This window comes from Chitinophaga ginsengisoli (assembly GCF_003014595.1).
In the GTDB taxonomy this organism is placed as follows: Bacteria; Bacteroidota; Bacteroidia; order Chitinophagales; family Chitinophagaceae; genus Chitinophaga; species Chitinophaga ginsengisoli.
Genome location: NZ_PYGK01000017.1, coordinates 1 through 115,343, shown reverse-complemented (window position 1 = coordinate 115,343; position 115,343 = coordinate 1). Strand labels below are relative to the sequence as shown.

The following is a 115,343-nucleotide window of genomic DNA, read 5'->3' as shown; positions in this document are numbered from 1 at the left end:
GAGAGCACAAATGCTGGAACAGCTGGATACTCCACCGGTTATTAATGAATTGGCGGTTGACGCCAATATGAGTCCAACTAAATTGAAACGCTTGTTCAAGCAGATTTTTGGCAACAGTATTTTTAGTTATTATCAGGAATTCAGAATGAAAGAAGCGGCCCGGTTGTTGAAAGAGGAAAAGCTTTCTGTTTCAGATGTAGGGTATCAACTAGGCTTTACTAACCTGAGTCATTTTTCAAGGGTTTTTGAAGAGCATATTGGCATGAAGCCCAAGAAGTATGCGATGATGTAATTTGATCTTCTTTTAAAGGGCCATGTCAACTTTGATACCACAGACTGGAAAAAAATAGCTTCTTCCAATTGCGCAACAGGTTGTTGCGTAATTTCATAAAAAAGGGGGCCGTATCAACGATACAGCCCCTTTCGCATTATTTATATCCTTCATTCTGTTGCTCCCGCAGCAGCGGATTTGCTGCTACTTCATCTGCCGGTATAGGCCAGAGGAATTGATATTCAGTATATGCATAAGCTTTTACCCCCCCGGTTGCAGGGAATGTTGGAGGAGTAACGTTATTATAATCTGAACCATCCAGTTTCATTTGTCCTACTTTCATTTTGGCAGGAATACCTTTGGTTCCATAGGTAGCATCCAGCGCAAGGCGGTGAATGTCTGGCCAGCGGCGACCCTCACCTGCAAATTCTATACGGCGTTCCTGCAGGATGGCCAATATCAGATCGGCGGGTGCTGTGGTAAATTGTTTGTCTGCTGGAACAGAGCGGTTGCGCACATCATTCAGCAGCAGTAATGCCTGAGCGGTATTGCCTTTTTTTGCATATGCTTCAGCAACGTTCAGTAATACTTCTGCATATCTTATGATAGGTGCATAGTCAGTTTTGTTTACATAGTCTCTGTATTTGTAGTTGAATGCATATTTTTCTCCAACTACCTGGTTAATCTGCAGCAATTTCCTACGCAGATCACCTTCTACCCAGAAGGCAGCATTGTACAGAATGGGGCTGGTAGCAACAAGGCCGCGTGCGCCTTTATCGGCTGGGCCGAACATAGAAGGCAAGGCGCCATTGGTGCCTCCGTTCGCATTAGGACCATTGGCAATTGAAAATACAGATTCTGTATTATTCTTAAAGCTGGTGAAAGGTGTCTCCGGACTTGCAGTCAATACATAACCACCAATCGGACTGGTAAAATGTGTCGCAGGCTGTTTGTCCGTACCCAGTTTAGCTCCTTCCGCAATAACCCCATCCCAATCACCCATATGTTGTTTGATACGTGTCTTGATAGCAATCGCAGCTCCTTTGGTTGCTCTTGACAGTCCTTTGGGCTGTGCGGCCGGCAGGTTTGTTTCTGCATAATCGAGATCGGCCAGCAATTTAGTATATGCCTCAGCTACGGTGCCTCTTCCGATAGTTAATCCTTCTGTAACATCAGCCTGACTGGTGATCGCTTTCTCACGATAGGGAATACCGGGTTTGCTACCGTTATTATCCGCATAAGGAAAACTACAATGGATCAGCAGCTCATGATGTGCTAATGCACGCAGGAAACGGGCTTCCCCTTCGTAAGCAGCAGCAGCTTCCGCAGTAATAATGCCATTTGCCGCAGCGGTCCGCACACCGCGGATCATTACGTTTGCCTGATTGATCAATGCATACAACCCTGTCCACATGTTAACGTTATTGGCAGAGCTGGTAGTATACGTTGCTTCGTAAGTAATCGCATAGAACTGTGCCACGTTCAGCATGTCTTCACCCCTCATTTCATCCTGTTCGATAGCAGCAGCGCCAAAAGGATATCCGCGCGCGCTGGCTTTATCACCATTGTAACTACCCACAGCGGCAGCTTCATATACCCCCTGCATCGCCAGTTCAATACTGGAAGGACTCTGGAAGGCAGAATTTTCAGATGGTGAGTTGATGGGTTCCAGCTCTGTATATTTACTGCAGGATGATGTTACCAACATAGCTGCAGCGAGTAATGCTATTATAGCTGATCTGTTAAATGTATATCTGATTCTTTTCATTGCAATTTTTTTTACAATCCCAGGTTAATGCCGAAAGTATAGGTGCGTGGTACAGGATTGGTATTATAATCAAGTCCTGGTTGCCTGTTTGTGGTCGCAAATGTAGTAGCACCGGTAGCCTGTGCAAAGGCGTTCAGCTCAGGATCGAGACCACTATAGCCGGTGATCACAAAAGCATTCTGTACCTGTGCATATATTCTAAGGCTGCTTAATCTCAGACGCTGTAATAATGTTGTAGGCAGTGTATATCCCAGTCCGATATTTTGCGCACGAAGGAATGAGCCATTTTCCAGGAAACGGCTATTGGTACTACCATTCTGATTAAGAGAGTTACCTGCGCCGCTACCATAGAACAGACGTGGTACATCAGTAACCTGTCCTTCTGTTGTCCAGCGATTCAACAGTTCTTTACCGGCATTCTGGAACTTCATATTGGTCAGACTTTCCTGACGGGTGATGTTGTATACTTTGTTACCACCAGAGAAGGTCATATTGATGCTCAGATCAAAATTCTTATAGGCGAAAGTATTATTAAAGCCACCATACCAGGTAGGATTTGCTTCACCAAGAATACGTTTGTCCGCGAAAGATAATGCAGCAGCAGGCGTGGATAGATCTTTCGGCTTCGCCGGATCATAAGTGTAGAATTTCATGTTACCACTTGCATCCAGGTTTCCCTGTACAATAGTACCATCTGCTTTCTCCCACATCGGATTCCCATTCGCAGCGTTTACACCTTTGGAAAGATAACCAAAGAAGGCACCGATAGAATGACCCACACGGGTCATGTTGTAGGTGTCAATAATATCCGCGTTATTATTCGCCAGTTTAGTCACTTTATTCTTAACAAGCGTGAGGTTCAGGTTTGCATTCCAGCGGAAATCACTTTTATTGATGATCAATCCGCTCAGGCTGAACTCCCAGCCTTTGTTATTCATTTCCCCTACGTTCACATTGATGCTGTTTTTAGGCACACCCAGGGACGGTGGAGTAGGGGCAGCAAGGATCAGGTTGTTTACATTATTCTGGAAATAATCAGCAGAGAACTGAACCCTGCTATCCAGCAAGGCGAGATCCAGACCGACATTGATTTTGTTGCTGGTCTCGAATGACAGGTTCGGATTACCGATCTGTCCATACTGAATAGCATTCAGATCACCATAGGTAACTGCGTTAAATATACCGGCATAAGGGTAGTTACCGATTTCTACGTTACCTACTTTTGCATAACCACCACGTAACTTCAGATCATTAATGAAACTGAGATTGGCGTTCTGGAAGAATGATTCACGGGAAATACGCCAGCCGAGGGATGCCCCAGGTAATGTTGCACCCTGATTACCCCATGGCAGGGAGGAGATCTTATCCCGGCGGATGGTGGCCGTTAACAGGTAACGATCATTATAAGCATAGTTTGCACGTGCAAAGTAAGATTCAAATGCACGTTCTGTTACGCTACCGCCGATATTCTTGTTACCCCATGCATCAGAGATAATGTTCTCTCCACCGAAGAATACATCAGACAGGTTTGTCGCGCTGGCGAAGAAATAACGGCTTCTTGTTTTCTGATATTCCAGACCACCTACAAATCCGATATTGTGTACGCCCAGCGTTCTGTTGAAGCTGATCGTATTTTGCCAGTTATATCTGAACTGCGGCATTGAATATTGCGCAGTGCTTCCAACGTCGCTCTTACCATCACCATGTACCGGATCATAGTACCTGTAATATTCAACGTTGATATTATTAATACCGATCTGGCTGCGGAGATCCAAGCCTTTCAGGATAGATACATTTACAAACGCATTACCAGTCGTATTCATGCTCTGGTTCCTGAATACGTTATGGTCCAGTACATATTTCAGGTTCGTATAGTTATCATCTATTTCGCGGGTGTTTGCGCCTTTACCCAGACGTTGCTTGTCAGCGCTGAGGTTATATGTTCCATCTGCGTACTGGGCTGGTACGTTAGGGAAAAGACGGATTGCGCCACCGACATTCCCGGAGAGTGCATTTGTACCTGCCTGCAGCCCGTTATCTGTCGTGTGCGTAACACCGATGTTAACACCGAATGTAACCCTTTCCAGTACTTTTTGCTCCAGTTTTGCACGTACGCTGTATCGTGTCTGATCATTGCCTACTGAGATACCATCCATGTTGGCATAACCCAGAGAGAAGTAGTAATTCGTCTGATCAGTTGCGCCACTGAATGATAATGAGTGATTCTGTTGGAAAGCAGTCCGCAATATTATATCCTGCCAGTCTGTGTTATAGGGCTTGCCATCAGGATCAGGTGTAGGCTTGGCAGCTTCCGCCAGACCCGCTTTTTTCAGTTTTTCATTTGTGATATTGATAAACTGATCTGCATCTAAAAGATCAAACTTTTTAGAGGGAGTAGCTGCTGCCAGCCATGCATTATAAGCAATGCTGGTCTTACCTTGTTTGCCTTTTTTCGTGGTGATAAGTACAACACCATTGGAGGCACGGGAACCGTAAATGGCTGTAGCAGAACCATCCTTTAGGACTTCTACGCTCTCGATATCAGCAGGGTTGATGTCTCCCAGCGGATTGTAAGATACGGATGCAGAACCACCCTGGTCGCCAGAGATGTAGGGCACGCCATCCACCACATACAGCGGATCAGAGCTGTTGGTGATAGAGTTCACACCTCTGATACGGATACGTGCAGGCTGGCCTAATGAACCGGTAGAAACACCTACCTGCACACCTGTGATCTGTCCTGCCAGTTGCTTGTCAAAGCTGGAAGAAGCAAGGTTCTTCAGCAGTTCTCCTTTTACAGTACCCACAGAACCCGTTACATTTCTACGTTCCTGTGTACCATATCCTACTACTACCACTTCACTGAGTGCCTTTTCATCACCGGAGAGTGCGATTTTCAGTTCGCTGTTGCCTGCTACATGTACCTCTTTTAATAAGAATCCTGTGGAGGAAACCTGTAATACTGCCGCATCGGATGCCACTTTAATGGTGAACCGCCCCGCGGCATCTGTTACTGTCCCTGTTGAAGTGCTTTTGATACGGACGGTAGCGCCGGGTAATGGCGATCCATCTCTGGCATCGGTGACATTTCCCGAAATTGTCCGGGACTGCGCCATTGCATGCGCCATGCTCATGGCTATAAACAGCCACAAGAGTAGACTTTTTTTCATACGCTGATCTTGATTTAAATTTTGGTTGTTACGTTGATAGAATCTTTTGAAATTTTTGCAATAGAAATCCTGCCCGTCGTCGCATACGGTTTGTCACCCCTGTGTATCTATGGAGATTAAAATGGGTTGTTGTATACTCTTATGGCATCACAATACAGTTCAATACAGTAATAAGTTCAGAATTAGGATTTTGGATTTAGATTTTTGGTTTAGAATTATTACGTTTCCTTAAAGATATAAAAATAACATGGAAAGTCAGGTTAGAATCCGGTAAGAAAATAGGCGTTGGCGTTAAGTCCTTGAATTGCAATTCATCTGAGTGTGCAGAAGGGGGGTATATTTTAAAGAGAAAAAGCAGGCTGATAGCAGTCAACCTGCCTTTCCCAGTATATTGTTTACAACGTAATCCTGAACCCTCCGTTAAAGATAAACCCATCTATCGGTGTATAAATCTCACGGAAATTGGGCTGCTGTACAGAACCGGTGTACATAGGTTCCCAACGCGACTGCCGGGTATCCAGCAGATTCTCGAAATTCATGAACAGACTGAAACATCCGATTTTCCTTTCGCCTGATATACCCATTACCCAGTAATCTCTTACCTTTTCTCCGCTGGTAAGCTCCTGGCGTCCTGTATAGAACAGTTCATAAGCAATCCGCCATTTGTCTTCTTCTTCATACATCACGTTACAGTTAATGCGGTGTTTGGCTGTGAGCGGATTAATGGACTTGCCTATTGAAAAATCCCGCTGTGCCTCTGTAAAGGTATAACCAAGATAAAACGACCATTCATCATACACCAGCCGCAGATTAGTCTCAAAACCTTTAGAATTGAGATATCCGTCAGCATTATAAAAAGCATAGTTGCCATTAGTCTGCGGCAGTGTATCAAGTAATAATGGATGCTTCAGCCGGGTATAAAAGAATAGGTGATTGACGGATATGCTCAGTTCATCCGTCAGTCTGCCTTTGTAATTTACATCTACGTTAAAGCCGGTAGAGCGTTCTGGTTTCGTGGTAGACAAGGTAAGCGGCTGGATATGACGGAAACTTTTCTCTTCTGCTTCTTCTGAAAAGATATTAGGTGCTTTGTATCCTAAACCGCCACCGATACGGCTGGTAAAATGACTGTTGAATTTATACATAGCAGATATACGGGGCAGTACAAACACGTCGTGCTGATTGGTGTAATCTGTCCGCAGGCCTGTTTCCAGCACAAACTTTTCGGTAGGTTTCCAGTTATTCTGTACAAAGACGCCACTGGTAACGAGGTTATAGTCCAGCGGATATTGTGTCATACTGGTCTGCCGGAATTTGTCAGTAACAAGGCTAAGTCCAGCCACCCATTCTGTCTTGTCTTTTGGTAGGAGATAGCTTACTTCTGAGAAGGACGAATTTTGCTTGCCTGCAAAGTTAAAATCAGGTAGTTCGATCGTCCGGGTGAAATAGCCGATGCTGTTTTTTACCGTCAGCACGGATTTATCAGTAAATGTTTTTTCCATCTTGAATTGTGTTGCGTAACGGTCTGTTTGGTTCCGCTCGAAATAACTATGCGTATTGTCTGCATGGCCTTTTATTACCTGCATATCTCCTCCCAGTCGATTTTCAAAGCTGCTGTTCAGTCCGAGGCTCAGTGTGGTAGATGCATTGGGATAATAAAAGAACTTGGGGTTTAATGTATAACGTGTAAATTTCGGAATATCTGAAAAGGCATCATGGTTGTTGTTCCAGGCAGCCTGTGAGTTACGGGTAACAAAGAGAGTAATGCCTACTTTTTCAAATTTTTGCCCATAGTAAGCATTCAGGTCCAATGCGCCGGTTTGGTTGACATTTGTCAGCAGAGACAAATCCCGTTTTTCCATTGGCTCTTTGGTCACCAGGTTAACCAGTCCGGCAATGGCACCGCCGCCATACAGGGTAGAAGAGGAACCCTTGATCACTTCTACCCGTTTCAGATCAAGGGGAGGGATCTGTAAAATGCTCAATCCTCCTGAAAAACCTCCATATAATGGAAACCCGTCTTTCAGCATCAGCGTATAACGACCGTCCAATCCCTGTATACGAATACTCGCGCTGCCGGATACGGCAGATGTCTGCTGGGTTTGAATGCCAGTACTTTCCGTCAGCAGCATCCGGATATTGCCTGGCTGCATCATCGCTTTTTCATGTAGTTCCCCGGCGGTAATAGTTTCAATACGGGTTGGAATATCATTGATACTGCGACTGCTGCGGGTGGCTGTTACCTGTACTTCTTCCAGCTCCGTTTCATCAGGCTCCAGCATTATCTCGATGGTTCTGGTAAGCGGAAAGTTCACGGTTTGCTCTGTTGTTTTAAAACCGGTATAACTAATAACAAGTACCTGTTTCCCCGCGGCAATACCCGTAGGGCTAACGATACCTAAACTATCAGCAACAAAAACAAGCGCCGTGCCTTTTACTTTTAAGGTAGCGCCTGTAAGCGGTGCTTCCGCTGCTTCGTTTTTGATAATTATTTTAGATGGCTGTTGTGCATACAATAAAGATGTGTATAGCATAGCTGCTATAAGAATGACATACTTCATACTTACTTTGGTTGGAGTTTGACTATGAGCAATGAATAATGTAGGTACAGCTGAGTACCTGGTAATAAAAGCAATCAATCAATCAAATGGTATCAAATGAAACTGCCGCAAATATAGTAAATGATGCGCTTCGGAGTGCGACAGCGCAGTTACAGTCGCTGCATTGCGGCAGGTTTGAAATGCATCATAGGGATCCCGTTATAATTCCCGGCATAAAATGACTAATTTCATTACTGAAATGTATTCCCTCTTTTGAAGTGGTTTTAGATTGTCAGTAGAATAGTTACATCATGACAAATAGATCACCTGTTTTGCCTAATACTACATCAATGAAATATTGGTATATACTTATCCTGAGCCTCGGTACGCATCTGGCGATGGCGCAACAGGATCCGGATGTACGCGTTGCTCGCTTTGCAGCAGGATTGGACTCCATCAGGATACAACTGAAAATACCTGGTATGGCCGTAGCCGTGAAACAGGATAAGCATATCCTGTTAAAACACGGTTTCGGATTCGCAGACCTGAAAGGACAGGTACCTGCAACAGCGCAGACACCTTTCCGTGTCGCTTCTGTGACGAAAACCTTTACATCTACGCTGATCATGCAATTGGTAGCACAGGGAAAACTGAACCTGGATGATCCGATCAGCAAATATGATCTGGATCTCGGCAATCCTGATATAACCGTCAGGCAACTGCTGACCCACACCTCCGAGGGCACGCCAGGTACATCGTACCAGTATAACGGCTATCGTTTTGGATTACTGGGACCTGTAATGGAGAAAGCATCCGGTGTACCCTTTTACCGTTTGCTCATGGAAAATATCCTGATTCCCTTAAAAATGACTTCCTCTGCGCCATTTATATCGCTGCACCAGTTTTATCAATACAGGAAGACGATGCCTGAAGTGGTAGCTTATTTTGATACAGCTATCAGCCGTTTGGCTACGCCTTACAATATGACCGCTACAGGTGAGATTGTGCGCATGGAATATTCGGGTGAATTTGGTGCTTTCGGAGGATTGGTGACGACAGTAGGTGATCTGCTGAAGTACTCAGCGGCTGTCGATAGTAATCTGTTTATTACGGTGGCCTTACAGAAACAGGTGTTTACACCCAACCGCACAAAAGGCGGAACCATTACCCCGTATGGCCTTGGCTGGTTTGTGCAGCAATACCAAGGAGTGGATTTTTACTGGCACTACGGACAGACACCCGGAGAATCGGCCCTTTTCGTTAAAGTACCCGTTTTGGGATTGACGCTGGCTGTCATGTGTAATACGGATAAACTCAGCCAGCCCTTCCAGCTGGGAGATGGAGACCTGTTCATGTCGCCTGTGGCACAGCTGTTTTATCACTGTTTTATCCTGAAAGATGGACAGCCACCACATGACCTGTATAATAAGGAATTGATCGATGGCGCAACCATGGCCCTCCTGAATGGTGATAGTTTGAAAGCACGGAATTTATATACCCGGTATAAAGAGCGCAATCCGGTAAAGGGTCCGGCAATGCCTGGGGGTAAGGTGATTGCCGGGATCAGGGACGTAGGGATCAATCAGGAACTATCCCGGTCTTTCGTACTATCGCGACCGGCTACACTGAGGATCTATGGCGTGGGAGAAAACTGTTCGGGAGATGGCAGCTCCTGGTGCGATTACGGATGGATCACAGACCATACTGGTAAAATTGTATGGCAGATGCAGGGACAACCCGCTACTCACGCAGGAGGGGCGCTCAAGAATCAAAGCGTTGACAGGGAGGTCACACTGCCAGCGGGGAGTTATACCCTGCATTATAAGTCAGATGCCGGACATGCTTACAACAGCTGGGATTCGCTTCCACCCGATCTCTTTTTCTGGGGTATCCTGGTGCTGGATGCAGCAAAATGAGTATTCGTCGGCTCACTTGCATGAATATGGCTGACAAGCTTCTCTATGTTTTCCATGAACGGACTTGAGATATAATATATTTATTATATCTTTAATGCCTAAGACTCTAAACATTTCAATCTCTACACTATGGAATTAGGCGCACAAGGGGAGAAGCTCATTAAGCATTTCGAGAAATGCCGTCTCACTGCATACCAGGACAGTAAAGGCGTCTGGACAATTGGCTGGGGCAATACCGTTTATGAAGATGAGAAGCCGGTGAAAAAAGGCGACGTCATCACACAGCAGCGTGCGGATGCCCTGTTTGCTAATATCAAGAAAGGATTTGTGGTGAAAGTAAACAAGCTGGTAACCGGTATAACGCTGAAACAGCAGCAGTTTGATGCCCTTGTATCTTTTGCGTATAATGTTGGCGCCGATATGAACAATAATGGTATTGCGGAAGGCCTGGGCGACAGTACCCTGCTGAAGGTGGTAAAGGCAGACCCTAAAGATCCGTCTGTGGTGATGGAATTCCTGAAATGGAATGTATCCGGAGGAAAAGTACTCGATGGACTGACCCGCCGCCGTAAAGCAGAAGCTTACCTGTATATGTCAGGAGAGCTGGAATTTTTTGAATAGGATATAACTGTTCCGTCTTTGCGTTCATGTAGCCCCTGTCCGGATATGAACAATACTTATGTTGAAAGCGAACAAAAGAGGTAGCCCCTGATTGTATAAGTTGTTGAAAATAAGTATGTTTATATTGTGGTATAGTATTCACTGATATTGATCTGGACAAAGATCTTTTCTGATGCTAAAAAGCTATATAAAAATCGCCTGGCGGAACCTGCTCCGCAATAAGATATTTTCCGCGATCAATATATCAGGTCTTGCCCTGGGCATGGCCTGCAGTCTGCTGATCATTCTCTGGTTGCAGGATGAACGCGGCGTAGATGGCTTTCATGCAAATGGTGACTATCTGTACCAGGTGTATGAAAGCCAGTTCTATGATGGTAAAGTCGGTTCAGGCTACACCACACAGGGCTTGCTGGCGGAAGAGCTGAAGAAAGTGATCCCCGAAGTGCAATATGCCAGCGGACTGGAATACACCGCTCCACCCGGTACATTTAATACTTTTGAGGCAGGCGAGCAGGCAGGCAAAATGGATGGTTATTATGCCGGCACTGATTTCCTCAGTATGTTCAGTTACCCCTTGTTACATGGTAATCCCCAGACAGCATTAAACGGCCCTACAGATATTGCGATCTCCCGCAAGATGGCTACCTTCTTTTTCGGCACGCCTGAAAAAGCAATCGGCAAATCCATACGTTTCGAAAATAAAGAAGACCTGCAGGTAACTGCCATCTTTGAAGATGTGCCGGCGAATGCTTCCCGGCATTTTGACTTCCTCAGGACCTGGAAAGCGTTTGTGGCAGAAAACGATTGGGTGGGCAACTGGAACAATACAAGCCCCGCTACGTTTGTCCAGTTGCGCAAGGATGCTGACCGTAATAAAGTAGCGGCAAAGATGAAAGATTTCATCTACAGGTATAAAACAAAAATAGAAGGAGAACGTATTGAACTGGGTATACAGCCTTATCCGGAAACCTATCTGTACTCGATCTTTAAAAACGGAGCGCCCGATGGAGGACGTATTGAATATGTAAAACTATTCACGCTCGTTTCTATTTTTATTCTGCTGATAGCCTGCATCAATTTTATGAACCTGACCACTGCTCAATCGGCCAAACGCGCCAAGGAAGTTGGGTTGAGAAAGGTCATAGGCGCAGGGCGTTCCTCACTAATCGGCCAGTTTATGGGAGAAGCGATGTTACTGACAGCATGCGCCTTTATTATTGCTGTGCTGCTGGCTATACTGTTGCTGCCTGCATTTAATACGCTGACGGGAAAGCAGCTGTCATTGCCTGTTAGCCAGCCGCTGTTCTGGTTATCATTGATAGGATTACTGCTTGTAACAGGTGTCGTGGCTGGCAGTTACCCGGCTTTATTCCTTTCATCACTGAACCCGGTGCGTGTACTGAAAGGAGGATTGAAGATCGGCGGAGGAAGTACCTGGTTGAGGAAAGGATTGGTGGTATTCCAGTTTGCGCTTTCCATTATACTCATGATCAGCATGGTTGTGATATACCGTCAGATGAATTATATACAAACGAAGAATCTGGGATACGACAGAGAGGATTTGGTATATATTCCTATCGAAGGAAACCTGATGGGGCACTATGCTCATTTCAAGGAAGAAGCGTCCCGGCTGCCGGGCATTCTCAGTGTGTCAAAGATGCGGAATTCTCCGACCATCATTGAACATCATACCGGAGATGTTGCCTGGGAAGGTAAAGATCCAAATGATATCACATCATTTGCAGATGGCGTGGTGGGATATGATTTCGTAAAGACAATGAAGCTGCAACTAAAAGCTGGACGTGATTTCTCCAGGGAGTTCGGCGCAGACTCTGTCGCTTATCTGCTTAATGAAACAGCCGTAAAAAAGATCGGGTATAAGGATCCCATTGGTCAGATGGTGACCTGGCGTGGTAATCGGGGCCCTGTTATTGGTGTACTCAAAGACTTTCATTTTAACTCAATACACCAGACGATAGATCCGCTGATCATCCGCCTGGATGAAAACTGGTCATGGGGCACCATCCTGATCAGAACAAAGGCAGGAAAAACCAAAGAGGCTATTGCCAGCCTGGAGAAGCTGTATACGGCATTGAACCCGGGATTTCCTTTTACCTATCAGTTCTCCGATCTGGAATATACGAAACTGTATAAAAGTGAAAAGGTCGTAAGTGTACTCTCCAATTACTTTGCCCTGCTGGCTATTTTTATTTCCTGTCTGGGATTGTTCGGACTGGCTACCTTTACTGCTGCACAGCGTACCAAAGAAATTGGTGTGCGTAAGGTACTGGGCGCTTCTGTACCCAACATCACCGCCATGCTTTCGGGCGACTTCCTGAAACTGATCCTGATAGCTATGGTACTCGGATTTCCTGCAGCCTGGTTATTTATGGACCAGTGGTTGCAGGGATTCGCTTATAAGATTGACATAGAATGGTGGATGTTTATGCTGACAGGAGTCGTTATTGCCTGTATTGCCCTGCTAACCGTCAGTTATCAGAGCTTGAAAGCCGCATTAATGAACCCGGTAAAGAGCCTGAAAATAGAATAGAACGTAAGCATCAAACGTGTTCAACAAAACATAATAGGACTCCACAAGGAGTACATTTGTTTGTAGGCTGGGGGGCAACCCCGGGATGAAACGATGCGTGCGGGTTGCCCCCGGGAATGAATGATCCCCACCGGATGATAATCCCGGGACGAACGTAACCCCCCGGGGGACAAAAATTCATTAATTTAGCCCCAAGATTTACAAGCATGGCTAAAATTCCGGTTTATGACGTAGGTGCAATATCAGGCGTAAAAGAAGATGATATTCAGATCAGCAGATTTGCACCCTACCTGCGTGTTCATGAGAACCTGCGTAGTGCGCACAAACACACATTTTACCACGTCATGCTTTTCACAGAAGGGGCAGGCACACATACCATCGACTTCAAAACCTTTCCTGTAAAACCTTATCAGATCTATTTCATGATACCAGGGCAGGTACACGGCTGGCAGTTTGAAGGGCATGTAGATGGTTATATCCTCAATTTCTCCGGTACCTTTTTGCACTCTTTGTTGCTGAAACCCGATTACCTGGACCAGTTTCCCTTTTTCAGCGGCGACGTCGATGAGGCAGTGATAAATCTGCCGGAAGGCTTGCATAAGCCTGTAACAGCGATCTTTGAAGGATTGCTGAAGGAGAGTGAACAGCGGGAGCGTTTGTCTGTAGATATGATACAGGTGTTGATGTTGCAATTGTTCATCCTGGTGGGACGCCTGAGTTTTGATAAGGATTCCACTCATGCAAATGCCTACAATTATGCGTTGGTGAAGAATTTCCAGAAACTGATCGAAAAGAATTACCGCTCGCTGAAGCTGCCTAAAGATTATGCAGAGCGATTATTTGTTACGCCCAATCATTTAAATGCTATCTGTAACAGTGTGCTGGGCATGTCGGCGGGAGAGGTGATCCGCAACAGGATACTCCTGGAAGCTAAGAGACTGCTGACCAACCAGGATTCCACGATTTCGGAGATCGCTTACGATCTGAATTTTGCAGATAATTCCTATTTCACAAAGTTTTATAAGAAGTATACGGGCCAGACGCCTGAAGAGTTCAGGAAGGGCCTGCGGCAATTATCTTAAATGGTTAATAACAAAGCTGCGGCTGCGAGTATAACGGTCAGTATAACTTCTGCCCATATTTTACGGCTCATGCGCCTTTGTTGAGTGGTGCTGGTAAACGTGGTAGCATTCATAATAATGGAATTGTAATAGAAACAACTTACGATATAAGTTTATGAATATAGGGAAAAAAAACATTAATGAGTAGAAAATGAGCGTTTTTGGGAGTAATCAGCCAGCTTTTTAGGCAAAAAAGGACCTTTCCCTTATTTTTGAGAAGGATAATACTATGCCCAAATGAAACGTATCCTCCTTACCTGTATTGGTCTTTGCAGCCTGCTTCTTTTCTCATCCTGTGCCTGCGTGCCGCTTAGAAAATACAATGACAAGCGCCTTACCAGATATATTAACAGAAATCTTCCATCCATACACGTGCTGGGCGACACACTGCGGGCATTAGCCCGTAACCATGATGGCGAGTACAGGTTTTTGACGGATACTTTAAAAAGCCAGACGCTAAAAAAGACGATGTCTGCGCTGGGATATGAGACGTCGGTATGTTTTAAACAGCAATATCCTTACGATGCCTGTAATGAAGTTCCCTGCGATAGTGTGATCATCTTTCAGCAAATGTCTATCCTGTTGGGCGTAAGGGAAGTTATTTATGATTTTTCTGTGCATCCGAAGTCATATCCGGAGTCCCTGCAGTACAGGAACTTTTATAGCTTCAGAAAGGCGGCGCCAAACATCTATATAAGAAGAAGACAGATCCCGATGATGTAGACCTGTTAATAGGAAAATTATCCGGCAAATCGGCGTAACTTTACCGCCATTTGCTATAACTATGAAACAAGTTTTTTTCTGCCTGCTCTGGAGCCTGGGAATCATTGCCAACTGCGCTGCACAGGATGGAGACCTCCAAAAGAAGAACCTCAGTGATACTGTTTTACTTCCTACCCGTACACTACAGGTAAAGGGAAATTTTGATGATCTCAAGGTATTAAAACAGTTATTTCCCGGTAAATACTACGATCTGTCGTCAGGTAAATACAAAAACCAGCTGATTAACTGGGAATGTAAAACCTGCAAGCCCAAGCCTTATATAGATGAAAATGAAGGCAGCAGCTATGATTTCCCTTATGCAGAAGGAACTGCAACACGTTTACTCAAAACATACAGTTATAAAGATTCTTCCGGCACGCAGTATAAAATGCTCACTTTTAATCATTCTGAATTTGATCTGGATGGCGCGCAGACATCCCGTTTTACGGGAGGTACCATCGGCTTTGCAAAATTCACCCTGGTAGATAGTGTCTGGTCATTAAAATACTTTCAGCCCGCTGCTGGCGCATATGGTGCCTTTTCCCAATGTCCTTCTCCTGAGTTGCTGCTCATTGGCCATGATCAATACGCATTTATGATCAAAACTTCGAATGGTGGCGCCGGCGGACCGTTTTATGGCAACCTGTACCTGATAGCAGGAGCAGATGGCTCCTATAAAGAGGTCTTATCCGCTAATTGGGTGGAACGGACCAATGTTGACGAGAATATGTCTGCCTGGACATGTACCTATAATGTGCCTGTTAGTAACAAACGGTTTTTCCGCGATATTATCGTAACGATCAAAGGTACCTACAATGCAGACGACTTCGAAGATGTACCGGAAGAGGTAAAACCCTACACAAAGAGCAATAAGAAAGGTAAGTTCACTCTGGCGAAGCGTTACGTGTATAAATGGGGGAAAGGGTATCAGTTCCAGGGACCGGCAGGTGTGACAATCGACTAAGGAAATGAATGGTCTGTGCAAGCGCTTCTGCTACGCTTAAACTGTGTGTATCCAGCGTCAGGTCTGCTTGCTGCGGCTCTTCAAAAGTATCATTCAATCCCGTCAGGTTATGGATCTTTTCAGGATGTGAGTCGGGCAGCAGTGCTTTGCGGTACAATCCCTTCGGGTCCCTTGTTATCAGGGCCTGCAGACTGCATTTCAGCCAGATAAGATGAGCACCGTATCTAAGCTTCAGGTTATTTCTGCCTTCCTCGTAGGGGTTAATGGCAGCAATGAAGATATAATCATAATCTGCCGCAACAGAGGCCGCATAGGCGCCCAGCCGGGAGACATTTTCCAGCCTGTCTGCTTTACTGAAGCCCAGATCCTTACAAAGCGTTTGCCGGTAAACGTCGCCGTCTATCAGTTTAATTTTCACATGATGTTGATTGCCCCATTCCAGCAAAGCATTGGACAAAGTTGTTTTGCCTGCTCCTGATAATCCCGTAAACTGAATAATATGCCCCATTGAAACCTGTCAGATAGATGATGTGTGCAATGATCTCAAATGTTCGTATGCGTTGTGCGCATCCCCGAAAGAGAATTGTTCCCTGTTGTCAAATGATTCCGGTTTAAATACCTCCTGGGAGGCTTTACTGTGATATTTCAGGCGATCGTGTACCTGTTCCTCATCTTTAATTGCTATTCCCGAGAAACGGCTGAAGGCCGTCATCATTTCCTGCACGCCATCTGCATAATCAAAAAAGCAATTATGGGCATGTTTAAGCGCCAGGATGCTTTGTAGCTTAAGATAGAACTGCTGTAGCACCTGAGCCGTATAGCGGTTGAAATCGCCGCCAAAATGCGCGGGATCATCAATTTTCAGCAAGGCAGGAGAGACCATACCAGGAACTGAATGAATACCCCTACGTTTATGGTGCGATGCAATGACTTCATCCGGTTTACGGTAGAGGAAGAAAAACGGCGTATGCGGATACCATTGCCGCAGCAGATCATAAAAATGAATATGCCAGCTGTCCAGTTTTATGATATAGTGCTGCTCTTTGAAATTCCGTCGTTGTCCCATTAATCTGAGGGCTGCCCTGAACCAATCTTCCCGGGTTGATCTGGTAATATCCGGCTGGAGTTCTGCTGCTCTTAAAATTTCATCCAGCAGGGGAGCTTCTGCTATAACAATATTTTCCTCAGGTGCAGAAAAGGCTTGTGACAGGAGAGTAGAGCCACAGCGGGATACGTGGAAGACGAATGCCGAAGGCTCCAGTGCGCTCAGCTCTTTGCTGCAATTATCAGCGAAATCCATTGTTGAGAGACTTTCCCGGAAAGAACGTTCCTTTTGTTTGATCTTACATACCTGGATGGTCTCATCAAAAAAAGGAAGGATCATCCGCTTGTCGGCCAGGTCCAGCCATTTCACCATCCATCCCTGGAGCGTATAATTAAGTTTGTATGGTATCCAGTTTGCGATAAAGGATGTCTGCATTAGCTCTCTGCTTTTAAACTGGCAATAAGATTCCGCGCGATGTCGGTGTCAAGTTTTTCCAGCTCTTCAATCATCCTGGCTTTTGTGGCCGCATCATATGAAGGCGCTTTTTCTGAAAGATCGAAGCCATGTGCGGCAAACAGACGATCGGTCCATTCATTGCGGATACAGTCCATGATCAGGTGGATCCTTGCTGTATTGCCGTGGTTGACGATACTATGTGTCAAGCCGAAGTCCATATACCAGCATTCTCCTGCCTGTAAATGCAGCGTTGCATCTTCCACAGTAAAATTCACCGCCGGATTGGTGATAATGGGAATATGGATCCTGAAATTGCCATCAGCATAACCACAGCCCATATCCTTATGAGGTTTGATCTCGCTGCCGGGCGCCAGGGACAGCAGGCGCACCGCCTCTTTTTCACATTGCCAGGTATCCAGGATCTCGCGTACATAGGGCATCATTTCCAGCACTGGCGTGTCCTTATATACGACGTTTGCCTGTGCATAGATGTCCTGGCTGTTGCCTGTTGCAGAACGAAGGGAAATACTGCGCCAGTCGCCGTTAAAATCTTTGGCGTTAAAATGCAGGGGCCAGTCCTGTTGAAGTACACGCTCGAGTTCGGCGGAGAGTTTGTCCCCGTTGTAGGTATGGGAGAATCTGATATAATTCATTTGAATGCTGATAGGCGTTAAAGATAATGTAAAATGTATTATGCAGGTAGTGCGTATAGCAGTCATGCCTGGCGTATCAGGCAGTAGCATTTTGAGGGGAGGAAAGCTTTTTTTGTGACGGGCATTCCCGATGCGGGAAATCTCCTGCCTTAAAGGGCAGGAGTTCCCACAGGGTTTTTCTCAACAATGTAAGAGCCGATCACCAGTGCATCAAAAGGTGATGACCAGAAGCATTCCACCGCGTCGCGGGGAGTGCATACAATCGGTTTTCCCAATGTATTGAATGAAGTATTGACGAGCACTGGCACACCGGATTTCTGCTTGAAGGCCTTCAGCAGGTCATAGTATTGCTGATGTTGCTCTCCGTTGACGGTCTGTATCCTGGCCGTGCCATCAACGTGTCGTACAGCAGGTATGAGACTGGCTTTATCGGGTTGTACATCAAATACGGAAAGCATAAAAGGAGACTGCGATGCATTACGGAACCATTCTGCTGCATCTTCTTCCAGAACAACCGGTGCAACAGGCCGGAAGTCTTCACGATCTTTCACCACATTCAGCCGCGACTGCATAGAAGGGCTCATAGGAGATGCTAGTATGGAACGGCTTCCCAGCGCACGGGGGCCGAATTCCATTCTTCCCTGGAACCAGCCGATTATTTTATCCTGTAGCAAAATATCAGCAGTTTCTTCGGCGATGTTCTGCAGCTTTCTGTACGGTACTTTTGCCCATTGGAGGAACTTTTCTATTTCAGCATCACTGTATTCTGGTCCCCAGTAAGCATGTGGCATGCGATAGTTTTTATCTGCCTGTTTATTCTGCTGCAGATCAGTGTAAATAGCTGCACCCAATGCGGTACCAGCATCGCCTGCTGCTGGCTGTACCCATATGTTTTTAAAGGGGCCTTTATCCCTGATACGGGCATTCAGTACACAGTTAAGTGCAACTCCACCATCCAGGCAAAGGTTTTCTTCCTTTGTTTCCCGGTGCAGCCAGTGTACTAATTCGAGCACCACTTCTTCGAGGACAAACTGAAGGGAGCGTGCAATGTTAAAATGATGTTCAGTAAAGGGAGCATTCCTTTCTCTTGTAGGACCGAAACGTTCTTCCAGTCGCTCGTTGGTGATTGTGTACTGTCCGTTGTCATAGACTTTGATCATGTCCCGGAATTCATTTATGAATACCGGCTTTCCATAGGAAGCGAGCGCCATGACCTTATACTCATCAGAAGAATGCAGGAAGCCAAGATAAGACGTAACCCGTTCATAGAGTAATCCGAGGGAATGAGGCATATCTACCTGTCCCAGCCGGATAAGATCATTTCCAGTTCCCAGGTTATAAGTGGTGGTCGCCACTTCTCCGCGGCCGTCAATCGTCATCACCGCGGCGCGTGTGAATGGGGAGGGGTAGTAAGCACTCGCCGCATGGGCAATATGATGTTCTACAAAATGCCATCGACTGCGATCAACATTAGCTCCTTTAAAACGCTTTTGCAGGTGGTGCGGATAACCATCTGAGAGCTGCCGGTATGCATTGATAATAGAAGACAGGAACAATGGATCCCAGGGATTGGTCCATTTAGAGGAACCTGTTTCCATTCCCTGTTCCAGCGGGATCTCTATTGTCGGTTTTCCCGAATGATCGCCCAGCAGTAAAGAGGGGTCAAATGAATAAGCAAAGTGATCCACATCTTTCAGGTGGATATTGGCTGTTTCCAGGCAGTAGTTAATAGCATGGAAGGGCAGTTCATACGTTGAAAAAGGGATTGGGCGTTTCCCATGTTTAATCTGTGTAAAACGTTCCTCCTCTGCGGCCGCGATGAGTTGGCCATCCTTGATCAGACATGCGGCGGAGTCATGGAATACAGCATTAATACCTAATGTATACATAGCCTGAACTTTAGCAGACATAACTAAAAAACTATTCCACCTTTTAAACGCCGGTGAGAAGTCGTTTGACGTACCGGTTGAGCATTGTCTGACATTTGATATGTTTCCCAATATCCACACTTCAGGTGAATAACTCACTTCGCAACAGAAGATGTTTATTAGTAGATTTTAAAATGTATGGAGAAAAGGGGGGACTAATGGCATTTCCATATTTTCCATAACTTTGTCTCATGAGCCAGGAATTGGAGACATTGACCGATTTTTACCGGGACAGATCACATATCAGTTTTCCATTAAGTAATACTGATCTGCAAAGCGGAAAGTCTCATTTTAATGTAAATACCCGGAAATACTGCAATTTTAAATCGCCGTATAACAGGCGTGATTTTTATAAGATCACACTGATATTGGGAACAGGTGAGCTGAATTATGGCGGCAATTCGATTATCATAGACAAGCCGGCTATGTTGTTACCCTGTCCGTCTGTTCCTTACGCCTGGACCAGTTTATCGGACAACCAGGACGGTTACTACTGCCTGTTTAACCAGGAATTCTTCAATGAACATTACCAGTTTGACATATTTAAGCGTTCACCGCTGTTCAAGGCGTGGAGCGAGCCGGTTATCTTCCTGGATGACAAGCAGTTGTCGCTGGCAACTGTTTATTTTGGGCAGATGATGGAAATGGCGCACAGCGATTATCCTTTTAAATATGAGGCCATCCGAAATCTGCTCTGTCTGCTGATGCATTCGCTGCTGGTAGATCAGCCTGATGGTAATTATACCAGCGAATTACCGGCGTCCCATCGTTTACTCAGGATGTTCGATGAGCTGCTGCACCAGCAATTTCCGTTGGATTCTCCTGCGCATCCACTGACAATGAAAACACCGGCCGATTTTGCCGGGGCTTTGAACGTCCATGTCAATCATTTGAATTCTGTAATCAAGACAACTACAGGCAGTACAACTACCGCCATTATCAAGGGCCGTGTGCTGGAAGAAGCCAGGACCTTACTGCAGAATACACAATGGGATATCTCTCAGGTCGGCTACTGTCTGGGGTTTGAGGAACCTGCTCATTTTAATCATTTCTTCAAGAAAGCGATGGGAATCACCCCTTTACAGTTCAGGCAATCAAAGGCAAAAGCGATTCTTTGATTTAGACAATTATTCCTTTGAATTACATTACTGAGTGTTTGCATGCCTGATATACCTTTGTTACGTTATTCTAAAAAGGTTTTCGGGTATGTTAAGAAATGCATCAGATAGAAGAAAGAAGATAGCGACATTACTGGCTTTCATCTCAATCCCTTTATCGGGATTTGTCACAGACATTTATTTGCCCTCATTCCCTACAATGGCCACCAGCCTTGGAGTGCCGGAGCATGATATACAGCTCACACTGACATGTTTTTTCCTTAGTTACGGTGTCTCTCAATTGTTCGTCGGAAGTCTGCTGGATAGCATTGGCAGGTTCAAACCGGCGATGTATGGTCTGGGAGTGCTGATAGTATCCTCTTTATTGATCGGTATCACAAAGGACGTGCAGCTGATCTGTCTTTTAAGGATCATACAGGGCGTGGCTGTATCATTTGTTGTGGTGTCTAAACGGGCTTTCTTTGTGGACCTGTACTCAGGCGACAAGCTGAAACATTTCCTTAGTTTCTTCACTATTATCTGGTCACTGGGGCCTATTGTAGCGCCGTTTCTGGGAGGTTATCTGCAGAAATATTTTAACTGGCAGTCCAACTTTTACTTCCTGGCGATATACGCGTTGCTCATGCTGGTGTTTGAACTGATCTTCAGTGGAGAAACAATCGCAGAACGCAAAAAGGTCGATCTGGTCAGGATAAAAGAGAATTATGTGATGATGCTGGGGAATACGCAATTCCTGCTGGGGATCGTTACATTGGGCATGGCTTATTCTGTGGTGATGGTATTCAACATGGCGGGGCCATTTGTGATCGAGAACAGTTTTCATTTCAATGCTGTTGTGATCGGATATTGTACGCTGATACTGGGATTTTCCTGGATGATAGGGGGGATCATCGGTAAACGTCTTATCGCACTTGATTTTAACCGGAAAGCAGTTACTGCGGGTATTGTCCAGCTGACGTTGATCGTGGTGTTGTTCATGATAGGATACGGTTATCAGCAGTTATGGTGCCTGATGTTATTTGCCTTTGTTATTCATATCTGTTCCGGATTCCTGTACAATCTCTTCTTTACGCAGGGAATGTTATACTTCCCACAGAATGCGGGTATGGCGAGTGGGCTGCTGGGAGGAATGGTATATGTGATGACATCTGTTTCCAGTTTTGCACTTTCCCGGACGGGTAAAATAGTCACCCAACAGGACATGGTACTCCGTTACCTGGTGATGTCGGTGATATTGTTGAGTGTTATCTCATTTGCGGTTCGCGCAAGAAGGAGTGTTCGTAAATTGATTGTAGTGTAAATAAAAAGGCCGGGTACGTCGATGACTGCCCGGTTTTTTCTTATTGCTTTTTCCGGCTGGATGCTATATCGATACCATCCCTCCGGGAATATCCACAGAATTGACCGTAATACCCTTTAAAATGGCGTTATCGCAGTAAATAGGTACAGTGTTCCAGAAAGGGATATTTTCGAGCTGTATGCCCTCTGGAAACACATTTTTGCAATTGACCACTAAACGAACATGGGGAGACACCTTCTGTACGGGTGAATATAACGCGAGGGGATAGTTCAGGTAAATGTTAGTGTGTCTCCGGTAGAGATATAGTAGAGATTCGGTCGAGGTAGCCTCATCCTCCCTTAATCTTCCGTTCCGGAACGGAAGATTAAGGGAGGATGAGGCTACCTCGACCGAATCTCTACCGAAGGTGTATAGGGAGAAATAGTCTGGTTTAGCCCTCTTTGATACCGCTTTGATACCGCTAATCCTGCGTTGATCCTACGTTCATGAACGTAAGATCAAGGGAGGATTAGCGGTATCAAAGCGGTATCAGGACGGTAAAAAGCATAGCATCTCCGGAAAGAAAAGCCTGATTTTCCCTATTGGGCATTTGTTTCTTTTAATTAATTGTAAATCAGTTTATTGTATGTTGTTTTTGGAGATAAAAATGCGTATTTTCCGCATACGTTTTCTTCTTAGCTTTGTGATGTAATCAGAAAAAGTCCGGCAGGTATTCTTACTTTTTGTTTGTGTTTGCTCCGGCATTTTTTAGAAAAATCCGCGTCAATCGTCGCGTTTGAATATATGGGTATTTCGTTACTGAGGTGGGGGATAGCGCCTTTGCTGCTGAGCGGAATTACTGAAGAAATTAATCCTGGTATATCATGCGTTTATTCGTTAGGGATATCAGCGGAAATTTAATCGCGACGTCGTGATGTAGGAGGAATAAGTGAGCGGCTGGTTGAGGGAGTCAAACTACCGGTTGAACTAAATTGCCAAATAATTGACCTGATTCACAAAGTATTTGTATTCCTGGGATTTCAATTTTGCATTGTCAGATAGATAATCAATTTCTAATGTATTGCATTTGCCCGTCAGTTACGAAGCTTTGCTTGCCTCAAAATACTGAGGTTTAAGAAATGAGGCGACACATGATAACAGGGACTGGTTCAAACGGTTTTGCCTATATTCGATCCGGCGTTGGCTTAGTATTATGTATTCGGATCACAGAAAGCAATAAGGTATCTACGCAATACAATAAATAAAACACCTTAAATGGTTACTGACTATAAAAAATTTGAATTGTTTGGGAAGACATTCCTTCAAAAAGTGGATATTAAGCCGCCTTTTGAATTTGCGTTCCCTGTGGCAGAGCAGGCTTGTTTATTGTATATGTTGAAAGGCGAGACAAAATTTCAATTTGACAATGAGCCCATCAATATTCCTACCAATCACGCATTATTGCTAAACTGCCTGAACTCGGGGCGACAGATAGCTGATTCAAATAACAGCGATGGCGAAATTGTAATCGTCACTTTCCATCCGGATATACTGAAGAAAATTTACGAGAGAGAGCTGCCTTCGATATTTCAGAAAAAGGACAACATCTCCAACCAGTCAAGCGGGAAAATTAACAACGACTTTTTGATTCAAAAATATATAGAGGGCCTGCTATTTTATTTTGAAAATCCATCTTTGGTAAACGATGAAATTTTAGTTTTGAAACTGAAGGAAATCATTCTTTTGTTATCACAGACACAAGATGCCGAAATCATACAGGTCATACTGTCCCAACTTTTTTCACCAACAGCCTATACGTTCAAACAAGTTATAGAAGCTAACCTGTTTTCCCAGACCAATATTGATGAATTGGCGCAAAAAACTAATTTAAGCCTTTCTTCATTTAAAAGGGAGTTTAAAAAAATATATAATGATTCTCCTGCCAGTTATATTAAAAACAAAAGGTTGGAAAGAGCTGCAGAACTACTTTTAGTTTCAGATGCACGTATCACAGATGTTGCTTTTGACTGTGGATTTAATGACCTGGCTAATTTTACGAAAAGTTTTCACGATAAATACCACACCCCACCTTCAGATTTCCGTTTAAAGCTAAATAAGACGGATAAGAAAAGATAGAAGGATTCATACTTTTTACTTCCCCCTGATCTTATTCCTATGTGATAGCGCACAAACGCTATAAGGACGCCTTACGTCTATTTGTTGAACCAGATTCCCTAAAAATTGAACTTATTCACAAAACGCATCTCTTTTTTGTACTGCAACTTTGCCTTGTCAGAGATGATATAACACTGGTTCATCTTCCCCTGAAGATAAAATAAACAAACATTTATATAAGTATGAAATACGTAAAAAACATAGGGATTTTATTACTATTGATACTATCCTTAAATTCTTGTTCAAAGGATAACGATGATACATCAAAAGATAAGAATCATTCAACTTTTGTGTTGGTGCATGGTGCCTGGCAAGCATCTTTTGTATGGGATAAGGTAAAGGCGTCTTTAGAAGCTGAAGGGAATAAAGTTGTTTTAGTGGAATTAGCTGGTCATGGGAATGATCAGACACCTGTTTCTGAAATAACCTTTGATGGATATGTTAAACAGGTGACCGATGTTATCAATGGTATGAATGGTCCCGTTGTCCTGGTAGGACATAGCCTGGGTGGTGCAATAGTTACACAGGCAGCCTGTAAAGTTCCTCAGAAAATAGACAAATTAGTATATGTTGCCGGATTTATCCCTCAAAGCGGTAGCAGTGTATTCGATTATTCAGCAAAGGACAAGGGAACATCTATTCCCGCTGCATTAGCATTTTCTGCTGATGGAAGTACGGTAACTATTGCCAATCCTGAAGTGAATATGAGAGAGGTATTCTGTAAAGACGGATCGGATGATGATATTAAACTATTGGTAGAAAAGCTTCGCCCCGAGCCTGTTGGCGCTGCCGGAACCCCGCTGAATTATAGCAGTGAGATTTACAACACCATCGCTAATAAATACTACATCTATACAACTGAAGACAAAGCGATCAGCTTTCCATTTCAGCAACAGATGGTTGCTGAAGCGCATATTTTAAATACTTATGAGATTAAATCAGGACATAGTCCTTTTCTATCTAAACCTGGTGAATTAGTTCAGATACTTAACACCATTATAAAAAAATAGCAATTCCATTTTTTTTATAAAGAAGAATATTTAAAGATAAACGGAAGCATAATTCAATCACAATGAGGAAAATTATTTTCAGTTATTTACTGGCGATACTATCTGTTGGTGCTTATGCCCAGAACCAGAGATCTGCTAAAGGGCATGAAAACAATCCCTACTATTCAACCACAGACACTACACGGCTGAACGTGTCCAATGCAGAATGGAAGAAAGTGTTATCAGCAGACCTCTATGCGGTAGCCAGGGAAAAGGACACCGAGCGGCCATTTACCGGCGTATACTGGAAAAGCAAAACGAAAGGGACTTACTACTGTGCAGCTTGCGGAAATATACTTTTCAGGTCCGATGCCAAGTTTGCCAGTAGTTGTGGTTGGCCAAGCTTCTATGAGCCGTTAAGAAAAAACAGCGTAAGATATTTAGAAGATGATTCTCAGGGGATGGATCGTACAGAGGTGCTTTGTGGGCGCTGTGATGCCCATCTGGGACACATTTTTGATGATGGCCCGCCTCCAACTTACAAAAGATACTGCATGAATGCCATTAGCCTTGATTTTGAACCAGACAGGATGCTTTCGGATAAATAAACCTTTGCCAATTATATATGACCATATGAAAATGCCAGTTCTCTTCCTATGTTTCCTATTGTTGCCTTGTACCATGCAAGCGCAGAACATGATTAGTATGTCTTCTTTACACCCAGGGGCTGATACCATCAGTGCAAATATGAAAGAACTTGCCATTCGTTATCCTGGGTTAAGGAAATTCGGCATATCGGCCAGTGGCTTTGGCTATAGTGATTTTGATGTGAAACTGGATGATCGTGATTTTGCCAGCGGAAAAATAAAAACCAGACGCATAAGCACTTTTTTCAACACACCTGCTATTAAATGGAAAGGTAACTCCTTGTCGGCCGGTATCTATTATACCTATACATCCACAAGGATAAAAGACATTAGCAACAAGTTGCCAGAAGCGGAATTGACTCCCGTGACCACAGATAGAAGCACATTCGATCTCGCCATAAATTATTCCCGGTCAGATAAGATATTTGATCACCCGGTTGTTTATTCATTAGTTGTCAGGGGAATTACAGACGGAGTGAATAGTTTTCGCCGTTTAAATTTGAATGGTAGTATCAATTTGCCCTTGAAAAAAACAGGAAACACGACATTCTCTGTTGGCTTATTAGCCTTGATAGATCCATCTTCGCCGATACCTGTCGAGCCTATTATTAACTATTATCATAAATTCATTTCATCCGGACTCGAATTGATCGTAGATATTCCCACAGGTGTTAACTTAAAAAAAGAGATAGCTAGGAACGCCTGGGTGTCAGTTGGTTCCAATCAGCGTTCATATACTATTTTTTATGATCGGCACAATACTTTCTTAGATGGCAAGGTAAGCTACAATACGATTGAGTTAAAAAGTGGAGCGGCGTTTGAATTGCTGTTCGCGAAGAATGTTATGCTGACTTTGGATGGTGGACTTAACAGCTTCTTGTCTGCCAGGCTATTTAAAGACGGCGAAAACTATAATAACGCATCCATAATTAGTAGTAATAAAAATGCTCCTTACGTGAATGTTGGCTTATCACTAGTATCTTTTTAAGAAAATACGTTTCTATTTCTGACACCAGATGTTGCCGAGCGTTGTTGCTGAACCATATTGCCAAATAATTGACCCGGTTCACAAAGTGCATTTCTTCTTTTGTTACAATATTTGCAGTATTAAATAAACATTCAAAAGTCAAGATCATGGGATTATCAATCTTGGGGATTTTTCATACCGTTATAGGTATTATAGCGATTGTTGCTGCCGTTATAGCTTTTACTAAAGGAGGCAAAATAGATCTGGGCAAACTTCCGGGAAAGATCTATTTTTATTTTACACTAGTCACGTCATTGACAGCATTAGGACTATCGAGCGTTAAGGGAGTGAATCCGGGACATATTCTTGCATTATTGGTTGTGACATTGGTAGTAGTAGCATATCTTCTTTATGCCAAAAAGCCGGGAAATAACCGTGCTCGTTATATAGAGACTTTCTTCCTTTCTTTCAGCTTTTTCTTGTCGATGATTCCAACTGTAAATGAAACCTTTAACCGTATTCCGGTAGGTCATCCGCTGGCTCATGGACCTCAGGATCCTTTGATTGCAAAAACACTTCTTTTGCTTTTGATCATGCTTATAGTTGGTTCTGTGTTACAGTTCAGGAAGATATATCAAACTAATAAGGCGGTATAGAACAGCGAGTGGATGCTTTTTTGACACCCAGTTGAAGGTAAGAGATATAGGGGGATTATTTGAAACGGGCTCGAAAACTAAAAATCCTCCGGAATGCGGCTATTCGACATTCTGGAGGATTTCATCTGAGCGGGAAACGGGACTCGGACCCGCGACCTTTAGTTTGGGAAACTAATGCTCTACCAACTGAGCTATTCCATAAAATATTGAATTTGAGCGGAATTTTCTTTGGTGAGCGTGGCTAGTTTCCTTTTACCAATAATATGATACCCAAAATGTAACCCAAAATATTGTTTACTGATGGTAAAGTAGGTTATAACCTACTTTATTCAAGGATAAAGATACTATTGAAACATTGGAAATGCTATATAAAGGCTAAATTTTCTGATTAAAAACGCGATATTCTGTGATAAGTTCTCAGGGCTATTATATTGTAGATAAATGAACTTTTTAGCTTGTTTTAGACTAGCTCTCTAGATACTAATACATTCACCATTCGAAAACGGAAATTCTAGTTTAACCGGGCGGATAGTCGACATTCTAATTAGGAGGGGGAGGCGGTCAGGGCTGGGTTTGAAGTGGGAGGCATATATCAAATAACCGATTGAATTATAAAATTTAAATATTGCTGCAATGTTGCCCATAGTCTACAAATATATAGATGCAGTTGATCTATAAATTCTCATAAATATTTGTGATGTTTATCATTAATTATTATGATCAAATGGGGGTATAGATGCAAATTACAGCAAATTGAGCTGTATAAAGTTTAATTACGTTTTATAGTTAAAGTTATGTTATATCCGCAATTATGTATTTGTGACGAATTTTGAAACATGCTTATTTTTTCGTATATTTGCTTGCTTCAATTTTTAGTCCTTCGCATAATCTAATGCATCTCAGCTATAAAAAGAAAACGACGAGTGCCAGCAAAGGTAATTGCTGATGCAGGATACCAGCCCATGAAAACATGATATGAAGGCTGGCCACTACGTCTTTCTGAGTATGGCAGCAAGTCCGCTGCTTAGGCGCTACCTCCGGCGGGAGTTTGAAGAGGTATTGATTGGCAGTAATGTCAATTGCAAAACGCGGCACTGGGCCAGCTAATTTGCGTGTAGATTATATCCTACATTTTTATGGGAGTTAGACGGAGGGCCTAAATTATCAGTTTTATAGTTCAACGATGCATCGATTCCCAGATTTCCTCTTTCCTTTTTCAATAGTACATTATTTCACCCTATTACAACAGCAGATAATTTAGTTGATTGTCGGCTACAACTATAATTGTTTCCAAATTGAAGCGTTTTGCGAACGGAATCTACTCGTATCGCATTTACTTTGGTACTAGGGAGGGCGGTGTTGTTGGGGATTTTGATTAATGCAAATTACAGCACGATTAGAATTATTTTATCACTAAATAAAGTTATCTTGAAACGATGTTGTCAAGTTTATGGCATCGCGAAATAACAAGGATTAAAATAAGACAAATATTATGAGGGATAATTTTAGTCATAAAGGAATTTGGTATATACCTGCCAATTCTGAAGAGGAAATTTATGGTACGCTTTACTTCGATGTAGATAGTGGCGCTAGATTGGAGCTTCATGGCAACTTTTCAAGTAATCTCTCTAAACAAAATGGTGATTATTTTGATATTATAGTCGGAAAGCTGTCTTCGGGGAAAGGTGTAACTCTTTATAAATGTTGGGAAAATAGCAGTTCAACGAATAATGCTGGTTATGCGACTAGCGTTTGGGGTATTTCAATAGTAATTATTGGAGATGCTATTTTTGAGACTTTGGAGGAGCTACGTTTTTCATCAGCAGAAATGGCTTGTCACAACTTAAACGAATGGATTGGGACAACGGGAATCAATATTGAAAGAAATGATGGGGGATATGATATACGTTATTCATTACCTGACAAGATTTCTTTTGATATTGATAATAATGTGAATGCACACTTTGGGTTTTCTGTGAAAAATTTAAATCCTTCACGCTTTTCTGTATCTCTGAATCAACTTGTGAGTTTCGTAATAGAGCCATTGCAAGGCGATATGCACTTTGATGACTTGTTGAAATATCTAATAACATTTCAAGATTTTTTAACTTTATGCTCCTACGAGACATCTTACCCAATTAGAATTCATTTGCAGAATAACGTGATTAAATGGACCTTTAATGGAAAAGAGTACCCTACGCACTTTGATGTTCATTATGCTATATCTGCCAAAAGTTTATCGCAGAGGCCAAGGACTATCCGGGAGTTCTTAGTTAATTATAAAGATGTTGAGGGGAATTTCGATCGTGTCTTGAAGAATTGGTATGCTTGCAGCAAGGATATAGAGCCGGTGATCAATCTGTTAATGGAAACTTTTTACCGAGTGGACAGATTTGATGAAAATCGTTTCTTGAATGTTGCCCAGGCTTTGGAAACATTTCACCGTAGGAAAAGAAAGAATGACGTAATCCCAGATGATGAACACAGAAATAGATTGAAAGAAATTATGAGTGTTATCCCAAGTGGGCATGAAGATTTTGCTAGAGGGAGGTTATGTTTTCATAGTAATGAACCGACATTGCATACGAGACTCGCAGATTTGGTCGAAGAATTTAATATCGAGACTTTTGCGAAAATACTGCCTGATAGACTAGCTTTTGTTAAAGATGTGAAGAACTCACGAAATTATTATACACACTATGATGAAAGTACCAAGTCAAAAGCGCTGAAGAAAAAAGATCTATTTGGTTTGACTGAAAAAATGAAGCTTTTGTTGATTGCGGCGGTTTTAAAGGAAGTCGGATTCTCTCTTGATTTGATAGAGTCTTTATTCAAACGAAATGAATATCGCTTCAGGAATTTACAAGTAGAATAATTTAAGAAGAATACTGATGATAAATACCAGTACCAGTTTTAATGTGGAAGGTTTAGGTACTGTTTGAAAGTTTGTCGACGCAAATTTTATGTTATATAACTCGATTGTCTTGGTATTTTAAATAATTAGTGTATTTTCGAATACCTACAATTTTGTTATATATTATGAATTTATCCCCAGTTAATGACCCCATATTTGAAAGTCTATTTGTACCAGCTGTAAAAAGGCTTGTCGATCAAGCTCTAATTGAAGATCCTTGTCAGCCGGATCCTTATAGCGAAGAGGCGAAAAGAATTAAGAACTTTCACAGAAACGTCGTACTGGAAAATGGTAGAGCTGATTTTGCGCTTGCGAGCCAGGGCTTAACCCCGGAACAGAAAGTTGATTTGTACTGTTACTATTATTTTCAAATGCATTGTGTCAGTAGTTGGTGGTTCTACCGGTACTTAAATCCCCGATTGAATACTTATATAAAAACAAAGGACGTTTTTTTTGTGGATATAGGTTGCGGGCCTTTTACGTCGGGTCTGGCATTTAATTATTATTTGCTTGAAGCTGATAGTCTTAACAAATTGAATGTTGATTATATTGGCATTGATACAGCCGATTCGATGTTGACAAGAGCAAAAGACTTCGATGTTTGTAATTTGAAACTTAGATATAAAAATATTTCGTTTCATAATACACTTTTGGATTTGTCTAATTCTTTTCCTAAAGACCTTGACATAACTATTATTATTAACTACTCATATATTTTTGCAAGCCACAGCTTGGATCCGAAAGATTTTATTGATTTTACGAATAATTTATATTCCGCATATCCCAATAGTAAAATTCTTATTTTTCAACAAAACCCTACCGCCCCATCGTTAAATAATAAATGGAGAGTATATAAACAAGGATTAAAGAACATTAACAGCCTTAGCCTCTTTCCTACTGTTTATGGCTTTCAGTATGAAGATGTAGTCAAAAGTAGTAACAGACCACGACTAAGTTTTAACTGTTCTGCTGATTTATTGATGGCACCGTAAAAATGAGTAACTTTATGCTATGCTTAGCAATGCTCAAATAGATCTATTCAATCAATATGAAAATTTCCAGTCTCAGGATATTGAGAAAATTTCAGGCTTACAATACGTTGAGAGCTATCTTACTATTAAAGAGCATAATGATTTAATACAAATGATTGATTCGGCTGAGTGGATTAATGATTTGAGTAGGCGGGTTCAGCATTATGGTTTTAGATACGACTATAAGGCTAGGAGGATAGATCTTAGCATGAGGATTGGCAAATTACCATTTTGGGCGGAGGTAATTGCATACGACCTCTTCAAAAAAGGTTTTTTTGATTCTATTCCTGATCAAGTTATAGTAAACGAATATTTGCCAGGGCAGGGTATCACCCCGCACATTGATTGCGAGCCCTGTTTCGATGGAACGCTTGTTTCAATTTCATTGGGCTCTGATTGCATAATGGACTTTACCAATCCGATGACCCATGAAAAGATACCGTTATTACTTGCTGACAGAAGTATGGTTATTTTAAAAGGAGATAGTAGATATATATGGAAACATGGAATAGCTCCAAGATTAACTGATAAATATCACGGCTTAGTTTATAAACGAAAAAGGCGAGTGTCGCTTACATTTCGGAAAACTATTATAGCACCTTAATATTAAACGTAAAAGAGAGTTTTGTTGATAAAACTCTCTTTTATGTTTAACATTTAGTATCTAATTTTCATCTCCTATTATAAGGCGATTGATTAGTTGGCTTGAGGCTGATTCCTTCGTCCGAAGCTTTGGATCTTATTGAATCTTCACTTCTTCCCATTTTCCATGCAATTAGTCGAGTTGGAGTGTTTCCTGCCGCTAATGTATTCAGACGATCTAAGTCATTATTCGTCCATGATTTGCCAGAATTTTTAGGTGTCTTTGACATAAAATTATTATTTAAAAAGGTTATTAATATCTGTGGCCCATCCTTCACGATGGATAATTCTTGCCTTACTCAGACTTCCTGAAATTATCTCTGCTTTGGTCATTTGGGAAATCGTTTCCCAATTGTTCCCCAACACATATGTTGCATTTCCAAAATGTAGACTTTCTAGGATGTAAAGCTTTTTATTGGTAAATCCTAGAACCCAGTAACCGTGGAAACCAGCTTCTCCTATTGCAATGAAATCGGGTTCATGACGACTTATCACATTTATCCTGTTTTTTATGATCTCAGTTTTGTTCTGTGATAAACCTTTTGTGTAATCATTAACTATTGCTTTAGCCTTTTCCCAGGGGTATTTTCCGGGAGGAAGTACATTCCAGTTTAATCGATGTATTGGAGCTTTAATTGCTGGAGTTAGATTTTCTTTTAAGATTTGACAATCTCCAAAAAGCTCTAGGAAAAGATTAATTATGTGCTTTATTAGACCTGAATTTGCTTGGGTATATTTAAGCTTATTTGATAGGATGACTGCGACATCAGCATTATTGACTAATACAAGCTCTTCTCCTGGAGGATCTATAATTTGTCTTTTATATCTCTGATATGGTACGTATACAATCTTTGTATGCTCAGTTCCTCCCCAGTCTTTCCAGGTCCAGAGCCTTTCCTTGTAACAAGTTTCCTTAGGCTCATTCATTAATTTGATGAAGCCACCCTCAGCATTAAATTTGGAAACTGACCCTACAATTCTGGGAAGAACAGCCTCCCCATCATTTAAAGAGTTTGAAAAGCCAATGTTTATAGCCTTCTGCTTGCTAATTTTGGGATCAGCAGAGGCTACATAGAAGTTATCATCTTCATTTAAACCAATAAGATATTTGTCAACATTTCTTATTCTTTTATGGTTTATATACATAATGTTATGATTTAAGGGTTTTAAAATTTCCTTCCATCATATTTCTTTAGGAAAAAAGAAAATGGTATGTATATTGCACATACTTAAAAAGGAACAACCATACGATTGGGTGAAGTAGCCCAATAGTTAGAAGACCGCCAAGTCAAAATAATTGTTCCAAAAAGGGGCGTGTTGGAAGCACGTCCCTTTTTATTGCTACTCAATTTTTTTCTTCTTTTTCACCTCCCGTTTTATAAACTTGAACATTTTTTCTCCCTCATATTCAAATTCCACTATATCATATATAATTTTACTATTTCGATAGTCAATATTATAATTATCGAAAAATGCCTTGGTATTTACGTAATAGTATTCTCCAGCTTTAATTATGCTAAAGGCATCGTCATTTTGTTCGTCTAATGTCTTTATGTAGAGATTTTCATCGGTGGTATCATCTTCATTCAATGCAATCATTACAGATCTTGTGTTGTCACTTAATCTTAATTTTTTAGCAGCATCCGATGAAAAACCTAATTTTCCACTTGTATGGATGGTTGCTTTTACATTTCTATCAATTTCTTGCGCCTTAATGAATTTTAACTTCATGTTTACGAAGATAGGAAATATTGCCGCAGTTTGTTGTTTTTTTACGTTCTTGTGTGCCGCCTTTACATATTTAAGTGTATTTATTTTGAGATTATCTGTTAATCGTTGTAAATAAATTATAAATACATATGATTTTTTGTTTTATTAAGGCTGTGTGGATAATTAATTGATAATAAGGTTTTTAAATTTATCTATAGTGTGATTTTTCTTATGGATAAAAGAATAAATCAATCTATCAAATTACATAATGATTATCGAAGGGGTGAGTATTTCTCAAATTGGATGCTTATTATAAAATTAATTATCATCAACTCACCATTTGAGGATAAAATGTGAGTTAGTTAACAACGTTTAGTTTTCACCGATTTTAGTGTAGTACTTAACCGGCCAATTCTTATGCATGATAATTGAGGTGGTATCGTCTATGTACTATCCAAAATCATTAAATTCCGTATTTTATGAGATGTTCCCATAAGACGATATATTCTTCACTCATAATTTTAATAATCATTTCTTTGTGGGCGTTCGACAAATTACAATAAGTATAGTCACCTTGATAAACATAATGGCAATTAAACTCCCGAATTTTTCTGTAATACGTGCTAATTGACCAGTTGCATTCATAACATACCCTATCCCTAAAATGCGTGTTAAATGCACTAATATGTTGATCCAGTTTTTTCAGGAGATTTGGCTCTCTGGAAATGATTTTCCGTTTGGGCTTAGCATAAAATAAATTCCTTAATACGTCTTGACGTTCTCCGTCGAGTTTACGTGCCAATTCAAAGAAGCGTCCATCACTGTCAGCCAAAAGATTACTAATAGAAACACTTCCCCAGTTTTGTATTGAAACCGGAGTTCTGAGGTTCCAATCACATGTTGAAAGAATTTCTTCATAATCATGAATACAATTTATGATTTTAAGAAGCTTCTTAAAAAGAAGAGACCGAGCGGCATTGATATGCTGCTCATAGATATAACTTGCACTATTCAGCTGATCATACAGCATTCTAAAAGACATTGATAATTCTTTGCCCTTAGTAGTGCTTAAAATCTTCCTTGGATGTCTATCAAGCCATTCCTTATCAGGAGTCCATTTCGGATATGTTTTTTTGCTTTTCCGCTTTGTATTCTTCATATTCTCTTACAAAATCATTTACAATTCCGTCCATTACTGTGAAAACCATACTAACCTCTGCATTGGAGAGGGTAGAACTTGTATTGCTTTCATTTGTCGATGGTCGCATTTTCCGGTAGTAGGTCGGAATGCTCCATGCACATTCATTGGAGGCTATTTCGCGAAATTTCAACGGCAATTCCGTTAGAAGTAATTTCATGTCATACAGTAGATTGCCTGGATTCTCATACTGCTGTTGATGTTTTCTTTCTGTCATGATATTTCTGATTAAGTATTGTTTTGTAAATCTCGTAACAGGATGTGGCCTGTGGGTTTCGCCATATCAGGGCCAGATTCGGATAGTAATCTTCTGGCAATGGTTTGTATTTTGACACGTTCGTCGTGTGTTAAAGCTGAATTGACAGTCATTTTTTTATGATTAACTATGTCCGGAACTTTTAGCCGGTTATAATAATCTGTATTTGGCCAGCCCAGTTCTGCGCATATTTCTTCCCTTAAAATGCTTCTAAGAGCTAGTGATCTATATTCAATATTATTGAGGACAGAAGATAGTGGCATGACTTTACCCATATACCGAGAGGAATCTGGTAATTCAGTTTTTTAAATAAAGTTTATGGAAAGTACAGGGCGTGATGGGCTAACCTTGAAAATAAAAAAGGTGCAGGTTAGTTCTTATCGTGCTGAAGGGCTGCGACACCCTACTACGGAACAAGAACGCCTACACCAATGCAAGTATAGGCGATTTACCTCATTCTCTCCGTAGTTTTTTGAAAGGTCGCAGTTTTCAGCAACGGAAAGCAAAGCAAACACGCTTATAGTATTTTAAATCTATGAATATGCTATTAAGATGTATTCATTTCAGAATTGCTATTTAGTAAAGATAATAAAAAATATTAAAACCGGACATGTCCGGTTGATAAGTTATTCACATTGTTCGTGCTTTACGAAAAATAGCAATGGAAATTAAGCCTCATGCCTCGGATATAGATATGTACGTTATACAAAGCGTGAAGAAACGCCGGGAAGAAGCCCAGTTAAAGCAGATAGATTTATCTCAACATCTGGGTATGGCTGATAGCTTCGTTTCAAATGTTGAAAGTAGCAAGCGGAGAGATAAATATAATATCCGGCATTTAAACGAGTTGGCAAAAATCTTTAACTGTTCTCCCCAGGATTTCTTGCCTAAAAATCCGCTTTAGTTAATTCATTTATAAAAGTAGATTATAACCTACTTTTCCTTGTACTAAATAATAGATCATCCGATTTTGTGATAAAAAATGTAGGTTAAAACCTACACCATCAGAAATTGTGAACAAATTGACTTTCTTATTTATTTTTCGGAGCTTTGTGCAGCGCTAAGCGATCATGCGCAACGCAAATCTCCTTCACCGATGCATCGGTTCGAAAGCGCTAAGCGTCACGCGTTAACCCTATTAGGTAAAAGGGAAGTCGATGATCGTTCGTCCCTATTACCCAACACAAACAGTAGTTTCAACTGTTGAAAAATCAAAAAAGCATCTTCACATAGTTATTTGCAGAATAGACAATATTGTCGTTTATAATCAACATTTCACATAGTACAAGTGTATTGCGTTTGATAGTCAATGACTATTAGCCGTGCTCAATTCCCTTACCTTAAAGATCAATTATGTTACCTGCTTTAATTCATTTTTGGCAGTGCTATAGCCTTTTTCTGAACACTAACGTAGTTACGTATAGTGGTTTCTATCGTGCTATGACCCATCAAATACGCGACATCTGTTATCGCCATTCCTTGCTGAACAGCCCTTGTACCAAAGGAATGTCGGGCGACATAAAGATCTCTATTCTCAATGCCTAAAGCCGTCAGGATGGGCTTTAAAACACGTTTTCCTAACATCCTATCATCGATGGATAGTCCTTTCGGAGAAAGGAAAACAAGGGAGTCGGGGTTTTTGTCAATAATATTGGGTTCCAGGATTGCGATTAGTTCATCTGTTAAAGGCAAGTACCTCACATTCTCCGTTTTAGTCCCTTTAGTGATTCTGGCGGCATGATTGGTGCCTTTTATAGTACGGGCGAAAGTCTCTGAGATTTCTACCTGTTTGTTTTCAAAATCGATATGCTTTACGCGTAGTCCTATTGCCTCAGCATTTCTAAGACCAGTTAAGAAAACGAATTTCAGGAATGGATAATAGTGCGAGTGCTTATAGGCAGATCGTTTCGGGCAGAAGGTGTCATACTGTATTGCACATAATAATCTACCGATTTCTTCTTCAGTTAATGGCGTTCTTCGCTCATTAGTTTTTTTTCTACCTGATTTTCTCTTATTTATGTGTAATAAGGGATTGAGTGAAATAACATTTGTATCCTGCAACCATATAAAGAAACTTCTTAGAAAATTAAGTCTTCTATTGTAGGTGATTACTCCCCATTTCTTTGCTGCCATTTGCGCCGGTATATCTTCAATAGGAACATTCACCCAGCTTTCCAGTAAACGCTTTGTACATAGATAGTCGAAAGAGTTATTAATATTGATGTTCCTGATTTGTACCGTCCAATCTTCGAATTTATCGGCTAACTCGTGTGCATAGATAATGGCCGGTTTGGTTGGAATAGATATAGCAGGGGTGAGGACAGGTTTATATTTTTCTAGCGAACTATCAAAACAGTCTTTGAGTATGTCCAATTTGATCTCCGTTTCCTTAACGATGGCATATTGCATATTCTCTGGCAAATATGCGTAAGGCAGACTCAGAGTATATCTTTCTCCATTTAAACGCCAGCGCAGTCTGATTCTTCCTCTGAAATTTTCAATACTAATGCCTCCTTTGGAGGTCTTTTTTTTGATACCCATTCTGATACCCAAATTGAAGGTAAGAGGGTACATCAGGTTATTAATTGGAACTGGCTCAAAACTAAAAATCCCCCGGAATGCTGCTATTCAACATTTCGAAGGATTCCATCTGAGCGGGAAACGGGACTCGGACCCGCGACCTTTAGTTTGGGAAACTAATGCTCTACCAACTGAGCTATTCCCGCTTTTTTCGTTAAAGATCATTTATGAAATGATCGTAAAACTAAATATACGCTTTTATAGAATTTGATCCAAACTGATAACGGAGCGTATTCATTCACCGGAGGTGCAGGGGCACGTTTGAAGTGTTGCTGGTACTGTACCTGGCGGGGCTGGTTGCGCAGTTTTTCAGGTTAATATATTGTGTGAAGAAGTTGCGGGCTAACGTTGTTCAAAAAGAAGAAAGGGTTGTCTCATGACAGCCCTTTTTGTATCTTCCCCTGATGATGGAACTGGAACAGCTGATTACATCTTTTTTGGGTTTTTCTGCATCCGATGCGGAGCTTGTGGCCGCATTCTTTAAACCTTCTTTCCTGGCAAAGGGGGATTATTACCTGAAGCCAGGTAATACCTGCGCGGCGTTGAGCTTTCAGCGTTCAGGGCTGATACGGGTGTTTGTAAATGATGGCGTTACTGAAACTACGCAATGGATCTCAGGAGCAGGAGGGTTTGTAACCGACCTTGCGGGATTGGTATTCAATACGCCGGCGAAGTTTTATATACAGGCGCTGGCGGATACTGAATTGTACACCATGAGCAGGGAAGATTATGTGCGCATCGGAACGGTGATACCCGAGTGGCATCATCTGGAGAAGCTGTTTATTGCCAGGTGTTTTATTTTCATGGAGCAAAGGGTGTTCTCTTTATTATCTATGAAAGCAGAAGAACGATATCGATGGTTATTCAACTATAACCCATCTCTATTTAATGAAGTGCCCCTGCAATACCTGGCTTCTATGATGGGGATGACGCCGGAGACCCTGAGCAGGATCAGGCGGAAAATAAGTTCTTGATTTTTGTCAAGTCGGCGAGCTGTTTTACGGGCCATCTTTACATCCGTAAAACACTTGTATATGTTTATCGGACATTTTGGATTGGGGTTGGCCGCTAAGAAAATGGCGCCTTCTGTTTCTCTCGGTACTTTATTTATAGCAGTTCAGTTCCTGGACCTGCTGTGGCCTACACTTTTACTTTTTAATGTTGAACATGTGGTGATACACCCCGAGCTGGGGGGCGAGCGCATTTTGGAATTTACTGATTATCCTGTCAGTCATAGTTTGCTGATGGCGATGGTGTGGAGCGTGGCTTTTGGCGGTATTTACTTTCTTGTTAAGAAGAATATGCGGGATAGCGTGATTGTGGGATTGGCGGTATTGAGCCACTGGGTGCTGGACTTAATAGTGCATTTTCATGACTTGCCTATTTTCCCATGGGCTTCTCCTAAAGTGGGGCTGGAGGTATGGGCAAACCCGGTGCTTACGAATGTGATAGAAGGGTTTATGTTTATAACTGGGATTGTGATCTATTTAAGAGCAGCCCGGCCCAGGAAGGGAGTGTTTTGGGTCCTGATGGCGTTGTTGCTGCTGGTGCAGGTGTCTAATTTGTTCAGTCCTGCGCCTGGTAGTGTTACTGCGCTGGCATGGTCTGCCCAGGTAATGTGGTTGCTTGTGGGGATGGCATATTGGACGGACAGGCCTTTATCGTCTTCGTCCTCCCTTTCACCCGAGCTTGCGTGAGATGCTTTGATAAGCCTCTGGTAACTAAATAAAAAATCCTGCACCGCCAATCTGGTAATGCAGGATTTTTTATAATATCATGAACGCTTACGCTATCGAAAACTTCTTCGCCAACCAGCTCTCCTTCAACGGCAACAACCAATTCTTCTCCATTTCTCCTTTGGTGAGAACAGTATTGTTCAGGTAAAGCGTATTCTCATCAATAAACCCCTTTTCAAGCGCATATGGCACCTGTTGCATTGGCAGTGGCTGTAGCTTGTCCTTCACCAGGAAACCCAGTAAAAGGCGATCGAAAAGGTTCACACTATACTGGCGCTCGATGCTCTTGATAATACGAACGGAGCTGTCGGTACTGCAACCGCTCACCGCCACATTTGACTCATCGGCGATCAGCACGATCACCTGATCAAAGAGTAGCTGGCCCCATCCCTTTACAGGGGCGCCATGAGCCTGCCATTGAGAAGTAAATTGATGCAGTTGCTCGTTTATTTCCAGTTTCTCCTTTTCACTGAAAGGACGATTACTCTGATATATCCATACGCGGGAAGACGGGTGAAAGTCAGCCGGTAATAATTGTTGAATTTCCTGTTTCATGATGCAAAATTACCAAAAAATTGAGTACAGACTACTGACGACGGTCATTTTGGTGTCAGGAACTAGATGGCAGGGCCTGACGGCGGATATCATTTGTCAATTCCCTGTAATAGAAATGTCTCAAAGGAATCGTCTGACCAGGTGTTAGAAAGGTAAGGCTTGTAGGGAGGATAGCCTTTATATCCCATATACGGCTTCTGCTGTTTGTAGCTTTTATATGGCTCATACTGAGTATAGCCTGTCGCCGCCTTTTTGGTATTACCTATTCTCTTGCCAGTATGATCCTGCACAATGCCCTTTTCAAACCAACCCAGGTGTTTGCCGTTAAAACCATACACATCGGTCTCTGAGATGACAGCCACCGGCTCACCGCTGTACAGATAGATGGTCTGGTCTTTATCTTTAGTGTCAATATAAGCAATCGCCTTTCCGTCTTTGTTGAATAATGCCACATCCTGCGCTGCAAGGCGGCAGCAAAAGAGGAGCATCAGAAAGGGGAGTAGGCGTCTCATTGTTGCGTTATCTGCTGTGCTACCAGTTCTGCAATATCCAGTACCTGTACACTTTCTTCTTTGCCCTGTTCCTTCACACCGTCTGTCAGCATAGTCATACAGAAGGGGCAGTTGGATGCAATGACAGCCGCACCGGTTTCCACCGCTTCTTTTCCACGTTCAAAATTGATACGGGTAGTACCTTTCTCTTCTTCCTTGAACATCTGTGCACCACCAGCACCACAACACAGGCCGTTGCTACGGCAGCGTTTCATTTCCACCAGCTCCGCATCCAGCGCTTCCAGCACCTTGCGGGGCGCTTCATAGATGTCATTGGCGCGGCCGAGGTAGCACGAGTCATGGTAAGTGATCTTGCGGCCTTTGAAGGTGCCGCCTTCTTTCATCCGGATCTTACCTTCGTCAATCAGCTGTTGGAGGTAAGTCGTGTGGTGGATCACTTCATAGTGTCCGCCGAGTTCGGGATATTCGTTGCGAAGTGTATTAAAGCAGTGAGGGCAGGCGGTAACGATCTTTTTTACTTCATACCCATTCAATACGGCGATGTTGTTCTGCGCCATCATCTGGAAGATGAATTCATTGCCGGCCCTGCGGGCAGGATCGCCGGTACAGCTTTCTTCTTTACCGAGTATAGCGAAGCGAACGCCTACTTTATCGAGGATGGTGGCAAAGGCTTTGGTGATTTTCTGTGCACGTTGATCAAAACTGCCGGCACATCCCACCCAAAAAAGGATTTCAGGTGTTTCGCCGCTGGCGGCGTATTCGGCCATCGTTTTTATTTGCATTGTATATCAGTTTAACTTAACGCTATTATCCATTCATTTCTACAGCCCATTTGTCCCTGTCGTCCGGACTCATTTTCCAGGGGGCCATGTTGTTTTCGATGTTGCTGAACATCATATTCCATTCCTGCGGTGCACTGGATTCTTCCATTACCAGGTGACGACGCAGTTGCAGGATGATGTGCAGGGGATTGATACTTACAGGGCACTCCTGTACACAGGCATTGCAGGAAGTGCAGGCACGGAGCTCTTCTTCTGTAATATAATCGCGGAGCAGGGTTTTGCCATCTTCTGTAAAGGAGCCTGTTTTAGCTATCTGTGCGCCGATCGCTTCTGCACGATCACGGGTATCCATCATGATCTTACGGGGAGACAATTTTTTACCAGTGATATTGGCCGGACAGGCAGCAGTACAACGACCGCACTCTGTACAGCTATAGGCATCCAATAAGTTTTTCCAGGTAAGGTCGGGTACGTCTTTGGCGCCGAATTTAGGAATATCGCCGGCAGGAGCATCCGCTGCCAGTTCCGGCTGCAACATCAGCTGTACTTCCTTTTGTACGGCGGGCATGTTTTCCATTTTACCTTTAGGCCGCAGATCGGCATAATAGGCGTTCGGGAAAGCAAGTATAATGTGCAGGTGTTTGGAATAGGGGAGGTAGTTCAGGAATGCCAGAATACCCAATATATGGAGCCACCAGCAAGTACGCTCTATGGCCACAAGTGTACCATCAGGTAATCCGGAGAAAAGAGAAACAAACGGACCTGTTACCCAGAAGGCGCCGGTAGCCATATAATGTTCATGCCCATGTTGTTGCAGGGCCTGATCTGCCGTGTTCATCGTGAGGAACAGGAGCATCAGTGCTATCTCCGTAATCAGGATATAATTGGCGTCAGAACGCGGCCAGCCATCCAGTTCATGCTGATTGAGACGTTTTACTTTCACAATGTTCCTTCGTACGAGGAAGATAGCACAGCCTATGAGTACTAATGCTGCCAGTATCTCAAAACAACCGATCAATACAGGATACAATCCTCCCAATACAGGGGCAAATAGTCGGTGCCTACCCAGTATACCATCCAGGATGATCTCCAGGATCTCAATATTGATAATGACAAAACCCGCATATACGAAGAAGTGGAGTACAGCAACAAGGGGATTGCGGAACATTTTCTTCTGTCCGAATGCAAGCAGTAATACATTCTGCCAGCGTGCGGCAGGTTCGTCATTCAACTGTACATCCCTGCCAAGCAGGATATTCCGCCTGATTTGCCTGGCCTTCCTGGAAAACAGGTATACAGCAATGCCGAAGGCAATTACAAATAATAGCTCCTGAATTATAAGCATACGTCAGATTTGACTTCCTAATTTATAGCAATGTAAGGAAAAATAGATCATCCGCCATAGACTATGACCTGTTGACTATGGACTCTTTTTCCTAATTTTACCCTGCTAAACAACCAACATGGAAACTAAGAACGTGATCCTGACCCAGGATGTGATAGAGAAGAAGATCAAACGTATTGCTTACGAGATCTATGAACATAACAGTGATGAACAGGAACTTATCCTGGCAGGTATCTGGGACAGGGGAATGATACTGGCAGAGAAGATCGCAGGAATACTGCAGGAGATCTCTCCCTTGCGTATCAAGCTCTTACAACTGAACCTGGACAAGCAGCGACCTGAAAGTGTAAAGCTTTCTGAAGAGATTGATTTCAACGGAAGAACGATTGTACTGGTGGATGACGTGGCTAATTCAGGACGGACCATGTTGTATGCCCTGAAGCCTTTCCTGCAGTTCCTGCCTAAGAAAATACAGACAGCCGTACTGGTAGACCGTAAACATAAGTCCTTCCCTTTATCAGTGGATTTTGTAGGGTATTCCCTGGCTACCACCATGCAGGATATGGTGATGGTGGATATGGAAGAAAATGAGATCCGGTCAGCATATCTCGTATAAAACTCAGAAGTGCAGCAGATGTCCGCGGAGTACACCTCTGGAGGTCAGTTCCAATGTAGGAGCGGGGAATTTGAACATATTCAGCACCTGGAATAATACTTTAACCCCTTTTCTACGTGTAGGTATTCTGGTGAAATCTATGTCGGGTGACAGATAGAACTGCCGGTAACGGGGAATGGCTGAATAATCGTGTTGAATACCATTGGTATCTTCCCATATATTATTATCTCCTTTCAGCATACCGTTGGCGCCATAACCTAAAGCAATATTGAGCCAGGTGGGCAGGCGGCTTTTGGGCATGAAGGCATGCAGATTTACTGATGCCCAATAGGTTTGGGCATTATAGTCTTTCAATGTCCTTTCCGCCAGATTATCTCCAAATAACTGATCTGTACGCGTTTTTAAGTAAGGGTCCTGGTATCTTTTGGGGTATGCGGAGAACTTCAACTGTATTCTTTGCTCGTGCCATACCAGTTCCTGGGAAATCATCAGTGCCGATCCTCCGGCATTGGCGGCCATATCTGCCCAGGAGAAACCCCATTCGGCTGAATAAGCGTCCAGTATCTCAATAACAGACTGATACACAAATCCGCTAAGTCCGCCGATCCAGACCTGTTGTTTTTCCGGTAGTCCGGTGCAACGCCACATTTCCCTGCTGATCTTCCCTTCCATATAAGCACTGTAAAAGTGTCCCGCTTTATCCATCTGCAGCCATTCAGGCGTATCGTCAAACGAATGGAAACGGGATTTCGGGTACTGGTTGTACCAGGTATTACTGAGAACAGCCAGTGCGCCACCATACAGACCGGTGGTGATGCCTGCCATCATCCAGATATTAGAACGGTTGATGTGGGTAGAGGGATGGGCGTCAATGATGGTGTCTATTGGTGAAACGGAAATTTGCTGCCTTGCCAGAACAGGGCAGCACGACGATACTACCAGGATAAAAAGTAGTATTCCTCTAAAATATGGCACAGCTGCGGTATTCATAGGTATAAAAAATCCCGGTACTTTACGGATGTATCAGTACCGGGACAAAGGTAATAGAATAATGAAGTTTATTTCAGCTTCATATCCTTAATAATATTCTGTACACGTTGATCAAGCGCCTGAGTGGCCGCATCGAAGTCGGCTGCCTTAGCAAGCTTTTGATTTACGCTGAAGTAGAATTTGATCTTAGGCTCTGTACCTGACGGACGGGCGGAGATCTTGCTGCCATCTTCCAGTACAAACTGCAGTACGTTGGACTTTGGCAGATCGATTGGTTTTACTTCACCTGTTTTCAGGTTTTTCACCTGCTGCAGTTCATAGTCGTACAGCGTTACAACCGGAGAACCATCGATAGTGGTCGGAGGATTATCACGATAACCACGCATCATCTCAGCAATTTCCTCTGCACCCTTCATTCCTTTCTTGGTAATGGAGATCAGGTTCTCTTTATAGTAGCCGTATTTTACGTAGATGTCGATCAGTTGTTCGTACAGTGATCTGCCCTGGCTGCGTGCATAAGCCGCCATTTCACAGATCAGTGCAACAGATGCAATAGCGTCTTTATCACGTACATTATCGCCGATCATGTAACCGTAAGACTCCTCACCACCGCAGATGAATTTCTCCTGACCTTCCTTACGTCTGATCAGGTCTGCGATCCATTTGAAGCCGGTCAGTACATTGTAGCATTTTACGTTATTGCTGGCGGCAAATACATCGATCAGGTCAGAAGTAACGACTGTTTTACATACATAGTCGGTATCTCCGGCAAGACCTTTACGTTTGCGGCCTTCTATAATATAGTTAAAGAGCAATACGGCAGTCTGGTTACCATTCAGGAGTGTCCATTCACCTTTTATGTCTTTAACAGCAATACCTACACGGTCAGAGTCAGGGTCTGTACCCAGCAGGATGGCGGCATCCAGTTCTTTGGCTTTCTTCAGACCGATGCTCATGGCTTCGGCTTCCTCCGGGTTAGGATATACTACGGTTGGGAAATTACCATCCGGAGTAGCCTGTTCTTCCACCACGTGCACATTGGTAAAGCCATAACGCTTCAGGATCTCAGGCACCAGGGTGATACCTGTACCGTGGATGGGTGTATAAACGATTTTCAGGTCATGTTGTTCTTTGATCACTTCCGGCTGGATACTGAGATTTTTCAGTTCCTGCAGGTAGGCTTCGTCTATGTCTTTACCAATACTAGTAATATTGGCTTCTCCGCCAGACCATTTTACTTCGTCAATGGAGGCGATCTTCTCTACTTCACGGATGACGTTTTTATCGTGAGGAGGCACCAGCTGGGCCCCGTCGTTCCAATAAGCTTTATAGCCGTTATATTCTTTAGGATTGTGGGAGGCTGTCAGCACGATACCACCCTGGCAACCCAGGTGACGAATGGTGAATGACAGTTCCGGAGTAGGGCGGAGGCTTTCGAAGAGGTAAACCCTAATACCATTGGCCGCCAGTACATTAGCAGCAACTTCTGCAAAATAACGGCTGTTGTTACGGCTGTCATGTGCAATGGCCAGTTTGATTTCGCCGGTAAAGGCCTGTTTCAGATAGTTGGCAAAACCCTGGGTAGCCATACCAACTGTGTATTTATTCATACGGTTGGTACCCACGCCCATAATGCCGCGCAGTCCACCTGTTCCAAATTCCAGGCTGCGATAAAAAGCATCGGCGAGTTCGTCGGGGTTATCCTGTTGCAATTTTCTGACTGCGGCCACTGTATCCGCGTCGAATTGGCCATTGAGCCACTGTGATACCTTACTTTCAATGATATTATCCATAGAACGATTACGGTTTGTTTTCTTATTTAGAAGAAACAAGTGTGTAAATTAAAGCTAAAATCCGGAGAAAATGAAAAGCCGGGGGAACAACTCAGCAATTATCAAACCAGTTATTTTTAGCAAGCTAACCAGTAATGTTGATAAATAGAAGTATTCCACACCCAATTGAAAATTGGGGGTATTGGTTAATTTTGCGGGTATGAGGCGGTACGAAGATTCTTACAAACAAAAAGGATTACGCAGGCAACTGGTAGATAGTATCCGGCAGAAAGGCATTACTGATGAAAATGTATTAACGGCTATCAACAACATCCCACGGCATTATTTCCTGGATACAGCTTTTGAAGGCATTGCCTACGAGGACAGGGCATTCCCTATTGGGGAGGGTCAGACCATTTCACAGCCCTACACTGTGGCATATCAGTCACAGTTGCTGGAGATCAAGCCCTTTGAAAAGGTGCTGGAAATCGGTACGGGCAGCGCCTACCAGGCTTGTGTGCTGGCAGAGCTGAAAGCCAATGTGTTTACGATTGAACGTCAGAAACGACTGTTTGACCAGGTAAAGCAGTTCCCTTTTAAATCAAAGTACCCTACTATCCGCTTTTTCTATGGCGATGGTTATGAAGGACTTCCCACTTATGCGCCCTTTGATAAAGTCCTGGTGACTGCGGCGGCTCCGCAGATCCCGGAGAAACTGCTGCAGCAAATGAAAGTGGGTGGAAAAATGGTCATCCCGGTAGGCGGTCAGGACGTGCAGCGGATGCTACGCATTACCAAGATCAGCGATACCGAATATGACCAGGAAATGTTTGATAACTTTTCTTTCGTGCCGATGCTGGCCGGCAAGAAATCATAAAGTGCTGTCCACGGGCTTTTTATCTTTATCTTTTTCCTTATCATCAATTTCTTCTTCAGGCACCTCCTGTTTCTTTTTCTTCCTGAACATATCCGGATCCATTTTCCCAAAACGGTAGCGTATGTTCAGACGGATGAAACGGGTGGTCCTTTTACGGGTGTAATCCTGGATAAAGGCTGTCGTTGCGTAATGAGAGCTATAATCCTGCGTATTCAGCACATCCGAAATGTTGAGGGCAATAGCCAGGGCATTATTTTTAAGCATTTCCTTACGGATACCCAGGTCTATGCCGTTCATAGCCTTAAAAGTACCCTGTGGCTGCACTCTTGGTGAGCGGTAATGGCCGTTCACCTGGAAGTTGATCTTTGCTGGCAGGCGTACATTGGAATTGACAGTTACTCCGTACGTAACATACTCGTTGTTAATGCTCGGCCCCGTCAGTTTACTGTATTCCATGTTAAGGTTGGTGGTTACGTTCCAACCCTTAATAATATGCAGGTTATAGGTGAAATTAGCCCCCCAGTCCTTGTCGGTGGCCAGGTTCATAGGCCGGGTGGTTGTTACGCCGGTAGTAGTGTCCAGGATGCTGATACGGTCTATATCGTCGTTAGCCTGGGAATAATATACACCAGTATTCAGGTAGTCTTTTGAATTGGGGAAATACCTGGAATAATTCGTTTCAAATTTATGCGTCAGGGACGGTTTCAGGTCCGGGTTCCCTGCGCGGATATTCTGCGGGTCAGAGTTGTTGATATAAGGCAGCAGCTGGTCAAATCCGGGCCTGTCTATTCGGGTGGAATAGTTGAATATCAGGCTCTGGTTCTCGTTGTGTGGCAGGTTATATTTCAGGAATACGCTGGGGAATACATTCAGGAAATGGTTATTGACCGAAGTATCCTTGGTATAGGAGAAGCCCTTCAGGTCTGCCTGCTCTATCCTGGCGCCTACCTGGTAACCGAGATTACCAATGGCGCTGGAGAAGTTCATATATCCGCTGTAAACATCCTGCTTATAATAGTAGGTGTTGGATAGGTCCAGGCTTTTCTCATATTGTTGGGTGGTAAAATTGAACAGGCGGGCATCATAGTCATTGTCATTATTCTGCAGGGTCACTTTAGCGCCTGTTTCGAACTTTCCTTTCCTGCCTACCGGCGTGGTATAGTCTGTCTGGATATTCCAGAACTTGTTCTGAGAGATCCCCAAATTTCGTTGTAACTGGGCATTTCCATGCGTACTATCCGCATTTTGATACTGAGTGCTGTAGTTACTATTATTCCTGCCTCGGTTGTTGCTGTAGCTGATATAAGCCGTCCATTCCTCATTCTGTTTGTTGGTGGTATGACGGAAGTTCAGGCTGGTATTATTGTTCGGATTGCGATAATCGCTGGAATTGTGGCGCTCTCCATTCCTGAGACCTGATCTGTGTACATCCAGGTAGTTCAGCATGATATCGTCTGTGCTATTGCCGGTATTGAGATTCAATCCTTCAGAAATAGAGATGGTATTAAAATCGTTCACGTAGTAGTCCAGTCCTATACGGCCACCATTACCGGTATTGCTGTTTTTATTCCTGCTATCCTGCGTAAAGAAGGCCGTACCGGCAGTATCGGGTACCAGGTTCTGACGATTGCTGTAACCATAGCCTGTCTGGCTGCCGTACCAGCCGTTGTAATTGGTGAAGAAATTGAATTTCCGGATGCGGAGGTTGGCATTGATATTACCATTGAGCTGTCCGCGGGTAGCTACCCCGCCGCTTACCATCACGTTATACCCGATCGCTTTATCTTTTTTCAGCACGATGTTAATGATACCACCGCCACCCTGGGCTTCGAACTTAGCGGAAGGGTTGTTGATCACCTCTACACGGTCAATCGTTGATGCAGGGATCATCTGGAGAGCGGTTTTAGCGTCTCCGAAAGGGGAGGGCTTACCGTCTACATAGATGGTCACACTTTTACCACGGAGGGTGATATTATCGTCGATATCAACATCTACGCTGGGGATGTTTTTCATTACATCTGTACCCGAACCACCTTCTGCGGTAACAATACTACCGGCGTCAAAGACCTGGCGGTCTATCTGCATGGAAAAGGCGGGTTTCTCTGATTTGATCTCCACCGTAGCCAGCGTCTTACCAGTGGGCTGCAGCCGGAGTGTGCCTGCAAACTGCACCGGTTTACCGGGGATGATCTTCACCGCTTTTACAAGCTTATCATATCCCATGAAGGTAATGCGGAGCACATAAGTGCCTGCTGGTATCGCGTTGAAGGAGAAATCGCCGTTCGGTTGGGTGTACATACCTGTCATTACGGAAGAATCCTGCTGGTGAAGCAACACTACCGAGGCATATTCCACCGGTTTGCCGGTAACGGCGTCCAGCGCTTTACCAACGAATTTTGCAGAATTATTACCGGTTTGAGCCATAGCAATAGCGCCATAGCACATAAACGCTGCCAGGAGTAGACGTTTAAGCATGCATGAAGGATGTTAATGAGACCTAATTGTTGAGACCAGGACAAAAATATCTATCTCATATGTAAAGTATCGCTATTTGTGATGAATGGTCAGTTGCTGTGGTGTAGGGCAATCCAGAGTTGCAGCAGTCCTACGAGAAAACCGACAACAGCTCCTCCTGTTTCGGCTAAGCGCAATTCGTGGCGTAGTGAAACAGTGAGCAGTTTTTTTAGTTGATCAGCAGAAAGGCCGCTTATTTTTTTGCTGACAATAGCCCGGACATCCAGTTCTTTCTGTGCGCGCTGCAGGTATTGATCGATAATCTCCGGGAACATATTATCCAGTTCTGTGACCAGTACTTTTTTCACCTGCTGGATAGTACTATCGCCGATAAACATTTTGAAAACCGGCATGGCTTCCGGTAGTTTTTCTCTGAGAAAAGTATCCATATGTGCCTCTACCACCGGGATCATACTTTTAATTTTATCCGGGTCCGCGAGTTGCTGACGGACATCATCGAAAGAGAAAAGTTGTGTAGCGACAAATTCACCTGTTTGATCTGCCAGTTGTTGCTGACGCCGGGAAAAGGCGCGGAGCGCGAAAAGGATAGTTATTTTGTTGGTTAGCCAGCCTATGAATGCACCTAAAAAGGGAATGATATATAATGACATAAAGTGATGATTGAAAAAAGTAAGCAAAGAAATGAGAAAAAATTTGGAAATTAAAAACGCATTTTGTTATCTTTGCATCCCAATCAAAACAAACGGTGGTCGTAGCTCAGTTGGTTAGAGCATCAGATTGTGGTTCTGAGGGTCGAGGGTTCGAAACCCTTCGATCACCCAAAAAGCAGGAAGGCGGTTCGAAAGAATCGCCTTTTTTGTTGTTAATACCTTGTACTATTTATGGCAGGCAGAGAAGAAAGTAGCCTACTCTTCCGGGCTTTTTTATCTGACTATATTGTTTAACTTTGTAGTCATTGAATGCAGATGTTTCACCTCTGAAATTGTGTACGAGGCTGTGTGTATAGTAATGTAACGTTAGCAGCAAAAAGCAACCATATGCCAGAACGCTCATCACAGGGGCAATATTGTGTAAATTATTATGAGAATGATATCCTACGAAAATGCAACGGTATCTTTTTTTACAGTTTGTTATGAAGGTGACTGGGAGCGTATCTTAAAAGAAAATCGCCTTGAAAGAATTATCCGGCAATGTAACTATCATTTTTTCGAGAAAGGATTGATCATAAATAATGTGAAAGACCGTTCGCTTGTAGAACGATATGCAGAAGAAGCGGTAAAGAAAGGCATCATTGATGTTTATTTTTTCAGTGAAGACTATAGCGATAAGATCCTCTCTGAGTTCTCCATCAAACGTAGTAGTTTCCGCCTCGACTTTTATGATGGATATTATTACAGTATAGGTCCGCTGACAGCGGTTTATAATGCGAAAGGTAAATACCTGCTTTATTTTACGGGCGATTGCCTTATTGAAACGCACTCTGTTCCCTGGATCAGTGAATCTATTGAGAGAATGGAGGCCGACAAACAGATCTTTGTTGCCAGCGCCCGTGGCGCCGATACCGAACCTGAATGTAATCACCATGCCATCGGGGAAGATGAATCCTACATCTATACCAATGGCTTTTCTGATCAGTGTTTCCTGGTAGAAACACGCCGTCTGCGCGACAAAATTTATAACCATTACCATTATTATACGGAAAGGTATCCTATCTACGGAGGCGACTTATTTGAAAGGCGTGTAAATGGTTACATGTGTGGAAATCAATTGAGCAGGATAGTAAAAAAAGGCGCATTCTACAGTCATGAAAAGCTGTTGAATGAAGGACTGGAAAATATCCCTGCCAAACCCGGTTTGAACAAAAAGATACGAAGAGTGGCAGCAAAATATTCAAGAAAGTTCCGAAAAGCAATCAACAGAAGAATATTCGGTCATTCCAAAAAGGTTGATGGAAATGTAAGGAAATGGCACATATAAGCCGTTATTAGTCCCTGACTGAATATCACTTCGTCGCAGCATCCTTCCCTATCACTGTCCAGTCATCATTGCCATGGCCCTTTGCAATCCACTTGTCCATTTCTGATGCGATGGCAGGAATAACGGCAAATGTAGTTCCTCCCTGAGCAGCAGCGTCCATGAACAGTTGTGTATCTTTTCTGGCCATATTTAACTCCCATGATGGCTGATCATATTTTCCTCCAGCGACGCGCTGTAGCCGGGCTGCCAGCATTGCGCCAGGGTTCCAGGAGTCAAACAAGGTATTGAGATCGTCCAATGGTATATGTAATGCTTTCGCCAGTGAAAGTGTATCTGCGATGCCTGCGGTGAAGGTGACCAGGAAGAGATTGCCGATCAGTTTCATACCAGCGGCTTTGCCTTCTTCAGCGCCGAAATTAAGCACCTTGCCTGTCATTTGAGATAAGACCGGTTCCAGTTGGCTGACAACAGCCTGGTCGCCGGAGACCAACATATAACCCGTGCTTTCAAGCGCATTTATCGGCCCCATAAAAACGGGGGCATGTAAATAGGTAAATCCCTGTTCCTTCCACTCGCGGGTGCGTTGTATGGCACCTGCAGCAGAGGTAGTAGTATGATCAACGATGATGGCACCTGGCTTTAATCCTTTGCGGGCGGCTGCTAATACTTCGTTTACAGCGGCATCATCTTTTAACGTGAGATGAATAATGTCAGCTCCTTTTACGGCTGCTGCAACATCTGCAAATGCCCTGGCGCCGTCAGCTTCCAGTGCGGAGGCTTTTGCGGCGGTACGGTTCCATACCTGTACCTGGTTTCCCTTTTTGAGGAGTGCTTTTACAAAGTTAGCTCCTAACAATCCTGTACCTAAGAATGCTACCATTGTTTACATTATTTCTATAAAAATACTAACACTCTGTTGTTTCGAAAAGTGCAAATTAAAGGGAATAGTTGTCATTTTAACGCCGCCTGCAAGCGCCTCATTCTGATCTTAGTGCTTTTACTGGATTCATCAGTGCAGCTTTCACTGCCAGCAAGCTCACCGTCATTAATGCAGTTGCTAGCGCCAATGTTCCCGCCAGTGCTATCATCCACCACTGGATGGTAATCCTGTATGCATATCCCTCAAGCCATACCTGCATCGCCCACCATATTACCGGCGTCGCAATCAGGATGGCGACCAGTACAAGTTTGATAAAATCCGAAGAGAGTAATCTCACAATGTTGGTCACTGAAGCGCCCAGTACTTTTCGTACGCCTATTTCCTTTACACGTTGTTCAGTAGCATAAGTGGCGAGTCCGAAGAGACCAAGACAGGCAATAAAGATGGTCAGTCCTGCGAAGGCTGCAAACAGCTCTCCAAAGCGTGCATCCTGCTTGTATTGCTGATTAAAAGACTGGTCCAGGAAACTATACAGGAACGGACGGTGTGGTGCAATGGCGCTCCAGGTCTGTCCGAGTTCTTTTATTGTCTGTTGCAGATGATCTGTTTTGATACGGAGAGACAACTTGTTGAGTGATTGCTGAGGAGCCATCCTGATCGCTAATGGTTCCACTTTTTTATGCAATGACTGATAATTGAAATCCTTGACCACGCCAATCACAGTACCTTTACGTCCCCATTGCTCAAAACGTTTTCCTACTATCTCTTCAGGGTTCGAATAACCAAACTGTTTGGCGGCGGCTTCGTTGATGATGAGCGCTTCTTTTGCATCTGTGGGGAAATCGCGCGAATAAGCTCTGCCTGCAGCCATCTTCATTTCGTAGGCGGGGATGAAATCAGCGTCTATTTCATACATGCCTGGAGTTTCGCTTTTCATTTCCCCGTTCCGGGATTCTATAAAGGTGGTGCCATTAGGATAGAAGTCGCCAGGTACTGCCCTGGATGCGGTAATAGATTGTACCGCGGGATTTTTCGCCAGCATTGTTTTAACAGCTTCAACAGACTCGTTCACCTTCTGATCGCCGCCATAGTCGATTACCAGCATCTGATCCTGACGGAAACCAAGAGAATGTGAACGCAGGTGTCTGAGCTGGGAATATACGATCATGGTGCCTGCAATAAGCGCTATGGATAAGGTGAACTGTACTATTACCAGTGCCTTCCGCAGTGCGATACCCTTATTTGAAGAGCGGAACTGCCCTTTCAATACCTCCACAGGTCTGAACCGTGCCAGTACCCAGGCCGGATAGCTGCCTGCCAGCAAGCCCAGTATAAAAGGCATCAGCACGAGTGCAGGTGTAATATTCCAGGAGAAGAGCCGTGAATAGGTGAGGGGCTTGCCGGATATTTCCCTGATAACTGGTAAGGCTAATATGGTGAATATAATGGCCAGTAATACGGCTGAAAATGATATAAGGATGGACTCTGTCAGAAACTGGTATATCAGCCCTTGCTGATATGCGCCCACAGCCTTTCTTACCCCTACTTCCCTGGCTCTTTCCATAGAACGTGCTGTAGACAGGTTCACGAAATTAATACAGGCGATCAGTAGTACGAATATGGCGATGATCGAAAAGATATATACATTCGACAGGCTTCCGGTAGGTCCCGGCTGCCGCTGGGCCTTAGAATGAAGGTAGGCTGCTGATAATGGTTCAAATGCTATGGTATAAATACTGCGGTCACTCTTGGGATAATGACGTGATGCAAATGCCGGGATCTTCGCTTCCAGTGTTTTAATATTTACATGCTCAGGAATGAGGAAGTAAGTATAGAAATCAATATAGCCCCATTCGTCAAAGATCTCCGGTCTCCACTTTCTAAATGTGCTCATGGAGATGAGCCCGTTGAAACTCATGTGAGAATTAGCCGGAACGTCCTCTATCACTCCTGTAACAGTGAATGTCTCCTGATTATCCACGCGCAGTGTCTGTCCAAGCGGGTTCTGATCGCCGAAATATTTCTGTGCAATACTCTTCGTTAATACTACGCTGTTAGGCGCTACGAGTGCCACTTTAGGATTGCCCACCAACATCTTCCAGCTGAAGATATCAAACACTGTTGAATCGGTGAACACGAGCCCGTCTTCCTGGAATCGCCGTTCACCATGTTCCAACAGGAAGGTATTAGGGCTTGTGAACCGTACCATTTTCTTTATCTCCGGAAAATCTGCAGCCAGTGCAGGTGCTACGGGCGCATTCCCCCATACCTGGTAATCTTCCGGGACAGGAGACGAATTCCTGTCAACCTCCTTCGGATTGCGGTAGGCATGTAGTACCCGGTATATTTTATCGAAATTGGTGTTATATCTGTCATATGATAACTCATCCTGCACATACAGCGTAATTAGTACACAGCAGGTAATGCCTATTGCGAGACCGGTGATATTGATCGCGGAATAGGCTTTTTTCCTTAACATATTGCGCCAGGCAATTTTGAGATAATTTTTCAGCATAAACAGTGCATTATAGCGATAAGCTTAGTGGTTGGGGAAATAAGGTACAAAAAGATTGCCATTCACGGATATTCGCTACTGTGGCTGATCCTCAATTGTCTGGCTGGCCCTGCTTGTCCACATACGCACGTCATAATGACCGGAAATGGACAGGTGGGCAGCAGGCAAAATTTACCTACCTTGCACGGCTATGAGAACGGAAGATGCTATTCAATTTATCAGACATCAGGAATTGACCCTTTCAGGCCCTTCCAACTGGGCAGATTTAGGTTGTGGCTCGGGGACTTTTACGACTGCTCTTGCGCATTATTTACAAGCAGGTAGCCTGATCTATGCGGTAGATCAAAAATTAGCTGCTAACCTGAAGATACCCGTACCCGCAGGAATACAGGTGAAGACATTGGAACTGGATTTTGTGAAAGATGAATGGCCCTTTGCACAATTAGACGGCATTGTACTGGGCAATGCGCTGCACTATGTCAAAGATCAATCTGCCTTTATGGAGAAAATAGAAAGATATCTGAAACCGGAAGGAAAGCTGCTTATCGTCGAATACAATACAGACAGACCAGTGCCTACCTGGGTGCCTTATCCGCTGAGCTATCATTCTCTGGAAAAACTGTTTAAGACACGTGGTTACAATCACATTGAAATGATAGCGGAAAGATCTTCCGTATATGGTAATGCTAACCTCTATACAGCGATTATCAGGAAATGATGATTGCTTGCTCAGCAGCTATCGCGCTACTGATTCCAGTAAATAGTGATATATGCATTCGAAGTGATATGTTGTGTGTACGGATTACTGTGCAAAAAAAAGAAACATATTTTTTTAAATAAATAATAATTACTTCCCATCCGTAAGGTGATACTTCTCTTTTAATTACTGCTTCAATTTTCATAACCCTACTTATTTAAGGCCCCTTGAATGAGCGTTTGCATGTCCGCCAACTTTCTATTATCCAGCAAGTTACAGTATCTTATATCCGATATCTTCTAACAGCAGGATGAGCATTACTCGAAATAACGTTTGGATGATTTTCCCATTTTATTAACCAGTAAGAACTAATATACCGTGAAACTAATTTTTCTCTGTGGTTCACTGGAGCCTGGTCTGGATGGTGTGGGCGATTATTCAAGACGGCTGGCAAGTGAGTTGATCCGTAAATCGCACGAAGTAGCAATTATAGCCTTAAAAGACAGGGTAAGTGCCTCCCTATATGATGGTCTTCAATGTAGCAATGGTATTGAAGTTCCTGTGCTCCGTATACCCGCATCAATGGATGAAAAGGAATGCTTTTCCCACGCCCGCGACTATATCACGAAATTTGGCCCTGAATGGGTAAGCCTGCAATATGTACCTTTCTCTTTTGAGAAAAGAGGACTCCCTTTTTCATTCGGTAAACATCTCAAAAGTTTAGGTAGCAATATCAAATGGCATTTCATGTTTCATGAGCTCTGGGTAGGGCTTCACGGGTACAGCAGTTTTAAACTGAAGATGCTGGGGCTGATGCAAAAGGTGATCATCAAACAAATGCTGGCAGCTATTAACCCTGAATCTGTTACTACTTCCATTGGTATTTATAAAAAGAACCTGGGATGGAAAGAGGTGAATCTTATTCCCCTGTTCAGTAACATTCCAGTGGCAGGCATGCCGGAAGGCGATACCGGAAACCCTGATAACCTGACTGCTATTCATTTTGGCTGTTTTACAGGTGCGTTGGACGATTATAAACGGCAGGTCGATTTTCTGACAGCCATAGGAGAGAAGACGGGTAAAACAGTTTGCCTGGAGATCATCGGTAATGGCGGGCACTATAAAGAAAAAGCACTTGATATTTCCCGGCAAGCTTTTGGTGAAGAGAATGTAATAGATCGTGGTTTCCTGCCGGAGGAAGCTATTTCCAATCATTTACTCCGCGCTGATATTGGTATTTCACGTGCCGACTATACGCTGTTCGGAAAAAGTGGTTCCGCTATGGCGATGTTGGAACATGGGCTTCCATTGTTACTGAGAGGACCGCGACCAACTGAAGACATTATAGGTAACGACTTTCCGTTTAAGGAGCAACTGGTATATCCTGATGATCCTTCGAAAGAATTTGCAAAGAAAGACCCTGTCTATTTTATCGGGGAGGTCTCTGAAATTTTCATGGAAAGCCTTTCTGAGAAAGAACATGGCCGGCTTGTACTAATAACCAGATAAATAAAAAAAAGGCGATCGTCTGATCGCCTTTTTCATTCATCATTTAATGGACTTGAAGAATGCAACATTCCCAGCCATGTCAACCTTAACAATCATTACTTCACTGTTCTTACGTAATTCTACGAAATAGTTATCGGCGTCGTCAAATGGCATATCAAACAATGTCATATCTGTTTCATTGGCTTCATTATCATCGTACAGGAACACTCTTTCTGTGTCGAAGTCGCCATATTTTTTCAAAATGGTGCGCTGTGCATTTTCAGGCAGATCAGCAAATGTCTTTGTTTCCGTTGTGCCGACGAGGTTACTATGAATATCATAGTAGGCCCTCATATCTTTTTGACCCATTGTAAAAGCTACTTCTTCGAAATAGTTTGTTTTCTCGAACCGAATGTCAGTTGCTCCGGGGAAATCTTCATAAAACTGATTTCTTGTAAAAATGCTCACTTCTGCGTTGTTTTCCCTGCGTATTTCCTTTCTCTCCGCTTTTGTTTTTTTACCTTCGTCTGTAGTATGTGCGAATGTTATGTTAAATGACATCAGCAATACGCCCGCTGCAAAAAAAATCTTTTTCATGACTCGTTTGTTTAGTGTTTTTTTGAGATTGCGATACGAAGTTACCAGCGCTCAAAGCACTATTTTTTCCTGAATCGGTCAACAGGCGTTTCCTGTCGGTAAGGAAGCATGACCTGTTGATAAGTGAATCATCATCTGTAATGACTAATATTAATTCATCCCTGTTGCTGCTGATATCATTGAATATGATATCTGTCCATATTACAGCACAGACGCCCCGTAACCTGTTAAGTAGATTTTCCCGACAGGAGATTACCAATGCCCTGCTGCCCCGGGACCAGTGGCATCCTTTTCCGGTAAGTATCACCGGATGGCAAAAGGTACTGCCGGATTCTGTTCGTCAGAGTATTATCAGGCAGGCAGAAGTATACCAGAAGATTCCCTTTGTAGCTATTCCTGCCACTATGATGATGGAGTACCAGCAGAACGGCGACCGCTCACATTATGAAGAGGTCTCCTTCAGAAAAAGGGATCAATTATTCACTATGGCGGTAGCTGAATCAATAGAACAGAAAGGCCGTTTCCTGAATGCTGTCATCAATGGCATCTGGTCTTTATGTGAAGAAAGTTATTGGGGTACACCGGGACATCTGTACCTGCAGAAAGCAGGCATTGACCTGGCTGATGTCGAAGATCCTGCTGTGGATCTGTTCGTCAGTGAAACGGCTACTGTGCTAGCCCTTACTGACTATTTGCTCGGGGCACGGCTGGATGGCTACTCGGTACTGTTGCGTAAACGTATTTATTATGAGGTGAACAGAAGAATGTTGACACCCCTGGAGAAAGACAGCGACAGATATTTCTACCTTAAGAAGGGAACGAAGGAGTATCCTATTAACAACTGGAATCCCTGGGTGATCAGCAACTGGATGACCAGCTTGCTTTTACTGGAAAAGAACCCTGAACGGCGGACCAGTGAGCTGGAGCATGCCTTACACCTGCTGGATCACTATATTAATTTCATCGGAGATGATGGCGCTATCGATGAAGGACCTGTTTACTGGTCAGGCGCTATTGGCAGACTGTTCGATGCCCTGACCATCCTGGAAAGCGCTACCGGCGGTAAACTGACCATCTATGATGCACCCATTATAAGGCAGATGGCCGCTTACATTTACAAGATGCATATCGCTGGCAGTTATTATATCAACGTTGCAGATGCTTCGCCGGTGATCAGTACAGATGGATTGCTGTTATACCGGATGGGACGGGCCCTGCAGGATACTGCCCTGACAGGCTTCGGCGCCTGGGCTTTTCACCAGTACCCTATACGAACGCCCATCACCGGAGATTTTGCCAAACCCAGGATGCTTTTCAACATGCAGGTCTGGACGGATTGCAGTAGGGCCAAAGGGGAGGAGCCGGACATCGCGGATGTATGGCTGGAAAGTATCCAGTTGATGGCGGCAAGATCGGATAAGGGGTTGTTTGTGGCCTCTCACGGCGGACATAATGGCGAGAGCCACAACCATAACGATGTGGGGGATTTCGTCGTATATGCCTCCGGACAACCGGTTATCATAGATGTGGGTTTGGGCACCTACACGGCGAAGACTTTCTCCAAGGAGCGGTATCAGCTCTGGTATAACAGCTCGGCTTATCACAATCTGCCCACCATTAACGGCATACAGCAGATGGCAGGCCGGAAATTCGGCGCCCGGGAAGTGCAATACCTGAAAGCCGGCAATAATGTTACTCTGCATATGGATATTGCAGGCGCTTATCCTTCACAGGCCGGCGTCACCCAATGGAAGCGGGATGTCAAAATGGACCGGCAGCAGAACAGGGTAAGCGTTACGGATGATTTTATCCTGAATGCCTCCACTTCCGCACTCACACAGACCTTCATGACCGTATGCCCGGTGGAGCTGCAGCGGGGCACCATCCGGTTCAATATACCAGGAGAAAGACCGGTGCAGCTGGAATATGATGCGGACGTCTGGAATGTTAAAAAAGAGCCCATAGACTGTAGTGCTCCCGACGAAAAACGCCTGACGGATAACTGGTCCCACCGGCCAATCACCCGCCTGCTATTGCAACGCAAAGATGCCGTAAGCAGTGGACGTCATGAATTTATCATTCGACAGTTATAGCCGAATGGCCTCCTAAATAACTGTTATTTGCAAAAAAAAGGACGGCCTATCCGGGACCGTCCTTTTCCTATATAAAGCAATCATTTTTAAGCTGCTGCTGCTTCTTCCTTCGCTATTTTCACTTTTTCCTTTCTTAATACACGGGAATAAAGTGACAGTTTCGGATCAAAAATAAACTTGAAGAACAGCTTTGTCCATGATGCATGCGATAGCAAGGTATCATAGTAAGTAGGTGCTTTACTTTTGATCTGTGGTAATTTATTCCATGGAATGGATGGAAAATCGTGGTGTTCGTTGTGGTATCCTACGTTAAAGGCTACGGTGTTCAGTGGGCCATAGTAGCTGTAGGTTTCCTGGATCGGGTCCATTGTCAGGTAGTGTTCCTGGATCCAGCGGGCGCCCAATGGATGAAGGCCTACTGAGAAGAAGAAACTGATCAGCATGTAAAGCAGGGCTTTAGGTCCGATGAAGGCCACGATGGCCACATCGAAAGCGATCTGTACGATCCAGTTCACCACAATCCAGCGGTCCAGCAGGGAAATATTCAACCTGGCGGTGCGGCAGATCTGGAAAACGGGGAAGAAAAGGAACCACAACATCTTCATGATCGGATTGTTGCTTACCAGTGCTGCTTCCCAGAAATCCGGCAGGTCAGCATCCAGTTCATGTTCTCCCTGATGGGCATGGTGCTTCAGGTGATAACGCTGAAAGGAAACTGAGCTGGGAAATATATGGGGCCAGTTTGCGATCATGCCTGCAAACAGGTTCGGTGCTTTTCCTTTAAATATGAGTCCATGGGCAGTTTCGTGAATCATTACCCATAAAGCATGGCTGATAAAGGCGCCTACGGCATAGGCTACCAGGAAGATCATCCACCAGGAGGCATCACGTAACCAGAAAGAAAGACCCACCTGCGCTGCTACCAGGCCGATGATCATATAAATCGTATAGGGGTTTTTCCCTATAAGTTCCTTTACCTCAGGATGTTGTTTCAGGATCTGCCTTACTCGAACATGATGTGGATTCGGCTCATTACTCCACGTGAAGTCAGTCGGTTTGTTACTCATATTTTACAGTGTAAACTTGTTTTAAAAGGTTTCATAGCACAATCCCCCGGGAATTACCCTTACAGTGTTCGCATACTAAGTACCTGATAATCTTTACAAATTGGTGAAAATATTTCAGAAAAGGTATAGATTTTCAAATTCGCTGGCTAAAATTAAGATTTTTTTATAAATCTGGCCGGATGATAATGGTCATAAAAAAAGAGCCTGCTCAGGTATAACCCGGCAGGCTCTTTCTTTTTTAGTCAATCTTACTATCTGAACAGGTGAACAGTCGCGCCTATTTCATAGGTGCCGTCAACATAGGTTTTGATGCCTCCCGTCTGGGTGGTATACATGGCTTGTATACCCACCGTTCTCAGGATATTCACACCAACACCTGCTGTAACGCTCTTGGTAGTATGATACATGGCCATTACGTTGGCAACATCATTCAGGATAGAGACGTTAACGCCTGCATCGAGAATATTGTCAAAACCACGTATGCCACGGTAACATATCTTCGGCTCTATGGAAGTGATCGCTTCATTGATGGCGAACCTGTAGGAAGCTGCCGTAAAGAATATGCCGCCGCCGTCTGCTTCTTTATCGTCGCCGGTAAAGAGGCTTCTCACGTTGGGCAGGGATGCCTGTATGGTCAGCTTTGTGTCGGTATATGCCATGCCGTACTCTGCTTCGAAGTAATTGTCCCGGCGGTTGAATGCACTTACGGAAGGGTCATTCGGATCGCCATCCAGGTTTTTATAATCGATGCGTTGTACGTTCCATGCCAGCGACAGACCGAAGTGCAGCTGCTGATCCGGATTGGTCAGTGGCAGGTGATATGCGTAGGTGAGGGCAACACGTGTTCTGTTGATCAGACCCGCTACATCATTGAAGATGTGCATACCTGCGCCTACTCTGTTTCCTACGGCGTAGTCGGCAGAGAAGAACTTTGTGATGGGAGCTCCCTCGATACCATTCCACTGATTGCGGTAGGCTGCATTCAGGTGCAGCCCTTTTTCGAACCCGGCCATAGCGGGGTTAGCCAGGTACTGGTTCTGAAAGTACTGGGTGCCGGATGGCTCCAATAAGGCCTTCGCATTACTGAGCGACTGGGCACTGACCTGGTTGTTAATGCCAGCAGCCAATAAAAGGCTGCTGACAATGAACGAACGTATATTTTGTTTGTAGCTCATAATAAATAGTTGTTACCGGGTTAATTTCTGTCCCTGATGATTGTGATATAACCTTTCGCTGTTTTAGCACCACCTTCGATCGTTAAGATGTAGTAGTAAGTGCCTTCAGCCAGCGGGCTGCCATTCATAGTACCATCCCAGTCATTGCTGTAATTCCTGCGGGTATATACAAGACGGCCTGCGCGGTCGAAGATCTTCACCTCATTGTTAGGATAGCTATCCAGGTTACGGATCACCCATTTATCATTCTTACCATCACCGTTTGGTGTCAGGAGATTTACCGCATCTACTTTGAAGTCTGCCACTACTGAGACAGTGAAGTCAGCAGTATTGGTACAGCCAGCGTCGTTGCTTACGGTAACATGATAAGTAGTGTTCTGCATAGGCCTTACTTCGAGTACGTCGCTCTGCTGACCATTGAGGATGCCATCGGCATTATCCCACTGGTAGTGAGTACCACCTGTTGCGGTGAGGTGTACAATATCTCCTTTGGAGACGCTGTTGCCTTTATCGCTGGTGATGGTGATCGCACCCAGAGTAGCCACTTCAATATTGAATGAGCGGCGCAGTGTATCGGTACCACCGTTTGCTATACCACCATTATCCTTGATGGTAACAGTTACTGTGGATGTACCTGTTGCGCTGGTCTTCAGCTGGTAAGTGACGATACCTGCTGCTGTTACGCTCAGCTTATCGAAGTTGGCTGCTTTGTCAGTAATGATGGCGAAGCCATAAGTCTGACCTGGTTCTACCGCCGAAGCGCCTGTCAGCTGGATAGTGTGTTCCTGACCATCAGGACAGATGGTTACGTTGTCTATCGCATCGAGGGTTGGCGCCTGGTTCACCAGTTTCACCTGAATAGTTACCGGTACGGCAACGCTTGTGTTTAATCCGTCGCTGACAGTGATTGTCAGGGTAACGGTGGTATTCACCTTGCTGTTCAGTTTCGCCTGATCGGCCACCTGGATGTTACCATTAGCGTCTATTGAGAAGGCGCCGTTGGAATCATCGGATGTGATGGTCCAGTTCTGGAGGATGCCTGATGCATCGGTAGCGGTTACTTTACCCACCTGCGTACCTACTGCGCTTCTTTCCAGTACGTCGAATGACAGACCGCCATTGACAACCGGTGCAGTTGCGTCGTAAGTAACTGACAGTGTGTTGGATGCTGTGTTGCCGTTAGACACTACATTCTGTGCCTGAGCAGCTGGCAGCTGGATAGTAACAGCACCGTCGGCAGCTGGTGTTACTGTTAATGTGTAAGTGATGTTGTCTGCTGTCTGCAGGGCGCTGGCGGTACCGTTGGTTACGGTGAAGTCGCCTGCTGCCAGACCAGTTACTGCTTCGTTGAAGACAGCGGTCACTGTGAATGGCGCATTTACGCGTGCTGCAGCTGTAGTAGACAATTGTACGGATGGAGATCCTGTGTGAACGAACACGCCGGAAGTATTGGCGATATTGTTCAGTGTGAGGTTTGCATCGTTCGTAGCGTCATCTTTAATGGTGCTGCCATTTAAGTTGAGCGTACCCACTGTGATGCCATCCAGATCCATATCCCCTGGTTGTACTGTGTAGCTGAATGACAGGCTGCTCGCGGTAGCGACAGTGTAAGCAGCTCTCACAGTACCTGAGCCAAGGACAACATTAAGATAAGGAGCACCACCTGTGGTGTTGAGGTTGATGTTTTCATTGAAGGTTACAATGAAGTTCATTACATCACCTGCTTTATAGTAACCATTGAGCGGCACGGCTACACCATTTACTACTGGCGCGGTAGCGTCATAAGTAAAGTTGAGTGTATTAGAAGGCGTGTTGGCATTGCCTCCAATGTTCACCACTGCATTCGCTGGTACCTGTATGCTTACAGGGCCGTCTGCAGTTGGTATTACTGTTAAGGTATAAGTGATGTTGTCTGCAGATGATGCACCGGAAACTGTACCGTTGGTAACTGAGATGTCACTTCCGGTCAGTGTTGTTACTACTTCACTGAAGGTCGCTGTTACGGTGAACGGCGCGTTGATCAGTGCGTTGGCAGTAGAAGTCAGCACTACACTCGGGCTGGTGGTATTCACTCTTACCTGAGTCGTGTTACCGATGTTATTCAGTGTCAGGTTTGCATCGTTGGTAGCAGCATCCTGTATTGTCGCACCATTTAATACCAGTGCACCAACAGTGATACCATCCATATCCAGATCTCCGTTCACTACAGTATAACTGAAGTTCAGTTCTCTTGCAGCAGAGACGCCGGTATAAGTGGCATTTACGGTAGCGGTACCGATAGTGAGGGTGAGGTAAGGATTACCACCTGTTGTATTCAGGATGATATCTTCATCGAAGTTCACGGTGAAGTTCATTACCTGTCCTGCGTTGTAATATTTATTCGCCGGTACTGCTACGGAAGTAACAGTTGGTTTGGTGATGTCGTAAGTGATGTTTACCGTATTGGATGCCGTGTTGCCATTGCCACCAATATTATCGGCTACGTCAGCCGGGATATTTACACTTACTACACCTTCTGCGGTCGGTACAACGATGATGCTGTAATGCGCATTGTCAATTACCGTTACAGGGCTTGCGTTACCATTTGTAACAACAACATCAGCGCTGGTAAAGCCGGTCACGTTTTCGCTGAAGGCGATATCAATAGTGAACGGTGTATTTACGTTTGCAGCGGATGGTGTGCTTATTGTTACTGATGGGTGAGCGGTGTTCACAAATACGTTGGAAGTATTACCAACATTATTCAGTGTTAACACGGCATTGTTGGTTGCAACGTCTTTTACTGTCGCACCATTCAGCGTCAGTGTACCCACAGCGATACCGTCCATGTCCATATCGCCATCCTGCACGGTGTAACTGAAGTTCAATGCATTTGTACCGTTAGTACCGGTATAAGCTGCGTCGACAGTTTCAGTGCCGATGATGACACCCAGTTTTGGTGTACCGCCGGTAGTGTTGACGATGATGTTTTCGTTGAAGGTAACTGTGAAGTTCAGGGTAGTACCTGCTTTGTAATATCCGTTTGCTGGAACTGCCACAGATGTAACCACCGGAGCGGTAGCATCATAGGTATTGCTTACGGTATTGGAAGCGGTATTGCCGTTGGCGCCGACATTGAATGCAGCATCTGTAAGTAAGTAGACGCTTACAGGCCCGTCGACGGTTGGCGTAACCAGTACGGTGTAAGTGATATTGTCAGCAGTCTGCAGGTTGCTGGTAGTTGCGTTGATCGTCCTGAAATCTCCTGCTGCCAGGCCGGTTACAGCTTCGCTGAAGACAGCAGTCACTGTATATGGTACATTCACCAATGCAGGTGCTGTTGTAGACAGGGTTACTGTCGGATGTTGTGTATTGACGAATACGAACATGGTATTACCCACATTGTTTAATGTCAGCACTGCATCGTTGTTAGCAGCATCTTTAATGGTACTACCATTTAAGAGGAGCGCACTTACTGTGATGCCGTCCATATCCATGTCACCATTTACCACAGTATAGCTGAAGTTCAGCGCATCTGTGCCGGAGGTGCCGGTATAGGTAGCATTTACAGTAGAAGAACCAATGGTCAGGCTTAGTGTAGGATTACCACCGGTTGTGTTCAGCGTGATATTCTCACTGAAGTGAACAGTGAAGTCCATTGCATTTCCTGCTTTGTAATAACCGTTGGCCGGTACATCTACTGCTGTTACTGCAGGAGGAGCAGCATCATAGAGACGGGACAGGGTATTAGAAGCGGTATTGCCATTCGCTCCAATGTTTTCAGCTACATCTGCTGCTACGTTCAGTGTCATTGTGCCGTCAGCCGGTGGTGTAACCAGTACGGTGTAAGTGATATTGTCTGTAGTTGACAGGTTGCTGAGCGTTGCGTTGGTAGCTGTGATATCGCCGATCACGAAGTTGGATACTGCCTCGCTGAAAGTGATAGTAGCCGTAAATGGCGTATTCACAATAGCTGGTGCCGCAGAAGTGATAGCTACAGAAGGATGTGTTGTATTGACGAACACTCCTGTAGTAGGCGCTATGTTGTTCAGCGTCAGGTTAGCGTCATTGGTAGCTGCATCTCTGAGCGTTGCACCGTTTAAGTTCAGCGCATTTACTGTGATACCATCCATATCCATATCGCCGTTCACGACGGTATAGCTGAATGTCAGGACATTATTACCAGTAGTACCGGTATAAGCGGCCTGCACCGGAATAGCACCAATGGTAACACGCAGGGAAGGCGTACCACCTGTAGTATTCAGGATGATGTTTTCACTGAAATTAACTGTGAAGTTGAGTGTTTCACCCGCTTTGTAGTATCCGTTTGCAGGAACTGCTACAGATGTAACTGTTGGAGCGGTAGCATCATAAACGAGGCTCAGCGTATTAGAAGCTGTGTTGCCGTTGTCGCCGATATTCACTGCTGCATCTGCTGGTAAGCTGATGCTTACAGGGCCGTCTGTGGTAGGTGTAACCAGTACGGTGTAAGTGATATTATCTGCAGTGGTTGGAACGCTTACTGTTGCATTTACCACGTTGAAATCACTTGCTGTCAGACCAGTCACTGCTTCGCTGAAGGTAACTGTAACATTAAATGGTACATTGATAGGATCAGCCGCAGCGGTAGACAGTGTTACTGATGGGATGGATGTATTGACAAATACGCCTGTAGTATTACCGATATTATTCAGTGTTACGTTAGCGTTGTTGGTAGCAACATCTTTTATTGTCGCACCATGCAATGCCAGTGTACCCACGGTGATACCGTCCATGTCCATATCGCCATCCTGTACAGTGTAACTGAAGTTCAGCCCATTAGTACCGTTGGTACCGGTGTAAGCTGCATCGACAGTTTCAGTACCGATGGTGATACCCAGTTTTGGTGTACCGCCGGTGGTATTGATGAGCACATCTTCGCTGAAACGAACGATGAAGTCGAGCGTAGTACCTGTTTTATAGTATCCGTTTGCAGGAACTGAAACAGCTGTAACCGTTGGAACGGTACCATCATAAGTATTGTTGATGGTGTTGGAAGCAGTATTGCCGTTATCGCCGATATTGACTACAACATCTGCTGGTAAGCTGATGCTTACAGGACCGTCGGCGGTAGGCGTAACCAGTACTGTATAAGTGATATTATTTGTAGTGGCCGGGGTGCCGACTGTAGCATTCGTCGTATTGAAATCAGCCGCAGCAAGGCCGGTTACAGCTTCACTGAAGGTGACAGTCACTGTGTATGGAACATTTACCAGTGCAGGAGCTGTTGTAGACAATGTTACTGACGGATGCTGTGTATTGACAAATACACCTGCGGTGCTAGCCACATTATTCAGTGTCAGCACTGCGTTGTTATTGGCAACATCTTTAATAGTGCTACCATTTAACACGAGGGCGCTTACCTGAATGCCGTCCATATCCATGTCACCATTTACCACAGTATAGCTGAAGTTCAGCGCATCTGAGCCGGAGGTACCGGTATAGGTAGCATTTACAGTTGCAGAAGCAAGGATCAGGCTCAGTGTAGGATTACCACCGGTGGTATTCAGCGTGATGTTCTCACTGAAATGAACAGTGAAGTCCATAGTGCTTCCTGCTTTGTAGTAGCCATTCACAGGTACATCTACTGCCGTTACTGAAGGAGGAGCAATATCATAGATGCGGGACAGCGTGTTGGAAGCGCTGTTGCCATTCGCACCAATGTTATCAGCTACATCTGCCGCTATATTCAGTGTCACTGTACCGTCAGTAGTTGGTGTAACCAGTACGGTATAAGTGATATTGTCTGAAGTATTCAGGCTGCTGAGGCTTGCGTTGGTCTTAGTGATGTCGCCGATCACGAAGTTGGATACTGCCTCGCTGAAAGTGATAGTGGCCGTGTATGGCGCATTCACAATAGCCGGTGCAGCAGAAGTGATGGTTACAGAAGGATGTGCTGTGTTTACAAATACTCCTGTAGTGGCGCCTACGTTATTCAGCGTCAGGTTGGCATTGTTAGTAGCAGCATCTTTGATGGTGGCACCGTTTAAGTTCAGTGCATTTACGGTGATACCATCCATATCCATATCGCCGTTCACCACGGTATAACTGAATGTCAGCGCGGTAGCACCTGAAGTACCCGTGTAAGTGGCTTGCACCGGCGTAGCACCAATGGTAAGACCCAGGGACGGTGTGCCGCCTGTAGTATTCAGTGTGATATTCTCACTGAAATTAACAGTAAAGTTCAGCGTAGTACCTGCTTTGTAGTATCCGTTTGCAGGAACTGCTACGGATGTAACCGTTGGAGCGGTACCATCATAAGTATAAGAGATAGTATTTGAAGGCGTGTTAGGGTTGCCTCCAATATTAACAGCTGCATTGGAAGGGAGACTGATCGTCCTCGTACCGTCAGAAGCAGGTGTCATTAATACGGTGTAAGTGATATTGTCTGAAGTGCTCAGATTACTTACGGTCGTATTTAACACATTGAAATCACTGACAGTCAGACCGGTCACTGCTTCGCTGAAGACTGCAGTAACAGTAAACGGCGCATTTGTCGGTGTAGGAGCAGTAGTAGACAATGTTACTGACGGTATAGAAGTATTTACCCTTACCAGGTTGGTAGGATCAACGTTCTGTAATGAAGTAGATGCATCATTACCCAGTGCGTCTTTGATAAAGCCGCTGTTGTTCTGTACCAGTGGTTGTACGGTGATACCGTCCATATCCATTTCGCCCGGCTGTACGGTATAGCTGAATGTTAATTCAGTTGTACCATCACCGCCAATATAAGGTACCTGTTTTGCATCAAGACCGATAATGATATTGATATATGGAGTACCTGCAGTGGTGGTTACATATGCCGGTTCATTGTATCTCACTTTGAAGTCAAGAGTAGTACCTGCTTTGTAGTATCCGTTTGCTGGAACACCTACGCTGGTGATCTGCGGGCCGGTAGCATCTACAGTCCACAGTTGAGCATCCGGGCTGGCATCTGTATTTCCGGCCTGATCGGTCGCCCTTACCTGGAAGGTATGTGGTCCATCCGCCAGTCCTGAATAGGTAGCCGGACTTGTAACCGTATTAAATGGTCCGCCATCAAGACTTGCCTTGAAGGTACAATTAGCTTCATTGGCTGTGAAAGTAAAGGTGGCAGTTGTTGAATTGGTTGGTGACGGAGGCGCCGGAGAAGTGATTGACGTATTAGGTGCCACACGGTCCAGGATAATGTCATCACTGTAAATAACGGTGTTACCTGCCGCGTCTTTCAGTCGCATAGCCACTGTTCGTGTGCCGTCTGTTGCCGGCAGTGTGATGGCTTTGGTCGTTGCAAATGCTTCATCCGCACTATATGCACCACCATCCAGAGAGAAGGCCATCTGCAATGGAGGATTTGCATCATTGCCGGTAAGGGTCAATGTTACATTCACATTGTTGGTGTAGGCAGCGCCACTGTTGATGAGGATTGAACCGGTAGGAGCCGTCTTGTCGACAGTGTATACAGCGCCGGTGAAAGGCGCGTTCGCCACTACAGGAGATATACCTGTACCGTTAACGTTCAGTCCAATGGTGCCGGAGCCTGTACCGGTGTTGACAGTTACAGTATAAGTGGTACCGCCTCCTGTTACACTTGTAATAGATGCGCCGGAGACACCGGTAGGAACGAGCGTGAATGCGCTGGTAGTTACACCGGCAGCAGAGCCGCTAAAGGTGACTGTGTAAGTGACAGATGTTGCGTTAGTCGGATTCGCTGCAGCACGAACAACGCTTGAAACGTTAATGTTGGGAGGGGTTAGTTTAACTACCTCTCCACCCAATTCACCGTCATTGGCAAATATGGTGCCGCTAGGCATCACAGCTATTCCCCAGGGGAAGAAAGTTCCCGTAGTCTGGTGAAGGTTTGTATACAATACCTGACCTGTTTGTGTCAGGTCAGTATATTTTACCAACTCGTATTTATCGGCATCAGCAGGGTTTGCTTCGGATGTATAGAAGTTATCACTGCCATCCACCGAGAGTGACGAAAATCCTCTGCCGCTAGCCAATTGAGTAGCGCCAAATCCAGGTGCAGTCAATTTGACGATAGCTCCACCGCTGATCTCATGAAAATCTGTCACATAAATATTGTCGTGTGAGTCAACAACAATATTGCTTGGATAAGTTGCAATTACCGACGCTGATGATGGGTAAGAAAAGCCATTCCATACAACCGTACCTGCGAGCTGTTCTGCTCCAAAAGGATAACGTACCAGTTGGTAAGTGTTGGTACCGGAGTTGTATTCCATAGACAGCAAGTTGTTACTATTGTCAACTGCCAGTGCGGAATAATAATTACCGGTGTGAATCACAGAAGCTGTATAACCAGGCGCCGCCAGTTTAATAATGCTCCAGCCTATACCCTGATCGGGATTGGTCACAAATACATCTCCTACGTCGTTGACCGTGAGTCCCCAGGAATAAGTATTGACAGTACTCGCGTCAATAAGACTAGAGTAGATCACCTGTGGCGTACCTGTGCCGTTTGTGTATTTGGCCACCTCGTAGTTGGTGCTCGAGCTGTTGTAGCGCACCACGTAAAGGTTGCCAGAGTTGTCTTTGGCCATAGCACTGTAGTAGCCTCCTGTTTCCAGGGTGCTCTTCGTGTACTGCGCAAAGCTCTCAAAGCCGGCTAGCATGAAGAAAAGTATCAACAGGATCCTGCTGATACCTCGGGTAAATGTGTCATTCATATAAAACTGTTAAATGCAGAGAAAAGGGTTTTGCCAACCGGACATAGATTCGTTGTGAATCATTTCAAATTCCTTCGCATCATAGCGCATTCCTGCTCCCTGATCAAGAATTAATTTGTTTATTTTATTACCAGTTGTACTGATCCTGAGAATGTTGGCTGTTGGCAGGGCAAATCCTGAAGCCGGGTAAAAGTTTTTCTGACCTCTGGGGCCATCTATAACGCCAGTACGGAGTTGCTGTTTTACGGCATCCCAGTCTTTTTTCTTAGCGTAGGGTAACAATTCCCGCCACATTAAGCCAGCCTCATATCCCATTAATGCGTAGATATTGGCCGGTTGTTGAGCCGTGCTTTCAAACTTCTTTACAAATTGCTGATTCGCTTTACGCTGGTCTTCACGCATCCACATCATGGACGTATAAATTTCCAAATCTATATGTTTAATATCTTCCAGTACGTCATCATATGCCATCGTTTCGTTGATCAGTAGTGGGATTTTTTTATGAAAGCCACTTTGTATCCATTTTTCAAGGAAACGTGTACCCATGCTACCAGCGAAGATGGCATGGACATATGGTGGGGGATCTTTGGCGAGGGTTGTAAAGAGTCCGTCCAGCTCCATTCTCCTGGGATCATTCTCATTGTGCGATAACACCGTAAAACTTATCTGTGTACTGCCGGCCGCGGTAACGCCTTCTTTAAATGCACTATGCAGGTGATAGCCAGCTTCATACACTGGCATGATCATATGACCCCCATCCCCAAAATGGCTGTGAGCCCACTTTCCCAATGCATACTCAGATTGCCACAACTGGTGTGAGGCATAGAATACATCAGGACTGAGGTAAGGGAAATGGGGAATATATTCACCCATGTCAAAAAAGAACGCTGGTCTTTTCGTATTCTCCACTAAAGGGATAATATCCGGTGCTATCTTATAACTGATGAGACCAGATAGTATGTCAACGTTGTTAAAGAAAAGCAGTTTACGGGCAGCGTCAACAGAAGCACCAGCGCCTCCCATATGGGTATACTCTGATGTAAATTGCACTGTTCTCTGCCGCACGGGATCTAAGCCCATACCCAGCAGCCAACCTGTTACCAGGTGAGCAGAATAGGCAGGATATACACCGGAATAAGGAGTAAGGAACCCAATGGTAAGCGCTGATTGCATAAAAGTTTATTAGTTACGGCTAGGATAAATACCTTCAAGGCCAATGATGTAGTTCATACCCAGGTAAGGGTTCATGATGCTGAATGGCTGGCTGCCACCTGCAATACCGATGTTTACAGTACCTGTTACGTTTGTAGTAGGCGCCAGGAAGGTAGTGCTGTCAGGAACACCATAACCTTTGATTGGCTGTGCACTTGGGCCGCCTCCGATAGTTGGCAGTACGGCTGGCACAACAGTAGAACTAGGAGTAGCAGTTGTACCTGCAGCAGCAGTTGCAGCCTGAGCCACTGAAGCTGATGCAATAGTACCGGTGTGATTGTGCGCAGGCATATTGGTGATCAGCAGGGTGGTGGTAGGCGTACCAGCAATTTCACCCAGGTTAATGTTAGGTAATCCGGGACCTTGTCCGGCACCCAGTGGGAAACGGCCTCTCAGGTCAGGTAGGCCGAAGGTTACTTGTCCGTTACCTCCGTAGGTAGTGCCTAACAGAGAGAACAATGCCGTGTTCTGAGCAATGCTCAGGATCTGCCCCCAGCAAAAAGCCCAGCTTCTTGGTGCGAAATTACCGGCAAATAGAATAATCGCGGCTAATAACGGTGTGTCCATAGATCCAGTTTTAATGTAGTGTTTAAATTATATAATCGGGTTTCTAAACTGAGGGAATTGCACAGTTGCTCCGTTCCGTTGTGCAGAGAGTGCAGCCATTGGCGTTATAATGCTATTGGTAGCAGCTGCGTATACAGACAGCTCGTTACGCTGTTGCATCACACCCACAAATTCCTGCAGCGCCATTGCATAGCCATTGCCGTCTTCTACTTGTTTGTAACGTGGTAGGTTTACGACCTGTGCATATTGATTGATGTATGGTTTGCCTGGTTCCCAAACCTGGTTAACAGGGTTATTTTCTTCCAGATAAATGCGGTTGAAAAGATCTACCCAGGAGCCGTTACTGCCGTTCACATGGAACCCGGTGGAAACAGGTTGTGCTTTTCCGGCATCCATTTGCAGCCATACCTTTTGTCCCTGTTGGGTGGTAAGGCAAATTGAGCTGATATCTCCTGAAGTAAAGAACAAACGGGTATGCCCCTTTTTAGGACATGGTTTGCTGATCGCGTATTGCTGTTTTTGCTGTACTACCTGCAGGGATACATAAGTATTCTCTTTCAGGTTCAGTAACCTGGCAACTGCTGCCGCTGAATAAACAGGGTAGGACAGGGCATCCTTGTCTTGTTCGGCCGGCAATACATGAGGGCTCGCGCCGGCATGTATGGATTGCAGTTCTCCAAATACGCCTTCCTGTGCCATATTGGTAATGGCCATCAGGTCAGGACGGTAACTGTGCTCCTCCAACGTAAAGTACTGACAACGCGTCTGCTCACTGATACGAACAATGTCCTGGTGCTCTTCAAGGGTAGTCCCCATTACCGAGCCACAGGCCACATGTTTACCGGCTAGCAGGGCTGCTTTGGCAATACTGTAGTGCTGATGCCAGGGGGCCGCAATAATAACAGCGTCAATGTCCTGGCGGTCGAGTAAGGTCTGGTAATTGTCCCGGTAGATGTCTGGATGTTGGCGACCCGCCTGGCTGAATAAGTCCAGGCACTGGCTAATGGCAGCCGAATTGGTCTCAGCAATTGCTCTTACATCCAGATCCTTGTGTTGGAGTGCTTGCTTCAGGTACTGCTGTCCCCACATGCCAGTACCAATGAAGGCGATACGAAACTTCGACCCTTTTCCGGCCGTCAGATAGGACGGGAAAAAGGTGAGTACAGGGGATAAAATAGCGGCATTCTTTAAGAAATGCCTTCTGCTCTGTATATGCATAAGGAATGATTCCTAAGTTTGGTATCGTAACAATAAAGTAGGCTCCAAAAAACAGATGTAAAGTGTCCCCTCTAAAAGACAGAAATATTACGTTATGGTCGTGCGGTTTTCAAAAGATCAGGGTTAAAACTCGATTACAAAAATGCTGGGAACAAAGATATATCTCTTTTTTTTTAGTAAGCAAATAATTTTTTAATGGATATTTAACGTTATATGAAATGAGGGGGCAGTCTATTTTCTTCTATAACCGGCATTTCCAATGGATGAGCCTTGTTGGGGACAATAGTATTCCGCGGTATTCACACCGGCTTCCCGGGGGGTCTTAAACTTTTTATTCTCTTCATTTCCAGCACCTTCTATGGCGTCTCCGCCCTCTTCTACATAGACATAGTTTCGGATGTTGATACCATTGCCGCCATTGGGAGCAATTAATGCATTGGCATTAACAATCTGTTTACCTTTCATACCTGTGTATCCGTTAATACGCAGACTGTTGCCTTTGGTACAGGCTACTGTATTGTTGGTAATACGCACAATGGCATTGTCGGTCCCTCTCATACTGATACCATCGCCCTGGTTGTCGGTAAAGAGGTTATTACTAATAACATGGGTTGCCCTGTTTTCTCCTGATCCATAGAACTGGCAGAACTCTCCCCAACCATCATGGACGTAATTGTCATGCGTATTTGTATTGGTAGTACGGCCGCCAATGAGAATGCCTCCGTTGTGTGCGGCATTGCGTTGTGTTCCCCATTGGGTCACTTCATTGTTGAAGATCTCCAGTCCGTCGATAGCAGCAGTCTGTATACCATCCAGACCGATATTGCTGACCAGGTTATTGTAGATCTTCACGTTCTGCCATTTGGCTGGTTGTATGTAATCGTGGCCGGCGGTAAATTTTGAAGGGGAGCCATAGTAAGGCTGATTCAATGTATGGTCCCAATAAGTAGCGGTATGACCGATATACATGGCTTCATTCTTCGTACCTGTAACGGTCAGGTCATGGATCTGCAGGTTATAGATCACCAGGTTGGGATAGACGGTGCTGCGATCTCCTTTTACGGGGTCGGTCTTCGCTACAATGCCATTTCCGCCGTTCATAATGGTTAGAAAACAGATCTCCAGGTTGTCTGACTTATTACCTATATGCAGGTCCTGATAGGCCTCTCTGGCTGCCTGCGTAGAGCCATTGATGATGATCATGTTCCGGTCTGACTGGCTGCCAAAACGGATATAATGGCAATTAGAGAACTCACAGGCGGAGGAATTGCCGCCTCCGTTCCAGTCCGGCTCACCAATTTTCACGACGGTATTGCGATAGTTACGGATGATGATAGGCCGCTTCGCAGTGCCGCTCATATTAAAAATGAAGATGGACTTAAAATTGCCTTTGAGGTTTAGTATATCTCCAGGGCGGTAAGTGTTCCTTGAATTGTCAATATTGAGCCTTCCCTGTTTGTCGGGAACCAGGGTATATTCTCTGGCAGACGCGTCAACGGTATCCGTTGAGGCGGAAATATGCATATTACTGACTGGGGTTGGGGTTAGTCTGATTTCTGTGGAATAACTAACAACCAAATATAAAAGGGCTGCTGCGATCATGCTACAATCATGAGATGTCCAAGATAGCTTAATTTTTAGTCCTGCGAAGCGACTACTATTGAAAAAACGAAGTTTTAATATGCGCTGTTGATTATCTGACTCAATATGAATAACATAGAAAAATAGAAGAAGGTTGCTGACCGGAACCAGAATTGCAATATTAACTTTAAGTATGGCAAAACAAAGTGCAGGCATATTACTTTACAGGAGAAAAGACGAACAGCTGGAAGTCTTCCTGGCGCATCCCGGAGGACCTTTCTGGGCAAAGAAAGATGCGGGCAGCTGGTCGGTACCTAAAGGGGAATACGAGGAGGGGGAAGCGCCTTTACAGGCGGCTATCCGGGAGTTTGAAGAGGAGACAGGATACCGGCCTTCAGGCGATTTCATGCAGCTGTCTACCATCCGGCAGAAGGGACATAAAACCGTGCATTGCTGGGCGGTAGCGGGCGACCTTGATGCGGACAGTATTGTAAGTAACGAGTTCGAGATGGAATGGCCACCGCATTCTGGTAAGATGAGGTCCTTTCCGGAGATAGACCGGGCAGCCTGGTTTCCTGTTGATATGGCCCGTGAAAAGATCAATGAAAGACAGGCAGGTTTCATTGACGAACTGATAAAACGCATTGATGAATAGTTTCTACAACATCCCCATCACCATTTTATTTCTGTAGCAATTTACCCCCGCGCAAGAGTGTTTTTGACCTTTTCTGAAACTACCAGGTTCTGGCTTGATTTTTCGGTCCTTATCGATATGGAAAGCAAAGCAACAGGCAGTCTTAAAATATCAAGTACTGCCTTTGATCATGAAGGTGTTATTCCTTCGAAATATACCTGCGAGGGAGAGGACGTAAATCCACCACTGCAGATAGATCAGATACCGGTGGGTACCAGAACACTGGCTATTATTGCTGAAGATCCTGATGCGCCTAAAGGCACTTTTGACCATTGGGTAGTATGGGATATTCCACCTACAAATCTCATCGGATGTGATACTATACCGGGTGTCTGTGGAAAGAATGGAAGCGGTAAAACAGGGTATTATGGCCCTTGTCCGCCGTCAGGTATTCACCGTTATTACTTTCACATTTACGCGCTTGATACGAAACTGGAATTAGAAAACGGAGCAGATAAAGCTGCCTTGCAACAGGCAATGCAGGGACATATTATAGCGGAAGGAGTGCTGATGGGGCGTTATCCCAAAAACGGATTGTGAGTGTTATGCATGCTTTAATAACAAAGGGCTGACAGGATTGGGAAACCGTCCTGTACAGCCCATTTTATTGCTGTTTGCATTCCTGCACTTTCGTTCTTAATGTTCAACAGGTTCTTCACTGGCCTGTGCGTTGATCTTGCTTTCTGCAATAATGGTCAGTGTAGCATCTGTTTCTTTTTCCTCTGTCAATACAGCCCTCAGCATATCCGCTATTTCTATTTCACCCAAGGTACCTGCCAGTGTTACGAGGCTTCCATAGCAGGCAATTTCATAGTGTTCTACTTTCTGCGCGGCAATGATCAGCGCTACATCTCTCTGGGCAGAGCCCTCTTCGGTTTCATCTATTACCTGCCAGCCTTCATCGAATAATCCCTGTAATCCTGCACTGGGTTCTGCTTGCGCTGGTATACCCAGTACACCGAATGCGCGTTCTACTATTTTTACATGTTCTTCTGTCTGCTGCCGGTGTTGATCAAATGCCTGTATCAGTTCATCATTAGTGGCGGCGCCGGTCATCGTTGAAAGGACGTTTACGAGGTTTATTTCTGACCAGTAAATTTCCTGTAACATGGTAACGAAAAATTCTTCCAGCCTTGAATTGGTGGCCGTGTTGGATAGTATCTGCATAACTCAAGATTTTAAATGTTATCGGTTGTTAAAGTCCAAATACTATACCGCATTCAGATGCCGCAGCCGAAATGTACGGCTGCGGCCTAACTCTGGAACGTTGTATGAAATTAACCTTTCAAAAAAAAGTTGAAGGCGGCTGAATTGATGCCGGAAGAGTATGTTTAATCTTACCTTTGTATTGTTAATCTCAATCTCAATATTAATACCCCTATGATGATCACCAATGAGCAGCTGCTGGCTATTATGCCGCAAGCCAAATCCCAGAACACCGAGGCATATTTGCCATATCTGAACCAGGCCATGCCTGTTTACCATATTGATACACCTGTAAGAGCGGCCGCCTTTCTGGCGCAGCTGGGGCATGAAAGCGGGCAGTTCAGTGTGGTAACTGAAAACCTGAATTACCGGGCCGACCGTTTGGTAGCCGTATTCCCGAAATATTTCCCTACGCTGGTTGTTGCCCAGCAGTATGCGGGCAAACCTGACAAGATCGCCAATAAAGTGTACGCCAATCGCCTTGGAAACGGATCTGAGGCCAGCGGGGATGGATGGCGATTCCGGGGACGGGGACTGATCCAGCTGACTGGCAGGTCCAGCTATGATGACTGCGGTAAGGCTCTGACGGGTAACAGCACCACTTTCCAGGATGCACCTGACCTGCTGGCCACGCCTCAATATGCCGTCGCGTCTGCCTGCTGGTTCTGGACGGTGTATAAAACGTTGAACACCATAGCCGATCAGCCTGATAACTGGACAACTATGTATAAAAACAAACTGTACAGTAAATTTCAGTGGCTGACTATCTGTATTAATGGCGGGCTAAACGGGTATGACGACCGGTTGGCTCTCTGGGAAAAGGCCAAAACAGTGCTGCAATGAGCAGCGCTTTACAATTAGATTACAGAGCAGGTTGGGACGAAACTTTCAAAAATTGTATCTTTGCATTCTCCCATTAGATCGCTATACTACTCCCATTGAATAACTTATTGTAAAACAAGCAATTGCATTCGCTGTTGAGGGCGTCGGCATGTCTTTTTTCAGGCATTTTACGGCGTGTTCCCAAAGCGGAGAGAGGATTTTTATACCTGGAAAGGCCGGTTGAATGGCCCGGAATGGTATGAGAAGACTGTTTTTAAGAGAAAGAAACGATTTAATAAGATAAATATATGGATAAGCTTAAACTGAAATTACAGGAATATTATCAGCGCTGTCAGCAGCAGGAGACGCGAACTAAAGCCAGCAAGGAACACGCCGGTGGTGCAAGTGTGCTGGACATGGAGAATGATATTCTGCTGCAGTTCGGCTTGCCTGCATCCAAGCGTTTTGTGCAGATCCTGCACGATTTTGTCAGCCAGCGTGAAGTGAATGATCATCTGATTGATCATGTGAGTAAGAAATTACGTACTGCAGCCCGCAGATATCTGCTGGCCCCGGTGGTTTCTGACCTGGAACAGCTGGACCAGGCAAAGGAACAGAAGAAAAGTCCTTATGACCTGTTGCCGGAACTGGGGTACCCTGTGAATGACTACTCCGTTTTCCTGGTAGGTGAACTGCTGTATCGCAGGAACCTGGTGGCAGCTGATGTACTGGACGAAATAAAAAAAGTACAATATGCTGATGTGTGGGATGATGTGCTGTTACTCAGCAGGATCGTCAATTATAATACGCATGAACTTTACCATCGTCTGAAAGAACATGATCTGCGGTTCATTGATGACTTTGTGCAGCATGCCGCCAAACAGCATGTTTCCAGGACTACCAGCAAGAAGGCAACACCGGCATCTGAAGGGTATACACCTAATTACCGTACCGTAAGTAAGGTACAGGTGGAAGACATCCTGTTTGATGAACATCAGACACCAAGTATCATTGGTAAATTGAAATCAGGCAGCCGTTACATCCGCGTTACGATGGTGATGGAATTCTCCCAACTGAACCAGATACTCACCAACAGTGGTGAACTGGGCGTGGAAATCGGTCATTTCATTAAGAAACTGATGTCCAGTCCGCAGAAAGGAAGGCCGGCATCTATCGATGTAAAGTCTGAATTCGGTGAGATACTACACCTGGATAACTGTTATCTGGAAGTATATAAACCACAGCATCAGTCGAAGGGAAAATGGGTGGAAACGAAGGACAGTTTTTACTTCGTTGAGAAGATCCTTTCCAAGAAAGAATATGACAAGAAGAGCAAAGAAGCGGAGGTCAGGGAAAAGATCGAAGAGTGCCTGGAACTGATAGGCGGATCATACGGTTATTATCAGCGTATGCGTCGTCTGGGTATTACGGATGATGAAGCGAAACTGAGAGCCGGTTTACAGGATGAGCTGTTGTTTAAATTGTCTTCATTCCTGCACAAGTTGAAAGATTAGTCGAAATTGACGGAGCCATCATATCATTAGAAACGAAAAGGGTCTCGTAAAAACGAGACCCTTTTTTTATTTAGTTGGTTTTTGATTTGTTTGACCACAGTATTTACTGACAGCCATATAATGTGTAGTAATCTACATTATTCCCCCTCTAGTATTTTGGCGATGTTCCCAGGGTAGCATAATGAGTTTAGTATAATAAATTTCGTGTGTGTTTATTTGTGTTTGGAGGCAGCGTCCTGACCCAAAGGAGACCCTTAACCCCCAAGCCCTCATACCTTTTTGCATGAGAGGCCTGGAAGTAAAGGACAACGTGCTTTTGCTTTTATCAATACAAACATACCGCGAAAAAGTAACCGAACTGTTAATATGCTGTTAATCTGTTAGTTAATGTGCTGTTAACAGAAAATGCTGCTATTTTATGCTTGTCACAACGTATAAGGTCCATCGTTATACTTATATAGAATCCTTTATAAGGGCTTGCTTCAGCACATCATAATAGTGATAAAACAATTTACCCAAGTGATGCAGTTGTTATTCGGGAAGGCGGGAAATGAGAAGGGCTAGAGGGCGAAATCTTGTACTATTTTAGCAGATGAGTAATGGGTGGACCGCTTTTTTAGACAACATATAAGAGGGATTGCCGCATAGCAGCCATCAGTAAGCCGTTCACCCTGATTAAACCAGACGTAAGGGTGCTTTTGAAGTGGAGTTAAGGTGGACTTGAGGTGGACTTGATCAGCTGCCGGGGGCGGTAAAATAGTATGATTCTTTGCAGCGAATACTGAGTAGATGTTTGTAGGGAGCGTACATATGATGGATGAAGAAGTTCTTAACAGCAAAGATATCTCTTTCGTCGCAAATGCAGTCAGGATAAAGGATAAGGGGTATAAATAAAAATAGTCCATAGTTGTTGAAACTATGGACTATTTTTCTGTCAGCCAGTGACTATGCTTACTGGAGTAGTTGTTCTGTGTGTCCTACGGAGCCATCTTCACCCATACCTTCTACTACTATACGGAAACGTCTTGTGAAGTCGTTGTTGTAGAAGGAGATCTTGGCGGTATGTGTCAGGGAGTCTGCTACCAGGTTTGGATTCCAGTAGAGTGTCAGCCTTTTATCCTGCAGGATGTGAATTTCCTTACGAACGGTATAATCCGGTGCGTAGAATTCTTTCACGATGTTATAACCACCTTTCCTGTATTTTTCGAAGCCGCGTGTATCTACATCTGCTTTGCTGTCGCCACCTTTTCTGGTGTACACTGCGATGGCGCCGGAGCTACCACCGAAACCACCTACGAAGGTCGGGCGTAACACTTTGATGAAGGCCACATCACCGATGTTGATGTTACTCAGCATGCTGATGTTGGTTGGCATTTCGTTTAGGAACATTACCGGAGCACCACCGCGCCAGTTCAGGGCCGGACCGTTAGGATCGGTCAGGTTGATGCTCAGACCTGGTACTTTAGACTGAAGGTACTGGAAGATACTCAGGCTGCCCGGTTCATCCCTTGTCAGGTCAAATCCATAACCATCACCGGCATTGAACATACCTGTTGCATAACGTTGCTCAACTGATTCTGTTTTGTTCAGACGTTTTTCGCGTACGTTCACCTCTTTCAGGAAGATCGGTTTGTTAGCGATGGATCTGCTCACTGCCGTGTTTTCAGCTACGGTGGAGAGGTAAGTGGTTAATACCCTATTCTCTATTTCCACAGTAGTTCTGAACGGATAAGGCAGTGTTACCGCTTCTTTTTTCTCGAAGAAATGTGGTTCGAATTTCACGTTCACGTCCTTCCAGGATTTGTTAGGATCGTTAGCGCGATAGAATACGTTGATGGTATCTACAAACTGCAGACGGTCGATGGCAAATTCACCTTTATCGTTTGTGGTAACGGAAGAGAATGCGGTTGATGTATCGATCGGTTGTTTCAGGATGAAGTCCACTTTACCATTTGCAAGGGTAGCAGCACCTTTGTTGGTGGTAGCCACACCTTTCAGCAGTAAGCCCTGTTCGTAAGGGTACTTAATATCAGGCATGAAGTTGTGGAGGATCTTTTCCCAGCTGAACCTTCTCCAGCCGTTAGTCATCATCACCAGGTCCAGTCCCTGCAGGGTAGCTGGATCTGTATCTTTGAAGTACTGCGCCGGATTAGAGATATAACCTTTCAGATCGGAGGTGAGGAGCAGGTTGGAGATGATGTTGTTCTCATCCTGGTCTTTCACGATATTGTCAGCATCGGTGATAGAAACGGACAAGCTGGTGAGCATGGTGTCCGGGATCTTTATTTCCAGTGTGTTTTTCTGTCTTGGCTGTGTATTCACCGCAAGATTCTGCAGGCTCAGTGGCAGGAAATCGTTCTTTCTTACGAAAGCCAGTCTTTCTGCCAGTGGTAAACCTTCGCTGTTGAAGACAGTCAGCTGAACGATACCGGAAGGCAGCTCCTTGGTAGGTATAAAACCGCTCATCTGGCCTTCTCCTGCATTCAGTTTCGCTTTGTACACGATGTGTTGCTGCATCTGCGCAACGATCATCATATTATTGTACATCGGATTATCTTTCGTAGCAGGTAAGGTCTGATAGAAAACGCGGGTGCCTTTGTTGAATACTTTAAGACCAACGCCTGATGTTTTAACAACCGGCAGCAGTATGGTTTTCTGCTGGCCTTTGGTCGTCTGGATCAGCGCCTTGTAGGTTTCTCCGGCAGCAGGCGTGAGATCGAACATACCCATACCATCGCGGGTAGTTTTCACCAGTGCTACAGTTTCTCCCTTCAGGTTCTGGATGATACCATTTACTTCCTGTGGATAGCCTTGCTGATCGATTGCTTTGAAAGCAACGCGGCCGGCAACGCCAGCAATCAGGTTACCACCTTCAGGGAAGAAGTTAACGGCGAAATCAGTAGCCGGCGCCTTAGGCGTAGGACCTATCGGTTTTGCCGGGTCAAATATTTCAATGTTTTTGTAGAAGAGGTATTCTGCGTCGAAGTTCAGCATCCATGCGGTATAAGCACGCACCTGGTACTGACCTGCTTTGAAATTGTCTGGCAGTTCGAATGCACCGGAACCGGTAGCACCACCGACAGAGAGTAATTTTTTACTTACCACATTTCCGGCTTTGTCCACCAACTCTACATACAGGTTGGTTGCCGAAAGGGATGGCTGGCCTTGTAGCAAAACATACGCCTTGAACCACATGGTTTCCCCAGCGGCGTAATAGTCCTTATCCAGGTGCAGGTAAACCTTTTCCTGGGGGAAGCGTTTGCTGTACTGTTCCAAGGCTTGGGTGATTTTATCCTGCCATTCATCGGCGGGATAAAACGCAAGGGCGCCGGTTATGCCCAGCAGACAGACTGGGAGGAGCCACTTCATGCGATTTCGTTTTTTAAAGAACACAGACTGCATGTGGAACAACATTTTGCAACAATATAGTATCAAAAATTATAATATGCAAAATAGAGTTAAAAATTTATATATGCAAATAATGTTATTGGTATTTAATAAATTACAATTTGCCGGCTTTGGATTATTATTGCTGCCGGATAGTGATTTTGGGAAAAATCAGTGATATAAAAAGATGGTAAACAAGAGATTAGTGGTTATAGGTGGTGGCGCGGCCGGTTTTTTTTGCGCCGTAAATGCTGCACGCCTTGATACTCAATTGGAAGTCACATTAATAGAAAAAAGTAGTAAGCTTTTATCTAAAGTGAAGGTTTCGGGGGGAGGAAGGTGTAATGTAACGCACAATGCCCCCGACATATTATATATGTCAAAACGCTATCCGAGGGGACAGCACTTTGTGAAGAAGGCTTTCAGCCGCTTTTTTGTGCCTGATACTATTGCATGGTTTAAGGAAAGGGGAGTGGCGCTGAAAGCGGAAGCGGACGGGAGGATGTTTCCGGTAACGGACAATTCCCAGACCATTATTGACTGTCTGCTGAAAGAAGCGGACAAATATGGTGTAAAGATCCGGATGAATGCAGCTGTCAGCGAGCTGGAGCCCAAAGGAAAAGGCTGGGAAATACGCTTACAGGATGGCGGTGTACTGAAGGCAGGCCTGGTCTGCGTAGCTGCCGGTGGTTATGCCCAGCTGGAGAAGTTTGCCTGGCTTCAGGCTATAGGACACCAGGTAGAAGCGCCAATGCCATCACTCTTTACTTTTAATATGCCCGGCAATCCTATTACCACACTGATGGGTGTGAGTGTGGAAGAAGCACATGTGAAAATTGCGGGTACCAAACTACAGGAAAAAGGCCCCTTGCTGATCACTCACTGGGGGATGAGCGGGCCTTGTATATTACGGCTTTCCGCATGGGGAGCGCGTGAGCTGGGAGTATTGAAATATGAGTTTACAGCATTGATCAACTGGCTGCCAGCCTTCAATGAAAACAGTTTAAGAGAAGAAATGCAAGGACTGCGTTTTTCCCTCGGAGGACAGAAAATGCATCATAAAAATCCTTTCGGACTGCCTCAGCGTTTATGGCAGTTTTTCCTGCAGCAGTCGGAAATAGGGGAGGACGTACGCTGGGCGGATATGCCGGCAAAAGAGCAGCACAAGCTGATCAAATTCATGACCGCGATGCCTTGTCCGGTGAAAGGTAAAACAACTTTTAAAGAAGAGTTTGTGACCTGCGGAGGCATCCGTTTATCAGAAATAGATCCTGCTACAATGGAAAGCAAACTGGCGCCGGGATTATTCTTTGCCGGGGAGGTGATGGATGTAGATGGGATTACGGGTGGGTTTAATTTTCAGCATGCCTGGACGAGCGGCTGGGTAGCTGCCAGCGCTATAGCGGAACGATAAAAAAGAAACTCCGGCAAACGTATGTCTGCCGGAGCCCCTGTCCTCCATTGTTACTGTAACCTTCTTCTGTATTATATCACTCTTCTATTTATCCCCTATCCTTTAATGTTAATATTTTTATTGGGTATAACTGGTCGTCTTTTCTTTTGTAGACACAAAATTAGTTCACTCCGTCGTATAGAGCAAAACAATATTATTTATTTCTGGATAGATAAAATTTATAGGTAGTGAATGCCCGGTTCGTACTCCTTATCAAGCGCTTTCAGCAGGCTATCAAAATCTGCCGGGTTCTTTACAAAGTCCACTTTTGTCATATCCAGCATCAGTGTGCGGATAGGGTGCTGACGGATGTATTGCATATACATGTCATGTACGCTGACGAGGTATTCGTCTGCTATCTGCTGTTCATATGAGCGGTTACGGTGCCTGATATTCTGCTGTAATTTCGTTACAGGTGCATTGAGAAAAATGAGTAGGTCGGGCTGTACCAGCTGCGGGTTGATAATATCAAACAGTTTCTGATAAAGGCTGTATTCTTCCTCTTTCAGATTGATCTTTGCAAACAGGAGGCTCTTGATAAAAAGATAGTCAGACACGACAAGATTACTGAACATGTCCTGCATCTGCAGCATGTCTTTTAACTGCTTATAACGTTCCGCCATGAAAAACAGCTCCAGGGGGAAAGCGTATTGCTGGGGCTTTTCATAAAACTTCGGCAGGAAGGGATTATCGGCAAATTCCTCCAGGATAAGTTTTGCATTGAAATGTGCGGAAAGTTTGTTGGCCAGGGTTGTTTTCCCTGCTCCGATGTTACCTTCTATAGTGATGTATTTGTAATTCATGGACCGGCAAATGGTTTAGTTACGCCCCCTTATATTTTATAGCGGGTAGTGTGTCTGTGCAGTTTTCAAGTAATGTGCTGACAGACTGGTGTAGCACAGGATGCTGCCAGTCGGGAATGATCTCCTTCAGGGGAACCAATACAAACTGTCTGAACTGCATCTGTGGGTGCGGGATTTTCAGATCGGGTTCATTGATGACGGCATTGTTGTAGAAGATGATATCTATGTCGATAACCCGGGCGCCCCATTTCTGACGGCGGATACGACCGATATTATGCTCTATGGCCAATACGGTCTGTAACAGTGTTCGTGCATCCATATGGGTTGATACCAGGAGTCCCTGGTTGAGGTAGTCCGGCTGTTCCACATGCCCCCAGGCAGCTGTTTCAAAAAGGGAGGAAATTTTTTCCACCTTTCCCACCTGCTTATCTATTTGCTCTACAGCCTCTTGGAGATGACCGGTACGGTCTCCCAGATTACCACCTATAAGTAATATTGCTTTATTCATGTATCTTCAACGGCCCAAAAGTATACATATTCTTTATTTTTGGAAAAAGAAGACGACCGGTAGGTCTTTTTACATTAAATCTTCCATAATGCGTAGCTTTTTCAAAATTTTCTTTGCCACCCTGCTCGCTTTCATTGTGATCATCTTTTTAGGGATTTTCATACTGATGGGCCTTATCAAGTCGGCAGTCAGCCCTGACGTGGTTACTTTATCGCCAAATGGCGTGCTGGTATTGGAAACCAGTCAGCCCTATGCCGAACAAAAGATCGTAGACCCTGTAAATGCTGTATTGCGCCAGGGCCCCAAAGAAACCCCGGGACTCTATGATGTAGTACGCCTGATCAGACATGCTGAAACTGACGATAATATAAAAGGGATCTATCTGAAGGCAGACGCTAATGCCAACGGATTTGCCACCAACGAAGAGGTGCGTAACGCGCTGCTGCGATTTAAGCAATCCGGTAAGTTCATTTATGCCTATGGTGAGGTGATGGACCAGAAAAGCTACTATGTAGCTTCACTGGCAGACAAGGTATATGTACATCCGAAAGGAGGCCTCGAATTCAGTGGTTTCTTTACACAGCTGACCTTCCTGAAAGGAACACTTGAAAAACTGGAGATTCAGCCACAGATCTTTTATGACGGCCGTTTCAAGAGTGCTACCGAGCCTTTGCGTGAAACGCAGATGACAGTGGCTAACCGCATCCAGACAAATGCCTACCTGGGCGATCTGTATGCCAATTTCCTGAAGAACATAGGCGCTTCCAGGAAAATAGATACCGTTACCCTGCACCGGTATGCAAACGAAGGACTGATCCAGGAGGCTGCTGATGCGCTGAAGTATAAACTGGTGGATGGTCTGAAATATAACGACCAGGTGATGGATGAGATCAAATCGAGACTGGGATTGAGCGGTGATGAGAAGGTTAATTTCATTTCCCTCTCCAAATATGAAAGTGCGACCAATGTGAGCACCGGCAAAGGTGAGGATAACAGGATCGCCATTATTTATGCACAGGGTAGTATTGTAGGTGGCGACAGTGAAAAAGATGAAACGATCAGTAGCGGACAATTTGTAAAGCTCATTCGTGAGGCAAGGCAGGATAAGGATGTGAAAGCGATCGTGTTCCGCGTGAATTCTCCCGGTGGTAGTGCATTGGCCTCTGAGTCTATCTGGCGCGAGCTGACACTGGCTAAAAAGAGTAAGCCGGTAGTAGTATCCATGGGCGACTATGCCGCTTCCGGCGGTTACTATATTTCCTGTATGGCGGACTCTATTTTTGCACAGCCGAATACGCTGACAGGTTCTATCGGCGTTTTCGCCGTATTACCGAACCTGCAGGGATTCTTCAAGAATAAGCTGGGTGTAACCTTTGATGGCGTCAAGACAGCACAGTATGCTGATTTGGGTAATACTTCCCGTCCGTTGACAGAAATTGAAAAGAAGTTCATACAGAACTCGGTTGACAGTATCTATGGCACCTTTAAAGGTCGCGTCGTGGAAGGCCGTAAGCTGAACGGGGTAATAGTGGACAGCATTGCCCAGGGCCGTGTATGGAGCGGTGTGCAGGCAAAAGAGCTGGGACTGGTGGACCGTATCGGCGGTATTGACGATGCCATTAAATGCGCCGCGAAGCTGGCGAAGATCAGTGGTTTCCGCCTGAGGGAATATCCGGAAGCAGAAATGCCATTTGCAAAATTCATGAAGTCCTTTGCAGGGGATGCCCGTATGGAGACTGCTATAAAAAGCGAACTGGGAGATCAGTATGCCGTATATCAGCAGATCAAACATCTGAAGGAAATGAACGGAGAGATCCAGGCGAAGCTGCCTTATGTGTTGGAAATCAGGTAATAAGCGACTTAAAGACTTAAAATAGTATTAAACCTGCCCTTGGGGCAGGTTTTTTTATGGAAATGGGTAAAACAATAGTAGTTTTATGCGATTTTTTAAGAATAGACCAGCGTTAAGTAAGTATGGCGGTTAAATATAATCAATGGAAAGCCCTGCTAGCGATGTCCAAAGCTAGCCTGATAGGAATAGTGAGAAGTCCTTCGGCTGTGATCTTCAGCCTGGGGTTCCCCCTGGTTTTCATCCTGGTGTTTGGCTTTATCGGCGATAAAGGCATATCGGTGAAAATAGGGGTGGATGCAGCTACAGATACTACCAGTTATCTGTATAAGCAACTGGCCAGTGAAAAAAGCCTCAAGCTGATAAGCGGTCAGCCGGCTGCAGAAATGGAAGATGACCTGAAAAAGGGACATATTACCGCTATTATCCGCATCACGTCCCAGCCGGCACAGGGAAATACACCTGTCTGCAATGTGAAGGTGCGTACTTCTGCTGCTTCGGTAGATAAGATTTCGTTGTTCCAGACTATACTGACAGGCATCATTAATAAGGCTGACGACGTTTACTATCCCAGGAGTTCTGTTGCGAAACTGGAGCCAGTGGAAGTACTGCCGGGCCGCCGTTACAGAACTATCGACTTCATCCTGCCTGGTCTGCTCAGTTTTTCCCTGTTAAGTGCCGCTGTATTCAGTACTGCATTCCTCTTCTTCAGTCTGCGTCAGACGCTGGTGTTGAAGCGTTTCTTTGCCACACCGATCCGCAGGCTCTATATTGTATTGGCGGAAGCCCTGGCCCGCCTGATATTCCAGGTAGCCGGCGCCGTACTGATCATCGCGATCGGTTATTTTGCCTTCGGATTTACATTGGTACATGGATGGACTACCTTTTTCGAAATGTTGATACTGACAGCTTTCGGGGTCATCGTATTCATGGGCTTCGGATTTGTGGTGAGTGGCATTGCCAACAGTGAAAGCACGATACCTCCGATTGCCAATGTGATCACCTTACCGCAGTTCCTGCTGGCAGGTACTTTTGTGTCGGTAGATGCTTTCCCCTCCTGGCTACAGCCCATATGCCGCATTATGCCGCTGACCTACCTGAACGATGCTTTCCGTAAGATCGCTTTCGAAGGGCAACATTTATGGAATGTGGGACTTGAACTGGGCGTGATTACCCTATGGGGAGTGATTGTATATGCCGTAGCAGTAAGGGTATTCCGGTGGGAATAGGGAATAGTCTGGATTTTTTCCTACCTTTTGTATATGCAAGCCTTATTTATCATACTTGGAGCACTTGGTGTGCTGATACCAGGTTTGTTCATTGTCAGCATGTTCCTGCCTGCTACAGTGAAGGTAGTACGTGTCAGGGCCATCCCTGCGTCTCTTTCCGTCGTTTTTGATCAGGTGAATATATTACGCAACTGGGAAAAATGGTCACCCTGGCTTCAGGTGGACCCTAAGATAAAGCTGTCGTACAACGACAAGAAGAGCGGGACGGGCGCCGGTTATCAATGGATAAGCAGGAACCGTAAGGTAGGTAAAGGTTCAGTTACTATTACGGCATCCCGGCCGTATAAACAGATCACAATCGAGATGCAGTTCATGGAAAGTAAGGCCACAAAAGGTTATTTCCGTTTCGAGCCCTCTGGCGTAGGCACGCATGTAACATGGGGTATTGCGATGGAGGTAGGCAGATATCCTGCTGGTAAGATCAGGGGATTGATGCTGGATAAATTGATTGGAAGAGATTTTGAAAAGGGGTTGGAAAACCTGGAGAAATTAGTAAAATAGATATGCGTTTCGTCAAATTATTATTGCTTAGTGTTCTTTTCTTTGGGGGATTGATATTTCTCATTTCCCTGTTACTGCCTTCAAAGGCGATCGTTGAACGCTCCGGAGTGATTGATGCTCCTTTGTCTATCGTTTATGCTGAGATCAATAACCTGAATACCTGGCCTGAATGGAATCCCTGGGCAGCTCCTGGTGTAGCACAGAAAATTGAATTTTCAAACCCGCCTGCGGGTCAGGGGGCTTATTATACATGGTCAGGTGTGCAGCAGGAAAAACCAGTATCGGGTAAGGTACTTATCGGGGAGAGTACGCTGGAAAAAGGGGTGCATTATAACATGGAGTTTAATGCCATGAAGCCAATATCAGCTGCCTTTGATCTGAAACCTTCCGTTGATGGAAAGGGAACTGCTATACAATGGCGCCTGGAAACCCATGTGGGAATGTTGCCCTGGTGGAAGCTCAAAGGATTCCTGGCGGATAAGCTGACAGGCCCGCTGTTGGAGGATGGACTAACTAAGCTGAAAAATATCTGCGAGAAAAGAAAATAGTAATGAATGCGTGATTGCCACTGCATTTTTTAACGCCGAATTGTTATGAATGGTAAGTCTGTTATGAATGAAAAAGTATATTTTTCCTAAAATTCAGAACAGTAAAACAAATTACAACCATGAAACACGTTCTATTATTTTTCGCATTACTGGCAGGAACATGCAGCTTTGTATCTGCACAGGACAACGCGCCTAAAAGCCCACGTATAACTGCTGAAGGAAAAAATGTTAAGATAGCTTATGGACAACCGTCTAAAAGAAACCGCGTTATTTTCGGCGAGCTTGTACCTTACGGTAAAGTATGGCGTTTAGGCGCCAACGAGGCAACCGAGATCACCTTTGCTAAAGATGGCAGCTTCGGCGGCAAACCTGTAAAAGCAGGTACTTACACCCTGTTTACTATTCCAGAAGCGAATGAATGGACATTCATTCTGAACAGTGAGCTGAAACAATGGGGTGCTTATGACTATGATAAGATCAAGGATAAGGATGTACTGCAGGTAAAAGCGAAAGCTACTAAAATCAGTGCGCCTGTTGAGAAACTGACTATTACTGTACCTGCCAACAAACTGGTAGTAGAATGGGATAAAACGCATGTAGAAGTGCCGGTAAAATAAGTGCAGAAAGTATTTAATAAAAAAGCCTTCGTTTAATCAGCGGAGGCTTTTTTATTGTATATTCTTATGCTGATTGCAGGAGACTTTGTATCCGTGCATCGCCGGTAATTATTTTAGCTTTCAGGTCGCTGAGGATGGAATATAAACCGAAATAAGTACGGTTGATATACAATGAGTGCCTGGAACCTCTGGCTACCTTGGAATCCCTTACTTCTTTCAGGTTGTAGAGGTAATCCATATACGCATAGATCTCTTCGAAATAGGCTTCATTACCGAAATCAAACTCTTCCAGTGTAAAGGGACGGGTGAGCATATCGATCATTCTCTGGAACAGGCCGGAGAAGAAAACCACTTCCTTTTCTGTATCGCTGGGGTGGATCATTTCCAGGTTGGTATAGATCTCCCTGCGTCTCTTTTCATCTTTCAGCACTTCCTTATTCGTCAGCAGGAAGTAGTTGACGTAGAAATCTTCCGGTATTTCCTTGATACAGCCAAAATCGAATACGCCAACAGTGCCATCGTCGCGCATCAGAAAGTTGCCGGGGTGCGGATCTGCATGTACTTTTTTCAGTTGATGTACCTGGAACTGGTAAAAGTCCCACAGGGCCTGACCGATCCTGTTACGGATTTCCTGTGAAGGATTGCGTTCCAGGAATTCTTTCAGGTGGAACCCTTTCAGCCAGTCCATGGTAATGATCCTGTCGCTGGACAGTTCCGGGTAATAAACCGGGAAGACCAGGTTGGGAATATGGGCGCATTGGGCCGATACTTCCATGGAGCGTTGCAGTTCCAGTTTATAGTCTGTTTCTTCCAGCAGTTTACCTTCTATCTCTTCGAAGTATTTATCCATATCCACTTCATTCATGCCTACGATGCGGATAGCAAAAGGCTTGACAAGGCGGAGGTCAGATTTTACGCTGTTCGCCACGCCGGGATACTGGATCTTTATAGCCAGGTCCTTGCCCCATTTAGTTGCTTTATGCACCTGCCCGATAGAGGCAGCATTGGAAGCCTGTATTTCGAAATGGTCATAGAGCTGGGTGGGCGATTTACCCAGTGTTTTGATGAAGGTATTGATCACCAGCGGACCGGAAAGGGGAGGAGCGCTATACTGCGACATCGCAAAGCGTTCGGTATAGGCTTTTGGTAGCATGCCTTTATCCATGCTGAGCATTTGTGCTACTTTAAGTGCGCTTCCTTTCAGATTGCTGAGGGTATCATAAATGTCTTCTGCATTGTCGGCATGGAGTTCTTCCTTGCTGATGGAAGGATCTATGAGTTTCTTTGTATAATGTTTGAGGTAGTTTGTACCTACTTTCAATCCTGTTGTTACAAATTTGCTGGCACGTTCAACTTTACCGGTAGGGATGTTCGTCTGTTCTTTCATACTGTCTTATTTCCTTGCAAACATGAATTTTCCGAAGTCGAGGATGCTGTCAAGCGTATTGGAACTGATCAGCTGGAAGCTGAGGTTTACCGCTTTTTCTATGGCAGCATCTGTCATTTCGAAGCGTTCACTGTCGTCTTTCGTCCAGTAGCGCAGCACAAAAAGCGCCTGTAGCCAGAAGCCGTGTACGTATTGATCAGAGATGTATTTACGTTCCTTCACTTCACCCGTCTGGTAACCTTCTTTGATCAGCTCGCGGATATAATCGTAAAAAGCGATGCGGAAAGCTTCCAGTTTGTCCAGGTGCAGGCCAGGTACCAGGTATTTGTCTTTTTGCTGCAGAATATAACTTCTGTTTTCTTTCAGTTCCTGTACCCAGAGAAAGTAGAAAGTGAGAAGCTTTTCCCGGGCAGAATAGTTCCGGTAGATCTCATCTTCCTTCAATTTTTCTAAGGTGTCCTGGAAGAAGGAGAGCCAGATGTCTTTTTCCAGTGTATCAAAAGAGGAATAGCTGTCATAAAAGGTGGTTTCAGGCACATCCAGTTGTTGGCAGAAGGAGTACACAGAAACAGGTCTTTTACCATTTTCCAGCCAGTAAGTTTTATAAGCGTCGCGTATGAGTTTTTTTTCCATGATCCCGGGTTTGGTGTGTAAGTAAATACATGACAGCGCACTATGCGGGTTGGACATAGGTCGCTATTACAAATTTACGCCACAAACGCCGGATAATGATCATTTCCACGGCCCTGACTGTTAAGAAAAGCCTAAATTGACAAACCGTCTTTTTATCGTTTGTCGACGATGATCTTGTCATCGATTTTGTGGACGGTGATCCTGCCTTTTTCATCTACCAATATTACTTCATTCGGGTTTTCGGTTGCAAGTATGAAACGCACAGGTGCAGCGGTCACAAAATGTGTTTTTACCGTAGGCATATGTGTTGTTATATTGTAGACTGTTGCCCCGTTTGCCATGGCCAACACCAGGTATGTTTTGGAAACGAACTGGCTGGCCCGTATAACATCATCACCGAAATATTCCGCTAACATACCGCCACCGGCAAAATATTCGGAATAAAGCTGAAATCCGTCCTTTTTGTCCATGACATATACACATCCCTCTGTCGTACTTGCCATCAGTAACATACCTTTAGTTACTTCAGTAGCGGTAATGTGGTTGATCTTATAAAGAAGGTCCAGGTGTTGTGTTTGCCCTTCCCGTTCTACCCGGTAGATCCTGTTGCCATGACCGAAGTAATAAGGGCCTTCGCCCCAGAGAGGAAGTGGCAAATCAGGTGCGGGCAGGTGAAGACGTACCTGGTCGGGATATGTACAATAATAACTACCTGAACTGGGTTCTTTTATCATTACTTCAGGCCGGTTGTGGCCGGAAAAGATGGTAACAGGATCCCCTCCGGCATTGATGGTCATTCCGATCAATCCACCCAAATGACTGGCCGGATAATCGGTGGTATCCACAATCACTTTATCGCCGAATGGTTTTTCCGAAGGAAGTATGAGTTTGCCCAGGCTGATCCTTCTGTTATGGGAAGTGATCAGGTACAGGAGTTTACTGCCATACTTCGAAGCGTCGTTTTCCGAGAAATAGGCGTAAATCTGCTCTTCCTTGCCATTATTGTCCTGAAGTGGTTGGTATTGCCAGGAATACAATTTGCGGGTACCATCGGCCAGCATGCGCAACAAGTAGAGCGTATTAGCTGCTGTCCCTACAAATATGAGCTGTTTTTTAATAACGGTCGCTGCCAGCCACTTGATATGCTGTTCCAGCTGGAAGCCCTGATCCGTACGGACAACTGCTGGTTTTGCCTCTTTTTTCCGGGCGCTGTACCGGTAGATGTCGGCAGACAGTTCCTTATCATCGGGCAGCATCTTTTTCAGTACTGATAGTCTTTCTTCCCTACCGGAGGCTATCTGTGGGCTAATAACTTCATAAGCTATCTCGATGGCCGTATCCTGTGCCGCTTCATTCATATTTTTTTTGAATGCGAGGAAGATCTCCAGCAGGTTATCTATTTTATGCTCCGGTGTCTTCTGTTCGTAGACCATGCGCATTTTACCGGGAAAACTTTCTTTATCCAGGTCACTGGCAAGATGAAGGTATTGCGACAGGCAGTCTTTGTCCTGGTTACCCTGTTGCCAGCCATCTAATAGTACTTCGCAGGCCTCTTCCGGTTTTCCGGATTTATGTTGCAGGATGCGCGCGGCTTCCAGGTGGTTCTTTTGTCGCATGGCAGCATCGACAGCCAGCTGGAAGTATTGTTGTGCCGGTTTTTCCTGGGATAGTTGTTTATACAGATCGCCGGTCTTCTCGTATTTTTCCAGTTTTTTATAGATGTTGATGGCGTCGAGCAGCAGGCCTCCCTTTTCAAAGCATTCAGCTGCTTTTACGGGTTGTCCGAGACTGTCTATGTACAAGGCAGCGGCCTCGTGGTAGAACCGACCTTCCTCCAGCACGACCGCTGCCCGGTGAAGGTTTCGCAGCAAGTGTGCATAAATATAGGCTGCCTTTCTGTGGTCGCCTTCTGCAAGCGCTTTTGCTGCCTGTGCTTCATATTTCCTTGAAAGCAATGTCATGTAACTTTCCGCAGAATTCCAGGTATCTACGGGCTTGCTTTCAAACAATTTTCCCAGGTTGAAATTGGTATCCTGTCTGGACAGCCTGGATGACTGGGGAGCTACACCTCTACCAGCTGCGGGTGAGGGATTGCCGCCTATCGGTATAGCAAATCTGAGTGCCTCGTCTCCGTCTTTGTCAAACATTTTCAGCAGGCGATCCAGTTCACTATCTCTCCTTTCTTCAATACTTCCCAGGGTTTTGTCTATCCAATTCCGGAGTTTTTCCCTGAATCCGCCGGCACTTACCCTTTCTGGTTCATCTACATCGTTACTGCGGACTGCCGTCCTGCCTGTACCCGCTCCGCCGAATCCTGTGTTACCGGGGTGAACTGAGCTTGCCCAGCTGCGTCCCAGGAGGAAGGCAACAATATTGAATATGGCTAGCAGGAAACGGAGGAAGCATCTTACCATCCAGTCAATAAAGCGCATAAACAGACTTCTGCGGCGCCTTTTACCTGGCAGTTCAGACAAGGGCAGCGTGATCTGCCCATCATTCAACAGGTCTGTCAATTCAAGCGCTGGCATAGCCACACTGATCGTATGCAGATAGGCTACCGGCGGCATGCCGGGATGTGCATAATCCCAGCTCTTTTCGGCGGCTTGAGCGGGCAGCAGGAAGCTGTTCAGGTAACGTTCATCATCTTCATCAAAACCTACAAAACCTATTGCAGGATGGAATACCTGTACATCCCATATCAGCAGTTCCTCCATTTCTGCAGGAGACAGGGCTGGTGTGAGGATAGCATCCACCGGGATATAAAGATTCCCGTTGATGACAGTATAAGGATGGCTTATCTTTCCGGCAGCGGGTACCTGGTCGCTGAAGATGACCAGCAGCCCGCCAGGGGACACGGTATTTTTATGTTCGGGCAGGAGGAAACAGGTAAGTCCCTGCAGGGCAATCTGCCAATCGTTTATTTCACGAAACCATTGCTCCGGGGAGTGACCACGGAGAAAGGCCGCACTTGTTTTGTGCCTGGTTTGCGGGTTATATGACAGCTGGAGTTCCATGTCGTTGAATAATATCAATAAATGGTTTGATGTATACGTGGTGAAAAACGTTCGGCTCTAATACTTCAATATTTCCCTGATCATCTGGTCTGAAATAGGAAGCCCCGCAGGTGGCACCATCCGATGCCCAGCAGGCGGTGGGCTGGTTGACAAGAAGCACAAGGGTAATTTCAGGCACCAGCTTGTCTGAGCTACGCAGATGCAGCATGTGCCTGTAAGGGTCAAACCAGGCTTGACTGCCGTCGGGCCATCTGTAATTAGATAGTGTTTGTCTGGTATCGGGCAGTCTGACGTCCTGTTCTGTATTATGGATGCTATTATGCAGGCCCACATTGAATGCTTTGACCAGTTGTACATCCTGCCCGGTGAAGACAAGTTCATGCTTGTTGACCAATATGTTGCCCTTTTGGTTTATGCCCAGGTGTTTAAGGCTGTTGATCGTATTAAACGATTGCCAGTGTCGCTGCTCATTCTCTCTATACTGATCTTTCATTGCCTTCAGCATATCTATTGTGACATTCGGCTCACGGGTCATTTCACCAGAATCAGTATTAACGGCTACTATGTTTGGTACTTTTCCGATACCGATAAAGCTGACATAGAAGGACCCATAGCTAGAAGTGCCGGGTTTAAAAGCTACATCCATGATACCATTGCGTCTTATTAAACCGACGGATTCATGATGTTCTACATCTATTGAGGTCAGCTCAAGTGTACTTCTTTTAAACTGGTATAGCGAAAGACGTTCTGCTCCCTTAGCCTGGAAGAGGATAAACAAATATTCAGTATCAAATCCAAAGAAGTAACCATGTGCATCAGGAAAATTGGAGGTGATCACTCTGGCGCCTTTTCTTTTTTGTGGCCAGAAGAATAGTTGTCTGTGTTTTGTGATGGCTATGCTACCAGCAAATTTTGAGAAATAACTGTCACTTTGGTTCAGGTTGGTCAGTTGGTATGGGATGAAAAGCGGTAAGGGGTGGTTCTTCAGGAACTCCGGCAAGTCAACAGCACTATGGACACGTTGCACAGCGGTACGCTTTGCCCGTACCTTCGGCATTTCCATGCTGATCTTTGCTGTATTTAACAACTTCCGGTGGCCGGCAGTATACCTGTACAACTGTATCTGACAGTCCGTGTTCACCGTGATCACAAAGCCATCTGTACGCCGCAGTGCTGCGAACGATTGCTGAAATGTAACTGAGTGAAAAAGCTCATCACCAGTGATAAGAAAATATTCCTGTTGACCCTTCAGTATATGCGTTTCCGTAAATAAAGATAATGCCTTTGCACTATTTAGTGCTGGCGAAAGTTCCTGCATGCTGGCAATGATCTCTGCTTTGGAGGAAAGGTCCATCGGCTCATAGCGATCTCCAAGCAATGCAAAAGGTAAAATCTCTGCATGCTGCTTGTTATCAATGGTGCATGCCAGTGCAGCAGCCATTTCCAGCAGGTGAGGGGTGCCCCACAGTTTAATACTTTTATCTACCAGTATAAAACGTTGTCCGGGTTCATTGTCTGGCAGTTCTTCCCGCCTGAGATAAAGGGCTTCGTTATTGGCCAGCCTTACCATCAGGGTTTCATTGTCGTGCGCCAGTTCACTCAACAGCAGCCTGTCAAAATTGCCTTTGTTGGTAATGTCGGACACGCCTCCGAAGGAAGTCTGACTATATCCTTTGGTGTGCATCGGCAGGTGAAGCGCAGCGATGAGGCGTTGTGTCAGCAATGCCAGCGGGGCTGTCTGATTGTCTTCCGCCAGTATCTGTAACAGATTTTCTGCCTGTGCCGGTTTCGGGAGATCATCAGGAATCTCTATGAGCGCCGGTACAGGAGGAGCGGGACTGACTATTGCGTTCAGTTTTTCCTCCAGTGCAGCAGTGTCAGGATAACGCTGTAGTATCTGCTGCAGGATGCCTATATCAGTTTTTAGTGTGGACAGAGGATCTTTGGAGCTGCCGTGAGCAATCACATAATCGTAAGCGCCTCGCCGGCATATGGACAGCATTTCCTTTGCTGTTTCTCCTTGCAGAAATGTTTCGACATGTTCAAAAAGGGTATTCAGCAGTAATTCCCTGTCAGCGCCTTTCCAGTATCTTCCGGGAAGAGGGCGTAGCAGCGCCAGGAAATCAGTGATGACTACTTTCATCTCTTCTGCCTCGATCTCACGGGATACATCGATAACATGTGGTCCTTTTATTGCATCGCCGAACAGGTCTTCGACATATTGATGCAGCAAGGCCTGTATCGCCTGCGGACCAGGGGCTGGTTTGCCAATCGCTATGACCAGCAACAGGGGGCCGGGAGGCGGCAGATGATTATTTATCCGGGAGAGATCATGCAACAGTTCTGTTTTATAGCAGATCGTGCCTCCGTCTTTTATCCATTCAATGACTTCTCCTTCTTCCGCCCATTGCCAGAAGTAGTCTTTTGCAGCCTGAAAATAGGCTACGGTCATATCATGCAGCTGCGACATTTCAGAAAGTGTTAGTGAGACGGATAGCGCTTCTGGAAGCGCGTACAAAAACCTGCCCGGGTATCTTTTCCCATTGACCATCTACGCGAAACAGGAGTAATGTATCACTCTCTGTTCCGGACCATTTGGGAATGAGCTGACCAATAACCGGAGGGTCAAAATCGTAACCAGCCGGCAACAGGATATTGTCACGTAATGTAAATACTTTACCTGGCATAGATGGCACCGGTGTGCCAATGATCAACACTTCACCTGTTTCACATACGGCGAAACTCAATCTCTGTAATCTGATCAGTGGCGCGGTGTCAGCATATGCCTTCCAATGCTCCAGGGAGGTCAGTATAGCGAAAGGTTCCCCGGTTACTGTGGTGGGCGCCAGCCGTACCGCATAGTCCTCGCCTGCGTGGGCGGGCATGGCAGATACGGGAAGTTCCACCGTGATAAAAGAGGCAATGGCCTCCCATGACATCTTTTTAAGCGTGTCGTGTGGCGTATGTTTCCCCGGCAGGAATAAACGTTCCTGTGTATCTGCCAGGAAGGTGTGTTTTGCCGGCAGTTTACGGAGCTGTATATCCGTTGTATCCGGCGCAATGCCTCTCACCCAGATCTCATCTCCGGTGGCTGCCACCAGCAGGCCTGGCCATGTGCGTATACTGCCGAGTGCTGTCATATCAGCCATGGCAAGCACGATGATCATCTCTTTCATGCAGATTGCAATATTTTCTTCCAGAGGGCATCTATGGGTTGTAATACGTAGTTACGCTGCGTGGTATTGCTGATCCATTCACAACGGCTGTTCAGGCTACGCAGCCGGTCTTTGATCAGTGCGCGGGCAGCAGCCGGTGTTTCCGGATCGTCCCATTGCACATGCAGTTGCTGCACATCACGGTAAATGGCTTCCGGATCAGGCATACCACTGTTGTGGGCGCGGGGATGTTCCTGTGCATGTGCGTCAGCTTTCTCCACAGATGTATTCACAATACCGGCAATGATCTCGATCTGTTCTTCTGTATCCCAGATGTAGCGTAATATCCAGAGATCTGAGAGGATAGCAGCCTTGCGTTTGCAAAGTAGCGCGCTTGCTGCAATAAGGCGTTGCAGCTTTACGGCGCGCCTGTCGGAGATCTGTACACCTGCATTACGCAGCTGTTCAATCAGCATAATATATTCAGGCCTGATACCGCTCAGGTCTATTGTTGTATTCAGTTGCTGCAGGGCGCGCAGGTCTTCAGCAGGAATACCACTATTCCCGGTGGCCTGCTTTTGTTCCAGTCCCCAGCCCGCCTGCAGTACATTTTCCAACAGTGCCGGGTCTACATTCTCGCAGCGTACCCTGATCAGGAACCTGTCAAACAGCGCCTGCAGGGCTTCGTCTTCCGGAAGGTGGTTACTGGCGCCGATGAAGATCAGCGCAGGCAGGTGTCTGGTTTCCTTACCCCTGCGGAAGATCTTTTCATTCAGGGCCATGAGCAGGCTGTTGAGGATCGCACTGTTCGCATTCAGTAATTCATCCAGGAACACGAGCGACGCTTCGGGCAACATCCCTTCTGTATTGGTGACCAGATCGCCGTCTCTCAGTTTGCGGATATCGAAGGGACCGAACAATTCATTGGGTTCCGTAAAGCGGGTCAGCAGGTATTCGAACGTTTTCACATCCAGCTGGCGGGCGAGTTCACGTACCATGGCGCTTTTAGCTGTACCAGGAGGACCGAACAGGAAGATGTTTTCGCGTCCTGCCAGGCAGATGCCCATGAGATCAATGATGTCATCCTTGCCGACAAAAGTCTGTTTCAGTTGCTGTAGTACATCATTCAGTTTGTCTACCAGCGGGGATTCAAAGGTAATAGGTTCCATTGTTTATGTATGAACAGTAAGGTCAATTTCAAATTCAGGCCAGAGTATTGCGGCATGCGAGCCAAGAGCTTCCTGCACCAGTGGCAGGCATTCCGGATGGCGGCATTTGCGAAAATCCCTCGCATGGATGATCCTGTCGATATATGCTATTTTCAGCGACGGATGCTGCATGATCAGGGAGAGATCTTCGGGTACAATGGCCGCGACGGCAGCCATGGATAATGGCCATTGTGCAGCCATGATCTCCAGTTCTTTTACTAATGGATCTCCGGGGCCTAGTCCTTTCGCAAGATCAAAAAGACCGGGCATATAGCGCAATGTCAGGTCAGCAGCATATACGGCTGAGGGTGAATGTACACCGGTGAAGGGCAGCAGGTGCGCCTTTATATCGTCCTCTCCCAGCCGCCGGATCTGGATGAACTGGACAGCCCTATACAGGTAGCAGGCGGCCCAGAGGGCTGCCTCAGGGTCATAAGGTGGCACCTGTCCTGGCATATCCGTACTATCGTCATCGTAATGTTGCTTCAGATGTACATTGGCTAAACGGATGTCGTCCGGGTCAAACGGTTTGATGAACGGCGCTACCGTTACTTTCCCCTCATTGATCAGTGATGATATAAATTCGGTCAGTGTCATTCTCTAATGCGTTGGCGCGCGTATTGCTTCGCGTAGGTTTTCTCGTTTTGTCAAAGGATTATTTGTGTGCGGTAATGGCAATTCACATGTTGCAGATTTGTCCCGTAGAGGTCAACATGAACAATAATACTCTAACATACCAGAATTATCAATCTAAGATACTGACAGGGATGGATATATACAAATCTATTGCCATGTAATTAAAAATGATGACCGGATTGCTATTTGTGGGATCTATTTTTAACTTAGGGAATTAAATTATTGTGATCATGTACAAGAAAACGTTTACAACGGCTGCTGCTGTTGTGCTCTCAGCCACGTTATTTGCGCAGTCGAAGCCTGAAGATACGGAAGTATGGGAACCGGTACCGACAGTTGTTACACCCGGAAAGGTGACTACAGAAGCGCCTTCCGATGCTATTGTCCTGTTTGACGGGAAAAGCCTGGACCAATGGGTATCCGTTGACAATCCGGAACAACCTGCCAAATGGAAAGTAGGAGGAGGAGCCTTTACGGTAGACAAAAGCACCGGTAACATCCAAACAAAGAGATCGTTCACCAATTACCAGCTGCATATCGAATGGCGTATACCGAAGGATATTACCGGTACAGGACAGGGAAGAGGTAACAGTGGTTTATTCCTCGCTTCTACCGGAAAAGGTGATGATGGTTATGAACTGCAGATCCTGGACAACTTCAACAACAAAACATACGTGAATGGCCAGGCTGCCAGTATCTATAAACAGACTCCCCCACTGGTAAATGCGAACCGTAAACCGGGAGAATGGCAGACATATGATATCGTATGGACTGCTCCCCGTTTTAACAGTGATGGTTCCCTGCAATCTCCGGCCAGGGTAACTGTTTTCTTCAACGGTGTACTGGTACAGAACAATACCGAATTACAGGGACCTACCAAATACATCGGAAAAGCCTCTTATGCAAAAGCACATGGCGCATGCCCTATTAAACTGCAGGCACATGGCGATAAGAGTGAGCCACTGAGTTTCAGGAATATCTGGATCAGGGAGTTATAAAATTAAACTGACAAAAGGGAGCACATTCCTTTATGCCGAATATTTTCAGGATGCCCAAGGGCATCCTTTTTTATTGTGAATCAGGTAGATATAACGCCTCTACGGATATAATAAGCCGATAATCGGCAGCGCATATACTAATTGCACGATAAAGTCCGTTTTATAGATCGTAAAATGACAACATCGGCATGGGGGAGGTCATGTTCTCACAAGGTATCCAGCTTTTTCTACCTGTAATGCAATGAGTTGTGAAGTGAATAAGCGCGTGCATGCGATACCAATTGTTAATTCTCCAGTTATATTATGAATTGTAATTATATTAACATAGATTTACAGGGGTAAGGGGAGTAAATAAGTCATGTAAGTTCGTAAGCATTAATTCAATTATATCACAAATCAATTAAAATCTCTATTCTATGAGAAGACCACGTCTCTCCTTTGCTACCAGCAAAGCTACACTGTTATTACTCGTCGTGGCTACGGGCATCTCTTTTGGCATTGTTTCCTGTTCGAAAGATGACAGCACTAAAGAAAATCCTGGTGTAACACAAGACCAGGCAGCTTCTGTCGTGTCTCAGACTTTCGTTAATCAGGGTGGTATCACCGAACAGTTAGGCACTGCTACAACTGCAGTTGTGGCGCTTCAGGCCAGAAAAGCAGATGGCGGAAAGCTGAGTGACTTCTGTGGTAAATCTACTGACGGCAGCATCAGCCATGCAGGTACCAGCGAAGGCGTTTCTTATGACTACAAGCTGAGCTGGTTGTATACACTGGCTTGTAATGGTACTGCACCTAACGCTGTTCCTTATCAGTTTACATTTACATTCAACGGTAAGACCAGCATCGAAACTTCTAAGTTTGCAACTGTTGACAGTGCTACTGCAAAGTACTATGTAAGAGGTTTAGGTGAAACCAGCCCTGCCTGGGAAGTTAGCCAGACCTTTGATCGTGCTGGTAAATTTGTATCCAAGACAACTGATCTGCCTTCTTTCACCAGCGCTGTTCACTACGAGTCATCTAACATCAAGATCGACAAACAGTCTCATGAAATCGTTTCTGGTACTGCTACTGTGAAGATCACTGGTGCAGATTCAAAAGGTAATGCTTTCAAATATGAAGGTACTATTACCTTCCAGGGTAACAAGAAAGCTGTATTCGCCGTTACTGGTGGCAGCAATTTCAACCTGAACTGGTAAGCGAATTACTTGCATAAAAAACGGGAACCCGTCTCAGAAATGAGGCGGGTTCTTTTTGTATATACGCGTGTAGGACTAGTGATACTAATTATTAGCCATTACATTCAGTGCAAATGGTTGTTCAATAACTGGTGTTGCATTTGTCAGCCCCTGTGCCACCACTGTATACAACTTCCCGGCGGTCAGCACAACACTGGAGCGGCTGATGATGGTTTCTCCGTTGGTAGCGTTATTCAGTTTTATAGTGTAGGTCCCTGCAGCCAGTTGTTTAAATCCGGTAGCTGATTTGTACGCCACACTGCCCTGCAGCAGGCTGTCGTTCGCCAGGAAGTTGACAGTGGGGGCGTCGCTTCCTGCATGCACAAAGCGGATCGCGGCCATACCTGATGCCGGTGCGCTGAGATCATCTTTCGTAAGTATACCTACCGTTGTGTTGCCATTTGTTTCTCCAGCAGCAAACAGTGAATAACTTTCACCTTTCTCAAATTTTACCGGTGCCGATAATACGGTGTTGCCCGACACAGATGCTTTGAAATCAAAGGTAGCATCTCCCTTTTTTACATTCATATACCCGGTAGATTCACCATAAGCAATGGCGGAGGAATTCAGTTTGCTTGATCCGTTGAATACGTTTACACTACCCGCATCAGGTAACACGTTTACAATTTTAACAGTTGCATCCGGGTCGACAGTTGTATCATCATCATCTTTACTGCATGATGAGAAGGTAAACAATCCTGTCAGGGCTAAAATGGTTAACAGACCCTTGCTGGCATAATTCAGAGGTGTCATAATCTGGAGCTTTTAAAATGAAGAATAGTTTACCCTACAGAAAAACATAAACTATGCCATGCGAAATGAACATGGATGATGTGTAACGGTTATGGGCAATTATACACATCTTGTAGGAAGTCGTATGCTTTTCTTCCTCAAATCATGTAAAGCTGTTTAACCATATAAATAAAGATGCCGCGGAGAATCTTCCCCGCGGCATCTTTATTTATACACTGCATTTAATTTCTGATCATTTCTTTTTCATCCAGCTGCCACTCATTATTGTAAAAGCCTGCTGTTTTCACTGCTGCAGTATTGCCCTTCAGCAGATCAACATTAAAGATCATATAGTCAGGGAAACCGCTGCCACCAGCAAAGTACTGGTTAGCATCTGCAGCGCGCATGCCTGCTAAACCTGTACCGGCAATGACGGCAACAGAAGCAGTTTTACTGTCAGCCCTTGGCCACATGAAGTAAGCAGCCAGTCCTTCACCGGCATATTCCTGTTTACCCACCGTTACCTTTCCGCGTGTTACCTGTACAGGAGCGCCTTGCAGCAATTGTTTCCATGCTTTGTTTGTGCTTGCATTACCATAAATAATGATACCGCGATCAGGATATTTTGCTGCATCAAAATCTTTATCTGCAACAATATCTACAGCGCCATTACCTCTGTAATACCAGGTTTCTGCATCGTAACGTGCTTTGTTTAAAGACCACTCATTTTCTGCGGGCTGTCCTGCAGTGCTGTAAACAAACACCATGCGATGGTTGAATGCTTCCTTGAATGTACCATTCCGTGCAGGGCCTTTATCAGTAGCTGTTGGTGCTGCGCCTGCAGTCCATTGTGCGCCATTGTGCAGGTATAACAGGCTGTCGCCGGCTTTACGGGTGTAAGTCACTGCCGCTTTGCTATCCAATGTGATGCTGAGCGTGTTCCCTACAGGAACATCTTTCAGGTCAATGGCAAGTGTTTCAATATTGGAAGTAGTACCTGTTATAGCGTCGCGGGATTTGTTCCTGCTGAGCTGTATCCGGCTGTATTCCAGTGCATGCTGCTGTTGTAAGATGCGTACCCAGTGATGTGTTGCCGAGATGGCAGGATTGGCGGTAGTGAAATCAATTTCATTCACGCTGGTATCTGCCGGAATAGTATGCCATTTGAAATACTGGAATAAAGGGCCCCAGTCTACGCAGGTGTCGCCATACCAATGTTCTCCGCCAGGATATTCATAATAGCTGTAATCTTTCTGAAAATCAGCCAGTATCTTTTTCATTTGTCTTGCATAGTCGACGGAAACAACTTTATCGCTGTCGCCGTGAAGAATGTACACACCACCTGCTTTGTAGTTGGTGGCCAGTTTAAAAGTGTTGCTCGGATTGCTGGCCCTCAGCAGCACCTGTTCAGTACTGTTGCGGGGAGAATCAGGAATCAGTCCGTCTGCGGAGCCATATCCCATCAGGGTAGGATAACCGGAACAGGGAGCAATAGCAGCCCATTTGCCGGCATAGGTAGCACCCAGGTACCAGGTGCCATGTCCGCCCATAGAGTGACCGGTCAGATAGATCCTTTCAGGATCCGGATGGAAACTGTTAATCCCGATGTTCAGTACTTCCAGTGCATCGAGACGGCCCCAGTCTTCCCAGTTGAAGCCACGCGGACGGCGGTTGGTAGGTGCTACCAGCACGCCCCAGTCTTTATATCTGTAAGCACTTGCCTGGTTGATAGCCTGTACTTCTGCACCATGTACAGAGAGGAAGAATGCAGGTGCCTTGCCATCAGGATTTGACTGTGGCGTTACTGCGTAGTATTGCACACTGCCATCTATATCACTCACGAAAGTATTGCTGTAGTGATCTTTGTTGGTAACGGCCGTCAATGCAAAGGTCTTACTGTCGATAGTGTTCTTCTGATTGTTTAATACCAGCGTACAGTTGTAGCCTTCGTTTGCAGCACCGGAAGCATCGAACTTAAAGCCCACTTTACGGGTGCTCAGGGCTGCTACTTCAGGAATAGCAGTAGTAACCGTTTTACCGTTTACAGTAGCTTGTATTTGCATGCTTTTAAGCGCTTGCGCAGAAGTGTTCACTACTACTACCGCACCCCACATATCACTATTGTTATTGCCTGCTACCACAAAAGGCATAGTAGAATCGGCGATGCTGATATAAACGGGTTTTTCGGGAAATAGCAGCCTTGCTTTGATGCCTTGTCTGCCGAAGCTGCGACCAGTACGAATATAAAATTCATTATTCCCCTGGTGTAATTGTACCGGGATGTACATCCAGCCATAGCGATACATATCGCCAGCATGAGGAGTACCATTTACATACACCATCTGGTGACCGGCCACATTCAGGATGGCTGTCTGTGCTTTAGGTGCATTGTAGGAAACATACAGGTAGCCATTGTTGATCACACGGCCGGCAAAAGAGCCTTCTGCGTTGGCCGTAATATCCTGCCATTGCTGTTGTGCACCTTTTTCATCGGGGAAAGAGGTAGCACCCTTTACAGGTGTTTTCAGCTCGCCATTGCAGAGTGCCCAGGCCAGCTGGTCTGTAAACAGGGCAGTCCGGCCATATTGATGGCAGGGCCCGCTGATCAATCCTTCTTTAAATACATAGGTTTGTTGAGCAAATAGGCCATATCCCGGCAATAGGAGGGCCAGGAGTAATAGAATCTTCCGCATAGAAATCATTTGTATACAAAATAGAAAGCAGGGGGTATAAATACATGCAATATGATGACCGGTGGACAGGTAATAGGAAGAACGGTAGGCATCTCCGGAGACCTGTGTCAGTGCAGGGTTACAGTTGATATTTTCTACTTAACGGCTGATATCATTTTAACGTGTTGCTTCCTATGTGACAGGTACGATCACTTTCAGTGCACGGGATAATATACTGGCGCGCACCTGGTTGGTCTTGCCCAGGTATTCACCGTCTATCTGGAAGTGAGCCCGCTTCCGGGTACTGATGGTCACCTGGCTGGCCTGGAGGATCTCTGTTTTAGCAGGGTCAAAAGGGCGATGCCTGAATAACATCTTCAATAGTTCCGGAATGGACAGCTTCCGTAATATCACCACTTCAAACAGGCCGTCGGTAAGATTACCATCGGGATTAATACTGGCGCCTGTACCATACATACGCGCATTAGCCAGCACGATCATATGAGCATGGCGGACCAGGTGTATTTTCTGGTTCTCTATTTTTACTTCCAGCCGTTTATTCTGCCATAAGGTTTTGAAAATGGCGAGTGCATACCCCAGTTTTCCGCGTATTCCCCGTTGCTCGAAATTCTTTACCAGCAGTGCATTCAGTCCTACATCACTCAGGTGGATGCAGGTCTCTTTACCATTTATCAGTATAAGATCGATATCTATCACAACAGCCGGATGTTCTCTGGTGATGAGACCCAGTACCTGTTCCCAGTCGGCCGGAATATGCAATTCTGTTGCCATACCATTGGCAGATCCGGCGGGCAGGATGCCCATAGGAATAGCTGTATTCACTAGCAGCTCTGCTACCATTTTCACGGTGCCATCGCCGCCAACAGCAATTACACAGTCAGGCTTTATTTTGCTGATAAGGTCTGTGAGCGGCCGCTGTGGCTTGTCTAACAGGAAAAAATGGATCTCTTCCTGTCTTTCATTGAAATAATTTTTGATGAATGCTTCAGGATCGGCCTTCTTTTTGCCGCCTGAAACAGGATTGATTACAAAAAGAAGCCGGAGCTGCATAGATGATTGCTGCGCCATATGTTTTATGTGTAATTAATACACTCTGTTCATTACAAAATAAGCGCCTGAATGTCTGTATGGAATAAAATTCTACATTGGCTGGGTTTGGAGGGAAGAACTCATATCAGGGTTTACCATGGTATAGGCGGTGTGGAACAGCTGGAAATATTCGGTCATGTGTTGGATCGCGGACCATTACCCACCATGCGGTATAATCGCTTCCCATTGTTCAACATGATAGCCCTGTTACGATTGTTCATAGTAAAACCAAGGGAAGGAGCAGCAGTGCAGTTGGTATGGGAGGGGCGTACTATTACAGCGGTAACGGAATCGGACGGTTTTTTTCATCTGCAGTGGGTACCGGAAAAGATGCCGGATCCCGGTGATCATGTAGTGGAAGTAGTGATCACGAATGTGGAAGAAAGCCCGGTAACGCGTGCGATGGGTGTAGTGATAATTCCACATCGTAGTCAGTTCGGATGTATTTCAGATATCGATGATACGTTCCTGATATCACATTCTGCGGCTATTTTCAAAAGGCTGCATGTGTTGTTTACCCGAAATGCGCGTACACGTAAGCCTTTTGAAGGTGTGGTGAATCATTACCAGTTGCTGAGTGATGCGGTAAATAAAATGCGCCTTCCACGCCCGTTCTTTTATGTGTCCAGCAGTGAATGGAACCTGTATGCATATATCCGCGAGTTCTGCCGCATGCACGGACTGCCCGAGGGTGTATTTCTTTTAAGCCAGCTGAAGCCTTTACATATGTTGCTGAAAAGCGGACAGCAGCACCATGGAACCAAGTTTACAAGGATCAGTCGTATACTGAAACATTATCCGCATATGCGGTTTATCCTGCTGGGAGATGATACACAGGAAGACCCGAATATCTACGAGGCGATTACCCGGCATTTCACTTCACAGATCATTGCTGTTTACCTGCGGCATGTCAGGAACAGCCGTTATGCCGCTACACAGGAAATTGCTGAGGTGATCAGTGCAAGAGGTATTCCCTGTTGTTATTTCAAACATAGCAGGGAGGCTATTGCTCACTCAAAGGAGCTGGGACTGATCGCGTAAACATAAACGAATGTTGTTAATTATGAGGTATGTTTTTAGTTTGTTACTGATGATGATTTGTTACACCACTGCACAGGGGCAATTCAGCGATTCTGTTCATTATTACGGCAAGTTCTCTTCTTTAGGGTCAATCAACAGAACACAGGATGGCAGGTCATATCTGCTGAATAATAATTTCAGGGTAGGTGTCAGCAAGAAAAAAATAGCATTGAATGGAAGTGGGGGATGGGTGTATGGTGAGCAGGATAGTGTAAAGACCAACAATGACTTTGCTGCATCAATGGACTTTAGCCTGTTCAGGGCTGTACGTCAGATCTATTACTGGGGATTGGCTAACTATGATAAAAGCTATTCACTCAAGATCAACGACCGTTTCCAGGGAGGGGGAGGCATTGCATATAATGTCCTGGATAGAAAGGGGGCTTACCTTTCACTCAGTGATGGTATTCTGTTTGAGAATAGCGACCTTTTCCTGGAAGATACCATCCGGGATGTATATCATACTTTCAGGAATTCTTTCCGCCTGGGGTATAAGTTTGTGATACATGACATCATTATTATTGATGGTACTCATTTCCTGCAGAATTCCTTATCACATGGCAGTGACTACAATATCCGTTCTACCTCGAATCTCTCTATTCTGCTGCGGAAATGGCTGAGTATTACGGCAACGATGACATACAATAAACTGAACCGTACGGCCAGAGAGAACCTGTTGTTTAGCTACGGACTTACGATCGAGAAGTATTTCTGAGCAAGGACATAAAAGCATAAAGCCCGGCCTGTATACACAAGCCGGGCTTTATTTTAAAATAGCAGTTTATTTCGATGCAGATCTTTCACGTTGTTGATGACCGCGTTGTTGTCCGTGTCGCGGCTGACCATTACCACTACTGTTACCATTGCTGCCACCATTGCCTTTATGCTCGCGTGGCGCTACATGTCCCTGCCGGTTGCGGGAGAAACCTCCTTTCTTATCGCGGGGATGCTGCTGCTTAGGTTTTGGCGCAGCGGGGCGCTGTACCGGAGCAGACAGGTTGTCGCCGTTATGAAAAGGGTGTTCTGTCACCAAAGGAATATCGCGTGCAATGAGCTTCAGGATATCCTTCAGGAATGGTTTTTCTTCTCCTTCACAGAAGGAGATGGCCATTCCTTTTGCACCGGCACGACCTGTACGGCCAATACGGTGTACGTATGTTTCAGGTACGTTTGGCAGCTCGTAATTGATCACGTGTGTTAGTTCGTCGATATCGATACCTCTGGCGGCAATATCAGTAGCTACCAGTACTCTCGTCTGTTGTGACTTGAAATTACTCAAAGCACGCTGACGGGCGTTCTGCGATTTATTACCATGTATGGCTTCAGCAGTGATCTCTGCTTTGTTCAGGTCTTTCACCACCTTATCTGCACCGTGTTTGGTACGGGTGAATACCAGCGCTGTCCGGATAGCTTTATCCTTCAGGATGTGCAGCAGCAGATTACGTTTATCGTTTTTATTCACGAAGTACATAGACTGTGTGATCGTCTCTGCGGTAGAAGATACGGGTGTTACTTCTACTTTAGCCGGATTACGCAGGATAGCGTTTGCCAGTGTCTGTATTTCCGGCGGCATGGTAGCAGAGAAGAACAGCGTTTGCCTTTGTTCGGGCAATTTGATGATGACGCGTTTCACATCATGTACAAATCCCATATCCAGCATTCTGTCAGCTTCATCCAGGATGAAGTATTTAATATCTCTCAGTGTGATATAATTCTGACTGATGAGGTCCAGCAAACGGCCTGGTGTAGCGATGAGAATATCCACGCCTCTTTTCAGGGCTTCGGTTTGCGGATGCTGTGACACGCCACCAAAGATAACAAGGCTTTTCAGGTCGAGGAATCTGCCATAGGCAGTAAAACTCTCCTGTATCTGTATGGCCAGCTCACGGGTAGGCGTTAATATGAGCGCTTTAATATTGCGGGGACCTTTGCGTGAAGCCTGCTGGTCTTCATGCATTAATTGTAACAGGGGTATCGCAAAAGCAGCTGTTTTACCGGTACCGGTCTGGGCGCAACCCAGGAGGTCTTTCTTATCAAGTACGAAAGGGATCGCTTGTTGCTGAATGGGCGTCGGAGTAGAATAACCTTCGTGCTCCAGGGCCTTCAGCACCGGCTCGATGAGCCTTAACTGTTCAAATGACAAAGTCTTTAATTTTTGATGATAAATATTTGGTAAGGCTATCAGCAGTGGAGCTTGTCCGGTGATGTTGCTGATACTTTACCCGCCTTACTCGCAAACCAACACAATGTTTTGAAGGGTAACTGCAAAAGCTGGTGAGGAAGAGAATAAAAGTGACGCAAAGGTATGCTAAATAAATGATATTGGGGTATTTGTTTAATGATAAGTAATTATCTTGCATATTATGAGCAACGGACCAACAGTATTGATAGAACAAGCCAACAGCCGCTACACCATGATTGCGGTGGTAGAACAGGACGAACGGACAGCTTATTTTTACCTGTATCCTGCTGAATTGCACAGCAAGAAATATCGTATGCGTGCCTGCTGGTTACGCAACTTACAGCCCGGCCCTTCCCAAAGGGACAGCGCCGCCATGGAAAATGGTGATGCTCCCATGCTGGAAGCACAGTTTACCAATCATCCGCAAGGGAAAGCCCCTTTAAAAGCAGAACTGTTATCTATCGTGTGGATGCCGGAAGAAGACGGTGCTGCTGTACTATATGACGGAGAAACATTGGGTGTTATACCCGGTTGGAGCCTATATACCGAGGAGCCTGTATCTTATGCAGCAGATTGTATTGACGGAGATGCCAACGCACTTGTATTTCCCCTGGGCCAGCCGGGCAAGAATGAACAGCATAAGCATGTAGGGAATGCGATAGACTTCAGGCAAAAGTGGGAGAGTACAGAAACACCCCAGTGGCCGATCATACAGGATCAGTTCATTGCTGCATATGAGCGTCATTTCGGAAAGATGCTGCAGTATTTTGCGATAGATAATAACCAATGGCCGCCAATGGCACTTGGCAAGTTCGAGAAAGATAATGTAATCTATTTCCTGAGCATGGGTGTGAGTATCCGTCCTATGCCATGGGTATCTTACCTGTATAATGACAATGCACCTGCCTATAGAAGAATGGAGATTGCGCTTGCTGTGAGTAAGGACGATTATACGGAAGAAGAGATCACCAGGATGGCGGAAGGTATTTCCGGCATGGTAGATATTCCCTGGAGACATATCAGCTGGCTGGGAGAGGGGCATACCATCGGTTCCGGTAAGCTGCCGGCGCCTTTTGAAAGTATTGTATTATCGGCTGCACTATATAATGGCGAAGGCATCGTACTGCCGGAGATGTACGGTGATAAAGTAAATCTTTTCTGGACCAGCCCTATTACATTGAGCGAGAGGGAATTTGCACACCGCCGGCCCAATGGAGGATATGAACTGCTGGAGAAGATGATAGAAGGAGATGTCACCCATATTGTGAGAAAAAGGAAAGCTATCGTATAATTGTATTTTGGAGTCCCTTTTTTATAGAAGGGTCATCCTGTTTGCTTACCCGCTATGGTATTCATCTATTTACAGATGTTGTAGCGGAAACCTTTACATATGACTACACATGACTGACCATTAACAGGGTCATGATGTGACCTGCATTGTAGAGGAAAAGCAAAGCAATAATGTATATCAACAAATTTATGAAAGTGGCAGCGGCTGTGCTGCTGATTGGTGGAGGCACTATGAGTGCATATTCCCAGGGATTTAAAGATGGTAAGATCTGGTTGAACGAGGATGGAAGTAACTACTTCAAGTTCACATTAGTGTCGCAGATCTGGCTTAGAAATACCGATATGAACCCCGGTACTACCATCAACGGATATGCGAAAGATAATTACACTGATATTGGTGTAAGAAGGGCGAGATTTCAGGCCTTCGGACAGATTGCCGACCGTGTATTCATCTATTCGCAGATCGGTATGAACAACTTCAATTATTCCTCCGACAGAAAGGCTGGTTTTTTTATTCATGATATCATGGGTGAATATGAGGTGGTAAAGAAACATTTATCATTGGGTGGAGGTCTGAGCGCCTGGAATGGCCTGACCCGTTTTTCAGCGCCCTCAGTTGGTACGATCCTGGGTGTTGACGCGCCGCTGTTTGAACAGAGCACCAACGATGTAACGGATCAGTTCCTGCGTAAGCTGAGTATCTATGCAAAAGGTAAGCTGGGTAAACTGGATTACCGTGTAGTGATGAGCAGTCCTATGGCAGTACAGAAGTCAAACGGATATGTGCCTACTGTCGGAACGTACGCTACCTTCTCTGCTAAACCCGCCAAAATGCAGTGGCATGGATATTTTCAATGGCAGTTCCTCGATCAGGAAGCAAATACGACTGCTTATACCACAGGTACTTATTTAGGCGCCAAAAAAGTCTTTAACATCGGTGCCGGTTTCCAGTTTCAACCTGATGCCATGTGGCGCGCCGGTAACAATGGTGATACAGTGGAATCCAATATGCAGCATTTCGCCATAGATGCTTATTATGATGCGCCTATTAATGCGCAAACAGGAACAGCGTTAAGCGCTTATGCATCTTATATCAACTTCAACTGGGGCAGAGGTTATATCCGTAACCAGGCTACTATGAATCCTGCTAATGGCAGCAACAAACCAGAAATCCTTAATGGTAGCGGTAATGGTTATCCTTCTTTTGGAACCGGTAACCTGCTGTATGGACAGGTAGGGTATAAATTCAAAAATAACCTGATCGGTAAAACAACATTGATGCCTTACGCCAGTTTACAGTATGCGCACTACGACAGACTGAAAGATAATATGGCCTTCTGGGATGGGGGTATCAACTGGCTGCTGAAAGGGCATACTTCTAAATTGACTTTTGCTTATCAAAGCAGACCCATATACCAGGTAGATGCAGCTACCCAGGAAGCGTTTAAAACCGACCGCAAGGGCAGTTTTATTCTCCAGTACCAGGTGTTCCTGAACTGATGAATTTTATTACGCTAAGTAGTTCCGGTTTCAGTATGGGATGGCGGTCGGCGCCTCTCTGAAATGCTATTGCGCGTTGTCAATCGAATAGGATTTTGAATATGGATTGGACAGCACCTGTCGTATCGCCGGAGAGCCGAAGGCTCGCCATTCCCATCTGAAACCGCGTGCTACTTCCGCTCTTCCTATTACAGTTATGTGACTAGCTTATTAGATGAGATGAGATTGCATCAGATTACTTTTGATGCAACCTCATCTTATTTAAGATCAGAAGCATATCAAAGTTTATCCCTGTTTTGATTGTCATAGGGGTATATCAGGATCTATGGCAGTTCACAGGAGCTTACAGTAGTACCTCTCTCTGAAGAGGGAAGATAGCAATCATGCGAATGTGCCTTTATGATGGTTTATATAGACAGTGAATAGACAGTGAGTATAATCAACCAAAACAAGCCAGTTGAATACAGCTTCAGAACATTCAGGCGGGACTTCAGAAGCCCCGCCTTTTTTTGTAATTTTGCCCTTCCATTTTGGACGGTGGCTCATTTTACGGCTCGGATTCATTTTCCTGTCCGGAATACAGACAATGAGACATCGCTTTTTTTTATAGTAAACATGCAACTTTGGTAAAGATTGATAATATCGTGCTGCCTGACTTCCCCTTACTGCTGGCGCCTATGGAAGATGTGAGTGATCCTCCTTTCCGGGTGGTGTGCCGGGAGAACGGGGCCGACCTGATGTATACGGAGTTCATTTCAAGTGATGGATTGGTGAAGGATACGGATAAATGTCGCCGGAAACTGGCCATTTTTGATGAGGAACGCCCTGTAGGGGTACAGATATTCGGCGGAGACGAAGGAAAGCTGTCTATGGCCGCCAAAATCGTGGATATGACCCAGCCAGACCTGCTGGATATCAATTTTGGTTGCCCAATCAAGGGAATTGTGAGCAAGGGAGCGGGGTCAGGAGTACTGAAGGACATTGACCTGATGGTTCGGCTGACTGCAGCCTGCGTAAAGGCCACCCAGCTGCCGGTAACCGTTAAAACCCGCCTCGGCTGGGATGAGGATACCAAAAACATAGAAGAGGTCGCAGAACGCCTTCAGGACACCGGTATTAAGGCGCTGGCCATCCATGGACGTACCCGTACCCAGATGTATAAAGGCGAGGCCAACTGGGAGCTAATCGCCAAAGTGAAGAATAATCCCCGTATACATATACCAATTTTCGGTAATGGAGATATTGACAGTCCGCAGAAAGCCCTGGAATACAAGAACCGCTATGGCGTAGATGGTATAATGATAGGCAGGGCTGCAATAGGTTACCCCTGGATTTTCCGTGAGGTAAAACATTACCTGCAGACAGGGGAGATATTACCCGCCCCCACATTAGAAGAACGCATCGGTGTGTGTAAGCGCCAGCTGGAAAAATCTGTGCAGTGGAAGGGCGAAATGGCTGGTGTTTACAGCATGCGCAAACATTATTTCAATTACCTGAAGGGATTACCTGACTTCAAAGGGTTCAGAAGCAGACTGGTGACACCTACAGATCCGGTTGAAATTATGACGGTCCTCGATGAAATAGGAGAGGTGTATGCTGGTTTTGAATTTGACCAGACGCCTATTAAATTGATCAACTACCACGAGAATTGTGCGCTTTAGGTATTGTTTCGTACTCGCAATGTGTCGGAGATACGTCGTGTATGCGCCGTGTATGCGCCGTGTATAAAGCGTATTTCATATGAATGCAAATACCACAACATCATGACGCAATCATTCGCGTCAATAGGACTCCGTTAGGAGTCCCTTTGTTGTGCGCCTGGCATGTTCATAAACTAGGAGGTGTAAGTCCTCCGCGAGCCTTGATAGTAGGAATCGCTAGCTCAAGACAAGGGTGTCCACCGTGAGGTGGAATCTGAAGGAAGTCGGCGGCAAAATCCCGGTCTGACGAACAGAAACCGCATATAAGGCAATCACTG

The 115,343-nt window shown here is 45.0% G+C and carries 89 protein-coding genes and 2 tRNA genes (1 of these 91 running past the window's edge); 44 read left to right on the top strand and 47 right to left on the bottom strand.

Annotated features, from left to right (window positions below; genetic code table 11):
- Window positions 1–292, top strand: partial view of a helix-turn-helix domain-containing protein gene (locus tag CLV42_RS28430; protein WP_106605331.1) — the 3' portion only. Its footprint begins 671 nt before the window's first position; 292 of the gene's 963 nt are visible here — the last part of the coding sequence; its start codon lies beyond the left edge, outside the window; the stop codon is at window positions 290–292.
- Window positions 293–428: 136 nt separating this feature from the next.
- Here the strand turns inward: CLV42_RS28430 and CLV42_RS28425 are convergent, their stop codons facing one another.
- The 3 genes from CLV42_RS28425 to CLV42_RS28415 form a co-directional block, all read right to left on the bottom strand.
- The gene (locus CLV42_RS28425; RefSeq protein ID WP_211303548.1) at window positions 429–2,039 is read right to left on the bottom strand and encodes a RagB/SusD family nutrient uptake outer membrane protein; all 1,611 of its coding nucleotides are present in this window, start codon (window positions 2,037–2,039) and stop codon (window positions 429–431) included.
- Window positions 2,040–2,050: 11 nt separating this feature from the next.
- Window positions 2,051–5,209 carry a SusC/RagA family TonB-linked outer membrane protein gene (locus tag CLV42_RS28420; RefSeq protein ID WP_106605330.1) on the bottom strand — a complete coding sequence of 1,053 codons (3,159 nt, stop codon included), beginning with the start codon at window positions 5,207–5,209 and terminating at the stop codon, window positions 2,051–2,053.
- Window positions 5,210–5,604: 395 nt separating this feature from the next.
- Window positions 5,605–7,770 (bottom strand): TonB-dependent receptor, encoded by a 2,166-nt coding sequence (locus tag CLV42_RS28415; RefSeq protein ID WP_106605329.1) that lies wholly within the window; start codon window positions 7,768–7,770, stop codon window positions 5,605–5,607.
- Between the two features lie 329 nt (window positions 7,771–8,099).
- Here CLV42_RS28415 and CLV42_RS28410 point away from each other — a divergent pair, with 329 nt between their 5' ends.
- The 6 genes from CLV42_RS28410 to CLV42_RS28385 all read left to right on the top strand — a co-directional run bounded on the left by CLV42_RS28410 (window position 8,100) and on the right by CLV42_RS28385 (window position 15,684).
- Window positions 8,100–9,665, top strand: coding sequence for a serine hydrolase domain-containing protein (locus CLV42_RS28410; RefSeq protein ID WP_170117683.1), 1,566 nt, complete (start codon window positions 8,100–8,102; stop codon window positions 9,663–9,665).
- A 129-nt stretch (window positions 9,666–9,794) separates the two neighbouring features.
- Entirely contained in the window at window positions 9,795–10,286 is a 492-nt protein-coding gene (locus CLV42_RS28405; protein WP_106605327.1) for a lysozyme, read from the top strand.
- 172 nt (window positions 10,287–10,458) lie between these two features.
- A complete protein-coding gene (locus CLV42_RS28400) occupies window positions 10,459–12,837 on the top strand; it encodes an ABC transporter permease (protein WP_106605326.1) in 2,379 nt (792 codons plus the stop codon).
- A 206-nt stretch (window positions 12,838–13,043) separates the two neighbouring features.
- Window positions 13,044–13,919 (top strand): helix-turn-helix domain-containing protein, encoded by an 876-nt coding sequence (locus CLV42_RS28395; protein ID WP_106605325.1) that lies wholly within the window; start codon window positions 13,044–13,046, stop codon window positions 13,917–13,919.
- A gap of 276 nt (window positions 13,920–14,195) precedes the next feature.
- Window positions 14,196–14,681, top strand: coding sequence for a hypothetical protein (locus CLV42_RS28390; protein ID WP_106605324.1), 486 nt, complete (start codon window positions 14,196–14,198; stop codon window positions 14,679–14,681).
- Window positions 14,682–14,742: 61 nt separating this feature from the next.
- Entirely contained in the window at window positions 14,743–15,684 is a 942-nt protein-coding gene (locus tag CLV42_RS28385) for a hypothetical protein (protein ID WP_106605323.1), read from the top strand.
- Here the strand turns inward: CLV42_RS28385 and CLV42_RS28380 are convergent.
- The 4 genes from CLV42_RS28380 to CLV42_RS28365 all read right to left on the bottom strand — a co-directional run bounded on the left by CLV42_RS28380 (window position 15,605) and on the right by CLV42_RS28365 (window position 19,748).
- Complete coding sequence (locus CLV42_RS28380) at window positions 15,605–16,192, bottom strand: adenylyl-sulfate kinase (RefSeq protein ID WP_106605322.1); 588 nt, start codon at window positions 16,190–16,192, stop codon at window positions 15,605–15,607. The genes CLV42_RS28385 and CLV42_RS28380 overlap by 80 nt on opposite strands.
- Before the next feature lie 9 nt (window positions 16,193–16,201).
- On the bottom strand, window positions 16,202–17,164 hold the full coding sequence (locus tag CLV42_RS28375) for a hypothetical protein (protein WP_106605321.1): 963 nt from the start codon (window positions 17,162–17,164) through the stop codon (window positions 16,202–16,204).
- On the bottom strand, window positions 17,164–17,838 hold the full coding sequence (locus CLV42_RS28370; protein ID WP_106605397.1) for an aspartyl/asparaginyl beta-hydroxylase domain-containing protein: 675 nt from the start codon (window positions 17,836–17,838) through the stop codon (window positions 17,164–17,166). Before CLV42_RS28370 ends, CLV42_RS28375 begins: the two co-directional genes overlap by 1 nt.
- Window positions 17,839–17,987: 149 nt before the next feature.
- Window positions 17,988–19,748 (bottom strand): carbamoyltransferase family protein, encoded by a 1,761-nt coding sequence (locus tag CLV42_RS28365; protein WP_245901755.1) that lies wholly within the window; start codon window positions 19,746–19,748, stop codon window positions 17,988–17,990.
- Between the two features lie 209 nt (window positions 19,749–19,957).
- Here CLV42_RS28365 and CLV42_RS28360 point away from each other — a divergent pair, with 209 nt between their 5' ends.
- The 7 genes from CLV42_RS28360 to CLV42_RS28325 all read left to right on the top strand — a co-directional run bounded on the left by CLV42_RS28360 (window position 19,958) and on the right by CLV42_RS28325 (window position 27,597).
- Entirely contained in the window at window positions 19,958–20,884 is a 927-nt protein-coding gene (locus CLV42_RS28360; RefSeq protein WP_106605320.1) for a helix-turn-helix domain-containing protein, read from the top strand.
- 88 nt (window positions 20,885–20,972) lie between these two features.
- The gene (locus tag CLV42_RS28355) at window positions 20,973–22,184 is read left to right on the top strand and encodes an MFS transporter (protein WP_106605319.1); all 1,212 of its coding nucleotides are present in this window, start codon (window positions 20,973–20,975) and stop codon (window positions 22,182–22,184) included.
- A 1,254-nt stretch (window positions 22,185–23,438) separates the two neighbouring features.
- The gene (locus CLV42_RS28345) at window positions 23,439–24,299 is read left to right on the top strand and encodes a helix-turn-helix domain-containing protein (RefSeq protein WP_106605318.1); all 861 of its coding nucleotides are present in this window, start codon (window positions 23,439–23,441) and stop codon (window positions 24,297–24,299) included.
- 221 nt (window positions 24,300–24,520) lie between these two features.
- On the top strand, window positions 24,521–25,348 hold the full coding sequence (locus CLV42_RS28340; protein ID WP_106605317.1) for an alpha/beta fold hydrolase: 828 nt from the start codon (window positions 24,521–24,523) through the stop codon (window positions 25,346–25,348).
- Between the two features lie 62 nt (window positions 25,349–25,410).
- Window positions 25,411–25,935, top strand: coding sequence for a peptide-methionine (R)-S-oxide reductase MsrB (gene msrB / locus CLV42_RS28335; protein WP_106605316.1), 525 nt, complete (start codon window positions 25,411–25,413; stop codon window positions 25,933–25,935).
- 25 nt (window positions 25,936–25,960) lie between these two features.
- Window positions 25,961–26,962, top strand: coding sequence for a hypothetical protein (locus tag CLV42_RS28330; protein WP_146154512.1), 1,002 nt, complete (start codon window positions 25,961–25,963; stop codon window positions 26,960–26,962).
- A 146-nt stretch (window positions 26,963–27,108) separates the two neighbouring features.
- Window positions 27,109–27,597, top strand: a complete 489-nt coding sequence (locus CLV42_RS28325) for a hypothetical protein (protein ID WP_106605314.1) — start codon at window positions 27,109–27,111, stop codon at window positions 27,595–27,597.
- Between the two features lie 903 nt (window positions 27,598–28,500).
- Here CLV42_RS28325 and CLV42_RS33760 read toward each other — a convergent pair.
- A complete protein-coding gene (locus CLV42_RS33760; protein ID WP_146154511.1) occupies window positions 28,501–28,692 on the bottom strand; it encodes a hypothetical protein in 192 nt (63 codons plus the stop codon).
- Between the two features lie 397 nt (window positions 28,693–29,089).
- Here CLV42_RS33760 and CLV42_RS28315 point away from each other — a divergent pair, with 397 nt between their 5' ends.
- From CLV42_RS28315 to CLV42_RS28305, 3 genes are all read left to right on the top strand, one after another.
- The gene (locus CLV42_RS28315; protein WP_106605313.1) at window positions 29,090–30,472 is read left to right on the top strand and encodes an ApeA N-terminal domain 1-containing protein; all 1,383 of its coding nucleotides are present in this window, start codon (window positions 29,090–29,092) and stop codon (window positions 30,470–30,472) included.
- Window positions 30,473–30,636: 164 nt separating this feature from the next.
- On the top strand, window positions 30,637–31,503 hold the full coding sequence (locus CLV42_RS28310) for a class I SAM-dependent methyltransferase (RefSeq protein ID WP_106605312.1): 867 nt from the start codon (window positions 30,637–30,639) through the stop codon (window positions 31,501–31,503).
- Between the two features lie 19 nt (window positions 31,504–31,522).
- On the top strand, window positions 31,523–32,146 hold the full coding sequence (locus tag CLV42_RS28305; RefSeq protein ID WP_106605311.1) for an alpha-ketoglutarate-dependent dioxygenase AlkB: 624 nt from the start codon (window positions 31,523–31,525) through the stop codon (window positions 32,144–32,146).
- 275 nt (window positions 32,147–32,421) lie between these two features.
- On the opposite strand, the gene CLV42_RS28295 is transcribed toward CLV42_RS28305, so the two are convergent.
- From CLV42_RS28295 to CLV42_RS28280, 4 genes are all read right to left on the bottom strand, one after another.
- Window positions 32,422–33,330, bottom strand: a complete 909-nt coding sequence (locus CLV42_RS28295) for a hypothetical protein (protein ID WP_106605309.1) — start codon at window positions 33,328–33,330, stop codon at window positions 32,422–32,424.
- A gap of 195 nt (window positions 33,331–33,525) precedes the next feature.
- Complete coding sequence (locus CLV42_RS28290; RefSeq protein WP_106605308.1) at window positions 33,526–33,915, bottom strand: hypothetical protein; 390 nt, start codon at window positions 33,913–33,915, stop codon at window positions 33,526–33,528.
- Window positions 33,916–34,357: 442 nt separating this feature from the next.
- Window positions 34,358–35,053, bottom strand: a complete 696-nt coding sequence (locus CLV42_RS28285; protein WP_146154510.1) for a hypothetical protein — start codon at window positions 35,051–35,053, stop codon at window positions 34,358–34,360.
- Complete coding sequence (locus CLV42_RS28280; RefSeq protein ID WP_106605306.1) at window positions 35,001–35,309, bottom strand: hypothetical protein; 309 nt, start codon at window positions 35,307–35,309, stop codon at window positions 35,001–35,003. Before CLV42_RS28280 ends, CLV42_RS28285 begins: the two co-directional genes overlap by 53 nt.
- 700 nt (window positions 35,310–36,009) lie before the next feature.
- On the opposite strand from CLV42_RS28280, the gene CLV42_RS28270 reads away from it, so the two are divergent.
- On the top strand, window positions 36,010–36,252 hold the full coding sequence (locus CLV42_RS28270; protein ID WP_106605304.1) for a helix-turn-helix domain-containing protein: 243 nt from the start codon (window positions 36,010–36,012) through the stop codon (window positions 36,250–36,252).
- Between the two features lie 461 nt (window positions 36,253–36,713).
- Here CLV42_RS28270 and CLV42_RS28265 read toward each other — a convergent pair whose 3' ends face one another.
- Window positions 36,714–37,889, bottom strand: coding sequence for a site-specific integrase (locus tag CLV42_RS28265; protein WP_170117682.1), 1,176 nt, complete (start codon window positions 37,887–37,889; stop codon window positions 36,714–36,716).
- 112 nt (window positions 37,890–38,001) lie between these two features.
- Window positions 38,002–38,074: transfer RNA gene (locus CLV42_RS28260), tRNA-Gly, on the bottom strand.
- A gap of 258 nt (window positions 38,075–38,332) precedes the next feature.
- Here CLV42_RS28260 and CLV42_RS28255 point away from each other — a divergent pair.
- A complete protein-coding gene (locus CLV42_RS28255; RefSeq protein WP_106605395.1) occupies window positions 38,333–38,902 on the top strand; it encodes a Crp/Fnr family transcriptional regulator in 570 nt (189 codons plus the stop codon).
- 60 nt (window positions 38,903–38,962) lie between these two features.
- Window positions 38,963–39,625 carry a hypothetical protein gene (locus CLV42_RS28250; protein ID WP_106605302.1) on the top strand — a complete coding sequence of 221 codons (663 nt, stop codon included), beginning with the start codon at window positions 38,963–38,965 and terminating at the stop codon, window positions 39,623–39,625.
- Between the two features lie 87 nt (window positions 39,626–39,712).
- Here CLV42_RS28250 and CLV42_RS28245 read toward each other — a convergent pair whose 3' ends face one another.
- From CLV42_RS28245 to CLV42_RS28230, 4 genes are all read right to left on the bottom strand, one after another.
- The gene (locus tag CLV42_RS28245; RefSeq protein ID WP_106605301.1) at window positions 39,713–40,219 is read right to left on the bottom strand and encodes a hypothetical protein; all 507 of its coding nucleotides are present in this window, start codon (window positions 40,217–40,219) and stop codon (window positions 39,713–39,715) included.
- Window positions 40,220–40,308: 89 nt separating this feature from the next.
- Window positions 40,309–40,731, bottom strand: coding sequence for a 4-fold beta flower protein (locus CLV42_RS28240; protein WP_146154509.1), 423 nt, complete (start codon window positions 40,729–40,731; stop codon window positions 40,309–40,311).
- The gene (locus CLV42_RS28235) at window positions 40,728–41,513 is read right to left on the bottom strand and encodes a (Fe-S)-binding protein (RefSeq protein ID WP_106605299.1); all 786 of its coding nucleotides are present in this window, start codon (window positions 41,511–41,513) and stop codon (window positions 40,728–40,730) included. Before CLV42_RS28235 ends, CLV42_RS28240 begins: the two co-directional genes overlap by 4 nt.
- Window positions 41,514–41,538: 25 nt before the next feature.
- Window positions 41,539–42,858, bottom strand: coding sequence for a (Fe-S)-binding protein (locus CLV42_RS28230; protein WP_106605298.1), 1,320 nt, complete (start codon window positions 42,856–42,858; stop codon window positions 41,539–41,541).
- A gap of 118 nt (window positions 42,859–42,976) precedes the next feature.
- On the opposite strand from CLV42_RS28230, the gene CLV42_RS28225 reads away from it, so the two are divergent.
- Entirely contained in the window at window positions 42,977–43,474 is a 498-nt protein-coding gene (locus CLV42_RS28225; protein WP_106605297.1) for a phosphoribosyltransferase family protein, read from the top strand.
- A 3-nt stretch (window positions 43,475–43,477) separates the two neighbouring features.
- Here the strand turns inward: CLV42_RS28225 and CLV42_RS28220 are convergent, their stop codons facing one another.
- Both CLV42_RS28220 and CLV42_RS28215 read right to left on the bottom strand, forming a co-directional pair.
- Window positions 43,478–44,464: a DUF2279 domain-containing protein gene (locus CLV42_RS28220; protein WP_106605296.1), complete on the bottom strand. Its 987-nt coding sequence runs from the start codon at window positions 44,462–44,464 to the stop codon at window positions 43,478–43,480.
- A gap of 68 nt (window positions 44,465–44,532) precedes the next feature.
- A complete protein-coding gene (locus CLV42_RS28215; protein WP_106605295.1) occupies window positions 44,533–46,257 on the bottom strand; it encodes a phospho-sugar mutase in 1,725 nt (574 codons plus the stop codon).
- Window positions 46,258–46,456: 199 nt separating this feature from the next.
- Here CLV42_RS28215 and CLV42_RS28210 point away from each other — a divergent pair, with 199 nt between their 5' ends.
- Window positions 46,457–47,113 (top strand): protein-L-isoaspartate(D-aspartate) O-methyltransferase, encoded by a 657-nt coding sequence (locus CLV42_RS28210; RefSeq protein WP_106605294.1) that lies wholly within the window; start codon window positions 46,457–46,459, stop codon window positions 47,111–47,113.
- Here CLV42_RS28210 and CLV42_RS28205 read toward each other — a convergent pair.
- On the bottom strand, window positions 47,108–49,588 hold the full coding sequence (locus CLV42_RS28205; RefSeq protein ID WP_106605293.1) for an outer membrane beta-barrel protein: 2,481 nt from the start codon (window positions 49,586–49,588) through the stop codon (window positions 47,108–47,110). The two genes, CLV42_RS28210 and CLV42_RS28205, sit on opposite strands and share 6 nt — an antisense overlap.
- 89 nt (window positions 49,589–49,677) lie before the next feature.
- Window positions 49,678–50,238 (bottom strand): DUF445 domain-containing protein, encoded by a 561-nt coding sequence (locus tag CLV42_RS28200; protein WP_106605292.1) that lies wholly within the window; start codon window positions 50,236–50,238, stop codon window positions 49,678–49,680.
- A gap of 95 nt (window positions 50,239–50,333) precedes the next feature.
- On the opposite strand from CLV42_RS28200, the gene CLV42_RS28195 reads away from it, so the two are divergent.
- Both CLV42_RS28195 and CLV42_RS28190 read left to right on the top strand, forming a co-directional pair.
- Window positions 50,334–50,407, top strand: a tRNA-His gene (locus CLV42_RS28195).
- A gap of 267 nt (window positions 50,408–50,674) precedes the next feature.
- A complete protein-coding gene (locus CLV42_RS28190; RefSeq protein ID WP_106605291.1) occupies window positions 50,675–51,565 on the top strand; it encodes a hypothetical protein in 891 nt (296 codons plus the stop codon).
- A 25-nt stretch (window positions 51,566–51,590) separates the two neighbouring features.
- Here CLV42_RS28190 and CLV42_RS28185 read toward each other — a convergent pair whose 3' ends face one another.
- Together CLV42_RS28185 and CLV42_RS28180 are read right to left on the bottom strand one after the other, a co-directional pair.
- Window positions 51,591–52,445 (bottom strand): NAD(P)-dependent oxidoreductase, encoded by an 855-nt coding sequence (locus tag CLV42_RS28185; RefSeq protein ID WP_106605290.1) that lies wholly within the window; start codon window positions 52,443–52,445, stop codon window positions 51,591–51,593.
- A gap of 97 nt (window positions 52,446–52,542) precedes the next feature.
- The gene (locus tag CLV42_RS28180; RefSeq protein ID WP_245901754.1) at window positions 52,543–54,924 is read right to left on the bottom strand and encodes an ABC transporter permease; all 2,382 of its coding nucleotides are present in this window, start codon (window positions 54,922–54,924) and stop codon (window positions 52,543–52,545) included.
- 226 nt (window positions 54,925–55,150) lie between these two features.
- Between CLV42_RS28180 and CLV42_RS28175 the strand changes: the two genes are divergently transcribed.
- Window positions 55,151–55,678 (top strand): class I SAM-dependent methyltransferase, encoded by a 528-nt coding sequence (locus tag CLV42_RS28175; RefSeq protein ID WP_170117681.1) that lies wholly within the window; start codon window positions 55,151–55,153, stop codon window positions 55,676–55,678.
- A 357-nt stretch (window positions 55,679–56,035) separates the two neighbouring features.
- Window positions 56,036–57,166 carry a glycosyltransferase family protein gene (locus CLV42_RS28165; RefSeq protein WP_146154508.1) on the top strand — a complete coding sequence of 377 codons (1,131 nt, stop codon included), beginning with the start codon at window positions 56,036–56,038 and terminating at the stop codon, window positions 57,164–57,166.
- Window positions 57,167–57,205: 39 nt separating this feature from the next.
- On the opposite strand, the gene CLV42_RS28160 is transcribed toward CLV42_RS28165, so the two are convergent.
- Window positions 57,206–57,742, bottom strand: coding sequence for a hypothetical protein (locus tag CLV42_RS28160; protein ID WP_106605285.1), 537 nt, complete (start codon window positions 57,740–57,742; stop codon window positions 57,206–57,208).
- A gap of 140 nt (window positions 57,743–57,882) precedes the next feature.
- Here CLV42_RS28160 and CLV42_RS28155 point away from each other — a divergent pair, with 140 nt between their 5' ends.
- A complete protein-coding gene (locus CLV42_RS28155) occupies window positions 57,883–59,835 on the top strand; it encodes a heparinase II/III domain-containing protein (RefSeq protein ID WP_106605284.1) in 1,953 nt (650 codons plus the stop codon).
- A gap of 86 nt (window positions 59,836–59,921) precedes the next feature.
- On the opposite strand, the gene CLV42_RS28150 is transcribed toward CLV42_RS28155, so the two are convergent.
- The 7 genes from CLV42_RS28150 to CLV42_RS28120 form a co-directional block, all read right to left on the bottom strand.
- Window positions 59,922–60,902, bottom strand: a complete 981-nt coding sequence (locus CLV42_RS28150; RefSeq protein WP_106605283.1) for a fatty acid desaturase — start codon at window positions 60,900–60,902, stop codon at window positions 59,922–59,924.
- A 251-nt stretch (window positions 60,903–61,153) separates the two neighbouring features.
- The gene (locus CLV42_RS28145) at window positions 61,154–62,077 is read right to left on the bottom strand and encodes a PorP/SprF family type IX secretion system membrane protein (protein WP_106605282.1); all 924 of its coding nucleotides are present in this window, start codon (window positions 62,075–62,077) and stop codon (window positions 61,154–61,156) included.
- 20 nt (window positions 62,078–62,097) lie between these two features.
- Window positions 62,098–70,764, bottom strand: a complete 8,667-nt coding sequence (locus tag CLV42_RS28140) for an Ig-like domain-containing protein (RefSeq protein WP_106605281.1) — start codon at window positions 70,762–70,764, stop codon at window positions 62,098–62,100.
- A 9-nt stretch (window positions 70,765–70,773) separates the two neighbouring features.
- Entirely contained in the window at window positions 70,774–71,937 is a 1,164-nt protein-coding gene (locus tag CLV42_RS28135) for an ABC transporter substrate-binding protein (RefSeq protein ID WP_106605280.1), read from the bottom strand.
- Window positions 71,938–71,946: 9 nt separating this feature from the next.
- Entirely contained in the window at window positions 71,947–72,543 is a 597-nt protein-coding gene (locus tag CLV42_RS28130; protein WP_106605279.1) for a phage tail protein, read from the bottom strand.
- Between the two features lie 27 nt (window positions 72,544–72,570).
- The gene (locus tag CLV42_RS28125; protein WP_106605278.1) at window positions 72,571–73,761 is read right to left on the bottom strand and encodes a Gfo/Idh/MocA family protein; all 1,191 of its coding nucleotides are present in this window, start codon (window positions 73,759–73,761) and stop codon (window positions 72,571–72,573) included.
- A 231-nt stretch (window positions 73,762–73,992) separates the two neighbouring features.
- Window positions 73,993–75,285, bottom strand: coding sequence for a right-handed parallel beta-helix repeat-containing protein (locus CLV42_RS28120; RefSeq protein WP_245901753.1), 1,293 nt, complete (start codon window positions 75,283–75,285; stop codon window positions 73,993–73,995).
- A 250-nt stretch (window positions 75,286–75,535) separates the two neighbouring features.
- On the opposite strand from CLV42_RS28120, the gene CLV42_RS28115 reads away from it, so the two are divergent.
- Both CLV42_RS28115 and CLV42_RS28110 read left to right on the top strand, forming a co-directional pair.
- Window positions 75,536–75,997: an NUDIX domain-containing protein gene (locus CLV42_RS28115; RefSeq protein WP_106605276.1), complete on the top strand. Its 462-nt coding sequence runs from the start codon at window positions 75,536–75,538 to the stop codon at window positions 75,995–75,997.
- Window positions 75,998–76,114: 117 nt separating this feature from the next.
- The gene (locus CLV42_RS28110; RefSeq protein WP_245901752.1) at window positions 76,115–76,576 is read left to right on the top strand and encodes a YbhB/YbcL family Raf kinase inhibitor-like protein; all 462 of its coding nucleotides are present in this window, start codon (window positions 76,115–76,117) and stop codon (window positions 76,574–76,576) included.
- 96 nt (window positions 76,577–76,672) lie between these two features.
- On the opposite strand, the gene CLV42_RS28105 is transcribed toward CLV42_RS28110, so the two are convergent.
- Window positions 76,673–77,203, bottom strand: a complete 531-nt coding sequence (locus CLV42_RS28105; RefSeq protein WP_106605275.1) for a YciE/YciF ferroxidase family protein — start codon at window positions 77,201–77,203, stop codon at window positions 76,673–76,675.
- 213 nt (window positions 77,204–77,416) lie between these two features.
- Between CLV42_RS28105 and CLV42_RS28100 the strand changes: the two genes are divergently transcribed.
- Together CLV42_RS28100 and CLV42_RS28095 are read left to right on the top strand one after the other, a co-directional pair.
- A complete protein-coding gene (locus tag CLV42_RS28100; RefSeq protein ID WP_106605274.1) occupies window positions 77,417–78,085 on the top strand; it encodes a glycoside hydrolase family 19 protein in 669 nt (222 codons plus the stop codon).
- 287 nt (window positions 78,086–78,372) lie between these two features.
- Window positions 78,373–79,578, top strand: coding sequence for a hypothetical protein (locus tag CLV42_RS28095; protein ID WP_106605273.1), 1,206 nt, complete (start codon window positions 78,373–78,375; stop codon window positions 79,576–79,578).
- A 951-nt stretch (window positions 79,579–80,529) separates the two neighbouring features.
- Here CLV42_RS28095 and CLV42_RS28090 read toward each other — a convergent pair.
- Window positions 80,530–82,947, bottom strand: coding sequence for an MG2 domain-containing protein (locus CLV42_RS28090; RefSeq protein ID WP_245901751.1), 2,418 nt, complete (start codon window positions 82,945–82,947; stop codon window positions 80,530–80,532).
- 205 nt (window positions 82,948–83,152) lie between these two features.
- Here CLV42_RS28090 and CLV42_RS28085 point away from each other — a divergent pair, with 205 nt between their 5' ends.
- Window positions 83,153–84,379: a BaiN/RdsA family NAD(P)/FAD-dependent oxidoreductase gene (locus tag CLV42_RS28085; RefSeq protein ID WP_106605271.1), complete on the top strand. Its 1,227-nt coding sequence runs from the start codon at window positions 83,153–83,155 to the stop codon at window positions 84,377–84,379.
- 218 nt (window positions 84,380–84,597) lie between these two features.
- Here the strand turns inward: CLV42_RS28085 and CLV42_RS28080 are convergent, their stop codons facing one another.
- Together CLV42_RS28080 and folK are read right to left on the bottom strand one after the other, a co-directional pair.
- On the bottom strand, window positions 84,598–85,221 hold the full coding sequence (locus CLV42_RS28080; protein ID WP_106605270.1) for a deoxynucleoside kinase: 624 nt from the start codon (window positions 85,219–85,221) through the stop codon (window positions 84,598–84,600).
- Between the two features lie 19 nt (window positions 85,222–85,240).
- Window positions 85,241–85,729: a 2-amino-4-hydroxy-6-hydroxymethyldihydropteridine diphosphokinase gene (gene folK, locus CLV42_RS28075; RefSeq protein WP_106605269.1), complete on the bottom strand. Its 489-nt coding sequence runs from the start codon at window positions 85,727–85,729 to the stop codon at window positions 85,241–85,243.
- Window positions 85,730–85,817: 88 nt separating this feature from the next.
- Between folK and sppA the strand changes: the two genes are divergently transcribed.
- From sppA to CLV42_RS28050, 5 genes are all read left to right on the top strand, one after another.
- Window positions 85,818–87,581 carry a signal peptide peptidase SppA gene (gene sppA, locus CLV42_RS28070; protein ID WP_106605268.1) on the top strand — a complete coding sequence of 588 codons (1,764 nt, stop codon included), beginning with the start codon at window positions 85,818–85,820 and terminating at the stop codon, window positions 87,579–87,581.
- A gap of 122 nt (window positions 87,582–87,703) precedes the next feature.
- On the top strand, window positions 87,704–88,807 hold the full coding sequence (locus tag CLV42_RS28065; protein ID WP_106605267.1) for an ABC transporter permease: 1,104 nt from the start codon (window positions 87,704–87,706) through the stop codon (window positions 88,805–88,807).
- Window positions 88,808–88,840: 33 nt separating this feature from the next.
- Window positions 88,841–89,368, top strand: coding sequence for an SRPBCC family protein (locus CLV42_RS28060; RefSeq protein ID WP_106605266.1), 528 nt, complete (start codon window positions 88,841–88,843; stop codon window positions 89,366–89,368).
- A 2-nt stretch (window positions 89,369–89,370) separates the two neighbouring features.
- Window positions 89,371–89,916, top strand: a complete 546-nt coding sequence (locus tag CLV42_RS28055) for an SRPBCC family protein (RefSeq protein ID WP_106605265.1) — start codon at window positions 89,371–89,373, stop codon at window positions 89,914–89,916.
- A 119-nt stretch (window positions 89,917–90,035) separates the two neighbouring features.
- Window positions 90,036–90,533, top strand: coding sequence for a DUF2911 domain-containing protein (locus CLV42_RS28050; RefSeq protein ID WP_106605264.1), 498 nt, complete (start codon window positions 90,036–90,038; stop codon window positions 90,531–90,533).
- Window positions 90,534–90,597: 64 nt separating this feature from the next.
- Here CLV42_RS28050 and CLV42_RS28045 read toward each other — a convergent pair whose 3' ends face one another.
- The 7 genes from CLV42_RS28045 to CLV42_RS28015 form a co-directional block, all read right to left on the bottom strand.
- Window positions 90,598–91,920, bottom strand: coding sequence for an ABC1 kinase family protein (locus CLV42_RS28045; RefSeq protein WP_106605263.1), 1,323 nt, complete (start codon window positions 91,918–91,920; stop codon window positions 90,598–90,600).
- A 6-nt stretch (window positions 91,921–91,926) separates the two neighbouring features.
- Window positions 91,927–92,553, bottom strand: coding sequence for a TetR/AcrR family transcriptional regulator (locus tag CLV42_RS28040; RefSeq protein ID WP_146154507.1), 627 nt, complete (start codon window positions 92,551–92,553; stop codon window positions 91,927–91,929).
- 152 nt (window positions 92,554–92,705) lie between these two features.
- A complete protein-coding gene (locus tag CLV42_RS28035; RefSeq protein ID WP_106605261.1) occupies window positions 92,706–95,567 on the bottom strand; it encodes a hypothetical protein in 2,862 nt (953 codons plus the stop codon).
- Window positions 95,545–98,037: a hypothetical protein gene (locus tag CLV42_RS28030; RefSeq protein ID WP_106605260.1), complete on the bottom strand. Its 2,493-nt coding sequence runs from the start codon at window positions 98,035–98,037 to the stop codon at window positions 95,545–95,547. The genes CLV42_RS28035 and CLV42_RS28030 overlap by 23 nt, the downstream gene beginning before the upstream one ends.
- A 1-nt stretch (window position 98,038) precedes the next feature.
- The gene (locus tag CLV42_RS28025) at window positions 98,039–98,743 is read right to left on the bottom strand and encodes a hypothetical protein (protein WP_106605259.1); all 705 of its coding nucleotides are present in this window, start codon (window positions 98,741–98,743) and stop codon (window positions 98,039–98,041) included.
- Window positions 98,740–99,891, bottom strand: a complete 1,152-nt coding sequence (locus CLV42_RS28020; protein WP_106605258.1) for an AAA family ATPase — start codon at window positions 99,889–99,891, stop codon at window positions 98,740–98,742. The genes CLV42_RS28025 and CLV42_RS28020 overlap by 4 nt, the downstream gene beginning before the upstream one ends.
- Before the next feature lie 3 nt (window positions 99,892–99,894).
- Window positions 99,895–100,527, bottom strand: coding sequence for a hypothetical protein (locus tag CLV42_RS28015; RefSeq protein ID WP_106605257.1), 633 nt, complete (start codon window positions 100,525–100,527; stop codon window positions 99,895–99,897).
- A 269-nt stretch (window positions 100,528–100,796) separates the two neighbouring features.
- On the opposite strand from CLV42_RS28015, the gene CLV42_RS28010 reads away from it, so the two are divergent.
- Together CLV42_RS28010 and CLV42_RS28005 are read left to right on the top strand one after the other, a co-directional pair.
- Window positions 100,797–101,564 (top strand): 3-keto-disaccharide hydrolase, encoded by a 768-nt coding sequence (locus tag CLV42_RS28010; protein WP_106605256.1) that lies wholly within the window; start codon window positions 100,797–100,799, stop codon window positions 101,562–101,564.
- 416 nt (window positions 101,565–101,980) lie between these two features.
- The gene (locus CLV42_RS28005) at window positions 101,981–102,760 is read left to right on the top strand and encodes a hypothetical protein (RefSeq protein WP_106605255.1); all 780 of its coding nucleotides are present in this window, start codon (window positions 101,981–101,983) and stop codon (window positions 102,758–102,760) included.
- Window positions 102,761–102,844: 84 nt separating this feature from the next.
- On the opposite strand, the gene CLV42_RS28000 is transcribed toward CLV42_RS28005, so the two are convergent.
- The 3 genes from CLV42_RS28000 to CLV42_RS27990 form a co-directional block, all read right to left on the bottom strand.
- Window positions 102,845–103,552 carry a DUF4397 domain-containing protein gene (locus CLV42_RS28000; RefSeq protein ID WP_106605254.1) on the bottom strand — a complete coding sequence of 236 codons (708 nt, stop codon included), beginning with the start codon at window positions 103,550–103,552 and terminating at the stop codon, window positions 102,845–102,847.
- Between the two features lie 221 nt (window positions 103,553–103,773).
- Window positions 103,774–106,224 carry an alpha/beta hydrolase-fold protein gene (locus CLV42_RS27995; protein ID WP_106605253.1) on the bottom strand — a complete coding sequence of 817 codons (2,451 nt, stop codon included), beginning with the start codon at window positions 106,222–106,224 and terminating at the stop codon, window positions 103,774–103,776.
- A gap of 171 nt (window positions 106,225–106,395) precedes the next feature.
- Window positions 106,396–107,292: a diacylglycerol/lipid kinase family protein gene (locus tag CLV42_RS27990; RefSeq protein ID WP_106605252.1), complete on the bottom strand. Its 897-nt coding sequence runs from the start codon at window positions 107,290–107,292 to the stop codon at window positions 106,396–106,398.
- 87 nt (window positions 107,293–107,379) lie between these two features.
- On the opposite strand from CLV42_RS27990, the gene CLV42_RS27985 reads away from it, so the two are divergent.
- The gene (locus tag CLV42_RS27985) at window positions 107,380–108,354 is read left to right on the top strand and encodes an App1 family protein (protein WP_245901750.1); all 975 of its coding nucleotides are present in this window, start codon (window positions 107,380–107,382) and stop codon (window positions 108,352–108,354) included.
- Window positions 108,355–108,376: 22 nt separating this feature from the next.
- The gene (locus CLV42_RS27980) at window positions 108,377–109,108 is read left to right on the top strand and encodes a DUF481 domain-containing protein (RefSeq protein ID WP_106605250.1); all 732 of its coding nucleotides are present in this window, start codon (window positions 108,377–108,379) and stop codon (window positions 109,106–109,108) included.
- Between the two features lie 66 nt (window positions 109,109–109,174).
- Here CLV42_RS27980 and CLV42_RS27975 read toward each other — a convergent pair whose 3' ends face one another.
- Complete coding sequence (locus CLV42_RS27975) at window positions 109,175–110,536, bottom strand: DEAD/DEAH box helicase (RefSeq protein ID WP_106605249.1); 1,362 nt, start codon at window positions 110,534–110,536, stop codon at window positions 109,175–109,177.
- A 220-nt stretch (window positions 110,537–110,756) separates the two neighbouring features.
- Between CLV42_RS27975 and CLV42_RS27970 the strand changes: the two genes are divergently transcribed.
- The 3 genes from CLV42_RS27970 (at window position 110,757) to dusB (ending at window position 115,026) form a co-directional block, all read left to right on the top strand.
- The gene (locus tag CLV42_RS27970; protein WP_106605248.1) at window positions 110,757–111,866 is read left to right on the top strand and encodes a suppressor of fused domain protein; all 1,110 of its coding nucleotides are present in this window, start codon (window positions 110,757–110,759) and stop codon (window positions 111,864–111,866) included.
- 170 nt (window positions 111,867–112,036) lie between these two features.
- Window positions 112,037–113,365: a hypothetical protein gene (locus tag CLV42_RS27965; RefSeq protein ID WP_106605247.1), complete on the top strand. Its 1,329-nt coding sequence runs from the start codon at window positions 112,037–112,039 to the stop codon at window positions 113,363–113,365.
- A 623-nt stretch (window positions 113,366–113,988) separates the two neighbouring features.
- The gene (gene dusB, locus CLV42_RS27960; protein ID WP_106605246.1) at window positions 113,989–115,026 is read left to right on the top strand and encodes a tRNA dihydrouridine synthase DusB; all 1,038 of its coding nucleotides are present in this window, start codon (window positions 113,989–113,991) and stop codon (window positions 115,024–115,026) included.
- Window positions 115,027–115,343 lie beyond the last annotated feature (317 nt).

Coding starts and splice junctions, on each gene's coding strand:
- CLV42_RS28425 (WP_211303548.1), bottom strand. CDS start 2,039: ATGAAAAGAATCAGATATACATTTAACAGATCAGCTATAATAGCATTA.
- CLV42_RS28420 (WP_106605330.1), bottom strand. CDS start 5,209: ATGAAAAAAAGTCTACTCTTGTGGCTGTTTATAGCCATGAGCATGGCG.
- CLV42_RS28415 (WP_106605329.1), bottom strand. CDS start 7,770: ATGAAGTATGTCATTCTTATAGCAGCTATGCTATACACATCTTTATTG.
- CLV42_RS28410 (WP_170117683.1), top strand. CDS start 8,100: ATGAAATATTGGTATATACTTATCCTGAGCCTCGGTACGCATCTGGCG.
- CLV42_RS28405 (WP_106605327.1), top strand. CDS start 9,795: ATGGAATTAGGCGCACAAGGGGAGAAGCTCATTAAGCATTTCGAGAAA.
- CLV42_RS28400 (WP_106605326.1), top strand. CDS start 10,459: ATGCTAAAAAGCTATATAAAAATCGCCTGGCGGAACCTGCTCCGCAAT.
- CLV42_RS28395 (WP_106605325.1), top strand. CDS start 13,044: ATGGCTAAAATTCCGGTTTATGACGTAGGTGCAATATCAGGCGTAAAA.
- CLV42_RS28390 (WP_106605324.1), top strand. CDS start 14,196: ATGAAACGTATCCTCCTTACCTGTATTGGTCTTTGCAGCCTGCTTCTT.
- CLV42_RS28385 (WP_106605323.1), top strand. CDS start 14,743: ATGAAACAAGTTTTTTTCTGCCTGCTCTGGAGCCTGGGAATCATTGCC.
- CLV42_RS28380 (WP_106605322.1), bottom strand. CDS start 16,192: ATGGGGCATATTATTCAGTTTACGGGATTATCAGGAGCAGGCAAAACA.
- CLV42_RS28375 (WP_106605321.1), bottom strand. CDS start 17,164: ATGCAGACATCCTTTATCGCAAACTGGATACCATACAAACTTAATTAT.
- CLV42_RS28370 (WP_106605397.1), bottom strand. CDS start 17,838: ATGAATTATATCAGATTCTCCCATACCTACAACGGGGACAAACTCTCC.
- CLV42_RS28365 (WP_245901755.1), bottom strand. CDS start 19,748: ATGTCTGCTAAAGTTCAGGCTATGTATACATTAGGTATTAATGCTGTA.
- CLV42_RS28360 (WP_106605320.1), top strand. CDS start 19,958: ATGAGCCAGGAATTGGAGACATTGACCGATTTTTACCGGGACAGATCA.
- CLV42_RS28355 (WP_106605319.1), top strand. CDS start 20,973: ATGTTAAGAAATGCATCAGATAGAAGAAAGAAGATAGCGACATTACTG.
- CLV42_RS28345 (WP_106605318.1), top strand. CDS start 23,439: ATGGTTACTGACTATAAAAAATTTGAATTGTTTGGGAAGACATTCCTT.
- CLV42_RS28340 (WP_106605317.1), top strand. CDS start 24,521: ATGAAATACGTAAAAAACATAGGGATTTTATTACTATTGATACTATCC.
- msrB (WP_106605316.1), top strand. CDS start 25,411: ATGAGGAAAATTATTTTCAGTTATTTACTGGCGATACTATCTGTTGGT.
- CLV42_RS28330 (WP_146154512.1), top strand. CDS start 25,961: ATGAAAATGCCAGTTCTCTTCCTATGTTTCCTATTGTTGCCTTGTACC.
- CLV42_RS28325 (WP_106605314.1), top strand. CDS start 27,109: ATGGGATTATCAATCTTGGGGATTTTTCATACCGTTATAGGTATTATA.
- CLV42_RS28315 (WP_106605313.1), top strand. CDS start 29,090: ATGAGGGATAATTTTAGTCATAAAGGAATTTGGTATATACCTGCCAAT.
- CLV42_RS28310 (WP_106605312.1), top strand. CDS start 30,637: ATGAATTTATCCCCAGTTAATGACCCCATATTTGAAAGTCTATTTGTA.
- CLV42_RS28305 (WP_106605311.1), top strand. CDS start 31,523: ATGCTTAGCAATGCTCAAATAGATCTATTCAATCAATATGAAAATTTC.
- CLV42_RS28295 (WP_106605309.1), bottom strand. CDS start 33,330: ATGTATATAAACCATAAAAGAATAAGAAATGTTGACAAATATCTTATT.
- CLV42_RS28290 (WP_106605308.1), bottom strand. CDS start 33,915: ATGAAGTTAAAATTCATTAAGGCGCAAGAAATTGATAGAAATGTAAAA.
- CLV42_RS28285 (WP_146154510.1), bottom strand. CDS start 35,053: ATGAAGAATACAAAGCGGAAAAGCAAAAAAACATATCCGAAATGGACT.
- CLV42_RS28280 (WP_106605306.1), bottom strand. CDS start 35,309: ATGACAGAAAGAAAACATCAACAGCAGTATGAGAATCCAGGCAATCTA.
- CLV42_RS28270 (WP_106605304.1), top strand. CDS start 36,010: ATGGAAATTAAGCCTCATGCCTCGGATATAGATATGTACGTTATACAA.
- CLV42_RS28265 (WP_170117682.1), bottom strand. CDS start 37,889: ATGGGTATCAAAAAAAAGACCTCCAAAGGAGGCATTAGTATTGAAAAT.
- CLV42_RS28255 (WP_106605395.1), top strand. CDS start 38,333: ATGATGGAACTGGAACAGCTGATTACATCTTTTTTGGGTTTTTCTGCA.
- CLV42_RS28250 (WP_106605302.1), top strand. CDS start 38,963: ATGTTTATCGGACATTTTGGATTGGGGTTGGCCGCTAAGAAAATGGCG.
- CLV42_RS28245 (WP_106605301.1), bottom strand. CDS start 40,219: ATGAAACAGGAAATTCAACAATTATTACCGGCTGACTTTCACCCGTCT.
- CLV42_RS28240 (WP_146154509.1), bottom strand. CDS start 40,731: ATGAGACGCCTACTCCCCTTTCTGATGCTCCTCTTTTGCTGCCGCCTT.
- CLV42_RS28235 (WP_106605299.1), bottom strand. CDS start 41,513: ATGCAAATAAAAACGATGGCCGAATACGCCGCCAGCGGCGAAACACCT.
- CLV42_RS28230 (WP_106605298.1), bottom strand. CDS start 42,858: ATGCTTATAATTCAGGAGCTATTATTTGTAATTGCCTTCGGCATTGCT.
- CLV42_RS28225 (WP_106605297.1), top strand. CDS start 42,977: ATGGAAACTAAGAACGTGATCCTGACCCAGGATGTGATAGAGAAGAAG.
- CLV42_RS28220 (WP_106605296.1), bottom strand. CDS start 44,464: ATGAATACCGCAGCTGTGCCATATTTTAGAGGAATACTACTTTTTATC.
- CLV42_RS28215 (WP_106605295.1), bottom strand. CDS start 46,257: ATGGATAATATCATTGAAAGTAAGGTATCACAGTGGCTCAATGGCCAA.
- CLV42_RS28210 (WP_106605294.1), top strand. CDS start 46,457: ATGAGGCGGTACGAAGATTCTTACAAACAAAAAGGATTACGCAGGCAA.
- CLV42_RS28205 (WP_106605293.1), bottom strand. CDS start 49,588: ATGCTTAAACGTCTACTCCTGGCAGCGTTTATGTGCTATGGCGCTATT.
- CLV42_RS28200 (WP_106605292.1), bottom strand. CDS start 50,238: ATGTCATTATATATCATTCCCTTTTTAGGTGCATTCATAGGCTGGCTA.
- CLV42_RS28190 (WP_106605291.1), top strand. CDS start 50,675: ATGATATCCTACGAAAATGCAACGGTATCTTTTTTTACAGTTTGTTAT.
- CLV42_RS28185 (WP_106605290.1), bottom strand. CDS start 52,445: ATGGTAGCATTCTTAGGTACAGGATTGTTAGGAGCTAACTTTGTAAAA.
- CLV42_RS28180 (WP_245901754.1), bottom strand. CDS start 54,924: ATGTTAAGGAAAAAAGCCTATTCCGCGATCAATATCACCGGTCTCGCA.
- CLV42_RS28175 (WP_170117681.1), top strand. CDS start 55,151: ATGAGAACGGAAGATGCTATTCAATTTATCAGACATCAGGAATTGACC.
- CLV42_RS28160 (WP_106605285.1), bottom strand. CDS start 57,742: ATGAAAAAGATTTTTTTTGCAGCGGGCGTATTGCTGATGTCATTTAAC.
- CLV42_RS28155 (WP_106605284.1), top strand. CDS start 57,883: ATGACTAATATTAATTCATCCCTGTTGCTGCTGATATCATTGAATATG.
- CLV42_RS28150 (WP_106605283.1), bottom strand. CDS start 60,902: ATGAGTAACAAACCGACTGACTTCACGTGGAGTAATGAGCCGAATCCA.
- CLV42_RS28145 (WP_106605282.1), bottom strand. CDS start 62,077: ATGAGCTACAAACAAAATATACGTTCGTTCATTGTCAGCAGCCTTTTA.
- CLV42_RS28140 (WP_106605281.1), bottom strand. CDS start 70,764: ATGAATGACACATTTACCCGAGGTATCAGCAGGATCCTGTTGATACTT.
- CLV42_RS28135 (WP_106605280.1), bottom strand. CDS start 71,937: ATGCAATCAGCGCTTACCATTGGGTTCCTTACTCCTTATTCCGGTGTA.
- CLV42_RS28130 (WP_106605279.1), bottom strand. CDS start 72,543: ATGGACACACCGTTATTAGCCGCGATTATTCTATTTGCCGGTAATTTC.
- CLV42_RS28125 (WP_106605278.1), bottom strand. CDS start 73,761: ATGCATATACAGAGCAGAAGGCATTTCTTAAAGAATGCCGCTATTTTA.
- CLV42_RS28120 (WP_245901753.1), bottom strand. CDS start 75,285: ATGCATATTTCCGCCTCAACGGATACCGTTGACGCGTCTGCCAGAGAA.
- CLV42_RS28115 (WP_106605276.1), top strand. CDS start 75,536: ATGGCAAAACAAAGTGCAGGCATATTACTTTACAGGAGAAAAGACGAA.
- CLV42_RS28110 (WP_245901752.1), top strand. CDS start 76,115: ATGGAAAGCAAAGCAACAGGCAGTCTTAAAATATCAAGTACTGCCTTT.
- CLV42_RS28105 (WP_106605275.1), bottom strand. CDS start 77,203: ATGCAGATACTATCCAACACGGCCACCAATTCAAGGCTGGAAGAATTT.
- CLV42_RS28100 (WP_106605274.1), top strand. CDS start 77,417: ATGATGATCACCAATGAGCAGCTGCTGGCTATTATGCCGCAAGCCAAA.
- CLV42_RS28095 (WP_106605273.1), top strand. CDS start 78,373: ATGGATAAGCTTAAACTGAAATTACAGGAATATTATCAGCGCTGTCAG.
- CLV42_RS28090 (WP_245901751.1), bottom strand. CDS start 82,947: ATGAAGTGGCTCCTCCCAGTCTGTCTGCTGGGCATAACCGGCGCCCTT.
- CLV42_RS28085 (WP_106605271.1), top strand. CDS start 83,153: ATGGTAAACAAGAGATTAGTGGTTATAGGTGGTGGCGCGGCCGGTTTT.
- CLV42_RS28080 (WP_106605270.1), bottom strand. CDS start 85,221: ATGAATTACAAATACATCACTATAGAAGGTAACATCGGAGCAGGGAAA.
- folK (WP_106605269.1), bottom strand. CDS start 85,729: ATGAATAAAGCAATATTACTTATAGGTGGTAATCTGGGAGACCGTACC.
- sppA (WP_106605268.1), top strand. CDS start 85,818: ATGCGTAGCTTTTTCAAAATTTTCTTTGCCACCCTGCTCGCTTTCATT.
- CLV42_RS28065 (WP_106605267.1), top strand. CDS start 87,704: ATGGCGGTTAAATATAATCAATGGAAAGCCCTGCTAGCGATGTCCAAA.
- CLV42_RS28060 (WP_106605266.1), top strand. CDS start 88,841: ATGCAAGCCTTATTTATCATACTTGGAGCACTTGGTGTGCTGATACCA.
- CLV42_RS28055 (WP_106605265.1), top strand. CDS start 89,371: ATGCGTTTCGTCAAATTATTATTGCTTAGTGTTCTTTTCTTTGGGGGA.
- CLV42_RS28050 (WP_106605264.1), top strand. CDS start 90,036: ATGAAACACGTTCTATTATTTTTCGCATTACTGGCAGGAACATGCAGC.
- CLV42_RS28045 (WP_106605263.1), bottom strand. CDS start 91,920: ATGAAAGAACAGACGAACATCCCTACCGGTAAAGTTGAACGTGCCAGC.
- CLV42_RS28040 (WP_146154507.1), bottom strand. CDS start 92,553: ATGGAAAAAAAACTCATACGCGACGCTTATAAAACTTACTGGCTGGAA.
- CLV42_RS28035 (WP_106605261.1), bottom strand. CDS start 95,567: ATGGAACTCCAGCTGTCATATAACCCGCAAACCAGGCACAAAACAAGT.
- CLV42_RS28030 (WP_106605260.1), bottom strand. CDS start 98,037: ATGTCGCAGCTGCATGATATGACCGTAGCCTATTTTCAGGCTGCAAAA.
- CLV42_RS28025 (WP_106605259.1), bottom strand. CDS start 98,743: ATGAAAGAGATGATCATCGTGCTTGCCATGGCTGATATGACAGCACTC.
- CLV42_RS28020 (WP_106605258.1), bottom strand. CDS start 99,891: ATGGAACCTATTACCTTTGAATCCCCGCTGGTAGACAAACTGAATGAT.
- CLV42_RS28015 (WP_106605257.1), bottom strand. CDS start 100,527: ATGACACTGACCGAATTTATATCATCACTGATCAATGAGGGGAAAGTA.
- CLV42_RS28010 (WP_106605256.1), top strand. CDS start 100,797: ATGTACAAGAAAACGTTTACAACGGCTGCTGCTGTTGTGCTCTCAGCC.
- CLV42_RS28005 (WP_106605255.1), top strand. CDS start 101,981: ATGAGAAGACCACGTCTCTCCTTTGCTACCAGCAAAGCTACACTGTTA.
- CLV42_RS28000 (WP_106605254.1), bottom strand. CDS start 103,552: ATGACACCTCTGAATTATGCCAGCAAGGGTCTGTTAACCATTTTAGCC.
- CLV42_RS27995 (WP_106605253.1), bottom strand. CDS start 106,224: ATGCGGAAGATTCTATTACTCCTGGCCCTCCTATTGCCGGGATATGGC.
- CLV42_RS27990 (WP_106605252.1), bottom strand. CDS start 107,292: ATGGCGCAGCAATCATCTATGCAGCTCCGGCTTCTTTTTGTAATCAAT.
- CLV42_RS27980 (WP_106605250.1), top strand. CDS start 108,377: ATGAGGTATGTTTTTAGTTTGTTACTGATGATGATTTGTTACACCACT.
- CLV42_RS27970 (WP_106605248.1), top strand. CDS start 110,757: ATGAGCAACGGACCAACAGTATTGATAGAACAAGCCAACAGCCGCTAC.
- CLV42_RS27965 (WP_106605247.1), top strand. CDS start 112,037: ATGTATATCAACAAATTTATGAAAGTGGCAGCGGCTGTGCTGCTGATT.